The 113949-nt window shown below is 70.2% G+C and carries 97 protein-coding genes and 3 pseudogenes (1 of these 100 cut by a window edge); 37 read left to right on the top strand and 63 right to left on the bottom strand.

What is annotated here, in order from left to right; genetic code table 11:
- Window positions 1-1400 carry the 5' portion of an MMPL family transporter gene (locus tag ACTWQO_RS17535; RefSeq protein ID WP_443238256.1) on the bottom strand. The gene continues 856 nt to the left of window position 1, outside the view, so the window shows 1400 of its 2256 coding nt (coding positions 1-1400); its start codon is at window positions 1398-1400; its stop codon lies beyond the left edge, outside the window.
- A gap of 361 nt (window positions 1401-1761) precedes the next feature.
- On the opposite strand from ACTWQO_RS17535, the gene ACTWQO_RS17540 reads away from it, so the two are divergent.
- Both ACTWQO_RS17540 and ACTWQO_RS17545 read left to right on the top strand, forming a co-directional pair.
- Window positions 1762-2307 (top strand): DUF1697 domain-containing protein, encoded by a 546-nt coding sequence (locus tag ACTWQO_RS17540; RefSeq protein ID WP_443238257.1) that lies wholly within the window; start codon window positions 1762-1764, stop codon window positions 2305-2307.
- Window positions 2300-2674, top strand: coding sequence for a nuclear transport factor 2 family protein (locus tag ACTWQO_RS17545; RefSeq protein ID WP_443238258.1), 375 nt, complete (start codon window positions 2300-2302; stop codon window positions 2672-2674). Before ACTWQO_RS17540 ends, ACTWQO_RS17545 begins: the two co-directional genes overlap by 8 nt.
- Here ACTWQO_RS17545 and ACTWQO_RS17550 read toward each other — a convergent pair.
- The 16 genes from ACTWQO_RS17550 to ACTWQO_RS17625 all read right to left on the bottom strand — a co-directional run bounded on the left by ACTWQO_RS17550 (window position 2655) and on the right by ACTWQO_RS17625 (window position 18503).
- Window positions 2655-3257 carry a transglutaminase-like domain-containing protein gene (locus ACTWQO_RS17550; protein ID WP_443238259.1) on the bottom strand — a complete coding sequence of 201 codons (603 nt, stop codon included), beginning with the start codon at window positions 3255-3257 and terminating at the stop codon, window positions 2655-2657. The two genes, ACTWQO_RS17545 and ACTWQO_RS17550, sit on opposite strands and share 20 nt — an antisense overlap.
- Window positions 3258-3504: 247 nt before the next feature.
- Window positions 3505-4245 carry a sirohydrochlorin chelatase gene (locus tag ACTWQO_RS17555; protein WP_443238260.1) on the bottom strand — a complete coding sequence of 247 codons (741 nt, stop codon included), beginning with the start codon at window positions 4243-4245 and terminating at the stop codon, window positions 3505-3507.
- 5 nt (window positions 4246-4250) lie between these two features.
- Entirely contained in the window at window positions 4251-5135 is an 885-nt protein-coding gene (locus ACTWQO_RS17560; protein WP_443238261.1) for an ABC transporter permease, read from the bottom strand.
- A complete protein-coding gene (locus ACTWQO_RS17565; protein WP_443238262.1) occupies window positions 5122-5940 on the bottom strand; it encodes an ABC transporter ATP-binding protein in 819 nt (272 codons plus the stop codon). Before ACTWQO_RS17565 ends, ACTWQO_RS17560 begins: the two co-directional genes overlap by 14 nt.
- A gap of 12 nt (window positions 5941-5952) precedes the next feature.
- Window positions 5953-7056, bottom strand: a complete 1104-nt coding sequence (locus ACTWQO_RS17570) for an aliphatic sulfonate ABC transporter substrate-binding protein (RefSeq protein ID WP_443238263.1) — start codon at window positions 7054-7056, stop codon at window positions 5953-5955.
- Between the two features lie 223 nt (window positions 7057-7279).
- A complete protein-coding gene (locus ACTWQO_RS17575; protein ID WP_443238264.1) occupies window positions 7280-8635 on the bottom strand; it encodes a sulfate adenylyltransferase subunit 1 in 1356 nt (451 codons plus the stop codon).
- A 2-nt stretch (window positions 8636-8637) separates the two neighbouring features.
- On the bottom strand, window positions 8638-9573 hold the full coding sequence (cysD, locus tag ACTWQO_RS17580) for a sulfate adenylyltransferase subunit CysD (RefSeq protein ID WP_443238265.1): 936 nt from the start codon (window positions 9571-9573) through the stop codon (window positions 8638-8640).
- Complete coding sequence (gene cysC / locus ACTWQO_RS17585) at window positions 9570-10172, bottom strand: adenylyl-sulfate kinase (RefSeq protein ID WP_443238266.1); 603 nt, start codon at window positions 10170-10172, stop codon at window positions 9570-9572. The genes cysD and cysC overlap by 4 nt, the downstream gene beginning before the upstream one ends.
- A complete protein-coding gene (locus ACTWQO_RS17590) occupies window positions 10154-10864 on the bottom strand; it encodes a phosphoadenylyl-sulfate reductase (RefSeq protein ID WP_443238267.1) in 711 nt (236 codons plus the stop codon). Before ACTWQO_RS17590 ends, cysC begins: the two co-directional genes overlap by 19 nt.
- Window positions 10861-11040, bottom strand: coding sequence for a hypothetical protein (locus ACTWQO_RS17595; RefSeq protein ID WP_443238268.1), 180 nt, complete (start codon window positions 11038-11040; stop codon window positions 10861-10863). The genes ACTWQO_RS17590 and ACTWQO_RS17595 overlap by 4 nt, the downstream gene beginning before the upstream one ends.
- Entirely contained in the window at window positions 11037-12734 is a 1698-nt protein-coding gene (locus ACTWQO_RS17600; RefSeq protein ID WP_443238269.1) for a nitrite/sulfite reductase, read from the bottom strand. The genes ACTWQO_RS17595 and ACTWQO_RS17600 overlap by 4 nt, the downstream gene beginning before the upstream one ends.
- A gap of 126 nt (window positions 12735-12860) precedes the next feature.
- Window positions 12861-12944: a putative leader peptide gene (locus ACTWQO_RS17605; RefSeq protein ID WP_310591794.1), complete on the bottom strand. Its 84-nt coding sequence runs from the start codon at window positions 12942-12944 to the stop codon at window positions 12861-12863.
- A gap of 150 nt (window positions 12945-13094) precedes the next feature.
- Window positions 13095-13679, bottom strand: a complete 585-nt coding sequence (locus ACTWQO_RS17610; RefSeq protein WP_443238270.1) for a GNAT family N-acetyltransferase — start codon at window positions 13677-13679, stop codon at window positions 13095-13097.
- A 99-nt stretch (window positions 13680-13778) separates the two neighbouring features.
- Complete coding sequence (locus tag ACTWQO_RS17615) at window positions 13779-15113, bottom strand: hypothetical protein (protein WP_443238271.1); 1335 nt, start codon at window positions 15111-15113, stop codon at window positions 13779-13781.
- A gap of 168 nt (window positions 15114-15281) precedes the next feature.
- Window positions 15282-16547, bottom strand: coding sequence for a GAF domain-containing protein (locus ACTWQO_RS17620; protein WP_443238272.1), 1266 nt, complete (start codon window positions 16545-16547; stop codon window positions 15282-15284).
- A 321-nt stretch (window positions 16548-16868) separates the two neighbouring features.
- The gene (locus ACTWQO_RS17625; RefSeq protein WP_443238273.1) at window positions 16869-18503 is read right to left on the bottom strand and encodes an acyl-CoA dehydrogenase family protein; all 1635 of its coding nucleotides are present in this window, start codon (window positions 18501-18503) and stop codon (window positions 16869-16871) included.
- Between the two features lie 133 nt (window positions 18504-18636).
- Between ACTWQO_RS17625 and ACTWQO_RS17630 the strand changes: the two genes are divergently transcribed.
- A complete protein-coding gene (locus ACTWQO_RS17630) occupies window positions 18637-19788 on the top strand; it encodes a YihY/virulence factor BrkB family protein (protein WP_443238274.1) in 1152 nt (383 codons plus the stop codon).
- A gap of 17 nt (window positions 19789-19805) precedes the next feature.
- On the opposite strand, the gene ACTWQO_RS17635 is transcribed toward ACTWQO_RS17630, so the two are convergent.
- Window positions 19806-20642, bottom strand: coding sequence for an NmrA family NAD(P)-binding protein (locus ACTWQO_RS17635; protein WP_443238275.1), 837 nt, complete (start codon window positions 20640-20642; stop codon window positions 19806-19808).
- Window positions 20643-20722: 80 nt separating this feature from the next.
- On the opposite strand from ACTWQO_RS17635, the gene ACTWQO_RS17640 reads away from it, so the two are divergent.
- Both ACTWQO_RS17640 and ACTWQO_RS17645 read left to right on the top strand, forming a co-directional pair.
- Window positions 20723-21658 (top strand): AraC family transcriptional regulator, encoded by a 936-nt coding sequence (locus ACTWQO_RS17640; RefSeq protein WP_443238276.1) that lies wholly within the window; start codon window positions 20723-20725, stop codon window positions 21656-21658.
- Window positions 21659-21704: 46 nt separating this feature from the next.
- Window positions 21705-22388: a helix-turn-helix domain-containing protein gene (locus ACTWQO_RS17645; protein WP_443238277.1), complete on the top strand. Its 684-nt coding sequence runs from the start codon at window positions 21705-21707 to the stop codon at window positions 22386-22388.
- On the opposite strand, the gene ACTWQO_RS17650 is transcribed toward ACTWQO_RS17645, so the two are convergent.
- The 10 genes and pseudogenes from ACTWQO_RS17650 to ACTWQO_RS17695 all read right to left on the bottom strand — a co-directional run bounded on the left by ACTWQO_RS17650 (window position 22374) and on the right by ACTWQO_RS17695 (window position 33360).
- Window positions 22374-22772, bottom strand: coding sequence for a VOC family protein (locus ACTWQO_RS17650; protein ID WP_443238278.1), 399 nt, complete (start codon window positions 22770-22772; stop codon window positions 22374-22376). The two genes, ACTWQO_RS17645 and ACTWQO_RS17650, sit on opposite strands and share 15 nt — an antisense overlap.
- 76 nt (window positions 22773-22848) lie before the next feature.
- The gene (locus tag ACTWQO_RS17655) at window positions 22849-23481 is read right to left on the bottom strand and encodes a VOC family protein (RefSeq protein WP_443238279.1); all 633 of its coding nucleotides are present in this window, start codon (window positions 23479-23481) and stop codon (window positions 22849-22851) included.
- 172 nt (window positions 23482-23653) lie between these two features.
- A pseudogene (locus ACTWQO_RS17660) lies at window positions 23654-24259 on the bottom strand (DUF5954 family protein); the annotation flags it as partial.
- A gap of 92 nt (window positions 24260-24351) precedes the next feature.
- Complete coding sequence (locus ACTWQO_RS17665) at window positions 24352-25392, bottom strand: LacI family DNA-binding transcriptional regulator (protein ID WP_443238280.1); 1041 nt, start codon at window positions 25390-25392, stop codon at window positions 24352-24354.
- 179 nt (window positions 25393-25571) lie between these two features.
- Window positions 25572-27242: a family 43 glycosylhydrolase gene (locus ACTWQO_RS17670; RefSeq protein WP_443238281.1), complete on the bottom strand. Its 1671-nt coding sequence runs from the start codon at window positions 27240-27242 to the stop codon at window positions 25572-25574.
- The gene (locus tag ACTWQO_RS17675) at window positions 27239-28153 is read right to left on the bottom strand and encodes a carbohydrate ABC transporter permease (RefSeq protein ID WP_443238282.1); all 915 of its coding nucleotides are present in this window, start codon (window positions 28151-28153) and stop codon (window positions 27239-27241) included. Before ACTWQO_RS17675 ends, ACTWQO_RS17670 begins: the two co-directional genes overlap by 4 nt.
- The gene (locus ACTWQO_RS17680; protein WP_443238283.1) at window positions 28153-29037 is read right to left on the bottom strand and encodes a carbohydrate ABC transporter permease; all 885 of its coding nucleotides are present in this window, start codon (window positions 29035-29037) and stop codon (window positions 28153-28155) included. Before ACTWQO_RS17680 ends, ACTWQO_RS17675 begins: the two co-directional genes overlap by 1 nt.
- Before the next feature lie 11 nt (window positions 29038-29048).
- The gene (locus ACTWQO_RS17685; RefSeq protein ID WP_443238284.1) at window positions 29049-30386 is read right to left on the bottom strand and encodes an ABC transporter substrate-binding protein; all 1338 of its coding nucleotides are present in this window, start codon (window positions 30384-30386) and stop codon (window positions 29049-29051) included.
- A 417-nt stretch (window positions 30387-30803) separates the two neighbouring features.
- Complete coding sequence (locus tag ACTWQO_RS17690; RefSeq protein ID WP_443238285.1) at window positions 30804-31892, bottom strand: LacI family DNA-binding transcriptional regulator; 1089 nt, start codon at window positions 31890-31892, stop codon at window positions 30804-30806.
- A 454-nt stretch (window positions 31893-32346) separates the two neighbouring features.
- Window positions 32347-33360: a hydroxyacid dehydrogenase gene (locus ACTWQO_RS17695; RefSeq protein WP_443238286.1), complete on the bottom strand. Its 1014-nt coding sequence runs from the start codon at window positions 33358-33360 to the stop codon at window positions 32347-32349.
- 551 nt (window positions 33361-33911) lie between these two features.
- On the opposite strand from ACTWQO_RS17695, the gene ACTWQO_RS17700 reads away from it, so the two are divergent.
- The 7 genes from ACTWQO_RS17700 to ACTWQO_RS17730 all read left to right on the top strand — a co-directional run bounded on the left by ACTWQO_RS17700 (window position 33912) and on the right by ACTWQO_RS17730 (window position 45017).
- Window positions 33912-35261, top strand: coding sequence for an extracellular solute-binding protein (locus ACTWQO_RS17700; protein ID WP_443238287.1), 1350 nt, complete (start codon window positions 33912-33914; stop codon window positions 35259-35261).
- Window positions 35258-36256, top strand: coding sequence for a carbohydrate ABC transporter permease (locus ACTWQO_RS17705; RefSeq protein ID WP_443238288.1), 999 nt, complete (start codon window positions 35258-35260; stop codon window positions 36254-36256). The genes ACTWQO_RS17700 and ACTWQO_RS17705 overlap by 4 nt, the downstream gene beginning before the upstream one ends.
- Window positions 36253-37146 (top strand): carbohydrate ABC transporter permease, encoded by an 894-nt coding sequence (locus tag ACTWQO_RS17710; RefSeq protein ID WP_443238289.1) that lies wholly within the window; start codon window positions 36253-36255, stop codon window positions 37144-37146. Before ACTWQO_RS17705 ends, ACTWQO_RS17710 begins: the two co-directional genes overlap by 4 nt.
- Window positions 37147-37180: 34 nt before the next feature.
- A complete protein-coding gene (locus ACTWQO_RS17715; protein WP_443238290.1) occupies window positions 37181-38713 on the top strand; it encodes a glycosyl hydrolase family 28 protein in 1533 nt (510 codons plus the stop codon).
- A complete protein-coding gene (locus ACTWQO_RS17720) occupies window positions 38710-42045 on the top strand; it encodes an alginate lyase family protein (RefSeq protein WP_443238291.1) in 3336 nt (1111 codons plus the stop codon). The genes ACTWQO_RS17715 and ACTWQO_RS17720 overlap by 4 nt, the downstream gene beginning before the upstream one ends.
- 26 nt (window positions 42046-42071) lie before the next feature.
- Window positions 42072-43316, top strand: a complete 1245-nt coding sequence (locus ACTWQO_RS17725; RefSeq protein ID WP_443238292.1) for an alginate lyase family protein — start codon at window positions 42072-42074, stop codon at window positions 43314-43316.
- A 96-nt stretch (window positions 43317-43412) separates the two neighbouring features.
- Window positions 43413-45017, top strand: coding sequence for a carboxylesterase/lipase family protein (locus ACTWQO_RS17730; protein ID WP_443238293.1), 1605 nt, complete (start codon window positions 43413-43415; stop codon window positions 45015-45017).
- A gap of 5 nt (window positions 45018-45022) precedes the next feature.
- Here ACTWQO_RS17730 and ACTWQO_RS17735 read toward each other — a convergent pair whose 3' ends face one another.
- From ACTWQO_RS17735 to ACTWQO_RS17755, 5 genes are all read right to left on the bottom strand, one after another.
- Window positions 45023-46072: a LacI family DNA-binding transcriptional regulator gene (locus ACTWQO_RS17735; RefSeq protein ID WP_443238294.1), complete on the bottom strand. Its 1050-nt coding sequence runs from the start codon at window positions 46070-46072 to the stop codon at window positions 45023-45025.
- A gap of 132 nt (window positions 46073-46204) precedes the next feature.
- Window positions 46205-47764, bottom strand: coding sequence for an amidase (locus tag ACTWQO_RS17740; protein ID WP_443238295.1), 1560 nt, complete (start codon window positions 47762-47764; stop codon window positions 46205-46207).
- On the bottom strand, window positions 47761-48048 hold the full coding sequence (locus tag ACTWQO_RS17745) for a hypothetical protein (RefSeq protein ID WP_443238296.1): 288 nt from the start codon (window positions 48046-48048) through the stop codon (window positions 47761-47763). Before ACTWQO_RS17745 ends, ACTWQO_RS17740 begins: the two co-directional genes overlap by 4 nt.
- Before the next feature lie 86 nt (window positions 48049-48134).
- On the bottom strand, window positions 48135-49037 hold the full coding sequence (gene mmuM / locus ACTWQO_RS17750; RefSeq protein WP_443238297.1) for a homocysteine S-methyltransferase: 903 nt from the start codon (window positions 49035-49037) through the stop codon (window positions 48135-48137).
- A gap of 164 nt (window positions 49038-49201) precedes the next feature.
- On the bottom strand, window positions 49202-51304 hold the full coding sequence (locus ACTWQO_RS17755; RefSeq protein ID WP_443238298.1) for an autotransporter: 2103 nt from the start codon (window positions 51302-51304) through the stop codon (window positions 49202-49204).
- A gap of 185 nt (window positions 51305-51489) precedes the next feature.
- Here ACTWQO_RS17755 and ACTWQO_RS17760 point away from each other — a divergent pair, with 185 nt between their 5' ends.
- From ACTWQO_RS17760 to ACTWQO_RS17775, 4 genes are all read left to right on the top strand, one after another.
- Complete coding sequence (locus tag ACTWQO_RS17760; RefSeq protein WP_443238299.1) at window positions 51490-52578, top strand: glycoside hydrolase family 43 protein; 1089 nt, start codon at window positions 51490-51492, stop codon at window positions 52576-52578.
- A 1-nt stretch (window position 52579) separates the two neighbouring features.
- Entirely contained in the window at window positions 52580-53992 is a 1413-nt protein-coding gene (locus ACTWQO_RS17765; RefSeq protein ID WP_443238300.1) for an RICIN domain-containing protein, read from the top strand.
- 76 nt (window positions 53993-54068) lie between these two features.
- On the top strand, window positions 54069-55106 hold the full coding sequence (locus ACTWQO_RS17770) for a rhamnogalacturonan acetylesterase (protein ID WP_443238301.1): 1038 nt from the start codon (window positions 54069-54071) through the stop codon (window positions 55104-55106).
- A 65-nt stretch (window positions 55107-55171) separates the two neighbouring features.
- Window positions 55172-56863, top strand: a complete 1692-nt coding sequence (locus tag ACTWQO_RS17775) for a DUF2264 domain-containing protein (RefSeq protein WP_443238302.1) — start codon at window positions 55172-55174, stop codon at window positions 56861-56863.
- Here the strand turns inward: ACTWQO_RS17775 and ACTWQO_RS17780 are convergent.
- A complete protein-coding gene (locus tag ACTWQO_RS17780; protein ID WP_443238303.1) occupies window positions 56847-58052 on the bottom strand; it encodes a hypothetical protein in 1206 nt (401 codons plus the stop codon). The genes ACTWQO_RS17775 and ACTWQO_RS17780 overlap by 17 nt on opposite strands.
- Window positions 58052-58372 carry a PadR family transcriptional regulator gene (locus ACTWQO_RS17785; protein WP_443238304.1) on the bottom strand — a complete coding sequence of 107 codons (321 nt, stop codon included), beginning with the start codon at window positions 58370-58372 and terminating at the stop codon, window positions 58052-58054. Before ACTWQO_RS17785 ends, ACTWQO_RS17780 begins: the two co-directional genes overlap by 1 nt.
- A gap of 143 nt (window positions 58373-58515) precedes the next feature.
- Between ACTWQO_RS17785 and ACTWQO_RS17790 the strand changes: the two genes are divergently transcribed.
- From ACTWQO_RS17790 to ACTWQO_RS17800, 3 genes are all read left to right on the top strand, one after another.
- Window positions 58516-58887 carry a VOC family protein gene (locus ACTWQO_RS17790; RefSeq protein ID WP_443238305.1) on the top strand — a complete coding sequence of 124 codons (372 nt, stop codon included), beginning with the start codon at window positions 58516-58518 and terminating at the stop codon, window positions 58885-58887.
- A gap of 55 nt (window positions 58888-58942) precedes the next feature.
- Window positions 58943-59692 (top strand): isocitrate lyase/PEP mutase family protein, encoded by a 750-nt coding sequence (locus ACTWQO_RS17795; protein WP_443238306.1) that lies wholly within the window; start codon window positions 58943-58945, stop codon window positions 59690-59692.
- 111 nt (window positions 59693-59803) lie between these two features.
- Window positions 59804-60229: an NUDIX hydrolase gene (locus ACTWQO_RS17800; protein ID WP_443238307.1), complete on the top strand. Its 426-nt coding sequence runs from the start codon at window positions 59804-59806 to the stop codon at window positions 60227-60229.
- On the opposite strand, the gene ACTWQO_RS17805 is transcribed toward ACTWQO_RS17800, so the two are convergent.
- From ACTWQO_RS17805 to ACTWQO_RS17830, 6 genes and pseudogenes are all read right to left on the bottom strand, one after another.
- Window positions 60216-60941, bottom strand: coding sequence for a hypothetical protein (locus ACTWQO_RS17805; RefSeq protein WP_443238308.1), 726 nt, complete (start codon window positions 60939-60941; stop codon window positions 60216-60218). The two genes, ACTWQO_RS17800 and ACTWQO_RS17805, sit on opposite strands and share 14 nt — an antisense overlap.
- A gap of 64 nt (window positions 60942-61005) precedes the next feature.
- The gene (locus tag ACTWQO_RS17810; protein WP_443238309.1) at window positions 61006-62406 is read right to left on the bottom strand and encodes a hypothetical protein; all 1401 of its coding nucleotides are present in this window, start codon (window positions 62404-62406) and stop codon (window positions 61006-61008) included.
- A 51-nt stretch (window positions 62407-62457) separates the two neighbouring features.
- Complete coding sequence (locus ACTWQO_RS17815; RefSeq protein ID WP_443238310.1) at window positions 62458-63273, bottom strand: alpha/beta fold hydrolase; 816 nt, start codon at window positions 63271-63273, stop codon at window positions 62458-62460.
- Window positions 63266-63853, bottom strand: coding sequence for a TetR/AcrR family transcriptional regulator (locus tag ACTWQO_RS17820; RefSeq protein WP_443238311.1), 588 nt, complete (start codon window positions 63851-63853; stop codon window positions 63266-63268). The genes ACTWQO_RS17815 and ACTWQO_RS17820 overlap by 8 nt, the downstream gene beginning before the upstream one ends.
- Before the next feature lie 162 nt (window positions 63854-64015).
- Window positions 64016-64159: pseudogene (locus ACTWQO_RS17825) on the bottom strand (DoxX family protein); the annotation flags it as partial.
- Between the two features lie 37 nt (window positions 64160-64196).
- Window positions 64197-64766, bottom strand: coding sequence for a dienelactone hydrolase family protein (locus tag ACTWQO_RS17830; RefSeq protein ID WP_443238312.1), 570 nt, complete (start codon window positions 64764-64766; stop codon window positions 64197-64199).
- 58 nt (window positions 64767-64824) lie between these two features.
- On the opposite strand from ACTWQO_RS17830, the gene ACTWQO_RS17835 reads away from it, so the two are divergent.
- Complete coding sequence (locus ACTWQO_RS17835; protein WP_443238313.1) at window positions 64825-65409, top strand: ArsR/SmtB family transcription factor; 585 nt, start codon at window positions 64825-64827, stop codon at window positions 65407-65409.
- Between the two features lie 40 nt (window positions 65410-65449).
- Here ACTWQO_RS17835 and ACTWQO_RS17840 read toward each other — a convergent pair whose 3' ends face one another.
- The 4 genes from ACTWQO_RS17840 to ACTWQO_RS17855 are packed head-to-tail and all read right to left on the bottom strand — an operon-like array spanning window position 65450 to window position 71428.
- Window positions 65450-69535, bottom strand: coding sequence for a caspase family protein (locus ACTWQO_RS17840; protein ID WP_443238314.1), 4086 nt, complete (start codon window positions 69533-69535; stop codon window positions 65450-65452).
- Window positions 69532-70395, bottom strand: coding sequence for an antibiotic ABC transporter ATP-binding protein (locus tag ACTWQO_RS17845; protein ID WP_443238315.1), 864 nt, complete (start codon window positions 70393-70395; stop codon window positions 69532-69534). The genes ACTWQO_RS17840 and ACTWQO_RS17845 overlap by 4 nt, the downstream gene beginning before the upstream one ends.
- 5 nt (window positions 70396-70400) lie before the next feature.
- Window positions 70401-70586, bottom strand: coding sequence for a DUF397 domain-containing protein (locus ACTWQO_RS17850; protein WP_443238316.1), 186 nt, complete (start codon window positions 70584-70586; stop codon window positions 70401-70403).
- The gene (locus tag ACTWQO_RS17855) at window positions 70583-71428 is read right to left on the bottom strand and encodes a helix-turn-helix domain-containing protein (protein WP_443238317.1); all 846 of its coding nucleotides are present in this window, start codon (window positions 71426-71428) and stop codon (window positions 70583-70585) included. Before ACTWQO_RS17855 ends, ACTWQO_RS17850 begins: the two co-directional genes overlap by 4 nt.
- A gap of 152 nt (window positions 71429-71580) precedes the next feature.
- On the opposite strand from ACTWQO_RS17855, the gene ACTWQO_RS17860 reads away from it, so the two are divergent.
- Complete coding sequence (locus tag ACTWQO_RS17860) at window positions 71581-72012, top strand: ATP-binding protein (RefSeq protein ID WP_443238318.1); 432 nt, start codon at window positions 71581-71583, stop codon at window positions 72010-72012.
- Between the two features lie 74 nt (window positions 72013-72086).
- Here the strand turns inward: ACTWQO_RS17860 and ACTWQO_RS17865 are convergent, their stop codons facing one another.
- On the bottom strand, window positions 72087-73403 hold the full coding sequence (locus tag ACTWQO_RS17865; RefSeq protein ID WP_443238319.1) for a jacalin-like lectin: 1317 nt from the start codon (window positions 73401-73403) through the stop codon (window positions 72087-72089).
- Window positions 73404-73650: 247 nt separating this feature from the next.
- On the opposite strand from ACTWQO_RS17865, the gene ACTWQO_RS17870 reads away from it, so the two are divergent.
- Together ACTWQO_RS17870 and ACTWQO_RS17875 are read left to right on the top strand one after the other, a co-directional pair.
- A complete protein-coding gene (locus ACTWQO_RS17870; protein WP_443238320.1) occupies window positions 73651-75378 on the top strand; it encodes a PHP domain-containing protein in 1728 nt (575 codons plus the stop codon).
- Window positions 75375-75887 carry a hypothetical protein gene (locus ACTWQO_RS17875; protein ID WP_443238321.1) on the top strand — a complete coding sequence of 171 codons (513 nt, stop codon included), beginning with the start codon at window positions 75375-75377 and terminating at the stop codon, window positions 75885-75887. The genes ACTWQO_RS17870 and ACTWQO_RS17875 overlap by 4 nt, the downstream gene beginning before the upstream one ends.
- Before the next feature lie 7 nt (window positions 75888-75894).
- Here the strand turns inward: ACTWQO_RS17875 and ACTWQO_RS17880 are convergent, their stop codons facing one another.
- Window positions 75895-76713: a helix-turn-helix transcriptional regulator gene (locus ACTWQO_RS17880; RefSeq protein ID WP_443238322.1), complete on the bottom strand. Its 819-nt coding sequence runs from the start codon at window positions 76711-76713 to the stop codon at window positions 75895-75897.
- A 123-nt stretch (window positions 76714-76836) separates the two neighbouring features.
- Between ACTWQO_RS17880 and ACTWQO_RS17885 the strand changes: the two genes are divergently transcribed.
- From ACTWQO_RS17885 to ACTWQO_RS17900, 4 genes are all read left to right on the top strand, one after another.
- A complete protein-coding gene (locus tag ACTWQO_RS17885; protein WP_443238323.1) occupies window positions 76837-77595 on the top strand; it encodes a hypothetical protein in 759 nt (252 codons plus the stop codon).
- A 557-nt stretch (window positions 77596-78152) separates the two neighbouring features.
- Window positions 78153-78779 (top strand): sigma-70 family RNA polymerase sigma factor, encoded by a 627-nt coding sequence (locus ACTWQO_RS17890; RefSeq protein ID WP_443238324.1) that lies wholly within the window; start codon window positions 78153-78155, stop codon window positions 78777-78779.
- A 7-nt stretch (window positions 78780-78786) separates the two neighbouring features.
- Window positions 78787-79491: a hypothetical protein gene (locus ACTWQO_RS17895; protein WP_443238325.1), complete on the top strand. Its 705-nt coding sequence runs from the start codon at window positions 78787-78789 to the stop codon at window positions 79489-79491.
- A gap of 53 nt (window positions 79492-79544) precedes the next feature.
- A complete protein-coding gene (locus ACTWQO_RS17900) occupies window positions 79545-80816 on the top strand; it encodes an MFS transporter (RefSeq protein ID WP_443238326.1) in 1272 nt (423 codons plus the stop codon).
- A gap of 3 nt (window positions 80817-80819) precedes the next feature.
- On the opposite strand, the gene ACTWQO_RS17905 is transcribed toward ACTWQO_RS17900, so the two are convergent.
- Window positions 80820-82235, bottom strand: a complete 1416-nt coding sequence (locus ACTWQO_RS17905) for a DHA2 family efflux MFS transporter permease subunit (protein WP_443238327.1) — start codon at window positions 82233-82235, stop codon at window positions 80820-80822.
- Window positions 82236-82248: 13 nt separating this feature from the next.
- Entirely contained in the window at window positions 82249-82881 is a 633-nt protein-coding gene (locus ACTWQO_RS17910) for an NADPH-dependent FMN reductase (protein ID WP_443238328.1), read from the bottom strand.
- A 123-nt stretch (window positions 82882-83004) separates the two neighbouring features.
- Here ACTWQO_RS17910 and ACTWQO_RS17915 point away from each other — a divergent pair, with 123 nt between their 5' ends.
- Entirely contained in the window at window positions 83005-83691 is a 687-nt protein-coding gene (locus ACTWQO_RS17915) for a TetR/AcrR family transcriptional regulator (protein ID WP_443238329.1), read from the top strand.
- Window positions 83692-83711: 20 nt separating this feature from the next.
- Here ACTWQO_RS17915 and ACTWQO_RS17920 read toward each other — a convergent pair whose 3' ends face one another.
- From ACTWQO_RS17920 to ACTWQO_RS17965, 10 genes are all read right to left on the bottom strand, one after another.
- Window positions 83712-84518 (bottom strand): ABC transporter permease, encoded by an 807-nt coding sequence (locus ACTWQO_RS17920; protein WP_443238330.1) that lies wholly within the window; start codon window positions 84516-84518, stop codon window positions 83712-83714.
- Between the two features lies 1 nt (window position 84519).
- Window positions 84520-85323 (bottom strand): ABC transporter permease, encoded by an 804-nt coding sequence (locus tag ACTWQO_RS17925; protein WP_443238331.1) that lies wholly within the window; start codon window positions 85321-85323, stop codon window positions 84520-84522.
- A 1-nt stretch (window position 85324) separates the two neighbouring features.
- Window positions 85325-86320 carry an ABC transporter ATP-binding protein gene (locus tag ACTWQO_RS17930; protein WP_443238332.1) on the bottom strand — a complete coding sequence of 332 codons (996 nt, stop codon included), beginning with the start codon at window positions 86318-86320 and terminating at the stop codon, window positions 85325-85327.
- Window positions 86321-86474: 154 nt separating this feature from the next.
- Entirely contained in the window at window positions 86475-89354 is a 2880-nt protein-coding gene (locus tag ACTWQO_RS17935; RefSeq protein ID WP_443238333.1) for a glycoside hydrolase family 2 TIM barrel-domain containing protein, read from the bottom strand.
- A gap of 27 nt (window positions 89355-89381) precedes the next feature.
- On the bottom strand, window positions 89382-90257 hold the full coding sequence (locus ACTWQO_RS17940; protein ID WP_443238334.1) for a carbohydrate ABC transporter permease: 876 nt from the start codon (window positions 90255-90257) through the stop codon (window positions 89382-89384).
- Entirely contained in the window at window positions 90254-91222 is a 969-nt protein-coding gene (locus tag ACTWQO_RS17945) for a carbohydrate ABC transporter permease (protein WP_443238335.1), read from the bottom strand. The genes ACTWQO_RS17940 and ACTWQO_RS17945 overlap by 4 nt, the downstream gene beginning before the upstream one ends.
- 20 nt (window positions 91223-91242) lie before the next feature.
- Window positions 91243-92505 (bottom strand): ABC transporter substrate-binding protein, encoded by a 1263-nt coding sequence (locus ACTWQO_RS17950; RefSeq protein WP_443238336.1) that lies wholly within the window; start codon window positions 92503-92505, stop codon window positions 91243-91245.
- 226 nt (window positions 92506-92731) lie between these two features.
- Window positions 92732-94585 carry a glycoside hydrolase gene (locus ACTWQO_RS17955; protein ID WP_443238337.1) on the bottom strand — a complete coding sequence of 618 codons (1854 nt, stop codon included), beginning with the start codon at window positions 94583-94585 and terminating at the stop codon, window positions 92732-92734.
- A gap of 117 nt (window positions 94586-94702) precedes the next feature.
- Entirely contained in the window at window positions 94703-95944 is a 1242-nt protein-coding gene (locus tag ACTWQO_RS17960; RefSeq protein ID WP_443238338.1) for an ROK family transcriptional regulator, read from the bottom strand.
- Between the two features lie 125 nt (window positions 95945-96069).
- On the bottom strand, window positions 96070-97314 hold the full coding sequence (locus tag ACTWQO_RS17965; RefSeq protein ID WP_443238339.1) for an FAD-binding protein: 1245 nt from the start codon (window positions 97312-97314) through the stop codon (window positions 96070-96072).
- A 178-nt stretch (window positions 97315-97492) separates the two neighbouring features.
- Between ACTWQO_RS17965 and ACTWQO_RS17970 the strand changes: the two genes are divergently transcribed.
- The 7 genes from ACTWQO_RS17970 to ACTWQO_RS18000 all read left to right on the top strand — a co-directional run bounded on the left by ACTWQO_RS17970 (window position 97493) and on the right by ACTWQO_RS18000 (window position 105112).
- Window positions 97493-98812 carry a radical SAM protein gene (locus ACTWQO_RS17970; RefSeq protein WP_443238340.1) on the top strand — a complete coding sequence of 440 codons (1320 nt, stop codon included), beginning with the start codon at window positions 97493-97495 and terminating at the stop codon, window positions 98810-98812.
- A gap of 63 nt (window positions 98813-98875) precedes the next feature.
- Window positions 98876-99439 (top strand): RNA polymerase sigma factor, encoded by a 564-nt coding sequence (locus ACTWQO_RS17975; RefSeq protein WP_443238341.1) that lies wholly within the window; start codon window positions 98876-98878, stop codon window positions 99437-99439.
- Window positions 99436-100161, top strand: a complete 726-nt coding sequence (locus tag ACTWQO_RS17980) for a hypothetical protein (RefSeq protein WP_443238342.1) — start codon at window positions 99436-99438, stop codon at window positions 100159-100161. Before ACTWQO_RS17975 ends, ACTWQO_RS17980 begins: the two co-directional genes overlap by 4 nt.
- 186 nt (window positions 100162-100347) lie before the next feature.
- Window positions 100348-101835: a cellulose binding domain-containing protein gene (locus ACTWQO_RS17985; RefSeq protein ID WP_443238343.1), complete on the top strand. Its 1488-nt coding sequence runs from the start codon at window positions 100348-100350 to the stop codon at window positions 101833-101835.
- A 265-nt stretch (window positions 101836-102100) separates the two neighbouring features.
- Entirely contained in the window at window positions 102101-103192 is a 1092-nt protein-coding gene (rsgA, locus tag ACTWQO_RS17990; protein ID WP_443238344.1) for a ribosome small subunit-dependent GTPase A, read from the top strand.
- A gap of 67 nt (window positions 103193-103259) precedes the next feature.
- On the top strand, window positions 103260-104636 hold the full coding sequence (locus tag ACTWQO_RS17995; protein WP_443238345.1) for a DNA-3-methyladenine glycosylase 2 family protein: 1377 nt from the start codon (window positions 103260-103262) through the stop codon (window positions 104634-104636).
- Window positions 104633-105112 carry a methylated-DNA--[protein]-cysteine S-methyltransferase gene (locus tag ACTWQO_RS18000; protein ID WP_443238346.1) on the top strand — a complete coding sequence of 160 codons (480 nt, stop codon included), beginning with the start codon at window positions 104633-104635 and terminating at the stop codon, window positions 105110-105112. The genes ACTWQO_RS17995 and ACTWQO_RS18000 overlap by 4 nt, the downstream gene beginning before the upstream one ends.
- A gap of 94 nt (window positions 105113-105206) precedes the next feature.
- Here the strand turns inward: ACTWQO_RS18000 and ACTWQO_RS18005 are convergent, their stop codons facing one another.
- From ACTWQO_RS18005 to ACTWQO_RS18020, 4 genes are all read right to left on the bottom strand, one after another.
- Window positions 105207-105578: a PPOX class F420-dependent oxidoreductase gene (locus ACTWQO_RS18005; protein WP_443238347.1), complete on the bottom strand. Its 372-nt coding sequence runs from the start codon at window positions 105576-105578 to the stop codon at window positions 105207-105209.
- A 31-nt stretch (window positions 105579-105609) separates the two neighbouring features.
- Window positions 105610-107940: a glycosyl hydrolase family 95 catalytic domain-containing protein gene (locus ACTWQO_RS18010; protein ID WP_443238348.1), complete on the bottom strand. Its 2331-nt coding sequence runs from the start codon at window positions 107938-107940 to the stop codon at window positions 105610-105612.
- A 143-nt stretch (window positions 107941-108083) separates the two neighbouring features.
- Window positions 108084-108566 carry a DUF456 domain-containing protein gene (locus tag ACTWQO_RS18015; protein ID WP_443238349.1) on the bottom strand — a complete coding sequence of 161 codons (483 nt, stop codon included), beginning with the start codon at window positions 108564-108566 and terminating at the stop codon, window positions 108084-108086.
- Window positions 108567-108624: 58 nt separating this feature from the next.
- Window positions 108625-109614 carry a helix-turn-helix domain-containing protein gene (locus ACTWQO_RS18020; RefSeq protein ID WP_443238350.1) on the bottom strand — a complete coding sequence of 330 codons (990 nt, stop codon included), beginning with the start codon at window positions 109612-109614 and terminating at the stop codon, window positions 108625-108627.
- 215 nt (window positions 109615-109829) lie between these two features.
- Between ACTWQO_RS18020 and ACTWQO_RS18025 the strand changes: the two genes are divergently transcribed.
- Together ACTWQO_RS18025 and ACTWQO_RS18030 are read left to right on the top strand one after the other, a co-directional pair.
- Complete coding sequence (locus tag ACTWQO_RS18025; RefSeq protein ID WP_443238351.1) at window positions 109830-113552, top strand: S8 family serine peptidase; 3723 nt, start codon at window positions 109830-109832, stop codon at window positions 113550-113552.
- Window positions 113553-113700: 148 nt separating this feature from the next.
- A pseudogene (locus tag ACTWQO_RS18030) lies at window positions 113701-113949 on the top strand (protein phosphatase 2C domain-containing protein); the annotation flags it as partial.

Genomic DNA, 113949 nt, shown 5'->3' on the forward strand with positions numbered 1-113949 from the left:
GAGGCGCCCGAACTGATCGCCTGCTCACGGAAGTCGGTGAGCGCGGCCTGCACCTGAGGAGCGTTGATGTCGTCGGCCTTGACGACCACCTCGGCCGGCTCGGAGCCGCCGGGGAAGGCGTCGTTGACGCGGTTGTACGTCTGCACGATCGGCAGCGAGTCGCCGAACTCCTGGTCCAGCGTGAGGTTCTGCGTCTTCATGCCCACCGCCGGAGCCGCGATCGCCAGCAGTACACCGGCCGCCACGACGACGGAGGCGAGGGGCTTCGCGAGCACGCCCTTGAGGACGGCGGTCCAGAACCGGCTGTCCGAGCCGCCACCCTTGCGCTGACGGCGGCGCAGGAACGGAATCCGCCCCTTCTCCACCCGCCCGCCGAGCAGCGAAAGCAGCGCGGGCAGGACGGTCACGGAGCCGACCATGGCGACGGCCACGACCATCAGCGAGGCCAGGCCCATCGCCTCGAACTCGGCGAGCCCGGTGAACAGCATGCCCGCCATCGCCACGCACACCGTGACACCCGAGACGATGATCGCGCGCCCACTGGTGGCGGCCGCGATGCGCAGCGCGGTCTGCGCGTCCCGGCCGGCCTCCCGTTCCTCGCGCTCGCGGCGCAGATAGAAGAGGCAGTAGTCGACGCCGACGGCCAGACCGACCAGCAGCATCACGGAGTTGGCGGTCTCACTCATCGGCATCACATGGCTGACGATGCCCATCAGGCCCATCGTCGCCATGATCGCGGTGATGGCCAGCAGCACCGGCAGCAGCGCCGCCACGAGCGCGCCGAAGGCGATGAGCAGAATGCCGAGGGCCACCGGCACCGCCGAGATCTCGGCCTTCTTGAAGTCGTCCCCGAAGGCGTCGTCGAACGTCTTCATCATGCTGGCGGAGCCGATCTCCTCGATCCGCAGCGCCCCATGGTCCTTCTGCACGTCCTCGACGGCCTTGAGGACCGGCTCGACCCGCTCGCCCGCGGTCTCCGCGTCCCCGCGGATGTCGAACTGCACGAGCGCGCTGCGGCCGTCCTTCGAGATCGTGTCGGTCTCGTACGGCGACTTCACGTCCGTGACCTCATCGGTCCCCTCGACCGCCTTGACCACGGACTCGACCGCGGCCCGGAAGTCGGCGTCCGTGGCCTTGACGCCGCCGTCCTTCGCCTGGATCAGGACGGTCTCACCGGCCGGTTCGTCGATCCCGGCGTCCTCGATGATCTTGGCGGCGGTGTGTGTCTCGCCCTTGAGCTGGTCGCTGTCCTTGACGTCGACCCGTCCCGCGGCCGACCCGAGCCCCATCGCCAGGACGACGAACAGCACCCAGATACCGACGGCAGCCCATCGGTGCCGGGCGCTCCAGCCGCCGGCCCGGGCGGCGATGCCCCGCACCCGTATATCTCCGTTCCCCATGACGGGCTTGCCCCCTCGTCAGCGGTGCCGACCCCCTGCCGTCACCTTTCGTTTCGAAGGTATGGGCCGGATAAAGCCATCTCGTCGTGCTGCCCGGTGAAGTGCCCTGGCTGCGACTCATCCCCTCGGACCCCGAGGTCTCACCACTGGGGAGGACGGTGGCCCCTTACATCTACTCGGAGTTCTCGGGGGCGGGGACCAGGGTGCACAGCGCATTGCGCAAGGTTGTTGAATAAGTCACAGGAGCCTGGAGTCGTTGATCCGCACGCCCTCGATCGGCCAGAGTTTCCCGAGTCCGCCCCTGCGGACGTGGCCGTCGTGCCCACCCCCACGGGGCACGACGGCCGCATAAGCTGGGCGGATGACGACGTATGCGGCGCTGCTGCGCGGAATCAACGTGGGGGGCAGCAAGAAGGTCCCGATGGCCGAGCTGCGCACGCTCATGGAGGGCCTCGGCCACGACGGCGTACGCACGTATCTGCAGAGCGGCCAGGCCGTGTTCTCCAGCGGCCACGGAGACGCGGAATCCCTCGCCGCGGAGCTGACGCGGGCGATCGAGAAGCACTTCGGCTTCGGCGTCGACGTGATCGTGCGCGACCACGCCTATCTGAAGGCGGTCGCCGAGGCCTGTCCGTTCCCGGCCGCCGACCTCGAGGCCAAGCAGCTGCACGTCACCTACTTCTCCGCGCCGGTCGACGCGGACCGCTTCGCCGAGATCGACCAGGCCGCCTATCTCCCCGAGGAGTTCCGGCTCGGCGACCGCGCGCTGTACCTGTACGCGCCGAACGGCCTGGGCCGCTCCAAGCTCGCCGAGCACCTCTCCAAGCCCCGGCTGAACAAGGGCGTGATCGCCACCTCCCGCAACTGGAACACCGTCGTCAAACTCGTCGAGATGACCAGTGACTGAGAACGATTCCGCCGTGAAGACGGCCATCGAGGGTGAACTGCGGCTGCTCGACCCCGAAGTCCGCCGCTCACCCGAACTGCTCGGGGCGCTGCTGCACCCCGACTTCCACGAGTTCGGCGCTTCCGGACGGCCCTGGGACCGCGCCTCGATCATCGCCGCTCTGACCTCCGGCAGCGACCCCGGTTCCCGCCCCGTCGTCGCCTCCCACCTGCGCGGTGTCCAGCTCGCCCCTGACCTCGTCCACCTCACCTACGACACGGAGAGCAACGGCAGCCGGGCACACCGCAGTTCACTGTGGCGGCGGCCGGCCGACCGATGGCTCCTCTACTTCCACCAGGCCACGCCGTTCAGCTCCGCCGCAGAGTGACCTTCCGTACGCCGTTGTAGGTCGTGTACGAGGTGATCTCGTCCGGCACCGTCAGCGGAGGAGTCGCGTACAGCCGGCGCAGCTCGTCCTCCGAGCGGGCCACGGCCACCGCGTCGGTCAGCGCGAGGTCCTCATCGGTGAGCAGCGCGTCGTCCTCGATCTCGGGGCCCCAGCTGTCCCAGGGGAGGAGTTCTACGCCGTTCAGCGCGGCCAGATCACGGCGGACGTTGGCACGTACGAACCACAGACCCGCGTACGACAGCCCCTCGATCCCGTTGAGGTCGATCAAGCCGAAGGCCTGCGGGTCGGCCCGCCCCTCGCGGCACGCCCGCCATGCGTCCGCGGCCACCAGGAACTGATCGCGGGGCACGTCGAGGGGGTCGAAGGGCACGTCGTGCTCGTGGTGGACCTGCGGGTCGGCCAGCCGCCAACTCCCCTCCGGCAGGCGGTACTCGGTGACCCAGTGGTCGGCGTGGAAGCCCTCGTCGAAGTACGTGGCGAAGCCGCACCGGATCCGCGCCGCCGTCCCCGTCGCCCGCAGCAGCGAGCAGTGCAGCAGCGCGAAGTCCCGGCACGTGCCCACGAACCGCCTCTCCGGCTCCCGGGGCTCGGTCAGCGGCGTGTCCCCGCGCTCACGCAGGATCCGCAGGAGCTCCGTGACGTACCGCGCCTCGGCGTCGTCGTGCAGCCGCCAAGCGCTCCGCGGGAAGTGCGGTTCGTCGGCTGCGGGCCGGTGGGGGCTGGTCGCGCAGTTCCCCGCGCCCCTTATGGGGCGCTGTACCGCAGCGCTTTCAGGCGTTGCTCCCGGCTTTGGCCCCCCCAGAACCGGTTCAGGCGCCGACCGCCGTCAGTATCGGCGTGCGCGCCGCGTCGTACCGTTCCAGCAGGACCCGTGCCACCTCCGGTGCCGGGCCCAGGACGTCGGCGAGTACGTCCGCCTCGGTCGCGCCGCGTGCGATGCGGTCCGGGAGGAAGCCGGGGGCCAGGACGTACGGGGCGACGGCGATCTTCGAGCAGCCCAGGGACCTGAGCTCGCGCACCGCGTCCTCGGTGCGGGGCAGGGCGGCGGAGGCGAACGCGGGTCGCACGGCGCACCAACCGGTGTGCCACCACTCCCGCGCGATGTCGGCGATCACCGCGATCGCCTCCGGGTCGGTGGACCCCGCCGAGGCCAGCACGACCCCGGTCGAGGACTTGTCGGCGGGCGTCAACCCCGCCTCGTACAACCGCCGTTCAAGGGCCTGGAGGAGCAGGGGGGACGGGCCCAGTACCTCCGCCTGGCGGATCCGCAGTTGCGGCGGGGCGTCCCGCAGTACGGCGGGGATGTCGGCCTTCGCGTGAAAGGCGCGGGTCAGCAGCAGCGGCTGGGCGACCACATCCTGGACGCCCTCCGCGGCCAGGGACTCCAACACGCCCTGCACGGACGGGATGTTGAAGTCCAGGAAGCCGGTCTCCACGCGCAGCCCCGGCCGCCGCGACCGTACCCGGCGCACCAGGGCATGGACGGTCGCGGCGTGCCGCGGGTCGCGGCTGCCGTGCGCGATGACGAGAAGGACCGGCTTCTTGTTCATGGGACTCAGCTCTTCACCAGCAGCCCGCGGGTGCGCAGCACCCACCGCTCCAGCGGGCTGAAGATCAGCAGATCGATGGCGATACCGACGAACAGGATGAGCAGGATGGCGAGGAAGACCGTCGCCATGCTGCTGTTGGTGCGGCCCACCTCCAGCAGCTGACCGAGGCCGACGCCCAGGTCCGGCGCCGTCGCGATGATCTCGGCGGCCATCAGCGAGCGCCAGGAGAACGCCCACCCCTGCTTCAGCCCCGCCACATAGCCGGGCAGTGCCGCGGGCATCACGATGTGCCAGGTACCGCGCAGTCCGGTCGCCCCCAGCGTCCGCCCCGCGCGCAGGATCAGCGGCGGCACCTGGTCCACGCCGGACACCAGACCGTTGGCGATCGACGGCACCGCGCCGAGCAGGATCACCGCGTACATCATCTCGGGCTTCAGACCCAGCCAGATCACGGCGGCCGGCACCCACGCCACCGACGGCAGCGACTGCAGACCGGACAGGATCGGGCCGATCGCCGCGCGCACGAACTTCACCCGGGCCACGAGCAGGCCGAGCGGCGTGCCGATGACGAGGGCGAGCGCAAAGCCGAACAGACCCCGCGAGACGCTCGTCCAGATGTAGTCGAGCAGCGTGCCCTTCAGCCATGCGTCCTCGACCTCGGCCCACACCGCACCGGGGGAGGGCAGCTTCGCGGGGTCGTCGACGATCTTCAGGGAGATCAGTCCCTGCCAGACGACGAGGACCACGGCGATCGCGATGATCGGCGGCAGGATCTTCTCGCGGAAGGTCTGCCGGAAGGGCGGCCGGCCGCCGACCGAGGTCTCCAGCGCGTCGAGGCCCGCCTCTACGCTCCCGGAGTCCTGGACCGGTGTCGTGTCAGTGCTGGCCATGACGGCGGATCTCCCCACGCAGTACATCGGTGATCTCAAGGGACAGTTCGGCGACCGGCGCGTCCTCGATACGGCGAGGCTGCGGGATGCCGACCGTCCACTCGCGGGCGATCCGGCCGGGCCGGGACGACATCAGGATGACGCGCTGCGCGAGCCGTACCGCCTCGCGCACGTTGTGCGTGACGAAGAGAACGGACACCCCGGTCTCCGCCCAGATCCGCGTCAGCTCGTCGTGCAGCACGTCCCGCGTGATGGCGTCCAGCGCCGCGAACGGCTCGTCCATCAGCAGCAGCCGGCTCTCCTGCGCGAGCGCGCGGGCGAGGGCGACGCGCTGGCGCATACCGCCGGACAGCTCGTGCACGCGCTTGCCGTGCGCGCCCTTGAGCCGTACGAGTTCGAGCAGTTCCTCGGCCTTGTCGCGCCGCTCGTTCTTCGCAACGCCCCTGAGTTTGAGGGCGAGTTCGATGTTCTTGCCCGCGGTCAGCCACGGGAAGAGGGCGTGCTCCTGGAACATCAGGGCCGGGCGGCCGTCCGTCGTGATGGACCCGACGGTGGGCGCGTCGAGCCCCGCCACCAGGTTCAGCAGCGTGGACTTGCCGCAGCCCGAGGCCCCCAGGAGCGTGACGAACTCGCCGGGCGCGACATCGATGCTGATGTCGTCCAGCACGAGCTGCTGTCCGGCCGGGCCCGCGAACGACTTCGAGACGTGCTCGATCCGGGCGGCGTGTTCGGTCGTCGCGGTGCCGTCGGCGGCCTTGGCGAGGGTCGTGGTCGTAGCCATGGTCGTCACCTCCTGGGAACTCATCGGGTCGTTCGGTCAGCTCGCGCCGAGACCGGCGTCGTCGACGGTGCTTGCGCCCTCTGCCTTGAGGACCTTGTTGAGCAGCGTGAGGTCGTAGATGCCGGTCAGATTGGGCTTCTCCAACAGGCCGGCCTTGACCGCGTGCTCCGCCTCGGTGTTCAGGGTGGAGGCCAGCGGGTCGTCGGTGAACTGGATCGACGACCAGGCCGGGTCAAGGACATCGGCGGGCAGCGCCTTGCCCGAGTCCTTCTCCAACTGCTTGTTCGCCGCGGCCTTGGCCTCGTCCGGGTTGGCGTTGATCCACTTGTTGGTCTCGACCGAGGCCTTCAGCACCGCCTCGACGGCCTTCGGGTGCTCCTTGAGGAATTCCTGCCGCACGATGATGTTCGTGATCACGAACTTCTTGTCCGGCCACAGGTCCGCCTCGTCCAGCAGCACCTTGCCGCCCTCGGCGACGAGCTTGGACGCGGTCGGCTCCGGCACCCAGGCGCCGTCGATGGAACCCGACTTGTAGGCGTCCGGCGTCACCTTGTTGTCGGTGCGGACCACCGAGACATCGCCCTTGCCGCTCTCCGCGTCGACCTTCCAGCCCTGCTCCGCGATCCAGTTGAGGAACGCCACGTCCTGCGTGTTGCCCAGCTGAGGGGTCGCGATCTTCTTGCCCTTGACGTCCTTCAGGGACTTGATCTTGTCCGGGTTGACGACGAGCTTCACACCGCCGGACGCCGAACCGCCGATGATGCGCAGATTCTTGCCGCCCGACGCGGTGTAGCCGTTGATCGCCGGGGAGGGGCCGATCCAGCCGATGTCGATGGAGTCCGAGTTCAGCGCCTCGATCTCGGAGGGACCGGCGTTGAAGATCTGGTACTGGGCCTCGGTCGCACCGAGCGCCTTCTGGAAGTAGCCCTTGTTCGCGCCCACGAGAGCCGTGCCGTGGGTCAGGTTCCCGAAGTAGCCGATCCGGACGGAGTCGAGCCCGTCGATCTTCTCCGCCCCCGCGGCCACCTCGGCGGTGTCGTCGTCCTTGGCCTGAGAGCCGTAACCGCAGGCGGCGAGGGTGAGCAGGGGGAGCGCGGCGATGACCGCGAGGGTGCGACGTACGGCGAATGTGGCAGGCACGGGAGGTGTTCCTCTCGGAGGCCCGGCGGTCACGGTCTCTCAGGTCGTGGCCGGGATGTCGGCAGGTTTTCGTCTACGGCGGTGGGGGGTGAGGGCGCGCAAGCGGTGCGCGTACGTCAACGCACACATCGCGGCACCCCGCCCTGCCCGCTGCCGAGGGCGCCGCTGCCGACGCGGCCGCCCTCCTTCGCGAACGTGGAGTAGACATCGGGAGAGTTCATGGTCAGAAGTCCCACCCGTCGTCATCGCCCTCGTCCCGGACCGGCTCCGGGGAGGCGAACGACTCGCCGACCATGCCCGCGGTGAGCGTGGTGCCGTCGTTCGGGTCGATCAGGATGAAGGAGCCGGTGCGGCGCGAGTCGGCGTAGGAGTCGACCGGCAGCGGCTCGGCGGTGCGGATCTTCACCCGGCCGATGTCGTTGGCGACGAGCTGTCCCGGGTGCGGGTGCAGGGACAGGTCGTCGAGGGTGAGCCGGGACGGGATGTCCTTGACGATCGCCTTGACCGTGCGGGTGCCGTGCTTGAGCAGCACGCGGTGGCCGACGGTCAGCGGGGCGTCCGCGACATGGCAGACGGTCGCCTCGATGTCCTGCGTGGTGGGCGGCGCGTCCTTGCTGGGCACGATCAGGTCGCCGCGCGAGATGTCGATGTCGTCCTCGAGCAGCAGCGTCACCGACTGGGTGGTCCAGGCGACGTCGACGGGCTTGCCGAGCAGGTCGATAGCGCTGATCTTCGTCGAACGGCCGGCCGGCAGGACCGTGATCTGCTCGCCGACGTGGAACGAACCGGCCGCGATCTGGCCCGCGTAGCCCCGGAAGTCCGGGTGCTCGGCGGTCTGCGGCCGGATCACGTACTGCACGGGCAGCCGGGCGTGGCAGTGGCTCAGGTCGTGCGCGACGGGCACTGTCTCCAGGTGCTCAAGGACCGTCGGGCCGCCGTACCAGTCCATGACAGCGGACGGCTCCACCACGTTGTCGCCCGCGAGCGCCGAGATCGGGATCGCAGTGACCTCGGGGACGCCCAGCTCGATCGCGTACGCCGTGAACTCCTCGGCGATCGCGGCGAACACGGCTTCCTTGTAGTCGACGAGGTCCATCTTGTTGACGGCGAGGACCACGTGCGGGACCCGCAGCAGCGCGGCGATCGCCGCGTGCCGGCGGGTCTGCTCGACGACGCCGTTGCGCGCGTCGACCAGGATCACCGTCAACTCGGCGGTGGAGGCACCCGTCACCATGTTGCGGGTGTACTGCACATGGCCGGGGGTGTCGGCGAGGATGAAGCGGCGCTTGGGCGTGGCGAAGTAGCGGTAGGCCACGTCGATGGTGATGCCCTGCTCGCGCTCGGCGCGCAGGCCGTCGGTGAGGAGGGCGAGGTCGGGTGCTTCCTGACCCCGCGAGGCCGAGGCGCGCTCAACCGCCTCCAGCTGATCCGTGAGGATCGACTTGGAGTCGTGCAGCAGCCGTCCGACGAGCGTGGACTTGCCGTCGTCGACGGACCCCGCGGTCGCGAAACGCAGCAGCGTCGTCTCCGACAGCTGCTCGACCGACAGCGGCTCGATGGGTTCGGTGGTGCTGGACATCGTTAGAAGTACCCCTCGCGCTTACGGTCTTCCATCGCGGCCTCGGAGAGCTTGTCGTCGGCGCGGGTGGCGCCGCGCTCGGTGAGCCGGGACGCGGCGATCTCGGTGATCACGGCCTCCAGCGTCGTCGCGTCGGAGTCGACGGCGCCGGTGCAGGACATGTCGCCGACGGTGCGGTAGCGGACCTGCCGCTTCTCCACCGTCTCGGTCGCCTTCGGCCCGCCCCACTCACCGGCGGTCAGCCACATGCCGGCCCGCTGGAACACCTCACGCTCGTGCGCGAAGTAGATCTCCGGCAGCTCGATGCCTTCGCGGGCGATGTACTGCCACACGTCCAGCTCGGTCCAGTTGGACAGCGGGAAGACGCGCACGTGCTCGCCGGGCGCGTGCCGCCCGTTGTAGAGGTTCCACAGCTCGGGCCGCTGGCGGCGCGGGTCCCACTGGGAGAACTCGTCCCGCAGCGAGAACACCCGCTCCTTGGCACGGGCCTTCTCCTCGTCCCGCCGCCCGCCGCCGAAGACGGCATCGAACTTCTCCGCCTGGATCTTCTCCGTCAGCGGCAGCGTCTGCAGCGGATTCCGCGTCCCGTCGGGACGTTCGCGCAGCACACCCCGGTCGATGTAGTCCTGTACGGAGGCCACATGGAGGCGCAGCCCATGTGCGGCCACCACACGGTCCCGGTAGTCGAGCACCTCGGGGAAGTTGTGCCCGGTGTCCACATGCAGCAGCGAGAAGGGGATCGCCGCGGGGGCGAACGCCTTCAGCGCCAGATGCAGCATGACGATGGAGTCCTTGCCGCCGGAGAAGAGGATCACCGGCCGCTCGAACTCGCCCGCCACCTCACGGAAGATGTGCACGCCCTCGGACTCCAGGGCGTCGAGGTGGGACAGGGCGTACGGGGTGTCCGTACCCTCCTGCGTCGTGACCACGGTCGTCATGCCAGTCCCCTTTCGGTGAGCAGGCCGTGGAGCGCGGCCGCGGACTCCTGCACGGTCTGGTTCTGCGACTCGATCCGCAGGTCGGGCGACTCGGGCTCCTCGTACGGGTCGTCGACCCCGGTGAGCCCGGTCAGCTCGCCCGCCGCCTGCTTGGCGTACAGACCCTTCACATCGCGTACGGAGCACACCTCGACCGGAGTCGCCACATGCACTTCCAAGTACGCCGCCCCGCTGTCCTGGTGGCGCTTGCGCACCGCCTCGCGGCTGTCGGAGTAGGGCGCGATCACCGGGACCAGGGCCTTGACGCCGTTACGGGCCAGCAGTTCGGCCAGGAAGCCGATGCGCTGCACATTGGTGTGCCGGTCCTCGCGGCTGAAGCCGAGGCCGGCCGAGATGAACTCGCGGATCTCGTCGCCGTCGAGCACCTCGACACGGTGGCCCTCCTCGCGCAGCCGGCCGGCCAGCTCGTACGCGATCGTGGTCTTGCCGGCGCTCGGCAGACCCGTGAGCCAGACGGTGGCTCCGGTCGTCACTTGGATCTCCTGGTTGCTCGAAGGGTCCGTCGATTCCACGGTCTCGGTCACAGGTGCAGCCCGCACTCGGTCTTGGCGCGGCCCGCCCAGCGGCCGGCGCGCGCGTCCTCGCCCTCCAGGACGCGGCGGGTGCAGGGGGCGCAGCCGATGGAGGAGTAGCCGTCCATCAGCAGGGGGTTGGTCAGGACGCCGTGCTCGGCGACATAGGCGTCGACATCGTCCTGGGTCCAGCGGGCGATCGGCGAGATCTTGACCTTCTGGCGCCTGTCGTCCCAGCCGACGACCGGAGTGTTGGCCCGGCTCTCGGACTCGTCGCGGCGCAGTCCGGTCGCCCAGGCCGCGTAGTCCTTGAGGCCTTCCTCCAGCGGCTGGACCTTGCGCAGCTTGCAGCACAGGTCGGGGTCGCGGTCATGCAGCTTCGGACCGTACTCCGCGTCCTGCTCGGCGACCGTCTGACGCGGGGTCAGGGTGATGACGTTGACGTCCATCACCGCCTCCACCGCGTCCCTGGTCCCGATCGTCTCCGGGAAGTGATAGCCGGTGTCGAGGAACACCACGTCAACACCGGGCACAGCACGGGAGGCGAGGTGCGCGACGACCGCGTCCTCCATGGAAGAGGTAACGCAGAAACGGTTACCGAAGGTGCGGGCGGCCCACTGGAGAATCTCCAGCGCCGAGGCGTCCTCCAGGTCACGGCCCGCCTGCTCGGCGAGCGCCTTGAGATCGTCGGTCGTGCGCTCTTCCTGAACGGTGTTCATATCTGCTCTCCCCCTACGTCGTTCGGTCGAAGCCCCCGGGCGAGCAGCCCGAGGAACTTCAACTGGAATGCGCGGTTGCACGCCGCGCATTCCCACGCGCCGTGGCCCTGCTCGGAAGGACGGAGGTCCTCGTCACCGCAGTAGGGGCAGTAGAAGGGGGCCGCGCGCTCGCTCATGAGAGGGACTCCTCACTGGCCCGCGAGGCCCAGGCGGCGAACCGCTCGCCCTCCTCGCGCTCGGCCTCGAAACGCTTGAGCACGCGCTCCACGTAGTCCGGCAGCTCGTCCGACGTCACCTTCAGACCGCGCACCTTGCGGCCGAAGCCGGCCTCCAGACCGAGCGCGCCGCCCAGGTGCACCTGGAAGCCCTCGACCTGCTCGCCCTGGTCGTTGAGGACCAGCTGCCCCTTGAGACCGATGTCCGCCACCTGGATACGGGCGCAGGCGTTCGGGCAGCCGTTGATGTTGATGGTGATCGGCTCGTCGAAGTCCGGGATACGGCGCTCCAGTTCGTCGATCAGCGCGGAGCCGCGCGCCTTGGTCTCGACGATGGCGAGCTTGCAGTACTCGATGCCGGTGCAGGCCATGGTGCCGCGCCGGAACGGCGAGGGCTTCACCGTGAGGTCCAGCGCCTCCAGGCCCTCGACCAGCGACTCGACCTGCTCCTCGGCGACATCGAGGACGATCATCTTCTGCTCGGCGGTGGTCCGCACCCGGCCCGAGCCGTGCGCCTCGGCCAGCTCGGCGATCTTCGTCAGCGTGGTGCCGTCCACGCGGCCCACGCGCGGCGCGAAACCGACGTAGAAACGGCCGTCCTTCTGCTGGTGCACACCGACGTGGTCGCGCCAGCGCGCGACGGGCTGTGCGGGCGCCGGGCCGTCGATGAGCTTGCGCTTCAGGTACTCGTCCTCCAGGACCTGGCGGAACTTCTCCACGCCCCAGTCGGCGAGCAGGAACTTCAGCCGGGCGCGGGTGCGCAGCCGCCGGTAGCCGTAGTCGCGGAAGATCGAGACGACGCCCTCGTAGATGTCCGGGACCTCGTCGAGCGGGACCCAGGCGCCGAGGCGCTGGCCGATCTTCGGGTTGGTGGACAGCCCTCCGCCGACCCAGACGTCGAAGCCGGGGCCGTGCTCGGGGTGGTTGACGCCGACGAAGGCGACGTCGTTGATCTCGTGCGCCACGTCGAGGAGCGGCGAGCCGGAGACCGCGGACTTGAACTTGCGGGGCAGGTTCGAGAAGTCCTTGTTGCCGACGATCCGGCGGTGGATCTCCTCGATCGCCGGGGTGCCGTCGATGATCTCGTCCGCGGCGATACCGGCGACGGGCGAGCCGAGGATCACTCGGGGCGTGTCACCGCAGGCCTCGGTGGTGGACAGGCCGACCGCTTCCAGCCGCTCCCAGATCTCCGGCACGTCCTCGATCCGGATCCAGTGGTACTGGACGTTCTGCCGGTCGGTGATGTCGGCGGTGCCCCGCGCGAACTCCTGCGAGATCTCACCGACCACCCGCAGCTGCTCGGTGGTGAGCCGGCCGCCGTCGATGCGGACGCGCAGCATGAAGTACTCGTCGTCCAGCTCCTCCGGCTCCAGGATCGCGGTCTTGCCGCCGTCGATCCCGGGCTTGCGCTGGGTGTACAGGCCCCACCAGCGCATCCGGCCGCGCAGGTCGTTGGGGTCGATCGAGTCGAAGCCCCGCTTGGAGTAGATCGTCTCAATGCGTGTCCGCACATTGAGACCGTCGTCGTCCTTCTTGAACTGCTCGTTGCCGTTGAGCGGGGTGAAGTGCCCCGCGGCCCACTGGCCCTCACCGCGGTGACGGCTCACCTTGCGGCGGGGAGTCGCGGCGGCAGGCTTCTGCGGGGTGGCGGCCATGGTGGTAAGTCCTTCGGGACAGGCGGGAAGCGGCTCTGACCTGCGCGCATACGGCGCATGGGCATACGTGCGCGACATTGCGCGGGAAATCAGACGGAACTGGGGGATGTCGGCGCGGCTGGGCTCTCAGCGGGCCGGACAGATGGCGCTGGACATGCGGCCGAGGTCGACGTGCCGCCGACTCACCAAGGCAATTCCAGTTCCAGACATGACGGAAGCGTGTCACGGCGATCTGGACACAGTCCAGCTTCGTCCATCATGCGGACACCCTTGTCCCGTATCGTGGGACAAGGGTGTCGTCGGTCACATGGCCCGAAACGGCCGGTGTCTGCCCAGGTCAGACAGGGTACGCCGCAGGCCTCAGCCAAGGCCTCGGGCGGGGTGCGCCCCAGGCCAGGGGCCCGGCGCGGCCACCTCCGGCTCCTCCTCGACCTTGGTGTCGAAGAGCTTGAAGCCCCGGCGCTGGTAGTTGTCCATCGCGAACTCGCCGTCCTTGCTGCAGGTGTGCAGCCACACCCGCTTCGTCGGCGCCCGCCCCGGCCACCGGTCCGCGAGATCCCACGCGCGGGCGGTGCCGTACGACAGCAGATACCCGCCGATCCGCCGCCCGCGGAAGGCCGGGATCAGGCCGAAGTACTCGATCTCCACGACCCCGTCGTCCTGCGGGCTCAGCTCCACATAGCCCGCGGGCGTGCCCCGGTCGTATGCGACCCACGTCTCCACACCCGGCCGGTCCAGGTGCTCCTGCCACTGCGCGTACGTCCAGCCGAGCCGGTCGATCCAGCGGATGTCCCCGCCGACGGACGCGTACAGGAAGCGGCTGAACTCGGGGGAGGGCACGTCGGCGCGGACGACCTTCACGTCGCCCTGCGGGGCTTGGGCCGGCAGGAGGTCGGTGGGTGCGGTCTGTTCCAGGGACCAGGTGGTCACGGCGATGTTGGGCATGTCGGTCAGGGAATCATCCGGGTGGCGGATCTGTCGATCGGCTGCGGGTCCGTTGTGGCTGGTCGCGCAGTTCCGTTGGCGCGCCTCAGCTGGGGCGCCTCAGCCGAGCGACCTGTCCACCGACGCCAGCGGCAGTGCGAACAGCACCCGGCCCGACTGTGACCAGACCTCGCCGAGCGCCTCCCAGTAGGAGAGGGACAAGGTGTGCGCGCTCCAGCAGCGGTGCGTCTCGTCGGCCCCGCACTCCGTGGCCCGGGCGTCTTCGCCGTTCTGCCGCCACAGCGTGCCGCGCCCGGCTCCCGTACCGGCCAGATACCAGTCGGCGCGGGCGGCACCGGGCTCCTGGTGGGAGAGGACGCCCCCTATGCCGGCCGTCTTCGTCCGGTACGCCTCGTCCGCGGGTACGCGCCCGGCCGGGTCGGTGGCGAGCAGCCCGGTGCGCTCGGGGTCGGTGCTGAAGGAGTAGCGCCACAGCCGGGTGGGCCGGTCGCCGTCCGCGCCGGCCCGTTCGCTGACGGCCAGGCTGTCGGGCGTGGAGCTGCGGTCGAGGGAGATGCCGCCGAGGCAGGGGACGCCGGTGTCCGTGTCCGGGTCGCAGGCCCCGCCGGTCAGGCGGTACGAGGCGACGGCGGGCAGCACCCACCGGTTGCCGTGCGCCGACCAGCCGCCACGCACCCGGCCGACCGCGGCGCTGGTGACGGTGGTGCGCTGGACGCGGTCCATGTCGTACACGTACAGCGCGGTGCCGTCCCCGCCGTCCGCGGTGATCAGCAGCTTGTCCTGGTACCAGACCATGCCGGACAGCCGCGAGCCGAGGGCGCGGTAGTCCCGTCCGCCGTCGACCGGCACGGCGAGCAGCGCCCAGGTGTAGCTGAGCCGGCCCAGGTCGTTCGCGTCGACGAAGGCGACCCGGGCGAGGCCCTGTGCGCCGGCCGCGCTCGCGCCGGAGGCGTCGGACCCGCTCCAGCCGGAGAGGATCGCCCGGTTCCCGCCCCACCAGCCGTCGTCGTCGGCGTCCCCGGAGGAGGTGACCGCACCGGGCTGCCAGCCCAGGGTGTCGGCCTCGTCCCAGCAGTACGCGCGCGTGGCCGCCGGTTCGACGGGCAGTGCCGTGCGCTCGGCGGTCGTGCAGCCCGAGGCGGTGCGCAGGGTGTGGTCGGCGCTGTCGAGGACGGCTCCGACACCGACGGGCTTGCCCATCTGGCCGGCGAGCCGGTCGAGCGTGCGCTCGGGCACCAGGTCTTCCTGGAGCCGGAGCGGGTCGGTGTCCGCGGCGGAGGCGAGTGGCTTCAGCGCTCCGGTTTCCTTGCCGACGTTGGCCTGCGAGGCGCTGACAATGGTGGCGGCAGCGGTCAGCGCGAGGGCGGTTCCGGCCAGGGCAGCGCGCAGCGCCCTGCCCCGCTTGCGTCGGCGGTGTCGGCCGCGACTCATCATCCAACCTCCAGACGCGAGCCAACTGCGCCTTGTGGTCCGTGCGTTGACCGAGGAGCAGGTGGGGTGTGGCCCGTACAGGGATGCTACGGCAGTACGTGGCGGTCCATGACGAAGACCCTGCAATTATGCGGAAGATGCCACCTCTTGTACCCCTCAGGGCACATGAATCTACTTCCGTCCCCTGGCCACCGCCGGAGCCGTGGAGTGCGGCAGCACCGCGTCCGGGTCGTCCGGCAGCACGATGTCGACTTCGGCGTCCTCGCGGAAGCGGTAGGGGCGGTGCTCCAGGAATCCGCCGAGATAGCGGCGTACCCGCGACATCTCGGCGCGTACCGTCACCGTGCGGCCCGGATCGCCGAACAGGTCCTCGGCCAGCCCTGCCGCGCTGCGGCCGGTGCGGTGCAGGGCCAGCAGATAGAGCAACTCGGCGTGCCGGGGGCTCAGTTCATGGGTCCAGGAGCCCACGCCGCCCGCCGCCGACACCGTCACCGACCAGCGGCGCGGCTGCGTCAGATCCAGCGCGATCCGTGCGCCGCCGTGTGCCACCGGCTCGTCGTCGGCCCGCACCAGCCAGCCCTCGGCCAGCGGCTCCACCGAGCAGAAGCCCAGCGCGGGCATCCACCGGCGGCCCGGCGACAGGGACTTGGGCAGCGCGATCCGGTCCGTGTACGGCATCCCGGTCACCGCCGCCGTCCAGCCGTCCCGGTCCACCACCAGGGCCCGGCCGGTGATCCGGGCCAGCGCCGGCGCCCCGACCGCGCGCAGCCGCTCCAGCGACACGAGGTGCAGTTCGCGGAGCTTGGCCTCGGCGAGCTTGGCCACCGAGTCGACCCAGGCGAGCGTGGCCGGGTGCATGGTCTCCAGGGGGCCGCTGACGTCGACGACACCGATCGGACGGCCGTTCCTGGGGTCGGTGATCGGCGCGCCCGTACACGTCCAGGAGGCGTGCGACCGTACGAAGTGCTCCGCGGCGAAGACCTGTACGGGCCGGCGCACCACAGCCGGTGTTCCCACGCCGTTGGTGCCGACGACGTCCTCGCGCCAGTCGGCACCGAGTTCCAGGCCGAGCCCGTCGGCCTTGCGCAGCACCGGCGAGCACCCCTCGCGCCACAGCACCCGGCCCTCCGGGTCCGCGATCACCATGATGTGGTGCGCGACGTCCGCGACCGACAGCAGCCCTTCCCGCAGCACCGGCAGCACATGTCTGAGCGGCGAGTCCTCCCGGCGCCGCTGGATCTCCTCGGTGTTCAGCAGCCCGGACCTGAAGTCGTGCTCGGGGTCGACACCGCTGCGCAGCATGCGTCCCCACGACTCCCCGATCACCGGGCGCGGGGGCAGGCGGGTGCGTTGTCCGGCGAGGGTCGCGTCCCGGACCTCGCTGAGTACCCGCGCCGCCTGCGCCGCGTCGACGGCGGCGAGTTGGGTCAGGTTCATCGGCGTCCCTTGTTGAATGTTCGTCTTATAGTGCCGTTCGCGGCGAGCGGAGGGACACCCTCCGCACACAGACGCCAACAAGTTGCAACCCCTTGCAACCCTGGTGGTCCGCGCGCGGCCTGGCTGAAACTTGAGCAGCGTCGCTCTCGGGCGGCGTTCGTGGCCTCGCATGGGCCAATGGCGGGGGTGGTGCCGTGTCGGCGCAGCACCACCCCCGCCTCCGGCGGTTGGGCCGCATCGCGACAGGGGCTGCGGTGTGCTGTTGCGTTGGCGTCTTACGATTCGTTGTGGCTGGTCGCGCAGTTCCCCGCGCCCCTTCGGTCAGGCCTGCGGCCTGGACCGATCCACCACCGACGTCAGGTCCAGGGTGGGCGGAAGGGTGCCGAACGCTGCTCCGCCGTCTGTGCCCAGTCGTGAGGCGCAGAAGGCGTCCGCGACCTCTGGTGGGGCGTAGCGGACCAGTAGGGAGCCCTGGAGGACCAGGGCGAGTCGCTCGGTTAGGCGGCGGGCTCTTGCTTCGATGCCGGCCATGTCGGCGAGGTCGGTGAGGAGGTCCTTGATCGCTGCGTCCAGGCGGTGGTCGGCGCCGCGGGCCTGGCCGACCTCCTGGAGGTAGGCGTTCAGGGCATGGGGTTCCCGGCGTAGCGCCCGCACTACGTCGAGGGCCTGGACGTTGCCGGCGCCCTCCCAGATCGAGTTGAGCGGTGACTCGCGTACCAGCCTCGGCAGGCCGGATTCCTCGACGTAACCGTTTCCGCCCAGACACTCGGCGGCCTCCACCGTCACCGGCGTACAGCGTTTCGTCACCCAGTACTTGGCGGCCGGCACCGCCAACCGCAGCAGCGCCTGCTCCTGTTCGCCCCCGTCGTCATAGGCGGCCGCGAGCCGGAGTGCGAGGGTGGTCGCCGCCTCCGACTCCAGTGCCAGATCGGCCAGTACGTTGCGCATGAGCGGCTTGTCGAGGAGTTTCCCGCCGAACGCCTCGCGGTGGGTGCAGTGATGCACCGCCTGTGCGACGGCCTGCCGCATCAGGCCCGCCGAGCCAAGGACGCAGTCGAGCCGGGTCGCGGCCACCATGTCGATGATGGTGCGCACTCCGCGCCCCTCGTCGCCGACCCGGCGTGCCCAGGTCCCGTCGAACTCGACCTCGCTGGAGGCGTTCGACCGGTTGCCCAGCTTGTCCTTGAGCCGCTGGAGGAGAAACACATTGCGGGTGCCGTCCTCCAGCACACGTGGGACGAGAAAGCAGGTCAGGCCCTCCGGAGCCTGCGCCAGCACCAGAAACCCGTCGGACATCGGTGCCGAGCAGAACCACTTGTGCCCGGTCAGCGCATAGGTCCCGTCCTCGGCCAGCGGCACGGCGGACGTCGAGTTCGCGCGTACGTCGCTGCCGCCCTGCTTCTCCGTCATGCCCATCCCGAACAGCGCCCCGGCCTTCAACGGGGCCGGGCGCAGCTCACGGTCGTAGATCATGGACGTCAGCCGCGGCTCCCACTCGGCGGCCAGCGCCGGGTCGGTGCGCAGCGCGGGCACCGCCGCGTGCGTCATCGACAGCGGGCAGCAGTTGCCCGCGTCGACCTGCGTCCACACCAGGAACGCCGCCGCCCGCCGCAGATGTCCGCCGGGCCGGCCCCAGGCCGCGGTCAGGCCCGCCGAGACGCCCTTGCCGAGCAGCCGGTGCCAGGCCGGATGGAAGTCGACCTCGTCGATCCGACGGCCGTAGCGATCGTGGGTGCGCAGCCGGGGCGGATACTCGTTCGCCTGGACGCCCCACTCCTGCACCTGCGCCGAGCCGGAGGTGCGGCCGAGCGCCGCCAGCTCGCCGCGGACCTCGTCGAGGAGGACGGGGTCGAGGTGCCGTTCGACGGCCTCGGTCAGGGCCTTGTCGGAGCTGTAGACGTCGTATCCGACCAGCGGAGGGGGCTGGTTGGTCACGGTATGGGTATTGCCGGACATGTCTGCGAACCTACCCCTCGGTACGGCGAGGGTCACCACACTGGCACGCCGCGCCCCACAGGGGACGGACGCGGTGACCGGGCCGCGCCACCAGGGGGTGAGCCGAGCCTCTCGCGGCGGATACCTTTAGTTCGTGCAGCCAGCAAGTGATTCCCCCGAGACGCCCTCCTCAGGCCGTCTCCACCGGGCTCGTGCCCTCTACCGGAACGTCTCCAAGCGCCGGACCGCCTGGCTGTTGCTCAAGGACACCGTCAACTCGTGCATCGAGTACCGGATCCTGGGTCTCGCGGCGGAGGCGGCGTTCTTCACGCTGCTGTCCGTCCCCCCGCTGCTGCTGAGCATGATCGGACTGCTCGGCTACGTCGACGACTGGACCGGCACCGACACCATCAGCAGCCTGGAGACGAACCTCCTGGAGGCCTCCCGCACGGTCCTGTCGGACAAGGGGGTCTCGCAGATCGCCCAGCCGATCCTGGACGACGTGATGAAGGGCGGCCGTCCCGACGTCATCTCCATCGGCTTCCTGTTCGCGCTGTGGTCGGGATCGCGTGCGGTCAACGTTTTCATAGACACGATCACCGTGATGTACGGCCTCGACGGCGTCCGCGGCATCGTCAAGACACGACTGGTCGCCTTCGTGCTCTTCCTGGTGGCCCTGGTGATCGGCTCGGTCGCGCTGCCGCTGATGGTGGCGGGCCCGGACGCGGTGCTGAACGTCCTGCCGTGGTCGGAGACCCTTGTGCAGGTGCTGTACTGGCCTGTCGTCATGGTGCTGTCCATCGCGTTCCTGACGACGCTGTACCACGTGTCCGTGCCGGTGCGCTCGCCGTGGATCGAGGATGTGCCGGGTGCCCTGGTGGCCCTGGGGATGTGGGTCCTGGGCAGCTTCCTGCTGCGGATCTACCTGACCAACACGGTCGAGGGCGCCACCATCTACGGCTCGCTGGCCGCAGCCGTGGCCGTCATGCTGTGGATCGGTGTGTCCGCCTTCGCCGTCCTCGTCGGCGCCGCCGTCAACGCCGCCATCGACCGGGTCTGGCCGGCCGCCGCCACCGCCGCGGCCCGCGCCGCCAACGAGCGGATGCGCGAGGCCCAGGTCGCCGAGTACGTCGCCCGCGCCGCCGCCCACCGCGGCGACACCGACCCCGACGACCCGGACATGCCGTCCGAGTTCCCCGAACGCTGGTCCCGCTTCCTCCCCCCGGAGGACGTGACCTCACGCCTGCGCACCCATGCGAAGAGCGTGCCGAAGGGGGAGGAAGCGGGGACGCCGGAGGGGCAGTGAGGTCCGCTCGGCGCCGGTCAGCGTTTCCAGGCCCCGGCCGCCGCTGATTCCCGTACGAACTCCGAGAAGTCCCGCGCCTCCCGCCCCAGCACCTGCCGCACCCCGTCCGTGACGTGGGCGTTGCGCCCGTCCAGCAGCCCTTCGAAGACCTCCACCAGGAAGTCCGCCTCCTCGGCCGGGACGCCGAAGCCGGTCAGGATCTCCCCGTACGCCCGCGCCGGCACCGGCGTGTACCTCAGCTCGATCCCGGTGGCCGCGGCGATCTCCGCCACCGCCTCCCGGAAGCTCAGCAGCCGCGGCCCCGTCAGCTCCAGCGTCCGCCCCACATACCGCTCCCCGGACGTCAGCACGGCCGCGACCACGTCCCCGATGTCCCGCACGTCCAGGAACGGCTCGGGCACCTCACCGGCCGGGAACACCAGCTCGCCCGTCTGCACCAGCCCCTCCGCGAGCAGCCCCTCGCTGAAGTTCTGCGCGAACCACGTGCACCGCACGATCGTCCAGTCCGCCCCGGACGACGTCAGCGCCTCCTCGGCCGCCCGTGCCTGCTCCTCGCCGCGCGCCGACAGCAGCACCAGGTGCCGTACGCCGAGCCCCACCGCCTCCCGGGCGAGCGCGCCGATGCCCTCGGCCGCCGCCGGGGAGCCGACGTCGGACGGGTACATCAGATACGCCGCGTCGGCGTCGCGCAGGGTGTCCGCCCACGTCGTCGGGTCCTCCCAGTCGAAACCGCGGGCACGCGAGGCCGCGCGCACGGTCAGGCCGGCGCCCCGCAGGGAGTCGGCGACCCGGCTGCCGGTCCGCCCGGAGGCGCCCGTCACCACAACCGTCATGTTCTGCGTGTTCTCCGTCATGCCTCCAGTCAACGGCCGCGCGCCCCAACAGCCCATGGCTGAACGGCTCATTCCCATACGAGCGCGTCTACGCTGGCCCCATGGACGCTCTCGCAGGCCTTCTCGAGGGTCCACGCGCGCGTGGCGCCTTCATGATCCGTGCGTGCTTCGAGCCGCCGTGGGCGATTCGCATCGAGGACCGCGCCCCGCTCACGGTGATGCTGATGGTCCGCGGCGCCGCCTGGATCCTGCCGGACACGGGGGAGCGTCTGCGGCTGACGCCCGGCGACCTGGCGATCGCCCGCGGCCCGGACCCGTACACCTGCGCCGACGACCCCGGCACCGCCCCGCAGGCCCTCATCCTGCCGGGCCAGGAGTGCCGCTACCCCGACGGCCGCTCCCTGAACGGCTCCATGGACCTCGGCGTCCGCACCTGGGGCGACCGGCTCGACGGCTCCGCGGTGATGCTGATCGGCACCTACCCGATGCAGGGCGAGATCAGCGGCCGGCTGCTGGACGCGCTGCCGCCGCTGATCACCCTCACCTCCGACGTGTGGCAGTGCCCGCTCACCCCGCTGCTCATGGAGGAGATCGTCCGCGACGAACCCGGCCAGGAAGTCGTCCTGGACCGGCTTCTCGACCTGCTGGTCATCGCCGCGCTGCGGGCCTGGTTCGCCCGCCCCGACGCGGAGGCCCCCGCCTGGTACCGGGCCCTGGCCGACCCCGTCGTCGGCCGCGTCCTGCGTCTCGTCCAGGACGACCCGGCCCACCCCTGGACGGTCGCCTCCCTCGCCGCCAAGGCCGGCGTCTCCCGGGCCGCCCTCGCCCGCCGCTTCACCGACCTCGTGGGCGAGCCCCCGATGTCCTACCTCACCGGCTGGCGCCTCGCCCTCGCCGCCGACCGCCTCCACACCACCGACGACACCATCGCCGCCATTGCCCGCCACGTCGGCTACGGCAGCGCGTTCGCCCTGTCCAGCGCCTTCAAGAGGGTGTACGGCATCAGTCCGCAGGAGCACCGGACGCGGGTGGGGTAGGACGACGCGCGTGCCTTGCCGCGGGTGGCGTCGTAGCCTTTCGTACGTGTACACCGAGCGGGCGTCCAGGCTGCCGGGCGCGGTCGTCTGGCGCCGCACCATCGAGGACTCCGTCGTCCGGCCTGTGCTGCCTGACGGCTGCATGGACCTGCTGTGGAACGACGGCCGGCTGCTCGTCGCGGGACCCGACACCCAGGCGTACGTTCCCGAGGGCGGCCCGCGGCAGTGGGCGGGCGTCCGCTTCTATCCCGGCACCGCGCCCGCGTTCCTCGGCGTGCCCGCACACGAACTGCGCGACCGGCGCGTCGAGTTGACCGACCTGTGGCCCGCCACGGAAGTACGGCGCCTGCGCGGCCGTATCGACGCGGCCCCGGACCCCATGAAGGGGCTGGAGGACGTGGCGTTGCAGCGGGCCGCCGACACCGAGCCGCCCGACCCGCTGCTGCTGCGCGTCGTCACGGCGCTCGACACGGGCCGTCCGGTCGCCGCCACCGCGGACGAACTCGGGCTCGGCGCCCGCCAGTTGCACCGCCGCTGTCTGACCGCCTTCGGCTACGGCCCCAAGACGCTGGCCCGGGTCCTGCGCCTGCAGCGCGCCCTGGCGCTGGCCCGCGACGGCCTGCCCCTCGCCGAGACAGCGGTCCGGGCGGGCTTCGCCGACCAGGCACATCTCGCCCGGGACGTACGGGAGTTGGCGGGCATGCCGCTCACGGAGCTACTGGGACGATAGCGGGGCGAACAGGTCGACCCCGTGTCCGTCCGGGTCGTGCACCACCGCGTACCGCTGCCCCCATTCGGCGTCCCACGGCTTGTGTCCGCCCTGGTAACCGGCGCCGACCAGGTCCTCGTACACCCGGTCCACCTCACTCGGGCTGTCGCAGAGCAGTGCCAGCGAATGGCGGCCGCCACCGGCCGGCGGCTGCCACCCGGCGACGAAGGACCGGATCATCTCCTCGGTGTCCAGCATCAGCCGCAGTCCGCCGGGCAGTTGGGCCTCGGCGTGCGGTTCGTTCTCGGCGCCCTCGGGGAAGGCGAAGCCGACTCGGCGGTAGAAGGCGACAGAGGCGGCCATGTCGGCGACGATCAGGCCGATCGCATCGAATCGTGGAGTCATGCGGCCACCGTAGGCAGCGCCGCGGCGGTGGGTCTTGAAGGAATCGGACAGGACATCGGACAGGACATGGCCGCGGTCAGTCGAAGGTCACCGGCCCACGCGGTGTGTCCACGGTGAAGGAAATCCTTGCTGAACCCACTGTGAGAGGGATCTCCGCACCCACGGCGGACAACAGCGGACGGATCTCGTCGGGGTCGGGGACCGATGCCGAGAGGGCGAGCAGCGGTGTGACCGGCAGGCCCGTCGCGGACGGATGCACCGAGTCGCCCCAGTCGATGAGGAACGGCACCACACCGGAGGGGTGCGCACCGTCCCCGTCGGTCAGCCGCCACCGCAGCAGGGTGCCGTCGGGTCTGCGGCGGCTCATCGGCCGTACGGGACCGGGGTCGTAACCCTGCGCGCGAGCCGCGGCGACCGCGGCGTCCAGGTCGGGCGGGCTGATCGCCCACGTCACCGTGCGCGGGACGGACAGCACATCCACGCCGAACGGGCGCGGCCCCGCGTGCCCGGCCTGCTCCGGGTCGGGGCCGACGATCTCCAGATAGGCCCTGCCGCCCAGCGCCACCAGATGGTTCCGAGTGCCGAGCCCGACATGGGCACCGCCGGCGGCGGGAGCCACACCGGTGCGCCGGGCGAACTCGGCGACCGTCACCACCAGATCGGGCGTCGCGAGGACGAGGTGGTCCAACCGTGCGGGAATGGTGTTCATCGCGCCGAGACTAAGGCAGGACGGCCGGTTCGGCAGCGCCCCGAAGGGGCGCGGGGAACTGCGCGACCAGCTACGACGGCGCCGCAGACGATCGACGACACATCGCGCGCTCCCCGCGGAGCGGCATCGCGCAGGTCACTCATGGCTGAGGCTGCCGTCCGCAGGATCCATCGTCGGGTGCATCTTCATCGGGCCGTACTCGTCGACGTCCCGCGAAGTCCCGCAGCCCCAGCGTCAGCGCGCCCGCGGACGGCCCGTCCAGGTGCTCGGGATCGAGTACGAACTCCACGTCCAGGGGCGAGTGGCGGGTCGGCCGATCCCAGGACCGCTCCACCGGCTCCCGGTCGGTGGGCCGGGGCGGCTCCAGACCGTCGTCCCCCATCCGCGCGAACTCGTCCCCGCGCACCGCCCGGTACCGCACCCCGCAGGCCGTCACCTCGTCCGCCGGCTCCCGCTCCAACACCTCCACCGCCGCCAGCAGTTCACGCCGTACGGCAGGATCGTCGGTGTCGTCCTTCGCGGTGAAGAACAGATGCGACTGCAGCCCGTCCCGCGCCACCTGCGGCATCCCGTCCACCACGGGCTTCACCACCCGCCACCGGAGCCCCACGGCCGGGTCCTGTGCCGCGATCCCGAACACCGGTCCGCGCAGGGCGATGCGGGGATACCGCACAGTGGCCTCCATCGCGTCGGCCTCCCGCACCCAGGCGGCGGGATCGTCACGACGGACCAGCTCCTCCTGGAGGGCGTCGATTCGTTGCTGCCAGTCATCTGTCATCCACGCATTTGTCGCGGTCGGCGAGTGTGCGCAGGAGCCGTTCCGATGCAACAGCCGTGATGGTTGGCCGACTTGAGGAGGGCGAACCGCGCTCACCGGACGGGGGCCGTGCTCGCCCGCTGCACCAGCCGCGTGGACAACTCGGTGCGGGTGCTCTCCGGCTGGTCGCCCTCCATCATGCGGACCAGTAGCCGCAGGGCGGTCGCCGCCATCTCCGACAGCGGCTGGCGAACCGTGGTGAGGGCCGGCGTGGTCCAGCGGGCCTCGGGCAGGTCGTCGAAACCGACGACGCTCAGGTCGTACGGCACCTTCAACCCCCGCTCGGCCAGGGCCTCGTAGACGCCCAGGGCCATCCGGTCCGAGCACACGAAGACCGCGGTGGGCGGCTCGGGCAGGTCGAGGAGTTCCAGCGTGCGGCGGCGGGCGGCGCTCTGGTCGAAGCCGGCGTGCCGGACGTACTCGGGCCGCTGCCGTATCCCCGCCGTCACGAGCGCCGAGCGATAGCCGGCGATCCGCGCGCTGCTGCACATCGTGTGCCGGCTGCCGGCGACCACGGCGATGCGCTCGTGGCCCAGAGACAGCAGATGCTCGGTCGCCGTCACCCCGCCGTGCCAGTTCGCCGCGCCCACCGACACCACGCCTGGCGGCGGATCGAGGACCGGGTCGATCAGCACATACGGGATGCGGTGCTGGTCCAGCCACGCGTGCTGGGACGGCGTCAGCTCGGCCAGGTTGAACAGCACGCCCGACGAACCCCGTGCGGTGAGCTTGTCCAGCCAGCCGCGCTCCGGACGGCCGCCCCGCGTCCGGTTCGGACCGGCCGACACGACCACCTCCAGACCGGCGTCGTGGGCCGCCGCCTCCACCCCGTGCAGCACCGCACCCGACCAGGAACTCTCCAGCGAGTGCAGCACCAGGTCGACCATCCCGGACACCCTCGCCGTGTCGAACCTCGGTCTGCGCACATAACCGAGCCGGTCCAGCGCCTCGGTGACCCGGCGGCGGGTCTCGGGTGCCACGTCCTCCCGCCCGTTGACGACCTTGGAAGCGGTCGGCACGGACACGCCCGCCTCCCGGGCGACGACGGCCAGCGTCGGCCCGGCCGCCACGCTCGCACTCCCTGTACGGCCCATCGGGATCCACCTCTCCGGCCCGCCCGAGGGCCATGAAAGTTTCGGCCAGCGCAGAAAACAGTCAGCGCGAAACAGTAAGCGCTTCCTACCCTAGGTTCGCCACAGTTCGGCGGGAAGAGGTCGGAGTTCGGCGGGATCCGAGGGCATGGGCTTTCGAAACTTCGAACGGAGGGCGGCGGTCAGTCGGGCGGGCCGGCCGGTCGGTGGGGCGCGCAGGCCAGTCGGAATCCCGTGAAGTCGGCGGTGAACTCCGCGTCGACGAGGTCCCACGCGTGGATCCCGGCCATCACGCCGGTGAAACGCAGCCGCGTACCGTGGTCGTCGGAGAGCTTGCCGACGTCCAGCGGCGAACCGATCGGAATACGGTCACCGTCCCGCGTCGGATTGCCGTCACCCTCGCGTGCGTACCAGAAGCGGGCCTCGGCTCCCTCGACGGTCACTCCCAGGGTGACGGGCGTCGTCGCGTCGGCAACGGCTTTCTGCTCGGTCCCCTCCTCGTCCCGCTCCACCAGACGCAGTACGGTCCGGCCCGCGTTCCGCCACTGCTGGCCGTGCTGCCCCTCACCCTCCGGTTCCGCCCACGTCAGGTCGAGGGCGACATAGGCCTCGGCGTCGTACCAGAGCACCAGCCCGGCGCCCTGCGTGAAGCTGGACGGCCGTGCTTCGAGCGTGACTTCGGCCTCCGCGCGGTGCTCGGTGATGCGCTGCGCCAGCAGGCTGTGCGCCCACCGCGACTCGGGACCGTGCCGTCCGCGCAGCCGGATCCAGCCGGGGCGTACGGCGGTGTCGGCCCAGGACGGATCGGGGTATCCACGAGGAGAGTTCCAGGGCCAGCCCAACGGCTCGTCGACAGCGTCGGTTTGGGGATCGACCGGCTGTGCGGGTACGGAGGATTCAGGCTCATTCAGGTCTGTCGGTACGTCGACCTCGACCGCCGGATGATGACCCCCGTGCCGCAGCCTCGGCCAGCCCTTCGCACCCTTCGCGTCCCACGTCACCGGCTGGATCGCCGTCTCGCGGCCGAGGGGACAGCGCAGGCCGTCCGGCGTCCGCAGCGGACGGGCGGCGAGATGGCTCAACACCCAGTCTCCGCCCGGCGTTTGAACCAGTTCGCCGTGTCCGGCCTTCTGCAACGGCAGCGACGGATCGTCCCGTGACGTCAGCAGCGGCCGGTCGTCGACCTCGTACGGTCCGGTCACGGAACGGCTGCGCGCCACCAGCACCCCGTGCTCGAACCCGGTGCCACCCTCGGCGAGCACGAGGTAGTACCAGCCGTCGCGCCTGAGCAACTTCGGCCCCTCGACCAGCCGTTCGTGCTGAAGCAGCAGATACGTGCCCCCGACGGGCGCCAGGGTGTCCCGGTCCAGCTCGGTCAGGACGATGCCCGCGAAACGCCTGCCGCCGGGGCGATGGTCACTCTGCAGGTTGAGCAGCCACAGCCGCCCCTCGTCATGGAAGAGCGCCGGATCGAAACCATGGCTCGCCACCCGGCGCGGAGCCGTCCACTCGCCGCCGATCTCCGCGGCCGTGGTGATGTAGGTGTCCAGGTCGAAGTACGGCGTCCCGACCGACCGGACGATCGCATACGTCATCCAGAACCGCTCCCCGTCCCAGCTCAGGGACGGCGCCCAGACGCCGCCCGAGTCGGGCACCCCGGCCAGGGAGTCGCCGGGGACCGCGCCCCGGACATGGCCCGCGTACTGCCAGTGCGCCAGGTCCCGGGAGCGGTGGAGGGGGATGGTCGGGAACCATTCGAAGGAACTGGTGGCCACGTAGTACCAGTCACCGACGCGCACAAGTGACGGGTCGGGAGCGAAACCGCGGATCACCGGGTTGTGCAGCAGGGTCACTTGAGGGCTCCCAAGGTGACGCCGGTCCGCCAGTAGCGGCGCATCGCGACCATCATGATCGCCATCGGGACGATGGACAGCAGCGCGCCGGTCAGCACCAGGCTGGTCAGGTCGACGCCGGACTCCAGGCGTTTCCCGGACCAGTTGTACAGGCCCAGGTTGAGGGTCCAGTTCTCCTCGCCGCGCAGCACGGTGAGAGGGAGGAAGAAGGCGTTCCAGGTGTTCACGAAGGCGAGCAGGAACACCGTGACCCCGCCCGTCGTCATCATGCGCAGCACGATGCTGAAGAAGATCCGCAGCTCGCCGGCGCCGTCGATGCGGGCGGCTTCGAGGAGTTCGTAGGGGATGGTCGCTTCGGTGTACACCTTGGCCAGGTAGACGCTGAAGGGGTTGATCAGGCAGGGGATCAGCATCGCCCAGGGCGTGTCGACCAGCCCGATCTCCGAGAACAGCAGATACAGCGGCAGGGTGAGCAGGGCGATCGGGATCAGGAACGAGCCGACCACCGCCGCGAACACCAGATTGCGCCCGGGGAACTCGAAGCGGGCCAGACCGTAGCCCGTCGCCAGGGCGAGCAGCGTGCCGCCGAGTGAGCCGAGGCCCGCGTACAGGAACGAGTTGGCCGTCCAGCGCAGGAAGATGCCGTCCTCGTAGGTGAACAGCTGCTCCAGGTTGTCCCACAGGTGCCAGCCCGAGAACCACAGGCCGTTCGACTGGTACAGGCCCGTGCGGTCCTTCGTCGAGGCGACGATCAGCCACCACACCGGGAACAGGCTGTACATGCTGGCCAGGATCAGGCCGACGAGCAGGAAGCGCTGGCCGCCGCGGGTGCGGGCAGCGGGGTCCGGGCGGGTAAGGCGTCGGACGGGACGGGCCGCCGACTCCTTCGTGGTCTTGTCCGTCAGCACCATCAGTCCACCTCCCTCGAAGTCAGCTTGTAGAAGAGGAAGGAGGCGACACCGAGGATCAGGGCGAGCAGCACCGACAGCGTCGCGGCGTAGTGGTAGTTGCCGGCGTTGAACGCCTGGTTGTAGATGATCATGATCGGGGTGAAGGTGTCGCTGACCGTCTGCGGGGTGACGTTCCGGAACAGCGCGGGCTCGTTGAAGATCTGCAGCATCTGGATGATCGACAGCATGCCGGTCAGGACCAGCGCGCCCCGCACGAACGGGATCTTGATGCTGCGCGCGATCCGCCACTCGGAGGCACCGTCGAGCCGCGCCGCCTCGAACAGCTCACGGGGTACGCCCTGGAGCGCCGAGTAGATGATCACCATGTTGTAGCCGATGCCGTGCCAGGTCAGCAGGTTGCCGATGGCCGGCCAGACCATCGACGGGGCGAAGAAGTTCCAGTCGAAGCCGAAGAGTTCGCCGAGCGGGGTCAGCGGACCGACCTCGGGGCTGTAGAGGTTGATCCAGACGATGGCCGCGACCACGCCGGGGATCATGTACGGCACGAGCAGCAGAATCCGGAACCGGCCGGCCACCTTCGAGGTGACCGCGTCCAGGAGCAGCGCCAGCGCCAGGCTGATCAGCAGCATCACCGGGATCTGGATGCAGGCGAACAGCACCACCCGCAGCACGGATCCCATGAACGCCGAGTCGGTCAGACCCTGCCGGTAGTTGTCGAAGCCGGCGAACTCCTCGGTGGCGCCGCCGAGCCCGAGCCCGGACTGCTGCTCGCGATAGAGCGACTGGTAGACGGCGTAACCGATGGGGAGCAGGTACAGGAAGACGAAGCCGAGCTGGAAGGGCACCGTGAACGCGGCACCCTTCCAGCGCTGGGAGCGAATCATGTGGAAGTGCCTCAGCCCTTGACGCTGATACCGCGGGACTTCAGATCGTTGACCGTCCACTCCTGCATGTGCGCGAGCAGGTCGGTGACCTTCTGCTCCTTGCTGACGACCTTGGCCCAGCCGGCCTGCATCTCCGTGAACATCGCGGTCCAGTTCGGGCCGAAGGTCCAGTCGGTCGTGACGGTGCCCAGGCTGTCCTTGACGACCGTCTGCGCGGGCTCGTAGTTCTTGCCGAGCAGCTTCTCGGAGATCGCCTCGGGGATGTACGTGTCACTGTCGGCCAGGGCCGGCATCACGCCGTTGCCGGTCTCCGGGCTCGCCATCGTCTTGACCGCGGTGGTGTCGGTGGACATCCACAGAGCCGCCTCCGCGGCCTGCTGCCGGCTCTTGCAGTCCTCGGTCACCAGCGTCACGCTGCCGGTCAGGTTGGTGCCCGCCGGGGTCTTGGCCGCCTCGCCCTTGAACGTCGGCCACGGCGAGAGCGCCCAGTCGCCGAACGACTTGGTGAAGTTCTGCACCATGCCGGCCATCTGCCAGGTGGAGATCTGCCGGGTTGCGGTGCCGCCGTTGTCGTAATTGCGCTGCACGGCCGCGTAGTCGGCGAAGGACAGCTTGGAGTTGAGGTCGTTGTCGATGACCTCCTGGATCACCTTGGCGGCCTTGAGCGTGCCCTCGTCCTGGAAGTCCACCTTCCAGGCGTCGCCGTCGATCGAGTACCAGTGCGCCCCGGCCTGCATGGCCAGCACCTCCAGGGTGCTCGGGTCCTCACCGGCGTAGTTGGTGATCTTGACGTTCTGCTTCTTCAGTTCCTTGCCCGCGGCGATGAAGTCGTCCCAGGTCGCCGGCGGCTCGATGCCGTACTTCTCGAAGAGGTCGGTGCGGTAGATCGTGAAGTTCGGCGAGGAGCTGGTGGGGACGCCGTAGAACTTGCCCTGCACCTGCGCGGTCGTCCAGGAGCCGGGGTTGAACTTGTCCTTCTCGCCCTCGACGTACTCCGTGATGTCGGCGAGCGCGCCCTGGGACACCCAGCTCGTCACGTACTCGCCGGTGTTCTGCACCAGGCAGGGCGCGTTGCCCGCCTTGACCGCGTTGGTCAGCTGCTTCTGCATGGTCAGCTGGTCGGTGACCTTGGTGTACTTGAGCTGGACGTCCTTGTGACTGGCGTTGAACGCCTTGACGACGGCCTCCTGGCCGTTGGCCCAGCCCCAGAAGTCGAGGGTGACCGGACCGGAGGAGCCCGAGGAGTCCTCCCCGGAGCCGGACCCGCCGCAGGCGGAGAGCAGACCTGTGAGGGCGATTCCCGCGACGGCGGCGGAGGCGAACCTTCTCCGGGGGATGGTGAAGTTCATCTGACCGTGATCCTTCGGATGAGGGCGTTCTTGCAGAACGGCGGCGGCTCGGTGGGGCTGGCCAGGAACGGCGGCCGGAAACCGGCGGCTCGCGGTTGCGGGGGGTCGGCCAAGCGGAAGCTGTAGTAAGCGTTTGCAGGGACGGTAGGCCGACGCCTCGGCACATAGCAAGAGGGGTGCGGCAATTTTGTTACGCCGGTTGGTCCGGGAAGTTATGCGCGGACGCGCACCGGGCGATCGTGGACAAGAGGACATGTGCCCAGCTCAAAGGGGCCACGGCCCGGCCCGGGACGGCGGTTGAGAGCGACTTCGAAGCCCCGAACCCGACCCGGCAAAGCCTTCGGAAAACGCTTACGTAACGTCCGCTTCGTTGTTTCCGACGGACGTGCACCGGTCGTCGATCCGTCAGCCGATCCGTCAGTCGCGCCGGACAGGCGGCTGCACGGAGTTGCGTACGACGACATGCGTGCCCAGCACCAGATGGTCGCCGTCGCTGCCCTTGCCGCGGCTCGCGTTGCCCTCGCGCCGATCGGCCACCGCCCGTAGCGCGACGCGGCCCATCTCCTCGTACGGCACGTGCACGGTGGTCAGTTGGGGCGTGAGCTGGGAGGCGAGCGGGATGTCGTCGTACCCGACGATCGACACGTCCTCGGGGACCCTGAGCCCGGCCGCGCGCAGGGCCTGCATGGCGCCCGCGGCGACCACATCGGTCCCGGCGAGCACGGCCGTGAAGTCCAGCCCTTCCCGCAGGCTTTCCTCCACGGCCCCGTACCCGTGCTGGTAGTCGTACGGGCCGTGCCGCACCATGCCCGGGTCGAAGGGCACGCCGTACGCCTCGAAGGCGCGCTGGGCGCCCTTCAACCGTCCCCGGGCGGTGCTGAGTTCGGCGTGGCCGGGCAGGACGAGGACCTTGCGGTGACCGGCCGACAGCAGATGGCTCGCCATCGCGTAGGCGCCGCCCTCGTTGTCGTAGTCGACCGTTGTCGCCGGCACGTCGCCCTCCAGGGACGGTCGGCCGACCAGGACGAGGTGGGAGCCGGCCGCGTCGAGGGAGCGGGCGAAACGGGCCATGCGCAGCTGGTACTCGTCGTGGTCGTAGGCACCGCCGAGCAGCACCACCGCGGCGACGCCCTGCTGGCGCATGAGGTTGACCAGGGCAAGTTCCCGCTCGGGGTCGTTCCCGGTGGTGCCGACCAGGGAGAGCCAGCCGCGCAGGGTGGCGGCGCCCTCAACTCCCTTGGCCACGTGGGCGAACGCGGCGCCGGTGATGTTGTCGATCAGGATGGCCACCGTGGGCGTACCGCCGCCGGCCAGCGAACGCGCGTGGGCGTTGGTCACGTAGTCCAGATCCCGGACGACCTTCATCACACGGCGGCGCAGATCCTCCGACACCGGGTAGTTGCCGGACAGGACGCGCGACACGCTGGCGACGGAGACACCCGCCCGCTCCGCCACGTCCCGGATGGTGGCCCGACCGACGTCGGCAGACGCCTTGCGCTGACTCACCCTTGCGGCTCCTTCACCGTCTGCGGCCCCACCACACCCACGTCTAGGCTCCTCCCCAACGCCGGTGCGGAAACCGTATCCCATTGTTACTCCGGCCCAGTGAGCGTGCGACAACGCCGGGCAAGGGCCCACCAACCCCCACTGGTCCGACGCGCCGGCCGCGAGGGAGCCGTAGGGGGCGCGCCAGTGTCGAGAGAACAAGCGCCCGGAAGCGCGCAGCGCCGAGCACGGTCGGTCTCTCGACACCGGCATTCAGCGCCCCCGGAGGCGACCGAGCCAGACATTCGGCACGCCGCCTGCAAGGCTTCTCGGCGCCAACGCACCGTCGCCCGCAAGGCTCCCCACCGTCAACGCACCGCCGCCTGCAGGGCCCCCGCTGCCAATGCGCCGCCTACAAGGCTCTGAGGTGCCCGGCCCAAAGCGCCCCAGGCACACCTGGAGAGGCGCACCCCTCTCAAGCCACCCGCCCCAAATCCCCCACCCGCACCTCATGCACCAACGCATCCCCCGCCACCACCCGCTCCAGCTCCTCCACCACAATCCGCCCCAGCCGCTCCAGCTCGTTCCCGAGCGACCCGGCGATGTGCGGCGTGAGGAACACGTTGGGCAGTCGGTACAGCGGGGATGCGGCGGGCAGCGGCTCAGGTTCCGTGACGTCGAGGATGGCGTGCAGTCGGCCGGAGACCAGCTCGTCGGTGAGCGCCTCGGGGTCGACCAGGGCGCCGCGCGAGGTGTTGATCAGCACGCCGCCGTCCCGGATGAGGGCGAGCCGGTCGCCGTCGAGCATCCGGTAGGTCTCGGGGATGTCGGGGGCGTGCAGGCTGACGATGTCGCTGTGCCGCAGGAGGTCCTCCAACGACAGCAGCTCGGCCCCGAGTTCGGCGGCCTCGGCGGGGCTGACGTACGGGTCGTGCAGCAGCAGGGTGAAGTCGAACGGCCGCAGCAACTCCAGCAGCCGTCTGCCCACGCGTGAGGCGCCGATGACGCCGATCCGGCGGCCGACGTTGCCGGTGGAGGCGGTCTCCTCGTTGGTCGGGTAGGTGTGCGTGGTGCGGAAGCGCTCGCGGTGCGCGAAGGTGTCCTTCCCGGCGAGCAGGATCATGGCGAGCGTGTACTCCGCGACCGGCAGCGCGTTGCCGGTCACCGCGCTGGAGACGGTGACGCCGTGCTTCCACAGGGCGTCACCGACCAGCGAACGGACCGAGCCCGCGGCGTGCAGGACGGTGCGCAGCTCGGGTGCGGCCACGAGGGCGTCGGCGTCCAGGTGAGGGCAGCCCCAGCCGGTGATCAGAACCTCGGCCCGGGCGAGGGCGTCGGCCGTCCTCGGGTCGGTGAGGTCCTGCACGACGAGGGCGGGGTCGATGTCGGACGCCTGCTTCAGCCGGGCCATCAGCGGCGGAGGGAAGAGCAGGGGGAGGTGCACCGGATCCATCGCGAACACGGCCCTCGGCGGGTGCGGGCTGGGCATGACTCTCCTGACACGCTGGTGGAAACATTTTCAGAAACCGCCTTCTACGGTAGATCTGCTGAGAACGGCGGGTCAATCGGTTGGACGGAGCGGAGGGGTGCGGGTTCCTCCGGAGTCGTTTCTGCCGCGTAGATGCATGCCGGGCACGGTGAGGCGGCAGGATCGCGGCAGTCCGCCACGCGGGGCCATCGGCGCCCGGCCGTATCCGGGACCCCCGCCCCCTGCCCCGTCCCGAAATCGGTTACTCCATTTTCTACGGGTATGGCTCACTCCTGGCAACCGGTTTCCAGATCCCTCATGGAGAGGTGGTGATCAAGCCGACCTGCGCGCACCCTCCGGCGATCTGGCGAACGGCGGTGCAGGGCTCATGTCGTCGAGGTTACCCAGTCTTTTCGAAAGTTCGCCCAGAGTCTTGACGCGGTTTCCGGACAGGAAGAAGCTCTGCCCCATTGCTCGACAACCGGTTGTCTGACCAAAACCCAGAACCAGACCCGCGGCCGACCTTCCGAGCCATGGTCGACATGCCGAACAACGTGAGAGGTGGTGCGTTCATGCACCCACGTGCCGGTGCCTCCCTGAGCCGCCGCCGATTCCTCGCCCTGTCCGCAGGAGGCGCCACGGCCGGCGCGGCGGCACTGAGCGGCTGCGCCCTCCAGGTGTCCACCGGGGTCAGCGGGGCGGGCGAGACCGTCACCGTGATGGTCAACTCCGGGGACATCCTCCCGGAGCAGGTGCAACAGGCCAAGAAGGACCTCGGCATCAAGATCGTCCTGATCAAGTACGACATCACCAAGCTGATCGCGATGCTCACCAGCGGCAACCCGCCCGACCTGGTGCGCGGCGTCGGCGCCGTGGACTCCCCGTTCTTCGCGGCGCGGAACGTGGCCGAGGAGCTGGACCCCTACTTCGCCCGGAGCGGCGTCCTCAAGTCGGCCGACCTGGACCCCGTCAACGACCTGTGGCGCTACGACGGCCGAGTCCAGGGCAAGGGCCCGCGCTACGGCATGGCGAAGGACTTCTCCCAGGACTCCATGTACTGGTACAACACCGCGGCCTTCGACAAGGGCGGTGTCGACCACCCGCCGGAGACCGAGCCGGTCACGTACGAGGAGTGGATCGACACCGCCAAGCGGCTCGTGCAGCGCAAGAGCGGCCAGACCACCGTCTTCGGCGGCAGCTACCAGGGCCTGACCCGGTCGACGCTCCTGACAACCATGACGGCGTCCGCCGGCGGCAGCCTCTTCAACGACGACTTCTCCCGGGTCGACTTCACCACTCCCGAGGCCCGCAAGGCCCTGGCCTGGTTCATCGACTACTGCAAGACCAAGGTCGGGCCGAGCCTCATCCAGCCCGACCCCAACGGCTGGGACGGGCCCACCTACCAGGCCGGACGGCTGGCCATGGCGAACAACGGCTACTGGCTGGGCGGCATGATCGGCACCGACAAGAAGCTGGCGGAGGTGTCCCGCCTGGCGCCCGCCCCGGTCTTCGAGGGCGGCGAGCGGATCAGCGCCTGTCAGGGCGGCACCGGCCTGTGGATGCCGCGCGGGGCGAAGAACAAGGACGCCGCCTGGCGCGTCTTCGAGTGGTTCTTCGGCGAGGAGCCGGCCAAGGCGCGCGCCTCCGGCGGCTGGGGCATCCCGACCCTGAAGTCGATGCGCTCGCTGATGCCGGCCCAGGAGGACTACCAGAAGCGGGTGCTTCAGGTGCAGGAGAACGAGCTGAAGCATTTCTCGGTGGTCTCCTTCACCCCCTACACCAGGGCGGACGCGCTCGACGCCCTCTTCAACCAGATCGCCCCCGCCGCGATGAACGGCCAGATCTCCGTCGACACCCTCGCCGGGCGCCTGAACTCGGCCATCAACGAGCAGCTGAAGCGCGGTAAGGAGCAAGTGGGATGACGGTCGACCAGATCTCCTCCGTCGCGGACCGGCCCGATGCCACCGCGAGCGCCGGGCGTGCGGCGGCCGCCGACGGGCCGCGGATCACGATGACCGCGCGCAGGCACCGCGCCTTCTACATGTTCACCTCGCCCTGGATCATCGGCTTCGTACTGCTGACCATCACGCCGATGGTGTACGCGCTGTGGCTGAGCTTCACCACGTTCGACGGCATCTCGCCCAACTGGAAGTACGTCGGGCTCGGCAACTACCGCGAGCTGCTGAACGATCCGGTGACCTGGGACGCGCTCGGCCGCGCAGGCCTGTTCGCGGTGACCTCGGTGCCGCTGTCGATCATCGCGGGGCTCGGCCTCGCCGTCCTGGTCAACCAGCCGATCAAGGCGCGCGGCCTGTTCCGCACGCTGCTGTATCTGCCCGCTGTGGTGCCGCCGGTGGGCGCGGGCCTCGCCTTCAAGCTGCTCTTCGACCAGAACTCCGGTGCCACCAACGGCGTCCTGACCATCTTCGGCTTCGACGCCATCGGCTGGCTCGCCGACCCCTACGCCCGCTACGTGCTGCTGATGACGGTCCTCTGGGCCGCCGGAAACGTCATGATCATCTCGCTGGCCGGACTCCAGGACGTACCCCGCGAACTCCACGAGGCCGCCCGCATCGACGGGGCGAGCCCCTGGCGCACCTTCCGCAGCATCACCGTACCGCTGCTGTCGCCCGTCCTGCTCTTCCAGACGGTGACCGGGATGATCGCCTCGGTGCAGACCATCATGCCGCTGCTGCTGGCCCCGCTCGGCGACACGAGCGGCATCACCACGGTCCCGCAGTCCAACTACCTCTACATGATGCACGTCTTCGCGCAGTACTTCGCGCTCGGCCGCTACGGCTACGCCTCCGCACTGCTGTGGGTGCTCTTCGTCCTGATCCTCGTCGTGACCGGACTGCTCTTCAAGCTCACGTCCGGCGCGGTGTTCTACAACGTCGACCCGGAGGCGAAGAAGTGACCGCCACCAGCCTGCCGCCCAAGTCACCGATTCTGCCGCCCAAGTCGTCGACGACCGACGTACGCGTGCGGGTGCGCGCCAAGCGCCTCGTCCTCTACACGATCCTCGTCTCCGTCACCGGGCTGTTCCTCGGCCCCTTCGGCTGGCTGATCCTCTCCGGCCTGAAGACCCAGGGCGAACTGGCCGCCTCGCCCGTGCACTGGCTGCCCGAGGCCTTCCAGTGGCACAACTTCGCCGACGCCTTCAACCAGATCGACTTCCTCGGCTACGCCCGCAACTCCCTGGTCATCGCCCTCATCTACGCCACGCTCGTCACGCTCAGCTCGGCCTGGGTCGGCTTCGGTTTCGCCCGGCTCGACGCGCCCGGCAAGAAGGTGCTGTTCGGCGTCCTGCTCGGCTCGATGATGCTGCCCCAGATGGTCACGCTGCTGCCGACCTACCTGATCTTCGCCAAGGTCGGCATGGTCGACACGTACTGGCCGTGGGTGCTGTGGGGTCTGTCCGCGGCGCCGTATCTGGTCTTCCTCTTCCGGCAGTTCTTCGCGGGCATGCCGCGTGAGCTGGAGGAGGCCGCGATCGTGGACGGCTGCGGATACGCGTCGATCTTCTGGCGGATCTTCCTGCCGCAGTCCTGGCCCGTGCTGTCCGCGAGCTTCATCATCGCCTTCACCTGGACCTGGGGCGACTACATCGCCCCGCAGCTGCTGCTGTCCACCGACCGCACCACGCTCGCCGTCGCCGTGATGACCACCTACGTCAGCGAGGCCGGCACGCCCGTCCCCGAGCTCCAGGCCGCGGCCTCCGTGATGTACGTCGTCCCGATCCTGCTGATCTTCCTCGTCGCCCAGCGCGGCTTCGTCTCCGGGATGTCCACGTCCGGACTGAAGTGACCCTTCTTACCGAACCTTTTGCAAGGAGTTACGCATGAACGCGCCCCTGTCACGCCGGACCACCCTCCAGGCCGCCGGTGTCATCGCTGCCGCCGGCCTGGCCGACAGCATCGCGGGCACCGCACAGGCCGCCGCGGCGGAGGAGCCCGGCACCGCCGGCGACAGCGTGGTCATCCACCCGACGCTTCCGAAGGTGCCTGTCAACAACTCCTTCACCGTCAAGGTCCGGCCGCTCGGCGGCACCTGGCAGAAGCTCGGCGTCTACCTCGCCAAGCTCGCACTGATCGACGCGAACACCGGCAGCAACAGGGCCCAGAGCTCCTCCTGGGCCGCCTTCGACTTCTCCGGCACGGTCGAGGTCGAGATCACGTACACCCCGGGCGGCGGCGAGAAGGTCCGCATCCGCCCGGACTCGTACGGCATCAAGCCCGAGGTGCTCGGCAGCACCGCGCGCTTCACCCTGGACCGGCCCCGCAACCTCGTCGTCCAGATCGACGACAAGATCTTCGACTGCCTGCACCTGTTCGCGAACCCGATCGAGCAGGACGTGCCCGCCGAGGGCGACAAGAAGGTCATGTACTTCGGGCCCGGTCTGCACACCCACCCCGACCGAACCCTGAAGGTGCCCAGCGGCACCACCGTCTACCTGGCCCCGGGCGCCGTCCTCACCTCCGCCGTGATCTTCGAGAACGTGGAGAACTCCCGGCTGATCGGCCGCGGCGTGGTCTACGACACGACCGGCGGCGCGGTCTTCGTCCACAAGTGCGACAACGTCACGATCGACGGCGTCACGATCCTCAACCCCCGGTACGAGAACATCAGGGTCGCCGAGTCCAACAACCTCACCATCAAGAACCTGCGCGCCTTCAGCCACCAGGGCTGGGGTGACGGCATCCAGCTCTACTGCTCCGAGAACGTCACGATCGACGGCTGCTTCCTGCGCACCTCCGACGACTGCGTCGCCCTCTACACCCACCGCTGGGACTTCTACGGCGACACCCGCAACATCACCGTCAAGAACTGCTCCCTCTGGGCCGACGTCGCCCACCCGATCAACATCGGCGTGCACGGCAACTCCGACACCCCCGAGATGCTGGAGAACCTGCGCTACGAGAACATCGACATCCTCGACCACCGCGAGCCGCAGGTGACCTACCAGGGCGCCATCGCCTTCATGGTCGGCGACAGCAACATCGTCCGGGACGTCAGGTTCGACGACATCCGCGTGGAGGACTTCCGCTGGGGCCAGCTCATCCACATGCGGGTCGAGTACAACCCGAAGTACAACACGTCGGCAGGCAGCGGCATCGAGTCCGTCTACATCAAGGACCTCAGCTACAACGGCAAGAACGCCGACCTCTCGATCATCGCCGGCCTCGACGCGGAACACGCGATCAAGGACGTCACCTTCGAGAACCTCCGCGTCAACGGCAGGGTGATCGCCGACAGCACGGGCAAGCCGAGGTGGTACCTGGCCTCGGACGGCGTGCCCATGTTCGTCAACGAGCACGTGACGAACCTGAAGTTCCTCACCACCGCCGAGGCAGAGGCGGCCGCCGCGTCATGACGATCCCCGCACCGAGCCGCCGGGGCTTCCTCGGCGGCACGGCCGCCCTGCTGCTGGTGGCGGGCGCGAGCGGACTGCTCGCGCCCGGCACGGCCCGGGCGGCCGGGAACAAGGCCGCTTCCAGATCCTTCACCCACCCCGGCCTGCTGCACAGCGCCGCCGACCTGGCCCGGATGAAGGCCGCGGTCGCCGCGAAGGAGTCGCCCGTCCACGACGGCTACCTCCCCTTCGCGGCCCACGCCCGCTCCAAGTCGACGTACACCATCCAGAACACCGGCCAGATCACCTCCTGGGGCCGCGGCCCCAGCAACTACATGAACCAGGCCGTCGCCGACTCGGCCGCCGCCTACCAGAACGCCCTCATGTGGTGCGTCACGGGCGAGCGCGCCCACGCCGACAAGGCACGGGACATCCTGAACGCCTGGTCGGCCTCGCTGACCATGATCACCGGAGCCGACGGTCCGCTGGGCGCCGGGCTCCAGGCCTTCAAGTTCGTCAACGCGGCCGAGCTGCTCCGCCACAGCGACTACGACGGCTGGGCGGAGGCGGACATCGCCCGCTGCGAGCGGTCCTTCCTCGACGTCTGGTATCCGGCGATCTCCGGCTACATGCTCTACGCCAACGGCAACTGGGACCTGACGGCCATTCAGTCCATCCTGGCCATCGGTGTGTTCTGCGAGGAGCGCACTCTCTTCGAGGACGCGCTGCGGTTCGCCGCGGCCGGTGCGGGTAACGGCAGCGTCCGCAACCGTGTCGTCAGGGCGGACGGCCAGGGCCAGGAGAGCGGCCGCGACCAGGCCCATGAGCAGCTCGCCATCGGCCTGATGGGCGACGCCGCGCAGGTCGCCTGGAACCAGGGCGTCGACCTGTGGGCCTTCGACGACCACCGCATCCTCGCCAACGCCGAGTACGCCGCCCGCTACAACCTCGGCGGCGACGTCCCCTTCACCCCCGACCTCGACCGTACCGGCAAGTACATCAAGACGACCGTCTCCGACAAGGTCCGCGGCACTCTCCCCCCGATCTACGAGATGTACTACGCCCACTACGCCGGCGTCCGCGGCCTCGACACCCCGTACACCAAGGCGGCCGTCTTCCGCGGCACCGGTGGCGCCCGCTTCGTCGAGGGCAGCAACGACGACCTGCCGAGCTTCGGCACGTTCGCCTACGCGGGTACGAAGGCCCCGGCGCCGACCGTGCCAACGCCCCCGGCGGGGGTCACGGCGGTGGGCGACGGTACGTCGGTCGGCGTGGCCTGGCTGCCGTCCGCGTGGGCGACCTCGTACACGGTCCGCCGGGCGAGCCGCCCCGAGGGACCGTACGAGGAGATCGCGCCGGCAGTCGACGGAACACTGCACACGGACGACGGCGCACGTCCCGGCCGGACGTACTACTACACGGTCACTGCCACGAACTCCCAGGGCAGCAGCGGCGATTCGGCGAGCACATCGGCCACCGCCGGTCTCCCCGAGCCCTGGTCCTCCCAGGACATCGGCGCGGTGAAGATCCCCGGCTCCGCCGCTTTCGACGGTGAACGGTTCGTCCTTGAGGCGTCCGGCACCGCCGACACCTACCGCTCCGTCCACCTCCCGCTGCCCGGCGACGGCACGATCACCGCACGGATCGTGTTCCCGCTCAGCTCGCAGTACGCCAAGATCGGCGTCACCCTGCGCGACTCCCTCGACGCGGATGCCGCGCACGCCTCGATGCTCATCCAGGGGCTGCCGCTGCACACCTGGAGCGGTGTGTGGAGCGTACGGCCCAGGACCGGGGCCGCTGTCTCCGGCACCGGCAGCACGCCCGTGCCGCCCACCCAGCAGCAGGCGATCACCGTGAACGCGGCCTTCCCGATCTCCAGCCTCGGCACGCTGCCCGAGTCGGCGACCCCGCTTCAGGCCCCGTACGTCGAAGGCGCGGGCGACGGCTACCGGCTGCGGGCGCCGTACTGGGTGCGGGTGACCCGCAGGGGTCGCCGCTGCACCGGCGCGATCTCCCCTGACGGTATCCGCTGGACTCAAGTAGGTTCCAGCGAGGTCGAGTTGGGCCGCACTGCCTACGCGGGCCTGGTCCTCAGCTCCTGTCTCGGCGTCGACGAGGAGTACGCCGAGACCGGCACCGGCGCCTTCGACAACGTCACCGTCCTCTCGGCCTCGGCCGGCGAGGTCTGGTCGGTTCCCCGCCCCGCTCGGACCGCCGCCGGCCTCAAGGCGTCCACCGGCGCTGACGCCGTGGAGCTGGCCTGGACCGACCCCGATCTCTCCGCCCGTTACAAGGTGCTGCGCTCCACGGGCGCCGACGGGCCCTTCGAGACGATCGCGACCGGCATCGGCCCCGTCGGATTCGGCACCCGCGTCCGGTACACGGATGCCACCGGCACGCCCGGGACGACGTACCACTACGTCGTCGCGAAGACGAACTGCGCCGGACGGGGCCCGCTCTCCGAGCCGGTCTCCGCCCCGATGCCGACCCCGGGCGTGCCCCAACTCACCTCCGCCACCGTTATGTTCGGCAACAAGGGTGTCGACTTCCAGCACCTCCTGCGCGGCTCGCACGAGCCCGTACGGTTCAGCGCGGCCGGGCTGCCCGACGGCCTCCGGCTCGACAAGCGCACCGGCCTGGTCTCCGGAACATCCACCCAGAGCGGCGAGTTCACGGTCACCACCACGGCGGCCAACGCCACCGGCACCGGCACCGGCACGCTCACCGTCACCGTCGGCACACCTCCGCCCACGCCCTGGACGTACGGCGACCTCGGTGACCCGGTCCCCGACGAGCGCGCCTTCGGGACGCTGGGCGTGGTCGCGATCCGCACGCCGGGCAGTACGTCGTACCACGACGGGACCTTCACCGTGCGCGGTGCCGGTGTCGATCTGACCGTCAACAACCAGGGAATGACAGGGCAGTTCGTACGACGGCCCGTCACCGGCGACTGTGAGATCACCGCCCGGCTCGTCTCCCGCACGGGCGCGAGTGCCGACCGGGTGGGTCTGCTGATGGCCAAGTCGCTGTCACCGTTCGACCAGGCCGCCGGGGCGATCGTCACCGGCGGGACCACCGCGCAGCTCATGCTGCGCACGACCGTCGCCGGACGGTCGACGTTCACCGGGAACGGGGCAGCCGCCCTTCCCTCCCTGCTGCGGCTGAAGCGCGTCGGGACCGCCTTCACCGCGGCCCTGTCCACCGATGACGGCGCCACCTGGACCACCCTCGCCACCGGCGAGATCCCCGGGTTCGGTGACGCCCCCTACCACGTGGGCCTCGTGGTCTGCTCGCGCGACCAACTGGCCCGCTGCACCACCGAGTTCGACGAGGTGAGCATCACCCCCAGGTAGATCCTCCAAGAAATGGAGACGCATCAATGAGCCGCACTTCCCCCCACCGGCACCTCCCCACACCAGAGTTGAGCCGCCGCGGTCTGCTGAAGACCGCCGGCGGTCTCACCGCCGCCCTCGCCGTCGGCGGGTCCACGGCCGTGCTGACGGGCAGCACGGCCGGCGCGGCCCCCGCGACCTTCACCCACCCCGGCATGCTGCACAACTGGGGTGACATCAACCGCGCCAAGGTCCGCGTCGCCGCCGGCGACGACCCCTGGCTGTCCGGCTGGAACCGGCTGACCGCCAACTCCCACTCCCAGTCCACCTGGACGCCCCGCCCCACGGCCACGATCATCCGCGGCGGCGACGGCCAGAACTATCCCCAGCTCTACAACGACATCGCCGCCGCCTACCAGAACGCCCTGCGCTGGCACGTCGGCGGCACCGCCGCGAACGGCGACTGTGCCGTGCGGATCCTCAACGCCTGGTCGTCGACGCTCACCACCATCACCGGAAACGCCGACCGGTTCCTCGCCGCGGGGATCTACGGCTGGGAGTTCGCCAACGCGGCGGAACTCATGCGCGGATACGCCGGCTTCGACCTCGGCCGGTTCCAGAACATGATGCGCAACGTGTTCTACCCGCTCAACAACCAGTTCCTCACCGAGCACAACGGCGCCTGCATCACCAACTACTGGGCGAACTGGGACCTGTGCAACGTCGCGTCCGTCCTGGCCATCGGCATCCTGTGCGACGACGGCGCCAAGTACGACCAGGCCGTGAACTACTTCAAGAACGGCGCGGGCAACGGCGCCATCCGCAAGGCCGTGCCGTTCCTGCACCCGGACAACCTCGCCCAGTGGCAGGAGTCGGGCCGGGACCAGGGCCACACCATCATGGGCATGGGCCAGATGGGCGCCATCTGCGAGATGGCCTGGAACCAGGGCGAGGACCTGTACGGCTACGACGGCAACCGGTTCATGAAGGCCGCTCAGTACGTCGCCAAGTACAACCTCGGTGAGACCGTGCCGTTCACGAAGTACACCTGGGGCACCGGCGTCAACTGCGACTACCGGGAACAGACGGTCATCTCCGACGCCTCACGCGGCCAGGTCCGCCCGGTGTGGGCCATGCTCGACTCCCACTACCGGCGCCGCCGCAACCTGTCCGTCCCCTACCTGCAGCGCATCGCCCAGTCGGTCCTCCCGGAGGGGGGTGGCGGCGACTACGGCTCCACCAGCGGAGGCTACGACCAGCTCGGCTTCGGCACGCTGATGTACGCCAAATAGCCCTCCAGGCCACCTCGCTCACCGGAATAGTCGTTCGTGATGTGGTGCTCTGACATGTGCAGGGTGCACGAAGTGCGGCGAGAAGCAGGTGGGCGCATGACGGCAGACCAGGTGGGGCAGGTGACGGAGCCGGCGGAACGTCCGGTGATCAGGACGCCGTACGGGGCCGTGCGCGGCCGGTACGAGCACGGCGTCGCGGTGTTCCGGGGCATCCCGTACGCGGCGCCCCCGTTCGGCCCCCGCAGGTTCCGGCCGCCCGAGCGGCCGGAACCCTGGGACGGGGTGCGGGACGCGGGCGCCTTCGGGCCGACCCCGCCGAAACCGCCGTACTCCGAGGCCTTCGCGCAGTACCTGTCCGACCCGGTCGTCCCCGGCGACGACTGTCTCAACCTCAATGTCTGGACCCCCGACCCCGGCCCGGGCGCCCGGCTCCCGGTCATGGTGTGGCTGCACGGCGGCGCCCTGACCCGCGGCTCCTCCGCGGTACCCGTGTACGACGGAAGCCGCTTCGCCCGCGACGGCGTCGTCTTCGTCTCGGTCAACTACCGACTGGGAGTGGAGGGCTACGGACTGTTTCCGGACACCCCCGCCAACCCCGGCCTGCGCGACCAGCTCGCCGCGCTGGAGTGGGTGCACGCCTCGATCGAGGCCTTCGGCGGCGACCCCGCGCAGGTCACCCTGTTCGGCCAGTCGGCCGGCGCGATCAGCACCGGCGCACTGCTGGCCGCCCCGCAGGCACAGGGCCTCATCCGGCGCGCCGTGCTGCAGAGCGGGCCGCCGGAGGCCGCCGAGCGGGACAAGGTACGGCGGATGGTGCGCCGTATGGCCACCCGGCTGAAGATCCCCGCCACCGCCGCGGCCTTCGCCGACGTCGACCGGGACCTCCTCCTGCGCACCCAGACCGACGTGGGCAAGCTCAGCAGCCCGGTCCTCGGCGGGCCTGCCTTCGGGATCGTGATCGACGGCGATCTCGTCCCGCGCGACCCCCTGGAGGCCCTGGTCGAGGGCGACGCGGCGCGGGACGTCGACCTGATGATGGGCTGGACCCGCGACGAGTACCGGCTGTGGCTGGTGCCCGGCGGTCTCCTGGAGCGCGTCGACCGGCTCGGGCCGGTCGCCCTGGCCGGCGCCATGGCCCGCTGCCGCTGCGGACACGAGGTGCCGCGCGGCTACCGCGCCCTGCGCCCGGACGCGGGCATCGCCGAGATCGTCGGCCAGCTGGTCACCGACCACCTGCTGCGCCTGCCGCTGCACCGCCTGGCCGACGCCCGCCCGCAGTCGTCGTACGTCTACGAGTTCACCTGGCCCTCCGGCCTCCCCGACCTCGGCTCCTGCCACGCTCTGGAGCTCGGCTTCGTCTTCGACACCGGCGACGTCCCCGAGTCGCGGAAACTGGCCGGCGAGGGCGCCCCGCAGGAGCTGGCGGACGCGATGCACTCGGCGTGGGTGCGGTTCGCGACCGATGGCGACCCGGGCTGGCGGCACTGGGACGGTACCCATCCGGTCCGCATGTTCGGCGACGACGAGCCGGAGATCGCGTTCGGCCCGCGCGACGCGGAACTCGCCCTGTGGGCGGCCGACGCAAGGGCTCGGGAAGCGGTTCCGGAATCGGCGCCTGCGGATGGCGCGGTCGCGCGCGGTGCGGAACTGCGGTCGGTCGTACGGCGGTTGCGGCTGCCGGGGTCGGTACGGCGGTCCTGAACCGGTTACTTCGCCGCCACGGAGTCCCGCACCACGACATGCGTGCCCAGCAGCAGGTGCTCGTCCGGCGTTTCCGGGGTACGGCCCAGTGCCGTACGGACGGCGAGACGGCCCAGCTCCTCGTAGGGGACGTGGACCGTCGTCAGGGCCGGGTGGAGGTCGCGGGCGAAGGGAATGTCGTCGTAACCGGCCAGCGACACGTCGCCGGGAACGTTCAGGCCCGCCTCGTGCAGAGCGGTGAGCGCGCCCGCGGCGACCATGTCGGTGGCCGCCACCACGGCCGTGAACTCCAGCCCCCGCTTGAGGGCTTCGCGGATCAGACGGTGGCCGGCGTCGCGGGTGAAGTCGCCGTGGAGGAGCAGCGCCGGGTCGGGTTCCAGGCCGCGGGCGCGGTGTGCGGCGAGGTAACCGCGTTCACGACCCTGCGCGGTGGTGTGGTCGGGCTTGCCGCCGAGGAACAGCACCCGGCGGTGGCCCTGGGAGAGGACATGGGCGACCAGGGCGTAGGCGCCGCCTTCGTTGTCGTACTCGATGACCGTGACCGGTGCGCCCGGCCCCAGCGGCGGGCGGCCGCACAGGACCAGCCGGGAGCCCGCCGACGCCAGCTGGTCGGCCATCCGGCGGGTGCGCTCGCGGTATTCGTGGGTGTCGGCGGAGCCGCCGACCAGGATCACGGCGGCGGCCCGCTGCGCACGCATCATCTCGACGAACTCCAGCTCGTGCCGGACGTCGCCGTCCGTGCTGCACACGACGCACAGATGCCCGAGCCGGGTCGCCTCCCGTTCCACGCCGTGCGCCATGTGCGCGAACGACGGTCCGGTGATGTCCTCCAGCACGAACGCCAGCGTGGGCGTGCCGACCCCCGCGACCGCCTTGGCGCGCGCGTCGGCGACGTAGTCCATCTCGCGCACCGCCCGCATCACCCGGGTCCGGGTCGCCGAACTCACCGGATACACCCCGCCCAGCACCCGCGACACCGTCGACGCGGACACACCCGCGCGCGCCGCCACGTCCCGGATGGTGCTACGGCTCGTGTCCGCGCTCTTCCTCGTCATACTCCGCCCCGCCCCCTTCCTCAGCTGCGGCAACGCGGTGGAAACCGGTTCCCGATGCTGCGGAGGCTAGCAGTGGGGGAGGGCGGGGGACGAGAGAGCTGCGGCGGTCTGCTCGCCGGAGGGGCCGCAGGGCTATGCCGAGGTCGCCGCGGCATCCTCCGCCGACAGCCGCGGACGCGGCACAGCGGCTTTGAGCCGGGCCGTCGTCGTCGCCGGATCCGCCGGCCGCCGGGTATGCCAGTCGGTGACGGCCTGATAGGCCGCCGCGACCTCCAGCAGCCGGTCCTCCTCGTAGGGGTGGCCGCCGAGGATCGCGCCGGCCGGGATGCCGGCGCCGTCGAACCCGATGGGGAAGGCGATCTCGGGCAGCCCGAGGATGTCGAAGGGCACCGGGCCGGTCTGCAGGACGACGTCGCAGCGGCTCATGACCCCGTCCAGCACCTCCCGCAGCAGATGATGCTTGGCACGCTGGGCCGTGATCCACTCGTCGCCCGACAGCATCAGGCCCTGCAGCCAACTCAGCAGCGACACACCGAACTTGGTCGGATCCGTACGCAGCCAGTGCCGGAACGGCTCGGTGCGCTCCGCGAGCCGGGCGGCGTTGAAGGTGCCCGTCAGCAGGGGCCAGTCGTCCGGGTACGTGACCTCGACGAGCGTCACGCCCGCAAGCGCCTCCAGCCTGTCCAGGAACGCACCGCGCAGCTCCTTCTGCCCGGACAGGAAATCAGCGGGCACCCCGATCCGGGTGGCCCGGCGCATCCGGACGGTGCCCGTTCGGGAGACGACGGGTGTGGCGGCGCGGACGAGGTCGGGCACGGCGGGCAGGCCGAGCGTACGGGGGTCCTTCGCGTCCGGCCCTGCCATGATCTGCGCCATGATCGCCGCGTCCATGGCGTCCCGCGCCAGCGGTCCCGCGTGGTCACGGGTGAAGGAGAGCGGGATGACGCCGTGCACGGACACCCGGCCCATCGTCGGCTTCAGTCCCGTGAGGTTCTGCTGGTTGGACGGCAGGACGATCGAACCGCCGGTCTGCGTCCCGATCGACGAGGCCGCGAGCCGCCCGGCGACCGCACAGGCCGGACCGGTCGACGAACCACCTGGGTCGACGGACGGGTCCTCGGGTGTCCAGGCGTTGACCGTGGTGACCGTGCCGTTCGGCTTCGTGGCCCGGGTCGTGGCGAGCGGCCCCATCTGCCCCTTGCCGAGCACGATCCCGCCGGCCGCGGTCAGCCTCGTCACGGCCGTGGCGTCCTCGTCCGGGACGAAGTCCTCGAAGATGTACGAGTTGCAGCGCGTCGGCACGCCTCGGGTGAAGTAGTTGTCCTTGATGCACAGCGGAATGCCGCGCAGGGCGCCTCCCGATCCGCGGTCCGCCGCACGCGCCGCCTTGAGCGCGGCCTCTCCGGTGACCTCCGCGTACGCCTGATAGGTGGCGTCGTAGCGCTCGATCCGCTCCAGGTAGGCCTCGGTCAGCACCGTGGACTTGAGCCTGCGGCGCTTGATGAGGGTGACGGCCTCGGCGAGGGTGGCCTCGGTGGGGTCGGTGCGGGCGGCCTGTCGTACGTCGACGTCGGGGACGTGTACGGGCGTTGTGGCGGCCCGTGCCGAGGTCGCGGAGACCTGGAGGGCCGCTCCGCTCGCCACGGCCATCGAACTCGCCAGAAACACACGCCGGTTGAGAGCACGGCTCATCGCGGGTCCGCCTTCCCGGTCCATGCCTCGGTGATCGACGGGTACAGCAGCGGCGGTGCGGCCTGTTGGGCGTACTCGGGTCCGTCGGCCGACGGAGCCCAGCCGGATATCGCGCCGGGCGTGGCCGCCACGAACGACCGCAGTGCGGCGAGCACCTGAGCCCGCGTCGGAACCCCGGTGTCGGGGTCGGTCTCCTCGGGCAGCAGGGCGAGATCGAAGCCGGCCAGCGCCAGCCGGGTTCTCACATAGGCGTCCAACTGTTCCTGCGTGGGCGGCTCGGACACGGCAGCCTCCATGATCGGCGGACGGGTAGGAGGACTTCATCATCGGCGCGTGAAGTCCCCATTGAGCCCGTGCTTCGCAGGAGTTACTACAGCGAGCGCGCGATCGACGTGATCGCCTCCGGCCCCACCCGGCAGCACCCGCCGATCAGCCGCGCCCCGGCGTCCTGCCAGCCCCGCACCTGCTCGGGCGCGAAGCTGGAGCGGCCGGTCCAGGCACGGGCCTCGGCGTCCCAGGCCTCGCCACTGTTGGGGTAGACGACGACCGGCTTACCGGTCACCCGGGCCGCGATCCGGATCGCGCCGTCGACGTCCTCGGGGGCGCAGCAGTTCACCCCGACCGCGATCACCTCGTCCGCGTCGGCGGCCGGCGCGAACGCCTCCTCCAGCGGCTGACCGGCCCGCGTGCGGTCCCCGTCGACCGTGTACGACAGCCAGGCCGGGACGCCGAGTCCGCGCACCGCCCGCAGCAGCGCGGTCGCCTCGTCGGCGTCCGGAACCGTTTCCAGCGCCAGTACGTCGGGCCGGGCGCCGGCCAGCACCTCGATCCGAGGGCGATGGAAACGCTCCAGCTCAGCCACGCTCAGCCCGTACCGCCCCCGGTACTCGGAGCCGTCCGCGAGCATCGCCCCGTACGGGCCCACCGACGCGGCCACCCACAGCGGCCGGTCCGTCCGTGCCCGACGAGCGGCCTCCCGGGCCAGCTCCACACTGAGCGCGAGCAACTCGGCCGCCCGCTCCCGGCCGATCCCGCGCTTGCCGAAGCCCTCGAAGGTGGCCTGATAGCTGGACGTGATCGCCACGTTCGCGCCCGCCTCGAAGTAGGCGAGGTGAGCCTCGACGATCGCCTCGGGCCGCTCGGCCAGCAGCCGCGCCGACCACAGCTCGTCGCTCAGGTCGTGCCCGGCGGACTCGAACTGGTTGGACATTCCGCCGTCGAGGACGACGGCGCCGGCGGCGAGGGCTTCGGCGAGGCTGACGGTGCTGGTCATGCTGACGACGGTAGCCGAGGCGGGAGGGGGGCCGGCATGTGAGACACCGGTGCATCGCCGAGCGCTCTAGCCTTGCCGCATGCCTGACATGCGCGTGAACTGGCCCCGCGGCTGGGGTTCCCGCAGGCGCCGAGCGGGCGCTGACGCCTGTGCCGTGCGCCCCGCTACGCCGCGTGCCGCCCGCCCCGACGCCGTCCTCCACGGCCCCGTATCCGTCGCGTCGCCGGCACCATCAGCCCGCCCAGCAGGCCGAGCCCCAGCGCGTACGGCCACCAGCCGAACGTCTCGCTCTCCGCGCTCGCCGTCCGCGTGTCCGCGGGAGCCGCGCCGGCCGCCGCACGGGTGGAGACGGTCGGCGAAGGGCTCGCGGTGGCTGCCGTCGTCGTCAGGACGACGTCGTTGCCGTCGCCGCCCCGGTAACTGATCCGGTACGTCGTGTTCGCGAGCTTCAGCCGGGCGCCCTCCCGCAGGCCGGTGAACGTGCCGGTGGTCTTCGCCCGGCCGGTGTGGTTGAGGATCTTGATCTCGCGTGCGGGCCGCGTGCCGGCGGCGGACACATCGAGGTCCCCGGCCAGCCGGACCGCTCCCGCGACCTTCAACGGCTTGTCTCCCAGGACCAGTTGGCCCTTCGCACGCTGGGTGTAGGCACCGGTCACGGCGACACCGCCCGCGACCACGCCGTCGTTCGTCACCGAGCCCTTCACCGTGCCCTTGCCGGAGAGGGCAGTAGCCACACGCAGGACCCCCGTACCCGCGTCCAGCCGTGCCCCCTCCGACATGAGCCGAATCGCCCTGCTGCGTACGAGAGTTGCCCCGTCCCGCAGTGCCAGGGTGCCCTTCTTGACGGTCGTGGCCCCGGTGTACGTCACCGAGCCGCCCGTGAGCGTGGTCGTCGCCGCGCCCGACTGCACGAGCGACCCGCTGCCGCTGACGTGCGTCAGTTTCACCGAGTCGGTCACGTTCCGCACGACGAGCGTTCCCTTGTTCACCACCCGCCGCTGCTCCGTGCCCGTCAGCAGCGAGCCGTCACCGCCCCGCTTGCCCGAGCCGAGCCGCAGCACCGCCCCCTTCTCCACGGTGGTCGAGCCGTCGTAGTACTGCTTGGCCGCGAAGGTGACGTCGTTGCCGGGCGTCCCGGCGATGACGATGTCGCCGGCGCCGGGCGCGGACAGCGTGTCGTGGAAGACGCCGCCGCCGATCGGCGCACCCAGCGTCACCGGCCCGTTGTAGTTGAAGGTCAGCAGCGAACGCGATCTGGCCGCGAGCAAGTTGATGTACACGGTCTCGGCGGTCCCCGGCATGAAGATCTTGTTCGTGGTGCCGTCGCCCCACTGGACGTTCGCGCCCTTGATGTTGGTGCCGCGCTTGTTGATGTTCTTCCGTGCGGGCGTCCAGTTCAGGGCGGGGTCGCTGAGCGAGGGGTTGGTGTCGCCGCCCTGGTTGGACCAGCTGTACTGGCCGGTGAGCACGACCTTGCTGCCCGGTCGGGACTGGACGTTGATGTCGCTGCCGTACTCGCGCTGGTAGAAGTCCATGCGCTGGGTGACGGTCTGGCCCAGCGGGGTGTCGACGGTCCAGGTGCCCTGGTTGAGGACCTTGCGCATGTTGGGCAGTGACGTCGCGTACTCCGGTCGTCCGGCGTTCGCCTGCGTGCCGTTGTCTATCACCCCGGAGAAGGGGTGGGTGCCCGAGATGTCCCAGGTGCCCCACAGGAACCTCGGCTGGGTGATCAGCCCGGAGCCGCTGATCGTGCCCAGGTTGTAGGCGCTGGTCAGGGACAGCCGTAGGGTGCCGTCGACCCGGATGTTGTCCTGGTTGAGCCGGAACGCCGGGGTGTTGTACGGGAAGCGGCCGATCAGCCCGGTCGTGCCGCCGTTTCCGTACTGCAGCGTCGCCCCGCGCTCGACCGTGATCGCGGGCGGGTCCGGGTTGGCCGTGGTGACGTACGGGTGGTTGCCGCCCTGCGTCGTGACCTTCTGCCGCTGCCGGGACTTCGGCAGCGTGAAGTCACTGTCCTTGGTCAGGACCAGGGTGCCGGTGCCGCGCACGGTCAGGGTGCCCTCGCCGTGGAACGCGCCGTCGTACGTCGTCGTCCCCGACGGCACCGTGACGACCGTGTCGCCGTTGAGCGTCACGTCGCGGTCCGCGAGGACGTCGGCGGTGACGTCCCGGGCGCCTGCGGCCTGGGCAGGGGGAGCGGTCACCAGGAAGGCGACGGCCGCGAAGGCGCCCGCGGCCGCTGCTGTCTTGTGGGGGAAGCTGCTCACGTCACAGGAGACGCGCCGGGTCGGCGACGGATAACAGAAATCTGCCCGACAAAATTCGGCGCGTCAGTCCCGTTGACCTCCTCGTGACACCCCCATACCTTTTCGGCGTTCGTAATCACAGATGACGTTCGCGATACCGAACGACAACCGAACATCAAACTTCTTGCCCCCGAGAGGCAGCCCGTATGAGCCGCTACGAACCCCATGCCCTCGACCGCAGACTGATGCTGAAGGGCGCCCTGGCCGCGGGTGTCCTGGCCGCCGCCCCCTCGGTGGCCCACGCCGCCACCGACGCACCCAGCCGGAAGGCCGCACCGTTCGTGAACCCGCTCGTCCGCAACCGCGCCGACCCGCACATCCACCGCCACAGCGACGGCCACTACTACTTCACGGCGACCGCCCCCGAGTACGACCGCATCATCCTGCGCCGCTCCCGCACCCTGAACGGGCTCGCCACCGCCGCCGAGTCGGTCATCTGGACCAAGCACGCCACCGGCCCCATGGGCGCGCACATCTGGGCGCCGGAGATCCACCGCATAGGCGGGAAGTGGTACATCTACTTCGCCGCCGCGCCCGCCGAGAGCGTGTGGGACATCCGGATCTGGGTCCTGGAAAACGCCAACAGGGACCCCTTCAAGGGGGCGTGGGTGGAGCGCGGCCAGCTGAAAACGGCCTGGGAAACGTTCTCTCTCGACGCCACCACCTTCACCCACCGCGGCACCCGCTACCTGAGCTGGGCACAGCACGAGCCCGGCATGGACAACAACACCGGCATCTTCCTGTCCAGGATGGCGAACCCCTGGACCCTGACGGGACCCCAAGTCCGGCTCTCCACCCCCGAGTACGACTGGGAGACCATCGGCTTCAAGGTCAACGAGGGCCCCTCCGTCATCGCCCGCCACGGCCGGCTGTTCATGTCGTACTCCGCCAGCGCCACCGACGCGAACTACTGCATGGGCCTGCTCACCGTCGACGCGGACGCCGACCTGATGAACCCCGCGAACTGGTCCAAGTCGCCGACGCCGGTCTTCACCAGCAACGACACGACCAAGCAGTACGGCCCCGGACACAACAGCTTCACGGTCGCCGAGGACGGTCGCACCGACGTCCTCGTCTATCACGCCCGCCAGTACAAGGAGATCGTCGGCGACCCGCTGCACGACCCCAACCGGCACACCCGCATCCAGAAACTGGGCTGGAAACCGGACGGCACCCCCGACTTCGGTATCCCCGTGGCCGACACGGCAGCCGGTCCCGCGAAGGAGAGTGCCTGAGATGAGACGTGCGTACGCGGTTCTGCTCGCCCTCTGTCTGGCACTGGCCGGCGCCCTGGTCACCGCGGGCCCGGCGCAGGCCGCACCCCAGACCATCACGAACGGCACGCAGTTCACCGACGTCAACGGTTCCCCCGTGCACGCCCACGGCGGCGGGGTCATCAAGGTCGGCTCGTACTACTACTGGTTCGGCGAGCACCGCAACGCCGACAACACCTTCCGCTACGTCGACGCCTACCGCTCCAGCGACCTGAAGAACTGGGAGTTCAGGAACCACGTCCTGACCGAGGCCAGCGACCCGGAGCTGGCCACCGCCAACATCGAGCGCCCGAAGGTCATGTACAACGCGTCCACCGGCAAGTTCGTGATGTGGATGCACAAGGAGAACGGCGTCGACTACAGCGAGGCCCGCGCCGCCGTGGCCGTCTCCGACACCGTCGACGGCAACTACACCTGGCAGGGCAGCTTCCGTCCGCTCGGCCAGCACATGTCCCGCGACATCACGGTCTTCGTCGACACCGACGGCACCGGCTACATGATCTCCGCCGCCCGCGAGAACTACGACCTCCAGATCTACCGCCTGACCAGCGACTACACGGGCATCGCCGCCCTGGTCGCGGACCCCTGGCACGGCGGCCACCGCGAGGCCCCGGCGCTGTTCAAGCGGAACGGCGTCTACTTCATGCTGACGTCGGGCGCGACCGGCTGGAGCCCCAACCAGCAGCAGTACGCCACCGCCACGAGCATCGCCGGCCCGTGGACGGCCATGAAGAACGTCGGCGACTCGACTACCTACGGCTCGCAGACCGCGTACGTCCTTCCCGTGCAGGGCACGTCGACCACCTCGTACCTCTACCTGGGCGACCGCTGGGGCAACTCCTTCGGCGGCACCGTCAACGACTCCCGCTACGTCTGGCTGCCGTTGACCTTCCCCTCCTCCACCTCGATGTCGATGTCCTGGTCCCCAGAGGTCACCATCGACACGGCCACCGGCACGATCAGCGGCGCGAGCGCCACGTACAACACCCTGATCGCCCGGCACAGTTCCAAGTGCGCCGACGTGACCAGCCAGTCGCTGTGGCAGGGCGCGCAGCTCAAGCAGTACGACTGCAACGGCGGCACCAACCAGAAGTACTGGTTCAAGTCGGTGGGCAGTGGCTACTACCAGTTGGTCGTGAGAAACAGCTCTCTGTGCGTCCAGGAGAACGCGAGCACGGTCACCCAGGAGAACTGCAACGCCTCCGCGACGGGCCAGCAGTGGTCGCTCACCACCACCGGCTCCTACGTCACCATCAAGTCCCGCGCGACCGGTGAGTGCCTGGACGTGAACGGCGCGTCCACCGCCAACTCCGCCGCGATCATCACGTACACCTGCAACGGGGCGACGAACCAGCAGTGGACGCGCGGGGTCTAGAAAGCGCTTGCCAAGCGCGATACGGTCCAGCGGCCAAGCCTGAGCCTGCCGCTGTTGTCGTCGGAGGGAGCCGCGCATGAGACGTTTCGCCCTGACCGCCCTGGTGGCGGCCACGCTGGGAACCGCGCTGTCCGCCGTACCCGCCCGTGCCCACCAACGGCCGCTGGACCTGTCCTACTGCACCGCCACCGCCTGCCACTTCGACCTCCCGCCCGGCACGTACGACGTGAAGGTCCTCGTCGGCGGCGAGACCGCGTCCAGCACGAGCATCACCGGCGAGACCCGCCGCGCTCTCCTCCCCGAGACAGCCGCCGAGGCCGGTGAGCACGTCGCCCGCAGCTTCACCGTGAACGTCCGCACCCCCGAGGGCGAACCCACCGGCGCCGACGGAACTCCCGGCCTGGACCTGCGACTCGGCGGCTCGGCCCCCGCCCTCGCCGACATCAAGGTCACCCCCGCCCGGCACGCCCGCCAGATCTTCCTCGTCGGCGACTCCACCGTCTGCGACCAGCCCGGTGACCCGTACTCCGGCTGGGGCCAGCAGCTGCCGCAGTTTCTCCGCAAGGGCGTGTCCGTCGCCAACTACGCCGACTCCGGCGAGAGCACGGTCAGCTACCTGCAGAATCCCCAACTCTGGGCCACGGTCCAGCCGTTGATCCACCGCGGCGATCTCGTCCTGATCCAGCTCGCCCACAATGACAAGACGACCGACGGGGCGACATACCGGGCCAACCTCGAGACACTGGTCGCGGGCGTACGCGAGAAGGGCGGGACCCCGGCCCTGGTGACCCCCATCGTGCGACGCTGGTTCAACTCCGACGGCACCCTGAACAACGGCACCGCGCTCCTCGTCAACGGCCTCGGCGTCGACCACCCGGCCGTCACCCGCTCGGTCGCCGCCGCGCACGACGTCCCGCTGATCGACTTGACGGCGAAGACGAAAACGCTCGTGGAGTCCTTGGGTGTCGAGGCGTCCAAGGCGCTGTACCTGTACAACGAGAAACGGGACAACACGCACACCTCCGTGCACGGGGCCACGGTGTATGCGGAACTTGTCCGTGCAGAACTCGTCGCCCAGCATCTGGTGCCCAAGGGCCTGGTGCGGGTGGGATGAGCACCTGGGGCGCTTCGACCGGAACCGGAGCGCCCCAGGCCCTTGCCGGAAGGAAAGCGCTGTAGATGGAACTGCCCCGCGACGACCGTGATCTGAGCCCGTTCACCGGTTACACCCGCGCTCACTGGGAGGACGCCGCCGACGCCCTGCTCACCGCGGTCGAGCCGTACGCGACCGAGGACCGTGCGCTGTACCACCTGCCCGGCGACCGCAGCAGCTGGTCGGGCCGGCTGTCGGACGGCCTGGAGGGCTATGCCCGTACGCTCCTGCTGGCGGCCTTCCGCCGGGACGAGACCGCGCTGGAGCGTTACGCGGACGGACTCGCGGCGGGCGTCTCCGGCGTCTGGCCGCGTATCGAGGACCGCAGCCAGCCGCTGGTCGAGGCGGCCTCGATCGCTCTCGCCCTGCGGCTGACCCGCCCCCTGCTCTGGGACCGTCTGGACGACGGCGTCCGGCAGCGCGCCACGGCTTGGCTGGGCGACGCGCTCACCGCCGAAGCCTGGCCCTGCAACTGGGAGTTGTTCCCGGTGACGGTGGGCGGCTTCCTCCAGGAAATCGGTTGCGAAACCGAGGCGTCCCGCGCCGCGATCGACCGCGGTCTGGAACGCATCGAGAAGTGGTACATCGGCGACGGCTGGTACACCGACGGCGACGGCCGCAAGTTCGACTACTACAACGGCTGGGCCATGCACCTCTACCCGGTGCTGCACGCCTGGCTCGCCGACGACACCGAGCTGCTCGACCTCTACGGCGGCCGGCTCGCGCGCCATCTGGAGGACTACGCCCGCCTGTTCGGCGGCGACGGCGCCCCCCTGCACCAGGGCCGCTCCCTGACGTACCGGTTCGCCACGACGTCCCCGCTGTGGCTGGGCGCGCTGACCGGCCGTACCCCCCTGTCGCCGGGCGAGACCCGACGGCTGGCCTCGGGAGCGCTGCGCTACTTCCTCGACCGGGGTGCCGTGGACGACAACGGCCTGCTCACCCTCGGCTGGCACGGCCCCGACGAGGCGCTCCTGCAGGGCTATTCGGGCCCGGCGTCCCCCTACTGGGCCAGCAAGGGTTTCCTCGGCCTGCTCCTGCCGCTGGACCACGAGGTGTGGACGGCGACCGAGGAGCCCGGACCGACGGAACGCTCCGACGCCGTGACCCCGGTCCACCCCGTCAACTGGCTGATCCACTCCACCCGTTCCGACGGCCTGGTCCGCCTCCACAACCACGGCAGCGAGGACGTCCGCTACGACCCGTACTACACCCGGCTCGCGTACTCGACGGTGACGCGGCCCTCACCGTCGTACGACAACAGCGTGATCGTCGACGACGACCCGAGCCGCGCGGACATCGTGCCGTTGGGTGTGGGGGAGGGGTGGGCCGCCTCCCGGCACCGGGCGGCGGGCGGGGCCCGGGTGACGAGCCTGGTGCTGGCGCGCGGGGCGGTGGAGGTGAGGGCCTTCAGGGTGTGCGGTGCTCCGGAGGGCACCTCGGTGCGGATCACGGGATGGGCGGCGGAGGACGGGGCGCGTGCCGAACTCCTGCCCGTGGTGGGCCTGAACGACGAACTCACGGGATCGACGACCGACGACGACACCCTCTTTGTCGCGCTCGCCCGGCTGACCGCTGATCCGGAACCGATCCCTCTTGCGGACTCGGCCGCCGTACATCTCGACGGAGCAGGGGAGTTGACCGTCCGCTGGAGTGGCGGCACTGAGACGCGGGCTCGGCTGGACGACGGGGCGGTGGACGTCAGCGTAGGAGCGTGAGCAGCCGGGGGAGGCGTGCGCCCAGGGCCGCGCCGAGGATGCCGAACGGCAGCAGGCCCCACACCGGAACGAAGACCAGGACCCAGAAGACGGCGTCCTTGACGTTCACGCCGACCGGGTAACCGGTTTCGCCGTCCAACAGGAGGCGGCCGTCGACGCCGTACCAGTGCAGGGCCTCCGCCAGCCACACGACGAAGAGGAGCAGGGCGGCGAGGAGTGCGGTCCATGCCGTGGTCTGGATGCCCGTGCGGAAGGAGCGGCGCAGCGCCGCGGTGATCGTCGACCCCGTGAAGGAGACCACGATCGGGGCCAGGAAGAGGCAGAACGCCCAGAGGTCGCCCTGCCGCCGTGCCGCCAGCAGGAAGCAGACGGCGAGCGTCAGGGCCGTGGCGAGTCCGGCGCGGCGGGCGAACGGGCTGGTGGTGAGGGAGCGCGGCGGGACCAGGACGACTCCGAGGCAGCCCGCCAGGAACACGGACAGCACCACGGCGTGGGCGGCGCTCAGGACCCCCTCGTGCGCCGGGGACCGGGCCAGCACATGGGCGGTGAGCGCGACGGATGCGACCACTCCGGCGAGTCCGACAGCGGTGACGGCCGGACCCGACACCGGCATGCCCACGCGGCGTCCGCGAGCCAGGGCGAGGGCGACCAGGGCGCCGACAAGAGCGGCGAAGGTCACCGCGAACAGGCGCATCGCGGGCAGCGTCTGCCCGACCGCCAGGTCCACGGCCAGCACCGCCCACACGGTCAGCACCCCGGCGGCCAGTACGGGCTTCGGGCGCACGGACGGTGGGAACAGGGCGGCCCGGGCGCACCCGGCCGCGAACCGCCACCGGGCCGCACCACCAGGCACATGCGCCAGCTCCGCGCTCATCGCCGCGCCCCAGGACCGCCGGTGCTCGGGAAGGACCGCGACGGCGGTGGCCAGCAGGCGCGCCGGGCCGTCCGGGGCGAGCCGACCCGCTGTGGGCCTGGTGGAGTTCGTGGACCTCCACCAGGCCCGGCACAGCACATGAGTCGCGATCAGTGACGGCGCGGCGAACACGGACCAGAGGATCAGGATCGGCAGATAGCCCTCGTCGGCGGTGTTCGGCTGCCCGGCGGTGGCGAAGGCCAGCGCCAGAACGCCGGTGAACGCTCCCGCGACGGCGACCAAGGCACCGAGCTCAAGACGGTATCGGGTAGGCATCAGGCCCCCTCCCAGCCCGGCCGCGGCAGGGTCACGGGCCGTACCGGTGCCGACGAGGCGGCCAGTTCGGTCGCCAGGGCCAGACCCGGGCCGGTCAGCCGGTACAGGTGCCGGGGCGGACGGCCGGGCGGTGCGTCCTTTTCCCACGCGGTTTCCAGCAGTCCGCGGTCGGCCAGCCGCATCAGGATCGGGTACACCGATCCGGCCTGCAGATCCAACTGGCGGCACAGCTCGTAGCCGTACCGCCAGTCGGAGGGTTCCTCGGCCAGCGCCAGCACCACCGCGGTGGTCTGCGCCGACGGGCGTCGAGTGCGGGGCATGGCCATAACTCTATATAGGTAGAGTCCCGGTGGCCATGCCACGGACCTTACGACCGCGTCAGACGCGCGCCGGGCGCCGGACCGTTGCCGTACCCGCCCGCAATTGCGTTGCCCGGGCCCGCCGGGTGGCCAAGAATCCCCGCATGACTTCCACGATCCGCCATACGAGCATCGACTGCGCCCACCCCTACGAACTCGCCACCTTCTGGTCGCGGGTCCTGGACCTGCCCGTGCACGAGGACGACAAGCCCGGCGACGAGGAAGTCCTGATCGAGGGCGCGGACCTGCTGTTCATCGCCGTGCCGGAGGCCAAGAGCGTCAAGAACCGCGTGCACTTCGACCTTCAGCCGCAGGACCGCACGCGTGACGAGGAGGTCGAGCGGCTCCTGGCCCTCGGCGCCACGCTGCTCGACGACCGCCGCAATCCGGACGGCACCGGCTGGGCGGTCCTCGCCGACCCCGAGGGCAACGAGTTCTGCGTGGAGCGCGGTGCGGGGGAGTGGGCAGGCAGCTGACCTGGCCGGAACAGTTCGGCGGGCACCGAAGCAACCCGGCCGTACGGTGCCGGGTATGAGCTTCGCCGACCTCCACCACGCAGACGAGCCCCTGCTGCTGCCCAATGCCTGGGACCACGCCTCGGCATCCGCCCTCGCCACCCAGGGCTTCCCCGCGGTCGCGACGACGAGTCTCGGGGTGGCCGCGGCCGTCGGCGTACTCGACGGCGTCTCCGCGACCCGGGAACACACGCTGCACCTCGCCCTCACCCTCGGCTCGGAGCCGTTCTTCCTCTCCGTCGACGCCGAGGACGGCTTCAGCGAAGACCCCGACGAGGTGGCGGAGTACGCACGCGAACTGGCGGTCGTCGGCGCCGTCGGCATCAATCTGGAGGACGGCCTCGGGCCCGTCGGCCGGCACGCCGCGAAGATCGCCGCGGTCAAGTCGGCGGCGCCCGGTCTCTTCGTCAACGCGCGCACCGACGCACACTGGCTAGGAGACGGCGAGGAAACCCTGAGCCGCCTCGACGCCTACCAACAGGCGGGCGCCGACGGCGTGTTCGTCCCCGGGCTGACCGATCCCCAGGAGATCGCCCGCCTGGTCAAGCACCTCGACGTACCCCTCAACATCCTCTACTCACCCACCGGCCCCACCGTTCCCGCCCTCGCCGACCTCGGCGTGCGGCGCATCAGCCTCGGCTCGCTGCTGTACCGGCGGGCGCTGGGCGCGGCCCTGGAAACGGTTGCTGCCCTCCGGGCGGGGCATACGCCGCAGGGCGCGGCGCTGTCGGTCGGGGAGGTGCAGGCGTTGGCTCGTACACCGTGAGACCGACGGCACAGACCGGAACGGGCCCGGCTGGTACCGTGGATGCTTTCGTGGGTATCAGAACCTTTGTACTCAGCACCGTACTCATCACCGGCGAGGGACCGAGGAACCATGGACATGGACGTCCCCGGCGACAGGCGACTGGCGGCTGCCGTCGTGATGAACGACGAGCAGCAGGTGCTGCTGGTGCGCCGCAGTGAGAAGGAGCGGTTTCTGCCGCGGGTGTGGGGCGTGCCGTGCGGGAAGCTGGAGCCGGGAGAGAGTCCCGAGGACGGCGCGCTGCGTGAGCTGAAGGAAGAGACCGGTCTGCTCGGCGAGATCGTACGGAAGATCGGCGAGTCGTCCTTCGTCAGCGACTACCGGGGCCACGAGACCAAGAACTGGCAGGACAACTTCCTGGTCAGGCCGTTGTCCGGGGAGATCAGCCTGCCCCAGCCCGACCAGGAGCACATCTGGCTGCGGCCGTCCGAGCTGACCCGGGTCGACATCGACGACTACAACCTCGACGTCGTACGCCAGGCCCTCATGAACTCCTGAGCAGTTCCGCCAGAGAGCCGAGCGCACCCAGATAGTCCGCCGTGCTCAGCGGCACCTTCGCCACCGCCCCCGGATGCGGACCCGCCGCCGTGAACACATCGGTGCTGCGCCGCCGTTCGCTTCCCGTTTCCAGAAACAGCGTCACGGTCGGCCGGTCCGTGTCGCACCAGGCGCGGTGCAGGGTGTGCGGCGGCAGGGCGTACGAGCTGCCGGCCGCGTACTGCCCCACATGCGTCAGCCGCAGCCGGGCCGGACCCGCCGGCGCCAGTCGCCAGTCCGCCGAACTCTCCGCCAGGGACTCCTCGTACCGGTCCGCCGCGATCCCGCCGTCGCCCCGCACCTCGTACAGCTCCATGGCCAGCCGCCCCCGGACGATGTAAGAGGCCAGCGGGGAACGGTGGTTGTGGATGTCCTCCTTGCCGATCCCGCCCGTGCCGGGATGCCACAGGTGTGCGCGCAGCATGTGCCGGGGGCCGCCGTCGATCAGCAGGAGCTTGTCGAAACCGAGTACATGGCGGTACGACAGCCTGGCGCATCCTTCCGGATCGCCCTCCCCGGAGGCGAGTTCGGCGATCAGCTCCAACAGGCGCTCGGAGGAGCCCAGTTCGGCGACGACGGAACGGGCGGCGGTCGCGAACTCGCGCTCGGACAGCTCACCGTCCAGCGCCGAGGCCAGCAGCCGCCGAGCCCCCAGAACCTGCCGACCGCCCATGCACATCCTCCAACTCCCGCTCGCGACAGGCGAGTTCGCTCGACCTTCCGTTGCCACTCAGCGCTCAAGCCTCTGGCTGATACATCCATACGGCATGGGCCCGCAGCGCGCAAAGGCCTTGATACGTCATCCAGATAGGCCGGCGCAGCTGCGTGCCGTCACCGAGCCCCCAGGTCCAGATGCCGCCGGACTGCCCCGCCCACACCGCGGCGACGGCACCGTCCAGCCGCTCCCGCCACCGCTCCTCAAGCCCTTCGTCACGGGCGATCCGCCGTGCCGTGGGCGACATCAGGGCGCGCACCACCCAGGCGGCGGTGAAGTGCCGTACGTTCAGCACTTCGTGGCGCGAGGGGTCGTCGGTGCGGGGGCGCCGTACCTCCTCGCGGAGGTTGGCCAGGTCGGCGCAGGAGTCGTGCGGTCCGTCCGGGCAGGACAGCAGCCAGCGGACGCCGTCCTCCCGGGTGGCGCGGGCGGACGCGTTGTCGCCGAGGACCACGGCCGCCCGGTCGAGGGCGACCACCGCCTGGGCGGTGTGCAGCGCGGACGCCCTGCCGTTGTCCAGGTCGAGCCGGTAGTCCCAGCAGCGCAAGTGCTCGCGGCCCGGGTCGCTGAGCGCGCCGTCGACGATCGCCTCGCGCAGCCGGGGCAGCAGGGCGGAGTCGGGCGCGGCCCGCAGCAGTCCGCGCAGCACGGTCGTCACGACGTGCGTCGACTCCCGTCCGGCGCGGTCGAGTTCATGGGTGAACCCGGTCGCGCACCGGGCCACCTCGTCCGCGAGCCGCTCCCGCGACGCCCCCGCCCGGGCCAGCGCGCCCAGCACCAGCGCGGTGACCTCCGGACGCGGCTCCGACCCCTGCGAGCGGGCCGACCAGCCGCCGTCCGGGAGCCGCAGCCGCCACAGGGTGTCCACCAGGTCCCCGGTCGACAGCCGTCCGTCGGGCGTGCCGAGGTCGAGCACGGTGTGCAGGCCGTAGGCCGTGCCGACCGCGGTGGGCCGGGCGGGGCTGCTCTCGCCCAGGGAGTGTGCCCAGCCGGTGAGCCGCCCGCGGTCCGGGTCGTCGACGACCGCCAGTTGCTCGGCGAGAGCGTCGTACGCACCGGCGAACACCTGGGGAAGCGGGCCGGGCGCGAGGGCCGGACCGATCGCCGGAGCCACTGTGCTCGGCACGCGTGCGACAGCGGCGGCCCGGGCCCGCACCAGCGCCGCCGCCAGCCAGGCGGCGAGCCCCGTGCCGAGGCCGCTCACCCCGGCGATCAGATACTTGGCGGCCTCTCCGTCGAGGGAGTCGGGCAGTACACCGAACAGGAACTGGAACACCCCGTATCCGGCCGCCGCACAGCCGAGTCCGCCGAGCCAGCCAACGAACCGCGCCGGCTGCGCACCGCCGTCGCCGTCGCCGCCGTCCGGCACCGGGGGCACCGAACCGGGCCCGCGCGGCCTGCGGCCCAACTGCTGCTGAGACAAGGCGCGTTCCCTCCCCCGTGCGCGGCACGTGACATTCGCGAAGCTTCCAGTCTAAGTGGTCGGCGTGGCGCCTGGGGCGCCGACCGGAACCAGCGTTTCCGCGAGCCGCTGGGCAAAGAGGACGGGTTCCTGGACGGCGCCGAGGTGTCCGCCGGGGAACTCTGCGAAGTCGCCGCGCAGGGCCTGGGCGAGGAACTCGGCGGTGCGGTGAAGGAGTTGGCCGCGGGAGTCGGTTCCGGCGGCGAGGGTGAGGCGGGAGGAGAGGGAGGTGAGCTTCTTGAGGTCGGGAGCGTACGAGGTGAACGGGCGCAGGACATGGCGGAGGGAGAGGGCCATGGGATGGGCCAACTCCTCGTCACGCGAGAGACGTTGAACGTCCGAGACCTCCGTGGGCTCGCTCGACGTCAGCATGGCGGTCATCAGGGAGGCGGCGGCCGCGAGCCCCGCCGCGCGATAACGGTCGCACACCTCCGCGAACATGGCCTGATGCCGTGCCCCGTCGGGCAGCACACCGACGCTCGGCGGTTCGTGCGCGATGACGTGCCGCAGCCGTTCGGGATGCCGGGCGAGCAGATCGAGGGCCACGACTCCGCCGGCGCTGGTACCGTAGACGTACGCGGACTGCCCGTCGGGGAGTACGGCGTCTAGCACCCGGCCGGCGCCGTCGCTCCAGTCCTCGACCTGCTGGTCGGCAACGGGCAGCCCGAGGCGCCCGTGCGCGAGCCCGAGCGGGTCGTACGTCACGACCGTGAACCGCTCGGCGAGCCTCGCCGTCATCCCGTCCAGGCCCATGGGGTGCCCGGCACCACCGGGAACGATGAGCAGGACGGGCCCGCTGCCGGCTATGTCGTAATACAGGTCAGTCACGCTTCTCCTTGCTTCGGGGCCAGTGATCCAACGCCACGTGCAGCGCCGCCACCGCCGCGTCCCATGATTTCCGCACATCGCGAGGCGCACCGAAGCCGCCGCCCGCCTCCAGGGCGCAGTAGCCGTGGAAGGTGCTGCGCAACAGGCGTACGGCGTCGGTGAGATCGGGCTCTTCGAGGCCGTACGCGCGCAGCATCCCGTAGGTGATCTCGGTGGTGCGGCGCAGGACGGGGGACTCTGCGACGAGGGCCTGGTCGATGCGGATCTGTGTGGCGGCGTACCGCCCCGGGTGCTCCAGCGCGTACGCGCGGTAGGCCCCGGCGAACGCGACCAGCGCGTCCTTGCCTGCCCGGCCCGCCACGGCGACGGCGATCCGCTCGATCATCTCCCCACCGGCGAGCAGCGCGACCCGGGTACGCAACTCCTGGAGGCTCTTGACGTGCGAGTAGAGGCTCGCGTCCTTCACGCCGAAGTGGCGGGCCAGGGCGGAGAGGGTGACGTTCTCGAAGCCGGTTTCGTCGGCGAGGTCGGCGGCGGCCTGGGTGAGGCGGTCGGGGGTCAGGCCGGCTCTGGGGCTCATGGGGGCAGCTTACCTAGGGGTCCTAGGTTTTGGCCTGGTGGTTTTCGCCTAGTGACCTGCCCAACTGGAGCCGCACTTGCCGAAGAACACTGGTCGAGGCGGGCCGACCGTTGGTTGCTCTGGGCTGCCTGGCCACCAACCCACGTCTGAGTGCGTACTACCTCACAGCCTGGTGGCCAGCCAGACAGTCACGGCCGCGGTGGCGGTGAGCCCGACGTTGAGCGTGATCCGGCGGTCTTCGCCGGTCAGGTGGACGGCGATCGCACCGGTCTGCAGGAGTACGAAGCCGATGGCCGCGGCTGGTGCACACCGGACGATCTGCCAACCTCTCCGATCAGCACACCTAGCGCGAGCCGAGGAACTCGATCGCCCGCCGGGTCAGGAGCTTGGCAGCGTCCGGGTCGTAGGACGACAGCGAATTGTCCGCGAACAGGTGCTGGTCTCCGGGGTACAGGAACATCTCCGCGTCAGCGCAGTCGGAGACGAGCGCGCGGGCAGCGTCGATGTCCTCAGTGAACAACGGATCGGCTTCCTTCGCATGCACCTGCACCGGCACATGGTCAGGCCATGCCGAACCGAACTCCGAGACGGGGATGCAGGCGTGGAACAGGAGCGCGCCCCGCGCGCCCGCCCGCGTCTGCGCCAGCTTCTGGGCGGGCAGCACACCGAGCGAGAAGCCGACATAAACGGTGTCCCGCGGCAGGAGTTCGGCCGCGCGGACACCGCGCTCGGTGATCTCGCCGAACCCGACCTGCTCCACGTAGCCCATGCCCTCCTCAAGGGAGCCGAACGTTCGCCCGTCGAAGAGATCGGGCGTGTGGACGGTGTGGCCGGCCGCGCGGAGTTCGTCGGCGAAAGCGGCGACTCCGGGGGTCAGCCCCTGCGAGTGATGGAACAGTACGACCTCTGTCATGCCCGAACCCCTTGCCTCGTGGGTAGCGAATGATCCGGAACTTTAGAATAATCGAGAGGTGTCGAACAATACTCGCCTCCCCGACTACGACCTTGCCGACGTCACAGATGTGACAGCCCCGGCCCAGCTCCGCGCGCTGGCCAACCCACTGCGCAACGCCATCCTCGAGCTGCTCCTCGAACGCGCCGCGACCGTAAGCGAACTGGCCTCCGCACTCGGCCGCCCCAAGAGCACGGTCGCGCACCACGTGAGCGCCCTGGCCGATGCCCAGCTGCTGAAGGTCGTGCGGACCCGCCGGGTGCGAGCCATCGACGAGCGCTACTACGGCCGCACCGCGCGCATCTTCCGCGTCGGCACGATCAGCCCGACCGACGGCGAGACCACGCCGTACTGCAACAATGATCTCGCCACGGCCGCCGCCGAGTCGGCCCCCGCACACCAGGCAGATCAACTCTCCTCGATCGTGCGGCACGTACGGATCCCGCGGGAGCAGGCCCGCGAGTTCTGGGCGCGGGTCCTGGAACTCGCCAACGACTACGCGCAGCTGCCGCGCGGAGGCGATGTGGTGTACGGCTTCGCGGCCGGCCTCTACCCGACTGATTATCCGGCGCTGCCAGAGGCTGAGCCTCCAGCGAAGGACTGACCTGCAACCCAAGTCATGGCGTCCGCAGCCGCGACCTGCCCTAGTGGTTTGTGGGGCGCTGGAAGAGGGCGATGTCGTTGGCGAAGCAGATGAGGAGCCGGTCGCCGATGGCCGTGGCGGCTGTGGCGCGGAGGGGGAGGGAGATGACTTCGGTGCAGGCGCCGGTCTCCAGGTCCCAGAGGCGGGCGGTTGCGTCACGGGCGGCGGTGAGGATGTGGGGGCGGTTGTCGAGGGTGACGGGGCTGATCGCGCTCACATCGTCTGTGTGTCCGGAGAGGATACGCGTGCATGTGCGTGTCTGAAGATCCCACAGCCGTACGGTCGAGTCCTGGCTGGCGACGGCGTGTGGACGGCCGTTGAGGGAGATCCCACACACTGATCGCATCGCAGGGCCCTCTTCTACGAGAGTCGTCACGCACTCCCCGGTTCGGAGGTCCCAGAGAAGCAAAGCACCTGGAAAATCGCTACTGAGGGCGTGTGGATTGCCGTTGATGCTGACGCTGGACACTGCCAGGACAGTCCCTTGGTCCCCGGTCAGGGTGCGCTGTTCGCCGGTGTGGAGGTCCCACATATGAAGGGCACCGCTGTCGCCGCCTGCGAGGGCGTACGGGCGGGCGTCGAACGTGAGCGCATGCAGGGCTTGGAACTCCAGGCCGGTGCCCGCGGTGAGGGTCCGCTTGCATTCGCCGGTCTGGAGGTCCCACAAGCGTGCAGCGCGGAAATCTGCGGTCACGGCGTGAGGGCGACCGTTGATGTCGAGGCCGGAGACTGCCCGAGGGAAAGTCACACCGTCCTCGGTCAGTACACGGACGCATTCACCTGACTGGACATCCCAGAGCCTCGAGGAGTTATCGAGGCTCGCGGTGACGGCGTGCGCGCGATTGTTGAGGGTGGTGGCGGCGACACCCATCACCCAATTCGTGTGCCAGCGGGGGGCTGCCGTCGCGTGACTGCTGTCGAGGCTCCACAGGCGGACGGACCCGTCGCGGGATGCGGTCAGGGCGTGGGGCCGACTGTTGACGGAGACACCGCAGACCGCCTCGATCGCGTTGCTGTGTCCGGTGAGTACCTGTGTGCACACACCGGTTTGGAGGTCCCACAGCCGCACGGTGTCGTCTTCGCCAACGCTGAGAGCGTGGGGTCGGCCCTTGAGGGTGATGGTGTCGATCGCCTTCACCATTTGGGTGTGCCCGTCGAGGGTGCGCTTGCATTCGCCGCTCTGGAGGTCCCATAGGCGCACGGGGCCCTCGTAATCGCCCAGGAGGGCGTGCGGGCGGTCGCCGATGGTGGCGCCGTGCACAGCGAAGCCGAAGGACTCGGTAAGGGTGCGCACGCACGCGCCGGTTCGGAGGTCCCACAGCCGTACAGTCGAGTCGTAGCTGCTGGTGAGAGCGTGCGGTCGGCCGTTGATGCCAATGGTGCCGATCGCAGTCAATTCCCGCGTGTGCCCGATGAGGGTGAGCGTGCATTCGCCGGTTTCAAGATCCCGCATCTCCACGGTCTCGTCGACGTCCATGAGCACGTGGGGCCGGTCGCCGATCGTGATGGCGCAGGCTTCGTCTGTAAGCCCGTCCGGCACGTCGATCGAGTGTGTGCACTCTCCGTTTTGGAGGTCCCAAAGCTGGAGACTTTCGTTCACCACGAGGGCGTGCGGGCGGTCGCCGACCATCAGCTTGCCGAGAATCCGCGCAGGCTTGCCAACGCCGAAGGTGCGGGTGCATTCGCCGGTCTGGAGGTCCCACTGGCGGAGGGTGCCGAATTCGGCCCCATTGGTGAAGGCGTAGTCACGGCCGTCGATCCTGCAACTGAGCACGTCCGGATCATCCAGACCGTGGACCAACGTCCTGCGGTGCGCCGGATGCACCAGCCCGCCCGTCGCCCAAGTGACCTGCCAGGCACGCCCTCGGGCAAGACGTTCGGCGAGTTCGGGGCGGCGGTAACGTGCCGCGTCGATGGAGAGGATGTCGCGCCGTGCCTCCGCGTCCGCCGTCAACAGCAGATGCGCCGACGTTCGGTACACGGGCGCGAACTTCTCGGTGTACCCGCCGGTCGAGGTGTCCAGAGCCCGCAGAAGAGTCGCCGGATCCGCGTGCACGACGTACTCGGTGTCACTGAGTAGTTGGTCGAGGACGCCTCCGGCGACGGCGTGACTCGCCAGATCTGTGAGCACGTACGGATGCGCGGACGCCCAGTCCCCCTCCGCGAGTTCCCTCAACTTGAGGGCGATGGCCCGCTGATGGTCCACGGACGAGCTCGGCACCCGCAGATACTCGGCCATCGTCTCGTGGTACAGCCGGAACACCGACCCGCCGCCGCTCTCCTCCTCCGTGATGTACGAGCCCGCGACCTCGAACAGCCACTCCAGATCGTCATTGCTGCACGGTGTCCCGGACAGCGCCTCCGCCAGCGGTGCCCAGACGGTCGCCCAGGGCAGCCCCGCCCCCTGGGCGTACGCGAGGGGTCGCAACAGCCGTACGACTCGCTGCCGTTGGGGCCCGAACCGTTCCAGATAGTCGGCGAAGGCCTGCTTGGCGTCGCTCGGCAGGGAGAGTTCCCATCCCTCCTCGCCGGTGTCGATGACTTGCTGCCGGTGCACGAGCGCACGCGCGTTCATGCGGGCCACGAGGAAGGAGCGCCCGGCCTGTGCGGCGATACCTTCAGCCACCTCATTGGCACGTTCTGGGGCATGGCGATAGGGCGAACGGCTGTCCGGGTCGTGGGAGTCCAGGAGGAGCGCCCTGGCGTAGTCCGTGACCGCCTCCCGCGCATGCTCGTCCGTGTCCAGGTCCAGGACCTCAACGGCCTGCCCCAGGGCCGGGATCAGATCACGCCGCGTCCCGACGATCAGCCGCACCGCTGACATCGCGGACAACGGTTGCAGCAACTCCCTTGCGATACGGCGCCCTTCGGTCGGGTCCCCCGCCGTACCCGCCTCGTCGAGCGAGTCGATCACGATGACGATCCGGTCCGTACGCTCGCCCAACGCCTTGAGGAGTTGGTGCAGGTCGGCGTCGGGCAGGGAGACTGCCGCCCCGAGGTCCTGGACGAGGTTCGTGCCGCTGGACCGACGTGCCCACAGCCGTACGACCTCCAGCCCCGGCTCCGGTAACCAGCGAGCGTCAGGACGCGTACTCCGAGCCGGGTGCTGCGGATCGGTCAGGTCCAGGAACCGCCCCAGCAGCGCGGACTTGCCCGACCCCGGATCACCGGTGATCACGCGTGCCTTACGGTCGTGCGGCCCCCGCAGCCAGTCGGCCAGCGAACCGAGCACGGAGGTACGACCGGTGAAGTAGTCGCCCCGCTCGCCGGCGTGCTCCAACCCCCTTCCCCTCGGCCCGTAGTGGCCCTCGTGCCGCCTCCGCAGCCTGGCCAACACACCTAGATCCAGGCCGTTTTGATCCGCCGTCGGGATGTAGAGGGGGTTGTCGAAGAAGGGGTCCTGTCCGGCGCTGTCGATGACGGAGTGGCTCGCCTGCTGACGCGGGGAGTCCAGAAGTTCGTTGACGTGGGCGGTCACTTCGCGGACGCTCAAGTAACGCGGCGAAGGCCCGGTCCGGGGCATGGTCAGCGCCCGCGTCAACGCGTCGACGAACTTGTTCTCCTTCGCCGTCTCCTTGCCCCGCGCCGCCGCGATCATCGCGCGCTGGGCGCTCCCGCGCCGCGTGCGCGTGAGCTGGGTCGCCAGCGCGGCGACACTCTCCGTACCGGCGCTTGCGAAGCACGTGTCCAGGATGACCAGCAGATGCCCGACCGGGCTGCGCACCAGCGGCTTCGCCAACTCGTCGCTGCGTACCGCCGTCGACCAGAGGTTCGGCCGGTGATTCGAGCACAGCAGGTAGTGGTCCTGGCCGTCCTTCTGGCCGTGGCCCGCGAAGTAGACCACCACCGTGTCCTCAGGGCCCAACTCCGCTTCGTACGCCCACTCGTCCAGTCCTTCGACCAGCGCACCGCGGGACGGATTCGAGGACAGATCAGCCAACACCCGGGTGTACCCCATGGGCGCGAGCAGCTTCGCCACCCGCTCCGCGTCGACCGTGGCGCCCGGCAGGCCCGGGATGCCGGAGTCCTTGTACGTACTCACCCCGACGGAGACGAGGAAGCGCCGCCCGGCGGCTACGTCCGTCACGCGAGCCCCTCGGCGATCGCCCGTCCCGTCTTCTTCGCGGTCAGATAGCGCAGCAGGCTGTGCGGAGCTGTCCCATTGTCGAGCGACTCGTCGACAACTCCACTGAAACGCGGGGCAAGTTGATTGACCACGGCGACCAGGTCACCGGGGTCCGTGAGGTTCGTCCACCGCCGGATGCCGCCGGGCCACGTGCCCTTGCCGTCCTCCGGCAGCGGGCTCAGCCGGTTGAAGATCAGCGACAGCCCCAGCGGCGAGCCGACGGTGACGAAGTCGGTCACCGGCCACTCGGGGTGGTCGCACAGTGCCTCGTACGCCACGACCGAGCCCAGCGAATGCGCCACCAAAACCCGCGTGTCCGGGCCGATCTCCTCGGCCACGCGCGCACGTGCGGTCTGCCAGACGGGCGGTTCGTTCATGTAGCGCCGCACCTGCTTGAGGGCGAACACCATCATGCGGTCCGAGTACGTGCCGAAGAACCGCGACCCGGACAGCGCGTCCAGCGCCGCGCGCGCCCGGTCGGACAGCAGCGCGGCCGTGCCGGGGAACGCCCTGGTGCCGGCCTCGTCCGGCGGCGTGACCCCCGGATCCCGCTCCGTCCCCGCCTCCCACCAGGCCCGCAGCAACTCAGCCTCGAAGCCCTCGTCGACGTCGTACTCGTCCCACGGCGGCACGTCCCACGAGCGCGTCCCCTCCTCGAAGAAGACGTCACCGTAGAACGCGCACGCCACGTCGTCCTCGTCCAGCCGCAGCCCCGACCCGAGCCGCACACCGTCCCGCAGCGCAGGTACCGCGTCCCGGCCCATCAGCTCCGCCCCCGACCACTGGTGCCCGATCCCGTGCACCACCACGACTCGCGTCACGACCGTCAGCCTCGCGCAGCGAACTCCACGAACTCGGTCCAGGCGGTGGGGGATAGGGCGAGTTGGGGGCCGGTGGTGTTCTTGGAGTCGCGGATGTGGATGGTGGTGGGGCAGGTGGCGACTTCGACGCAGTCGCTGGAACTGTCACCGCTGTAGCTGCTCTTGAACCAGGCCAGTTCGGTGGTGCTCATAGCGCTCCTCGCATCCGCTCCAGCAGGCTCCGGGAGTCCTCCGGGGTCAGAGCCTGTGAGCGAAGTTTCGCATACCGCATGTGGAGCAGGCTGATCGCTTTCGGGTCAGTGATGAACCGACCGCTCTCCTGCGCTTCGCAGTAGGCGAACCACTCGTTCTCGGGGGTCTCCAGCAACTGGATGGGCCCGGCGTGGCCCGCGTGGACGCCGCGTGACATCGGCATCACCTGGATCTCCACGTTGCGCGGGTCCGTGGCTTCCAAGATGTGCTCGATCTGCTCGCGCATGGCCTCGGGGCCACCCGTCTGTCGACGCAGGACGTGCTCCTCGACGATGAAGCTGAAGATCGTGTTGGGCCGCTCGGTCAGCAAGAACTGCCGCTCCAGGCGGGCCACGACTCTTGCCTCGATCTCCGAATCGCTGATCACCGGGATGCGCTCCCGGAACAACGTCCGCGCATACCCCTCCGTCTGCAAAAGCCCCGGCACCAACCGGTTCTCGAACGTGTACAGACTGATCGCCAGCTCCTCCAGCTCCGCCCACTGCCGGAACCACGACGCCAGCCCCTTCTCGCGGGTCGCGTGCTTGTACACCCCCTTCAGCACGCCGAACGCGTCCAGGATCTCTTCCGCGCGTTCGACGAACCGGCGTTGCGGAAACCGGCGGCCCTGCTCGATGGACGCGACGGTCGACGGCTGGTAGCCGATCAGTGGCGCGTAGTCCTCCTGGGTGTGACCCGCCCGTTTGCGAAAGGCCTTGTGTGCCTCCCCGAACGCCTTCAAGCTGTCGGACGGCTCGGGCTCGTTCGGAACGGTCTCGGTGCTGATGGTGCTGTCGGTCATACGGGAACTCCCGAGTGCCTTGGTGCCAAACCCCGCCAAGTCCCCAATGGTCACGGACCGTTACGGCGCCTGTCCACTCCGTAACTCGTACAACCCGTACCGTACGAGTTTCGTGCCTGGGCGACTCCCGGGTCCGCCGGGACCGTTGAGGCATGCCAGGAGAGACCCGGGTTCAACCACCCGTCACCGTCAGTACGTTCACGCAGCTGTTCAGCTCCACTCCGCGCGGCGCCCGGCACGCCCGTCACCTGGTCGCGAACCGGATGGACGTGTGGGGATACGGCCATGGCAGCGAGGCGAACGAGTCCGTGAGCCTCGTCGTCGCCGAACTGGCCGCGAATGCCGTACGGCACGGACGGGTGCGTGGGCGTGCCTTCCGCGTACGGCTGTTGCTGCGGGGCGAGGTGATGCGGGTGGAGGTCGCGGACGCCCGCGTGGAGTGTCTGCCCGTGCGTGGGGAGCCGTCGGACGAGGGTGGGCGCGGGCTGGTGCTGGTCGCGGGGCTGGCCCGCGCGTGGGGAGTGGACGTCCGCCCGGGCTCGACGTACAAGACCGTCTGGGCCGAGGTCTGTCTTCCGGTGTGAGTTCGCTCCGGCGGTCGGCCGCCGTCTGAGGCAGCCGACCGCGTCATCCTGAGCACCCTGAGGGCTGATGCCCGTCAGCCGATCGGCGCGTACAGCACACCCAGCTTGTCGATCTCGCCCCCCGCGCGGCCCGTGAAGCCGACGATCTGCCAGCCGGACGGGGCCGTGAAGGTCTTCGCGGCGGACGTTGCCGTGCCGGAGGTCAGGGTGCGGCCCTTGTCCGTGGTGAAGGCGGCCGAGAAGATCCTTGTGTGGCCGTCCTTCTGACCCTGCGTCAGCTTGACGGAGGTGAGGTGCTCCCCGGAGGCGAGGGTCAGGGACGTCGCCGTGCCGCCCGTGCCGCCGTGGCTGAGCGTCGTACCGCCGTCGTGGGTCAGGGAGACCGCGTCCAGGCGGGAGGAGCCGCGCAGCGTCAGCGTGCGAGGCGAGACGGTGCCCGGCAGGTCGTCCGCGTCGTTGAACGCCGTGCCGTGCGGGCCGCCCCAGAAGTCGCTCGCCTTGAGGGAGGAGTTGACGGTGTACGAGAAGTCGACCGTGTGCGGGAAGTGGTCGGAGAGGTGCTTGCCGTCGGAGCGGAGGAAGGACTTCCAGTCGTTGTTGTAACGGGTGGCGTTCAGGGAGACGAGGTCGCTGCCGCGGTAGAGGACCTTGTCGACGACCTCGCAGTCGTTCGCCGGGGCGGCGGAGTCGCAGAGCAGGGGGTCGCTGCCCTGTGCGGGCGGAGTGCCGCCCTTGACCAGGTCGACCCACGGGTCCTTGAGGCCGTTTTCGGAGACGAGCGTGCGGATGTTGTCGCCGGCGCGCGTGTACCGCGTGTTCGTGTCGCCCATGACGATCACCGCGTTGCCGGCGGAGTTCGCCTGGATGAAGTCCGACATCTGCTCGATGTTGGCGCGGCGGGCGGCGAGCGCGGCGTCGTCGGAGTCCGCGTTGGTGTGCACGTTGTAGAGGTCCACGAAGACGCCCTCGGCGAGGCGGACCCGGGCCAGCGAGAAGCCCTTCGGGGTGAGGCAGTTGGTGCCGGTGCAGTTGTTCCACTTCACCCGCTGGAAGTCCTCGAAGGAGTAGTCGGAGAGGGTGTTCATGCCGTCACCGAAGGCCGCGCCGCCACTCGTCGGCGTGCGGTGCGGGTGGGTGTCGTTGGCGTACAGGGAGGCGTGGTAGTTGAAGTCCTCCTGGACGTTCACGATGTCGTACGGCCCGAGCCGCTGGCCGATCAGCGGGGTGTTGGTCTCCGGGTCGCTGTCGCCGAGGCCGAGCGGGAGGCCCGCGATGTTGTACGTGAGGACGTTGAAGGAGCCGGTGGCGGCTGCCGCGGGGGTCGAGCCGGTGGTGGCGAGGCCGGTGACGGCGAGCGCAGCGGCAGTGAGGGTGCCGAGCAGTCTTCTCATGGTGGGGGTGTCTCCGGTCGGAGGAGTCGGAAGAACATGAACGGGGCTCAGGTTCAGTGCCAACCAGTGTGACGGTAAAGGTCAGTTGGGAGAACAGTGAGAGACGGGTTTACCCGCCGTGTCCATGGAACCCGGTGATCACCCCCCGGCCGTTCAATGTTCATCTTTCGCCTCGATTCTCCTCACGCGGCGCACTCGCGCCGTGAGAAGGCAGCCGCAGAAGGCAGCGGCATCCAGGAGGCGCTTCATGGGACACGGGCATCACCACACACACGGTCACGGACACGCGCACGACCATGACCACGGCCACGAGCCGGCTTCGCCGCTGCCTGCCGCCTTCGATGCCTCCGTTCCCGATGAGGCCCTGACCCCCGAGCAGCAGTCGCGCCGCACGATGCTGCGCCGCACCGGCCTGCTCGGCGCGGGCCTGGCGGCCGGCAGCGTGCTGGCCGGGACCGCCGGTTCCGCCCCGGCGGCCGCCGCTCCCGCCGCGCCCCTCGGCAGCAGCCCCAAGAACGGTTTCCTCTGGCTGGCCGGCGACCACCACATCCACACCCAGTACAGCAACGACGGCAAGTACCGCGTCGTCGACCAGGTCCGCCAGGGCGCCAAGCACGGCATGGACTGGCTGGTCATCACCGACCACGGCAATGTCACCCACTCCAAGATCGGTGTGGAGAAGGTCAACCCGGACATCCGTGACGCGCGTGACGCCTACGAGGACACCCTTGTCTTCCAGGGCCTGGAATGGAACATCCCGGGCGCCGAGCACGGAACCGTCTTCGTGCACCCGGGCAAGAACGAGGTCTCGGTACTGAAGCAGTTCGAAACCGACTACGACGGCTCGGTCAAGGGCGCCTCCGACTCCACCCCCGCCAACGAGGCCCTCGCCATCGCCGGCCTCAACTTCCTTGCCCAGCAGGTCCAGCGGCGCAAGGTCAAGGACGCGCTGATGCTCGCCAACCACCCGGCGCGGCGCGGTGTCGACTCCCCGCACGAGATCCGCGCCTGGCGTGACGCGACAGGCACGGACCGCCAGATAGCCGTCGGCTTCGAGGGCGCGCCGGGCCACCAGGCCGGAGGTATCGCCAAGCCGATCGGGATGGGCCGGGCCCGGGGCATCTACGACAACAACCCCAGCGCCAACTCCTTCGCCGGCTACCCGCTGGAGAGCTACCGCACCTGGGGCGGCTTCGACTGGATGACCGCCACCGTCGGCGGTCTGTGGGACAGCCTCCTCGCCGAGGGCAAGCCCTGGTGGATCACCGCCAACTCCGACTCCCACAACGTCTACACGGACACCGCCAAGCGCGGCGGCCCGGACAGCGACTACCTCGCCAACGGCAAGCACACCGACCCCGTCTACCGGGGCACGATCGACCTCACCGAGGGCGACTACTGGCCCGGCCAGTACAGCCGTACTCACGTCGGCTCCGCCGGCTTCAACTACGCCGCCGTGATGGACGGCATCCGCGCGGGCCGCATCTGGGTCGACCACGGACAGCTCGTCAGCGGCCTCGATGTCCGTGTCTCCGGCGGCTACCGCTGGGCCACGCTGGGCGGCGCCCTGCATGTCCGCAAGGGCACGCGGGTGACCCTGACGGTGGACATCGCGCTGGCCGGCGGCCCCAACTGGGCCGGCTTCCTGCCGAAGCTGGCGCGCGTCGACGTCATCCAGGGCGATGTCACGGGCGAGGTCGCGGACAAGGACACGTTCACCGCGCCGACGGCCAAGGTCGTGAAGTCGTACGAGGTGAACAAGTCGACGGGCACGGTCAGGCTCACCTACGAACTCGGGCGGGTCGACCGTCCGCTGTACGTCCGCCTGCGCGGCACCGACGGCAACCGGTCCGCGGTCGGCGCGATGGGTGCGGCCGTCGACCCGGCGGGCCCCGCCCTCGACGTCGTCGGCGACGCCGACCCGTGGGCCGACCTGTGGTTCTACTCCAACCCCGTGTGGGTCCTGCCCTCGTGACACCTCACGTCCTCACCGTCGACGCGGGCGTCACGGACCTGCTCGCGGCGGACCACCTGTTGCACGCGCTGGCGGCCGAACTCGCCCTCCCCGAGGGCGCGTTCGGCTGCACGCACCTGGTGCGCGGCGACCGGCCGCGCGTCGCCCTGTCCCTCACCCTGCCCTCGCAGCCGCTCCTTCGCACCGCCCAGGAGCGCCTCACCGGCCAGGGGTACGAGGTGACGGGCGGCGCGCCCGATGACGCCGGCCGCGCGGTGGTCTACCCGGGGGTCTCGTCGCTCACCGGCACGCTGACGATCGCGGAGCTGCTCACGCGCTCCGCGATCGACCGGGTGACCGTGCTGGGAGCGGCGGGCCAACCGGCCTCCGACGTCCGGCTGGTGACGCAGGATCATGTGCGTCCCCAGTGGAACGACGGGGAACTGGTCCTCACGGCCATGCCCGCGGTCGGCGGTGTCCTGGTGCCCTTCGAGGTACCGGATCCGACACCGTGCTGCGCGGATCACTGAACTGTTTTCACGCGTTCGCCATGACCCGCAGGGCCTGAGCCTCCGGAGTGTCCGCCGCAGCCGTGTACACGAGGAGGCTCAGGTCGGGGTCCTGGGGAAAGTGGGTGATCTCGTAGGCGAGGGTCAGCGGGCCGGCCTCCGGATGGTTCACCCGCTTGAACCCGGACGACTTGGTGTGCACGGCATGCCGTTCCCAGTGATGCCGGAACTCCGGTGATTTCGCGGCAAGTTGGGCGATGAGCCGGTGCAGCGCCGCGTCCCGCGGATACCGGCCCGCGGCGATCCGCAGCTGCCCCACCACCTCCCGGGCGATGAAGTCGACGTCGGGGTAACGGCCGCCGATCTCGGCGTCGAGCAGATGCAGCCGCGCCATGTTGCGCTCGGTGGGCGGCAGCGCCGCGAAGTCGGTGATGAGCGCACAGGCCGGCCGGTTCCAGGCCACGATGTCCAGGCGGTGGTCAACGGCCAGGGCAGGGGCGCAGATCCAGTCGAGCAGCTGCCGCACGCCCGGGCGTGCGGTACGGCCGTCGGGTGCTCCGGAGGCGCCGTCCGGGCGGGCCAGCCGGACCAGATGGGCGCGCTCGTCGTCGTCCATGCGCAGAGCGTCGGCGACGGCGCCGAGGACGCTGTCGGACACTCCGCGATTACGGCCCTGCTCCAGCCGTACGTAGTAGTCGACGCTGACCCCCGCCAGATACGCGACCTCCTCCCGCCGCAGCCCCGGCACCCGGCGCGGCCCGGACCCCGAGGCGAAGCCGACGTCCGCGGGTCTGATGCGTGCCCGCCGGGACCGCAGGAACTCCCCCAACTCCTGTGCAGGTTCCATGACGTCCATGGTGCCCCGGGTGGGTCTGCGTGTCCCTGGGTCCGGCAGAGCCTGGGAGCGGCGGGGCGGCCGGGTGAGCATGGGCGGACGGACCGACGTGGACGGACCAGAGGGGAGCGCGGGGTGCGCACACGGCACTGGAGCAGCGGCCTGGCCGCGGTGTTACTGACGACGGCGGGACCGGCCTGGGCAGCCGAGGAGGGCGGCGCTCCGCCGGATCCCGCGCCCGGCGGACCGCAACGGCCGTACGAACCGGACGTGTCCGGCCCGCGCAACATCGACTCCCTGACGGTGCGGGTCGGCGGGGACGGGGGAGCGGGCGTCCGCGTGGCTTTCGACCGGACCAGCCACGCGGAACCGGCCGGCCCGCCGGCCGCGCCCCGCCGCTTCGTCTTCCTCTTCGACGAGGCGCTGGATTTCCACCCCAAGGACCTCCCGGTCTGCGCCCGGACCGTCATCGAGACGAACGGACCAGCGGCCTGCCCCGACGGCTCACAGGTCGGTCGTGGCACCAGCCACCTCTATCCCGAAGGCACCGCCGAGGTGCACGCCTTCAACACCCGGCACCCGAACGGCCTGCGCGGCGCCCTCGTCGTCATCCCCGCGAGCAACACCATCCTGGAACTGACCTGGGAAACGGTCACCCACCCCTACCGCGAACGCGGTTACCGCTGGGCCCTGGACGAGATCGTCCCGCCGAGCCAGATCCCACCCGACCAACGGGTGGGCACCCGGCGCTTCGAACTCACCTGGGGCGCCACACACGGCACGGCGTCCTTCGCGACCGTACGCAAGAACGACGACAAGCTCCGCTTCGGGCTGTGGAGCGAGTTCGTGACGGGGCAGATCGCGCTGCCGGAGACGGTCCACGTCCGTGCATGACCGTCTGGATGCCGCTCACGGTCAAACGTGATCTGTGACACATGCGGAAAGCGGGCGGCGTGATGTCACGTTCGCGCAAATGGCGTTCGGAGTTTTTCGCTTTCGATGGATGCCCAGTTCGGCAGGGGTGGCGCGGAAGGCGTCAGGGGTGGCGCGGCTTTGGCGGAAAACGATTGCGAATTCGCCCATGGCCAACAGTCAGCGGAAAGCTACCCTCCGTTAGAAAGATCTGCTTGAAGGTCTGCACGTTCGACGGGTCCGGTCCGCTTACCTGTTCTCCAGAGCAACGATGCTCCAGGTGCCCGGCCCGCATCGCGCGGGGGAGGGAGCGGTCATGGCACCGTCCGACAGACAAGGAATGCAATCACTGTGAACTACGAAGTAGTCAGCCTCGTGCTGGCCACCTCCGCGGCGGCGCGGTCTTTCGCGCCAGACGTGTGGTTCTTAGTGCGGCGCCTCCTCGGTGCCGGAGTTCGCATCGGGGCCACCGCCCTCAGCGAGCAGCAGACTCAGCCCTCAGCTGCCACCCCGGCCTCCTTGGACGAAGGAGGCCACCGATGACCAGCAGGCAGCCCGACCCCGCAGGACCCATGACGCACCGTCCCGACTCCTCGATGCCGCCCGAGTTCTGGGACTTCCAGGCCCGCTACGACCGGGCGTGCTTCGAGTACAGCCGCATCCACCTCGGCGGCAACGCCGTCGCCGCCCGGCGGCTGGTCGACCGCACCTTCCTGTACCTGGCCACCATCTGGCCCCGGCTGGAGGCCATGGAGAACCCCGGCGCGTATGCCTGGGCGCTGTTCAAGCAGCGCGTCCACGGTGAACTCGCCGACCAGGGCCGCAGTCCGGCCACCACCGAGACCCTGGCGTTCGAGCGGGCCATCAAGGCGGCCAGCGCACCCCTGCTCGCCGCCTTCCGCAGCGCCTTCCACGCCGAGCACGGCGCGGAGATCGCTGAACTGGAGGAGGGCCTCGGCCTGTTCCGGCAGATGACACGACTGAGCGAGCGGCAGTTCGACGTGCTCGTGCTGCGCGATCTGCTCGAGTTCGACACCAAGCACACGGCCCTGATCATGGGCATCCGCGAGGCGACCGTCCGATCCACCCGCCGCACCGCGAAACACCGGCTCGCGGCCGCCATGGGCTACCCGGTCGAGAGCGCCCCCGACGACGACAAGGAGTGACCCACCCGTGAACCGCACCCCGCGCAGTATCGAGGAGGCCTTGCGCCGTTCCCGCGTCTTCCGAGGCGAGTACACCCAGGCCGACCTGGCGGACGCGCGGCACCAGCTCGCGCGCGACCTGCACGAACTGCGCTGGGTGCGGTTCTTCCACCCCGTCGGACCACACGGCTGCCGGGGCCACCAGCCCCCCGCCGCACTGCACGAACGGTCGGCGCACGACCTGCGCATACTGTGCCGCGGCACCGTCCACCACGACGGCGCCGCCCGCCGCATCACCCTCTTCGACACCGCCCGTGACCCCGACGGCGCCCTGCCCTTCGCCTGTCTGCTCTACCTCGCCGACGAGGAGGAGGGCGCCCGGTTCTGGTGGCAGTACGCCGCCGGCGCGGGCAGCGTCACCGCCGCGCTGTGTCTGTATCTGCTCCATCTGCGCCACGGCGACATGCGCGACGCCCAGCACTGGGCCGACCAGATCCACCGCCTCAACACCCTTGACTGGTACGGCTACACGCCCGTCCCGCACCACGCCGACACGGCAACCGGCCGCTCCGGCGTCCGCTACACCCTGCCCGCCCGGTCTCCCGCCGTCTCCGAACGCGCGGTCAAGGATGTCGTCGACGAACTCGACGCCCCGCACGACGGAGGCCTCGGCCCCGTCCCCCAGCCCGCCCCCGCCCTCGCCGACCAGTGGGCCGAACTGGTCGGCGCCTGAACGCCCGTAGCGGTACGTCGTAAAGTTGCCGGAGTCTCAGGGGGAGGGCCGGCTTGACGTACGACGCGCGGCGCAAGGGCGAACGAGGCGGCCGTAAGCGGGAGTTGGCGGATGCCGGTGGCCGTCCGCTGTGGCGCAGCCGGGACTTCGGGGTCTTCTGGGCCGCGCAGACTCTCTCCGTCCTCGGTGATTCCTTCGCGCTGATCGCGCTGCCGTTGCTGGTTCTCCAGGCCACCGGTTCGCTCGCCGCGATGGGTCTGCTGACGGCGGTGGGCGGGGCGGCGTCGGTCGTGGCGGCGGTGTTCGCCGGGGCCGTGGTGGACCGGGTCGACCGGCGCAAGCTGCTGATCGGCTGCGATCTCGTACGGATGGTGCTGTACGGGGTGATTCCGGTGGTGTGGCTCTTCGGACCGCAGATCTGGCTGTTGTATGTGGTGCTGCCGCTGTGCGAGGCAGTCGGGATGCTGTTCGCCGTCGGCTATGTCACCGTCGTGCGCAGCCTGGTCGGCACCGAGCAACTCACCGAGGCCAACGGCCGGTTGAACGCGACCGCCGCCGCGGCCGGGGTTCTGGGACCGCTGTGCGCGGGCCTCGTCGCCGCCTGGTCCGGGCCCGCCACCGCCGTCGGCGTGGACGCGGCCAGCTTCGGGGTGTCGGCGGCCTGTCTGGTCGTCGTACGGTTCCGGGCGCGCCCGGGTGACGACCGGCCGGGTCAGCGCACCGGGCTGTGGCAGGACCTGCGTGCCGGGATCGCCTTCCTCCACGGCCATCCCGTGCTGCGGTCGCTCACCGTCCTGCTGTGCCTCTTCAGCTTCTTCACCCTCGGCCTGAACGACCTGGTCATCTACCACCTCAAGCACGATCTCGGCCATGACGACGGCACGGTGGGCACCGTGATGGCGGGCGGCGCCCTCGGTACCATCGCGGGTTCCCTGCTCGTGGCCCGGATTCGCCGGCGGCTCGGCTTCGGGCCGACCTGGATGGGCGCGGTCGCGGTGTGCGGACTCGCCTTCGCCGGGCTCGGCCGGGCGCAGGACGTCCCCGTCGTGGCCGTCCTCGCCGCGGCCTTCCTCGCGTGTGTCGCCGTCGCGGGCACCTGCTCGATGTCCCTGCGCCAGGAGGTGACCCCGGAGCCCCTGCTGGGCCGGGTCACCTCTGCCTTCTGGACCGTCCAGTACTCGGCGGCCCCGGTCGGCGCCGCTGTCCTCACCTGGGCCGCGGAACGCCAAGGCACGGCGCCCGTCGCGCTCGTCGCGGGCGGCTGCTGCGTACTGATCGCGGTCGCCGCCCTGTTCACGCCGATACGGCGGTCGGGCAAGGGTTGACCTTCACGCCCGCTCCGGCCGTCCGCCCGGCAAGAGCAAGGCAGGCAGCAGCGCGAGTCCCAGCAGAGTCGCCGCCACCGCGAACGTGATGCGGAAGCCCGACGGGTCCGTGCCCGCCGATCCCAGGACCACCGAGATCAGCGCCGTGCCCACCGATGCCCACACCTGCGAGTTGATGCTCAGTGTCGTACTCGCCGCGGCCATGCGGTCCTTCGGCAGCTCACGGGTCGCGGTCGTCATCGTCGGCAGCAGCACCATGCCCGCGCCGATGCCCATCACCACCGACGCCGCCACGACCCGCCAGGCCGCCACTCCGTCGACGCCCGTCTGGAGCGCCAGCAGCGCCATGCCGAGCGCGCCCACCGCGGTCCCGGCCGGGATCAGCCGGCGGGGGGACACCTTGTCGATGCGACGGGCGGCCAGCTGCATCGTCACGCCGACGGCGAGCCCGACCGGTGCGCCGAGCAGCCCGGCCGCGGTCGCGCTCGTGTCCCGCACCTGCTGCCAGTACATCGGCGCCAGCAGCATCGCCCCGAAGTAGCCGCAGGTGAACAGCGCGAGCGTGCCGATGCCGACGGCGAAGGTACGGTCCCGCAGCAGCCGGAGATCCAGCAGCGGGTCATGGGTCGTGAGCGCCCGCCGGACGAAGGTGGCGACGAGCACCGCGCCGGCGACCGTGGGCAGCAGTGCGCCCGCCGCCGTGAAGTCGCCGCGCTCGCCGCCCCGGGCCAGCCCGAACAGCAGCAGCGCCAGGCCCGGCGAGAGCATCAGCAGGCCCGGGACGTCGAGCCGTGGCGCGGGGGCCGGGCCGCGGGGCGCGTCCGGTCGTAGCAGCTTCGCCGCGAGGGCCAACGCGATCGCGCCCACGGGCAGATTCACGAGGAAGATCCACTGCCAGGACGCGATGTCGATCAGCCAGCCGCCGAGCACCGGCCCGGCGACCGGGCCGACCAGGATGGGCAGTCCGAGCAACGCCATGGCCCGTCCCATCCGTTCACGTTCGGCGATGCGCATCACCATCGCCATGCCGACCGGCATGATCAGCCCGCCGCCGAGGCCCTGCACGGCCCGGAACGCGATCAGACTGCCCGCGTCCCAGGCGCACGCGGCCAGCAGCGAGCCGAGCGTGAACAGGGTGAGCGCGGTGAGATAGGTGCGTTTGGCGCCGAAGCGGCCCATCGCCCAGGCCGCGGTCGGGATGACCGCGGCGAGTGCGAGGGAGTACGCGGTGGCGGTCCACTGGATCGTCTCCAGCGGGGCGTGGAACTCCGCGGAGAGTCTGCGCAGCGCGACGTTCACGATGGTCATGTCGAGCACTGTCATCACGGCGCCGGTGATCACGACGGCGATCGTGCGGTGCAGTGCGGCGGAGGCGGGGGCCGGCTCCGTCGGAGCCTGTGGCGTCCCGGTGGTGGACATCTTCCGGCCGCCCTCAGCCCTCGTACGGGCGGGTCGCGCGCGCCTCCCGCAACACCCGCCCCCACCAGTCGAGTTGACCGATCATGCCCTTGGCCGCGCCCTCGCAGACGGCCGCGTCGAGCGGGGTGCCGTCCTCCGCGAGGCCCGACCACGGCCAGTGCAGGCTGACCGAGTCGCGCACCGTCACCGCGTGCAACTCGGCGAAGACCAGCCGGAGTTGCTCGACCGCGCGCAGGCCGCCGCCCAGTCCGCCGTAGGAGACGAAGCCGACGGGCTTCGCGCGCCACTGCTCGTAGTGCCAGTCGATGAAGTTCTTCAGCGCGGCCGGGAAGCTGTGGTTGTACTCGGCGGTGACGACGACGAAGGCATCGGCGGCGGTGATGCGCGGGGTGACGTCCGCCAGCGCGGCGACGGCCTCCTCGCTCGGGGTGCCGCCCCAGTCGGGCATGACCAGCGGCAGCGGCACGTCCGCGAGGTCGATGACGTCCAGTTCGAGCCCGTCGTAACTCTCGGCGGTCGTCCGGAACCAGTCGGCGACGGCGGGACCCCGGCGGCCCTCGCGGACGCTGCCGACGATGACGGCGAGGCGCAGCGGCGCGTCCGTGGTGGTCCCGGCGGCGGTGGGCGTGGTCTCGGTGGCAGGCATGGAAGTATCCCCTCGTCAGTGGGTCGGGCGCCGCGGTGCGGCTGCGCCCGTACGAGAAAAGTACAACGATCGTTGTAAGAAATACAATGGGCGTTGTACTTGAGGGGTCGTGAGGAGGCGAGTGTGGGCAGGAGCAACGAGGCTCGGGTGGAGCAGGCGCGGCGCGAGGTGTCACCGCGCAAGCTGGAGAAGCAGATGGCCATCGCGAGCGCGTCCTGCAAGGTCTTCGGCCGCGAGGGCTATGCGCGCGCCTCGGTCGACACGCTCGCCGCCGAGGCCGGCGTCTCCACCCGCACGCTCTACAACCACTTCCCGGGCGGCAAGGCCGAACTGTTCCGTACGGTCGTCACCTGGACGACGACCGACGTACGGGACGCCCAACTCGCCCGGATGCAAGCGCTGTTGGACCCCGAGCGGCCACCCCGCCCGGAGGACCTGGAGGGCGATCTGGTCGCCCTGGCGCGGGCCTTCGTCGCCCTCATGACCGAGTTCCCCGACCACTTCGCGCTGGTCCGCCATATCCACGCCGAGGCCGACCATGTGCCGCCCGAGGTGCTCCAGGCGTGGCAGGACGCCGGACCGGCCCGGGTCCAGCGGGGGATGGCCGATGCGATGACGAGCCTGGAGGAGGCCGGACTGCTCGATCTGCACGGCGACGCGCCCATGGCGGGCGTCCACTTCCTGGCCCTGATCTCGCACTCCGTCGTCCAGCAGTCCCACTACGGCGTGCGGCCCCTCCCGAAGGGGGAGGTCGATCGCATGGTCACGCGCGGTGTGGCGGCGTTCCTACGGGCGTACCGGGCCGGTTGACCAGCGGCCGGCGGCGTCGGTCATCCGTTCACGCCCGCGTAGTGCCGCAGGCTCCACCGCCACAGCAGGCGGGCCGCGAGATAGGCCAGCACGCCCAGCAGCGGGGAGGCCGCCGCCAGCCAGTACGGGACGCCGGTGCTGTGGCCGTGGCCGGTGAGGACGGCGGCCGGGAAGTAGGCGACGAACGCGAGCGGGAGGCCGTACGTCAGGAAGCCGCCCACCGCCTTCGGCAGCACGTTCAGGGGGTAGCTGCCGAAGGTGCCGAGGAGTTCCTCCAGCCAGCGGCTCCAGTAGTCGGCGGCCGGGAAGCGCAGCGCGGCGCAGGCCACGACCGCGAACAGGGCCGCCTCCAGGAGCATGCCGCCGAGGACCGCCGCGATCAGGTACGAGATCCGGCCCGCCGTCCAGTCCAGGTGACTGCGACTGAGCGCGCCCACCATCAGGCCCGCCGCCACGGTCAGGTCGCCGATCGCGTTGGTCGGGAAGTAGGCGAGCTGGACCTGGCGGTACACCGGCATGGGGCGGGTCAGATAGACGTCGATCATGCCTTCCTGGATCTGTCGGCCGATGAAGTGCAGCCGCCCCAGCACCAGGACGAACAGCCCGTGGGCGAGCATCCGGATCGCCGGGATCAGCAGCACGTCCGAGCTGTCCCAGCCGCCCATCCCGGTGAACCGCGCCAGCAGCACCGTCGCGAACACGATCACCGACACCTGCCAGATCGCGCCGGCCGCGACGTTCAGCAGGAACTCGGTGCGGTACTCCATCGCGGCACGGATGTTGAGCAGCGAGATCCGCCACACGATGCGCAGAGCCTTCAACGACATCTCAGCCTCCCTGCGAGATCACGCGCGCCGCGGCCTGCCGCCACACCCACCGGGTGAACAGCGCCAGCACGACGACCCAGGCCGCCTGAATGGCCAACTGGACGCCCGCGTCGGCCAGTTGGATACGGCCGATGTAGATCGACAGCGGCACGCTCAGCGTCGCCTGGAACGGCAGGAAACCGCTCAGCGTGAGGAACCAGTCCGGGAAGAACCACAGCGGCGCGTAGACCCCGGACAGCAGGTTCTGCACGAAGATCAGGATCAGCATCGCGGAGTTGTTGCGGATGGTGAAGAAGCACATCTGGTCCAGGACGAGCATCACGTAGTACAGCACCCACTGGCCGAGCAGCAGACTGACCGCGAACACTCCCGCCACCGCGGCGGACCGGGGCGGTTCGACCACCCCGAACGCGAGGCAGACCGCGAATCCGCCCAGCGCCCACGCCAGCCCGTACAACTGCTCACCGAGGGCACGCAGGGCGTAGTACCGCTGGGGCGGCATCGGGCGCAGATACCAGTAGACGATGGTGCCGAAGTGCATGTGCTGCAGCACGGTGTCCCGGCCCGCGTACTGGTCCAACTCCCGCAGCCGGGAGGCGAGTACGGCCAGCACGGCATAGGTGACCGCCTGGCTCTCGTCCAGTCCGGCGGTGGTCCCGGTGTGGGAGTACAGGCCGTGCCACAGCGACGCCACCAGCACCACCTGCACGGCCAGCCGGATCAGCACGGCCGTCATCCGGGGCGGGGTGTGCAGTTCACCGAGGGGGGTGACGCGGGCGGCGCGCCAGGCGTGCAGAACGGCCACGTCAGACCACCTCGGCGTGGACGTACGCGGCCCGCATCACGTCTTCCAGGTCTGCCTCGTCGATGGCGACGCCCGTCACCTCGTACCGCTCGATGACGGTCTTCAACGCCTGGTGCACCGTGGGCGCGTCGGGTCCGTCCGGCCCGAAGACGACCTGCGGGCCGTTCTGCCGCAGCAGCGCGATGCCCGGCAGCGGTACGACGTCGGTGTGCGCGTCGGCGAGGGTCGCCCGCACCTGCCAGGTCGAGCCGAACTTGCGGCGGATCTCGTCGAGGCCGCCGTCCAGGACGAGCCGGCCGTGGTTGATCAGGACGACCCGCTCGGCGAGCCGCTCGACCTCTGTCATGTCGTGCGTGGTCAACAGGACCGTACGGCCGCGCTGTTCCACCTGGTGCCGGAGGAACTCCCGCACCTGCTCCTTGACCACCACGTCCATGCCGATGGTCGGCTCGTCGAGGAAGACGACCGGCGGGTCGTGCAGCAGGGCCGCAGCGAGGTCGGAGCGCACACGCTGGCCGAGCGAGAGGTGGCGCACCCGGGTGTCCCAGAAGGAGGAGAGGTCCAGCAGCTCGTCGAACTCGCCGAGCCGGGTGGCGTGTTCGGCTCTGGGCACCTCGTAGATGTCCCGCAGGATCGAGAACGACTCACGCACCGGCAGGTCCCACCACAGCTGGGTGCGCTGCCCGAACACCGCGCCGATGTTCCGGGCGTTGCGCTCCCGCTCCTTGTACGGCACCACGCCCGTGACCCGGCACTCGCCGGACGTCGGGGTGAGGATGCCGGTGAGCATCTTGATGGTGGTGGACTTGCCGGCGCCGTTCGGGCCGAGCAGGGCGAGGAGTTCGCCGGGCGCCACGTCGAAGGTGATGTCCTGGACGGCGTGCTTGGCGACCCGCTGCGGGTCGACCAGGGACCGCAGCGCGCCGGTGAAGCCCGGGCGGCGGACGGTGGTGTGGAAGGTGCGGGACAGGCCGCGGACCTCGATGCTTCCGCTCAAGTTCGTGAACTCCCTTGCCTCAAACATGAGTTGCGGCCGGTCGGCTTGGAGGGCCGACCGGCCGCGGGCGCATCACGACCGTCGCAGAATGTCGATCAATCGGGCAATGGATTTATTGATCGACTGATTGGACTAATCGATCACCGATCACCGGTCACCGGGAATCGGACTGGTCGGCCACCGAGAACACGAACGAGAACTCGGCCGGCTCGGCCCGCAGGAAGTACTGCGGCAGCGGGCCGGGTCCGCACGACTGGGAGCCGATGCCGTGCTGCCCGTGGTCGAGGTTGACCCACACCGTGTCGCCGGGCGTGAGATCGGTGAGGTGCTGGGCCGCGTCCAGCTGCTCGTTCGTCCAGCGGCGCGCGCTGAACCAGAACTCCGGGTCACCCTCGATCCGCAGCCCGCCGAGCTCCGCCCAGCGGACGTCGGCCCGGGCACCGTTCTCCTGCGGACGCACGTACGGCGTCTGCAGCTCGTCCACGGTCGAGCTCCAACGCCCCAGCATCGACGCCGACTTGGTGTCCGGATAGGCCTCACCGGGACCTCCGCCGAACCACCGCACCGCGTCCGCAGACGCCAGCCCGAACCGGATGCCCAGCCTCGGCAGCGGCACGGTCCAGTCGCCCTCGGGACGCACGGAGACGGTGAGCTTCAGCCGGGTCCCGTCGGAGGTCCAGCGGTACACGGTGTCCAGGCCCACCTCCCAGGCGGCGGGCGCCACCCGGGTCCGTACGGTCAGGCAGTCGTCCGCCGACTCCACACCGGCCAGCCGGTGTTGCATCCGGTGCAGCCCGTACTTGCGCCACAGCAGACCGAACCGGACGTCCGACTGCCAGGGCGCGCCGTCGTCGTTGTCCGTGGGCGCCCGCCACACGTCGAGGCGCAGACCGGTCACATCGACGCCGCCGATGGTCCGCAGCGCGCCGGTGCGGGCGTCGAAGGAGGCGGGACCGAGATGGACGGTCCCCTCGCTCACGGTGGGGCCCTCGCTCGCCGTGATGGAGGGCTTCACCCGCTCGGTCACCGGGAGTTGGGCCCACGCCACCACGTGGCCCTTCGGGGCCCAGGCGGTCTCCTCCGCCAGCAGCGCCCGCACCGTCCACTGCGCCTCTCCGCCCGGCCGGTCCGGCTGCGGCAGCTTCGCCTCGGCCGACTCGCCGGGCGCGAGCGCCGGCACGTTCAGCGTCCCGGCCTCGACCGTCTCGCCGTCCACCTGGTACGACCACTCGAAGGTCAGCGCCGACAGATCGGCGAAGTCGTACGCGTTCGTCACCCGTACGGTGCCGTCCGCGCCGTCGCCCTCGATGCGGACGGGCTCGATCACCTTCTTGTACTCGACGAGTCCCGGCGACGGCCGCCGGTCCGGGAAGATCAGCCCGTCGCAGACGAAGTTCCCGTCGTGCAGCTCCTCGCCGAAGTCGCCGCCGTAGGCGAAGCCCAGCTCCGGGTGGGTGATGCCGTGGTCGATCCACTCCCAGATGAAGCCGCCCTGGAGCCGGTCGTACGACTCGAAGATCCGCTGGTAGTCGGCGATGCCGCCGGGGCCGTTGCCCATGGCGTGGCCGTACTCGCAGAGGATGAACGGCAGTTCACGCCTCTTGTGGGTGCCGCCGTCCAGCCCCGCGCCGATCCGCTCGACCTCGTCATGGGCCGCGTACATCCGCGAGTACATGTCGGTGTCACGGCAGTCGATGTCGCCCTCGTAGTGCACGAGCCGCGAGTCGTCCCGCGCGTGGATCCACTCGGCCATCGCGGTCAGCCCGCGGCCGGTGCCGGCCTCGTTGCCGAGGGACCAGATGACGACCGACGGGTGGTTCTTGTCGCGTTCGACCATACGGGCGGCGCGGTCGAGCAGGGCCGGCGTCCAGCGGTCGTCGTCGACCGGGTTGTCACGCCAGGCCTGCTCGGTGAAACCGTGCGTTTCGAGGTCGCACTCGTCGATGACCCACAGGCCGTACTCGTCGCACAGGTCCAGGAAGGCCGGGTGCGGCGGGTAGTGCGAGGTGCGCACCGCGTTGAGGTTGTGCCGCTTCATCAGCAGCACGTCCTCGCGCATGGTCTCCAGGTCGAGGGCGCGGCCCTGCTCGGGGTGCCACTCGTGCCGGTTGACGCCCTTGAACAGGATCGCCTTGCCGTTGACCTTGATCAGGCCGTCTTCGAGGACGACCGTACGGAATCCGATGCGCAGCGGCACGCGCTCGCCCGCCGTGACCAGCTCACCGTCGTACAGCTTGGGCGTCTCGGCCGACCACGGCTCGACGGGGACGGTCACGGACTCGCCGGTCGCGACATCGATGTCCAGCGCGGGCACGGACACCCGCCCCTCGACGTCGGAGTCGACGCGCAGGGTGCCCTCGCCCGTGGTGTGGTCGTAGGAGGCCTGCACGAAGAAGTCGCCCGCGCTGCCCGCCGGGCGGTGCAGCAGGGTGACATCGCGGAAGATGCCGGGCAGCCACCACTGGTCCTGGTCCTCCAGGTACGACCCGGCGGACCACTGGTGCACCCGGACGGCGAGCACGTTGCCCGTCGGCTTCAGCAGCGGCCCGGCCGCGAACTCGTGCGGCAGCCGGGAGCCCTTGAACTCGCCCAGTTCCGTGCCGTTCAGCCAGACGCGGGCGCAGGACTCGACACCGTCGAAACGCAGGACGGCGCCGCCGTCGCCGGGCCAGTCCGCCGGCAGGTCGAAGACGCGGATGTGGTCGCCGGTCGGGTTCTCGGTCGGGACGTGCGGCGGGTCCACCGGGAAGGGGTACAGGTGGTTCGTATAGATGGGCGAACCGAACGCCCCGTCGCCCTGGAGGACCCAGTGCCCGGGGACCGTGACCTCGGCCCAGTCCCCGGTGTCGTACCCCTCCTCCGCGAAGGAGTCGTCCTCGGCGTCCGCCGTCGCGGCCAGGCGGAAGCGCCAGCTGCCGTTGAGGGAGAGCGACTTGGCGTCGGAGGACGCGTACCAGGCGCGGGGCGGCAGGGCCCCGCTGCCCGGCGAGACGTCCTCGACGTAATCGATGGCCGTGGTGGTGCGGAAAGACATCGGTCTCCAGGTCTTCAGAAGAGGGCGTCAGCCCTTGATGCCGGTCTGGGCGATCCCCTGGACCAGCCAGCGCTGGAGGAAGAGGAACACGAACACCAGGGGCAGGATGGAAATGGCCGTGGCCATGAAGATCAGGTGGTAGTTGACGGTCTGGTTGGTCGCGTACGACGAGAGGGCGACCTGCACCGTCCACGCGCTGGGGTCCTGGCCGATGACCAGGGGCCACAGGAAGGCGTTCCAGCCCGCGATGAAGGTGATCGTCGCGATCGCCGCGAAGAAGTTCAGCGAGTTGGGCACGACGACACGCCAGTACGCGCCCCAGTAGCCGAGCCCGTCCACACGCGCCGCCTCCTCCAGCTCCTTCGGGAACCCCAAGAAGTACTGCCGGAACAGGAAGCAGGTGAAACCACTGAAGAGGCCCGGAATGATCAGTCCGCGGTAGCTGTCCACCCAGCCGAGCGACGAGACGAGCACGAAGCTCGGCACGAAGGTCACCGCTGTGGGCACCATCAGGGTGGCCAGTACGGCGTAGAAGACCTTGTTGGCGTGCTTGTACGGGATGCGGGCGAGGCCGTATCCGGCCAGCGAGCAGATGAGGAGGATGCCCGTGGTGTGCAGGACGGCTACGACCAGCGAGTTCCACATCGACCGGGCGAAGTCGACCGTGACGTCGTCGAACGGCTCGGTGACGTTGCCCCACTGGATGTCGGTGGGGAACCACTTCCACTCCTCGCCCGTGATCTCCGGGTCCGTCATGAAGGCGTTGCGGACGATCAGATAGAACGGGATGAGGAAGAGGGCGGCGGCCACGCAGGTCGCGATGTACAGACCGGTGTTGCTCATGACGCCGCCGCGGCGCTTGGCCTTCGCCGGCTTCCTGACGTCGGGTGCTGTGGTGGTCACTGGGACTCGTCACCCCTTCCGAAGCCCATGATCTTGCCCTGGAACAGGGTCACGAGGCAGATGAGGGCGGTCAGGACCAGCGCACCCGCGCTGCCCGCGCCGTAGTTCTGGTTCTCGCCCAGGGCCATCTTGTACAGCTCGACCAGTGGCGGCATGCCCCAGGTGGCCTTGCCGAGCAGGATGAAGAATTCGTCGAAGGCCTGGTAGGCGGCGATGAGCAGCAGCAGGATCACCGCGGTGGACGTCGCCCGCAGCTGGGGCAGTGTGATGTAGCGGAAGGTCTGCCAGCCCGTCTTGGCGCCGTCGATGGCGGCGGCCTCGTACAGCTCCCTGGGGATGTTCTGCAGCGCCGCCAGGAAGAGGATCATGTAGAAACCGGACTGCAGCCACAGCCGGACGGTCACGATGACCAGCCAGTACCAGGGCGGATCGGGATTGCCCAGCCAGGCGATGTTCTCGATCCCGAACCAGCCGAGGAACGTGTTGGCCATGCCGAAGCGGACGCCGTTGAAGATGGACATCTTCCAGATCAGCGCGGCAGCCGCGTAGCTGACCGCGGTCGGCAGGAAGAACACCGACCGGAAGAACGCCTGCATGAACCGCAGCCGGTTCACCATGAGCGCCAGCCCGAGCGACAGCGCCCAGGTGGTGGGCACGATGAACGCCGCGAAGACGGTGAAGGTGACGAGCGAGTTCCTGAAGTCCGTGTCCGACAGGATCTGCTTGTAGTTCTCCAGGCCGACGAACTCGCTCGGCGTGACCGTGAACCGTGCCTCGAAGAAGCTGAGATACAGGCTCCAGCCGATGGGCACGAAGACGAAGATCACCAGGCCGATCAGGAACGGGCCGGTGAAGAGCCAGAAGTTGAAGGTGCTGTTCGCCCTGAGGCCCCGCCGCGGCCGGGCCTTGGAGACCTTGGCCGGGGCGGGGTTCTTGGCGACCCCGGGTGTGGTGGTGGTCGACATGTCGAGATCCGTCCGGCGGCCTAACCGAAGAGCTTCTTGAGTTCGGTGTTGATCTTTTTCTCAGCGGCGGCGAGCTGGGCCTTGGGGTCACTGTCCTTGCGGACGGAGTTCGCCATCACGTCGTTGACCGCGGCGATCATGGCCTGGGTCCAGCCGATGTTGTCGAAGTGGCCGAACTCGTTGAACAGCTTCACTCCCTCGGCCGGAAGGCCGGACTTCAGCTTGGTGGCGGACTCGGCGAGCGAGGTGCGCGGCGGGATGTGGAAGCCGTAGGAGGTGGCGAAGTCCTCCTGGTATTCCTTCTGGTCGATCCACAGCCACTTCACGTACTCCTTGGCCGCGTCGACGTTCTTGCTCTTGGCGTTGACGAACATGGACCAGCCGCCGTTGTAGACCGACTCCTTGCCGGCGGACCCGACCTTCGGGAACGGGAAGATGCCGATGTCGTCGCCGAGCGCCTCGATCATCGCGGGCATCGCCCACATGCCGCACCACTGGATCGCCGTCAGGCCCTGGGTGAAGGCCGACGGGTCCCACCAGTCGGCGGGCGCGTCGAGCAGCAGGTCACCGCTGGTGAACAGGCCACGCAGCTGCTTCAGGCCCTCGGCGACCTCGTCGGTGTTGAAGGCGGGCTTGTTGTCCGCGGTGAGGGTGTCGGCGCCGGCCGACCAGATCAGGTTGTGCTGGACCGGGGTGAGGTCGTTGCCGAGGTAGGCGCCCTTGACCTTGTTTGTCTTCAGCTTGGCGGCGGCCTCGATCAGCTCCTCCAGCGTGGTCGGCACCTCGACCTTCGCCTTCTCGAAGAGCGAGGGCCGGTAGAAGAAGAACTGCGGGTCGTCGATCATCCGGACGCCGTATATCTTGCCGTCGACCGTGTGCGACTTGATGTCGGCCGCGTTGAAGTCGTCCTTGACCGGCTCGATGATGTCGGTCAGATCCGCCACCTGACCGCTCTTGATGAGCTGGATCTGCGGGTGGAACTCGAAGACGTCCGGCGCGTTCTTGGTGAGCAGCGCGGCGAACAGCTTCTGCTCGAAGTTGTTGCCGGTGATCCACTGGGTGGTGACGTTGGCGTCCTTGTAGGCCTTGGCGTACTTCTTGACCGCCTGCTCGACACCCGCCTCGCCGTACGCGTGGAAGTACTGCACGAGGGCGTCGCCCGAGCCTCCGCTGCTGCGCCCGGTGTTGCCGCCGCACGCGGCCAGGCCGCCCGCGGCCGCCAGGCCCATCGCGGCTCGCAGTACGTTTCGGCGGTCCCAATTGGTGTTGCTCAGTGCCGACATGTTGACGTCCTTGTCTCGAGTGCGGCTGCGGCTCCACGGCTCGGTGGCCGGTGGCTCAACCGGTGGCTCAATTCGGCTTGCGGTGCGGGACGTTAACCTTCGGCTAAGCCTTCGGCAAGGGGTTGGACGAAGTCTGCTCGAAGCGTTGTGTGGCGTTCGGGATACCGGACGTGCGGGGTGGCGGGCCGCCGCACCAGCGGCCCGCCAACCCATCGGTCAGGAAGGGTTACTGATGGAACCAGGCCTGGTTGGTCCCGCCGTTGCAGGACCAAAGACCCACCTTGCTGCCGTCTGCCGTCGCCTGCCCGCCGACGTCCAGACACGTCCCGGACGCCTCGTTCACGATCTGCCCGTTGGAGTTGAGTAGCCAGCGCTGACCCGCGTCACCCGTGAAGGCCGCACTGGTCGTCAGGCCCGCACTCCCGGCCGTCAGATAGCCGCCCGCGCCCTTCAGCGTGCCCTTCGCGTCGTACGACCAGTCCTGCGCGTCCGCGGTGCAGGCGTTGATCGCGGCCCCTGAGGCGTCCGCCGTCAGGCACTTCCCGGACTGCTGCCCCTGCAGCGCGCCCGTGATCGCCGAACTGCCGCGGCCCTTCTGGTCGAGGACGTACGTCGTGATGGACCGGGCCGGGAGCGAGGCGGAGACGGTCGAGCCGCGCACCGCCGGCCCCGCCACCTTCGCCCAGTTCTCGTCCGCCGACGTCCGTACGGCCTGCGAAGCCCGCACCGGCGTCTTGCTGTTGAAGTGCAACTTCAGCGAACTGTCGGTCGCGTTGTGGTTGTTGACGACGACGACCCACTTGCCGTCGCGGTCGTACGTCGACACCTCGACGCCGTCCGGCACTCCCGTCACGTTGTGCGCGACCGAGCCCGGCTTGACGAACTTGCTGTACTGGCCGAGCGCGTAGTAGCGCTTGGTGAAGTACAGGGTCTGGTTGCCGTTCGTGGCGTAGTCGGGGTCGTAGTAGATCAGGCCGTCGTTCCAGCCGGAGTCGTTCTTCGCGTACGGGTCGGTGCCGATCATCTCCGACAGGGCGACCCACCAGTGGAATGCCGAGTCGTGCGCGGTCGCGAAGTCCTTGTAGATGATCCGGGAGAGGTTCAGACCGCCGTCGATCGTCGGGTCGTACTCCTGCGCCCAGCCGGTGCCGCCCTTGCCGAAGCAGCAGATCTCGGTGGACCAGGACTCGATGCCGGCGTTCTTGGCGGTCTCGTAGACCTTCGCGCGGTTGGCGTCGCTGGGGTTGTCGTAGGTGTGGTGGGCCAGCTTGTCGACGTACTGGGCCGTGCCCGGCTGCGAGATCCAGCGGGGGACCTCGTCGTTGAACTTGACCGTGCTGGTGGACTCGTCGGCGATGATGCCGGTCTTCTGGCGCCGTGCGTCCTGCTCGGCGCCGAGCGCCCGCACGATGTCGTCGCGCTGGTCGACGTCGACGAGCATGCCCTCCTGGCCGCAGGAGTCGAAGCTGTTCGTCGGCTCGTTGAAGGGGCTGATGTGGTCGAACCTCTGGCCCCGCTTGGCGAAGTGGTCGGTGACGTCGGCGATGTACTTCGCGAAGTCCTGCTCGTTCTCCGCCTTCAGATAGCCGCCGCAGCTCTTGCCGTTGGTCTTCCATTCGGCGGGCGCGCTGTTCACGAAGGCGACGAGGTTCTCGACGCCGTACTTCGCGGCGTAGGACAGGAACGTACGGCCGCCCTTGTCCTTGCTCCAGTCGTACGTCCCGTCGTCGTTGCGGAAGTCCTCCGGGGCGCGGGACGGGGTGGTGACCGCCGTGCCGCCACCGCCGATGTTGTAGCGGTAGTTGCTCAGGTCGAGGCCCTGCGACGAGAAGAGCAGCTTCGCCACCCGGGCCTGGACCTTCGGGTCGAAGTTCTTCAGGTCGTTGACCCACCAGGCGCCGGACGCACCGATGTTGTCGATGGTCTGGGCGGCGTAGGGGGAGACTTCCGCGGCCACCGGGGCGGCGGCGCTCGCGGGCGGGGCGGATATGAGAGGGCCTGCGACAGCGAGTGCGGCTGCGGCTGTCAGGAGGGCCGATCTCTTGCGGGGGTGAGTGGTGCGGGGGTGAGTCACGTGCATCCCTTCCGTCGTCATGAAGGTGGTGCGGTACGGCTCCTTGCTGGGGTGGTGCGCTTTGTGGCGGGCTGTTTCCTTTTCTGCGGGGCACCTCAGCCGGTGTCGAGGCCACGACCGTGCTCAGCCCTTCGGGCCTCCGCGCGCTCGCGCCCTCGACACCGGCGTGCCCCGCTGCCCCACCGACTGCAGCGCCCCTTCGAGCGCGAACGTCGCCGCGCCCAGGCACACCGGGTCGGTGGGGATGGGGGAGAGGACGATCTCGGTGGCGGCCAGGGGCCGCCTGAGCGCGTGCCGGGCGACGGCCTCGCGCACTTCGTGCAGCAGCGGTTCGCCGAGCGTGCGGGCGACCCAGCTGCTGAGCACGACCACTTCGGGATTGAGGATGTTGACGAGATCGGCGATGCCGGCGCCCAGATAACGGGCGGTGTCCCGGACCACCTTGAGGGCCACCGGATCCTGCGCGGCGACACCACGGGCCAGCGCGTCGATCGTGGCGGTCTGGTCCTCGGGGTGCAGCAGGGTGCTGCGGGGGCTCAACTCCCGCAGGTTCAGCATGATTCCGGGCGCGCCGACGTAGGTCTCGACGCAGCCGTGGTTGCCGCAGTGGCACAGCCGTCCGTCGAGGACGAGCGTGGTGTGGCCCCACTCCCCGGCGCTGTTGCTCACGCCCCGATGCAGCCCGCCGCCCAGCACGAGCCCCGCGCCGACGCCGGTGCCGAGGTTGACCACGACGGCGTTGCCGTATCCGCGGGCGGCCCCGAACCACTGCTCGGCGACCGCGCAGGCGCGCAGCGGGTTGTCCAGGTACAGGGGGTAGGCGATGACCTCGGAGAGCAGATCGAGCAGCGGCACGTCGTGCCAGTCCCAGTTGGGCGCGTACTCGGAGATCCCGGTGTCGCGGTCCACCTGCCCCGGCACGCTCACGCCGACGCCGAGAACGCGCGCGCCCTCGATGCCGGCCTGTGCGACCACCGAGCCGACGGCCGCGGCGACATGGGCGACGACCTGCTCCGGGAGGCTCTCACCGGGGCGCATGTCCTCGTCCGCGCGGGCGAGCACGTTCAGCCCGAGGTCGAACAGCTCGACATGGACGTACGTCTCCGCGATGTCGACACCGATCAACGCGCCCCCCGACGCGTTGACGGCCACGAGTCCCCGGGGCCGGCCCCCCGCCGAGTCCTCGAACCCCACCTCCGTGATCATGCGGAGGTCGAGCAGCTCCCCGACGAGCGTGGCGACCGTGGCCAGGCTCAGTCCCGTGGCGGCGGCCAGCTCCTGCCGGGAGGTGGGCGACTCGGCGATGATCTGGCGCAGCACCTCGTAGCGGTTCGCGGTGCGGATGTCACGTGAGGTGCGCTTCACCGGAGCAGCCCATCCCTTCCCAGCCAGGCCGGGGTCTACGTCGGCACCGGCGCGGCGCAAGGCTATGGGCTGCGGAGACTTTCGACAAGGGGTTAGGAAAGGGGGTGTAGAAAGTCCCGCGCGGTTCAGCCGGCCAGGATGTCCCGCACGAAGGCGTTGGCGAATTTGCCGCTGGGGTCGAGTACTTGGGCCAGCGCCCGGAAGTCGCCGAGCCGCGGATACCGGTCCAACGGGACCGCGTCGAACACCTTCCCCCAGTGCGGCCGCGCGTCGAGCCCGTCCAGCGCCTCCTCCACCCGCCGCACCACCGGCAGCACCGCGTCCGTGTCCTCGACCCAGGTGAAGTGCACGGCCACGGTGTCCCGCCCGTACGCCGGGCTCAGCCACTGCGTGTCCGCGGCGACCGTCCGTACCTCGCAGGTCTGGAGGACGGGCGCCAGCGTCGTACGGATCGCGTCGAGCGCGTGCAGCATGTCGAGGGCGTGCGGGCGTGGCAGCAGGTACTCCGACTGCAGCTCGGCGCCGCTGCTGGGCGTGAAGTCGGCCCGGAAGTGCGGCAGCCGCTCGTGCCACGGACCCGGCACACCGAACTGCTCGGTGCAGTTGACCGCGGGCATGCCCGGCACGGGGTGCAGCTTCTCGGTGGCGGGTGCGGCCCACGGGAAGTCGGGCAGCGGCTGGTCGGTGCGCCTCTTCAGCCACACCTGCCGGAAGCCGGGCTCGCGCCAGTCGGTGAAGAGGCTCACGCTGTAGGCCGCCGCCATCACCGTCTCGAACGTGTCGAAGTCCAGGCCGGCCAGCGGCAGTTCGGTGAACAGGTGCTGTTCGACGTCGTAGGACGGCTCCAGGTCGAGGGTGAGCGCGGTGACGACACCGAGCGCGCCGAGCGAGGTCACCGCCCCGCCGAACCGTTCGTCGTCCCGCCCGATGACGACGGTCGACCCGTCCGCCGTGACGATCTCCACCTCGCGCACCGGCGTGGCGAGCGACCCGTTGCGGATGCCCGACCCGTGCGTACCGGTCGCCACCGAACCGGCCACCGAGATGTGCGGGAGGGAGGCCATGTTCGGCAGCGCGAAACCCCGCTCGTACACGTGGCGGGCCAGGTCGGAGTACCGGACCCCGCCGCCGACCCGCACCGTGCGCGCCGCCGCGTCGACATCGACCTCGACGGGCAGGCCGCCCAGCGACACCAGCGCCCCCTCGACGCCCGGCTCGGCGATCTCGTTGAAGGAGTGCCCGCTGCCCAGCACCCGTACGCGGTCGCTGCCCGCCACGAGCGCGCGCAGCGCGTCGAGCGAGTGCGGGCGGTGCAGTTCCTTGGCGGTGTACGTGATGTTGCCCGCCCAGTTGGTCACGGTCTCGGCCATGCGGTCGCCCCTCCCGAGGAATACGAGAACCAGGAATGCGGGAACCAGGAATGCGAAAACCGGGAATCCCCAGGTGGAAACTACCCTGACCGGAAACACAAGGCCCCCCGCCCCCACCTCCGCTCGCACGGGGGCATACCGTGAGGAGTCGAACGCCTGAGCCGGGAGGAGACACGGGATGGGCAGCCGTACCGCGCTGGTCGAGGATCTGATGGAGCGCTTTCCGCATGTGCCGCGGGAGGCCGTCTTCAAAGAGGACCTGCTGCGCGGCGGGGTGGCCTTCGACCCCTCTGCGCTGAGCGACAACGAGGGCGGGGAGGTGAAGCCGAAGTCGTACTTCATCTTCTCCTTCGACCACGGCACCCTGCCTGAGCTGGGCGAGGCCGCGCTGCGCCGCCCGCCGGAGGAGATCATCCTCACCGGAGGGCCGTACGACCTGCGGCGCACCGTCGTCTCGGTGCGGGTGAACCCGTCGTCGCCGTACCGTGTGGCCTCCGACGAGGACGGGATGCTCGGGCTCTACCTCGACGGGAAGCGGATCTCCGACGTCGGGGTGCCGCCCATGCCGGAGTACTACCGGCACACCCTCTCCAACGGGAAGTCCGTCATGGAGGTCGCCCCGACCATCCAGTGGGGCTACCTGATCTATCTCACCGTCTTCCGGGTCTGCCAGTACTTCGGCGCCAAGGAGGAGTGCCAGTACTGCGACATCAACCACAACTGGCGCCAGCACAAGGCGGCCGGGCGGCCGTACACGGGCGTCAAGGACGTGGAGGAGGTCCTGGAGGCGCTGGAGATCATCGACCGCTACGACACCGCGAAGGCGTCCACCGCCTACACGCTCACCGGCGGCGCGATCACCAAGACGGTCTCAGGCCGCGACGAGGCCGACTTCTACGGCCACTACGCCAAGGCCATCGAGGAGCGCTTCCCGGGCCGCTGGATCGGCAAGGTGGTGGCCCAGGCGCTGCCGCGTGACGACGTCCAGCGGTTCAAGGACTACGGCGTGCAGATCTACCACCCGAACTACGAGGTGTGGGACGAGTACCTCTTCAAGATGTACTGCCCGGGCAAGGAGCGCTACGTCGGCCGCGACGAGTGGCACAAGCGGATCCTCGACTCGGCGGAGGTCTTCGGCGCCCGCAATGTGATCCCCAACTTCGTGGCGGGCGTGGAGATGGCCGAGCCGTTCGGCTTCACGACGGTCGACGAGGCGATCGCGTCGACCACCGAGGGCCTGCGCTTCTTCATGTCGCAGGGCATCACGCCCCGGTTCACCACCTGGTGCCCCGAGCCGACGACCCCGCTCGGCAAGGCCAACCCGCAGGGCGCCCCGCTGGAGTACCACATCCGGCTGCTGGAGGCCTACCGCGCCACCATGGACGAGTTCGGCCTGTCCTCGCCGCCCGGATACGGCCCGCCCGGACCCGGCCGCGCGGTGTTCTCCGTCAGCTCCTTCATGGACAGCCTTTCGGCGCAGGAGCCGGTCGAGGTGTAACTCCCGCCGTGCCGCCGGACATAGAGAGGTGTCTCAACGGACGGCGGACGGAAGGGGGCGGGTGTGCCGGACGACGGAACACCTGAGGAAAGACTCCGCACGCTCTACGCGACGTACTACGGGCGGGTGCTGAACTTCGCCCGGCGTCGCGTGGCGGATGCGGAGACCGCGCAGGACGTGGCAGCCGAGACGTTCCTCGTCACCTGGCGACGTATCGACAAAGTGCCTCGCGAGCACGACGAGGAACTGCCGTGGCTGTACGCCGTGGCTCGTAACGTCCTCGCCAATCAGCTGCGCGGACAGCGCCGCGGCGGCCGGCTCACCGCACGCCTGGGCCGCGTCGCCCCCGTGGCGCCGACGGCACCCGACCACGCCGGGGGAGTGGTCGAGGCCCTGCACCTACGCCAGGCGCTCGCCGCGCTGTCGGACAACGATCAGGAAACCCTGCGGCTCATCGCCTGGGACGGCCTCGACACCGCCGCCGCGGCACGGGTCGTCGGCTGTTCGGCGCGCACCTTCGCCGTACGGCTGCATCGCGCCCGGCAGCGCCTGGAACGGGAGTTGGCGCGCCGGGAGGAACCGAGAGCAAGCGGAGAGCTGGCCGGGCTGAAGGGGGAGCGGACATGACGAACACGGCCGAGAGCGAAGAGCGGGTACGTCAACTGCTGGGCCCGGCGAACCCGGTGACCGCCGAGAGCCCCCCGGACCGGACGGCGTTGGCCCGCATCCTCACCGAGGAGCGCCCGCACACGCACCGGCGCCGCTGGGTGATCGGCGTCGCGGTCGTCGCCGCCCTCGGTGCCGGGGGATTGGCCGCCGAGGCCACCGGTGTGATCCCCGACGATGTGGGCTGGGGCCTCAACCGGGCGAGCGGCGGGCCGGGTTCGGAGGGCCTGGAACCCGACACCGACCGGGCGACCATGCTGTTCGCGGGTACAGCGCCGGACGGCGTGCGGATGCAGTACTGGTCGGCGCCGAACCGGTCGGGCGGGACCTGCAAGTACCTCCGGGTCCTCGACCGGGACGGGAAGCGCTTGGAGCAGGGCTGGTCGCAGTGCAGCCGCGGCGGTATGTACGCGGTGAAGCGTACGATCTGGTCCACTGTGGACACGAACGCGCTGACCGACTGGGTCACGGTCTACGGTCTCGCTCCGCGGGGAGCGGTCGGCGTCAGGGTCACCTGGGACGGCGGTCGGTCACTGAACCACATCAATGTCGGCCGGGATCGATACTTCTTGGCGTTCCTTCCGTATGACTCTCGTAGTGACGAAGAGTGGGTGGAGCAGTACAGGACGGAGTATCTCGACGCCGGCGGACGGGTCGTGGCGATGGAGCAGTCGCGCCGCTGATTCGTCACGGGGGGATGCGCGGTCCGGGCGAGGGGGCCCGGACCGCGTGCCCGTCGGGCACCGGATTTGAATAGCGTGCTTGTCAGTTGTGTCGAGAACGTGAAAGGCTCGTGCTCTGCCGCGAGGTTTCCCCCAACTCCGTTGCCAAATAGGTGAGTTGACCTCGCTCGTGGATGCAGGAGACCCATGCCCGACCTGCCGACCCCTCAGGACGCCGCCGAGGCCGCGCTGTTCTCCGAGTGCTGGGACGCGGTGCTCTCGTACGCCGACCTGTGCACGGCCGGATCCGCCGCGGCCACCCGGCTGGCCACCGAGGCCTTCGCGCTCGGCATACGCGAGGCCCGCGCCGGTGAGACCGGCACATCCAGGAACGCCGGCCGCCGCCCGGCCCGGCTGCCCCGGATTCCCTTGCTGCTGACGGCCGTTCGGACCACCGCGGCGGCCTGGGAGACCGACGGCCAGGGCCACAAGCTCGACCCGGAGCTACGGCTGTGGCTCAACTCGGACAAGGCCGAACGCTACACGGGACCTCCGCTGCAGCGCCCGCTCGCGCTGCGCGGCCTGCGCGACATGCAGGAACCGGACGCGGCGCTGCTGTGGCTGGCCGAGGTGGAGGCCCTGCCGATGTCCGTCGTGGCCCGCCGGCTCGGGCTCGACCCGGCGTCGGTCTCCGACGAACTCGACCAGGTGCGGGTCCTGTTCCGGGACCGCTGCCACCGCGCCCACCTCGATACGCCGATGGCCGCGCAGTGCCGCAGCTACGCCCGGCTGCTCGACGCGGTCACCCGCTCCCCGCTCGCAGACACCCCGGAGGACCTCTCCCGCCACCTCGCCCGGTGCGTGGAGTGCGCGGAGGCCGCCGCCTGTCTGCGGCTGCACGGCGGCGGACTGCCCGCCGCGCTCGCCGGCGGTGTGATCGGCTGGGGCGGCCTCGCCTATCTGGAGCGCCGTCGCAGAGCCGCCGAGGTACGGATGGGCGCCGGGCGCCCGGACCCCGCGGACGCGGACGCGCCCCCGAACCCCGGTGCGCACAAGGCGCGCGTCGTGCGGGGCGGCCTCCTCGTCGCCGCCGTCATCGTCTCCCTGCTGGCACTCGCCGTGTCGATGATGCCCGGCGGCACCACCGACGACGGCGCCGCGGGACCCACCGACGGTTCCGACCGCCAGCCGGTGGCCGTCCCCAGCGTCTCCGAACCGTCCACCAGCGCGCGGCCCTCGGCCTCGGCGACCGTCTCGCCCGAGCCGTCGGCGACCGGCCCCTCGGACCGTTCCGACGACAAGGGGCCCGACCCGGAACCCCAGGGCACCACCTCGTCCACCGCCCGCGGCGGCGACCCGGACCCCGAGACGGACGACCCGGCCACCTGCGAGGTCGCGTACGACCTGGTCAACCAGTGGCCCGACGGCTTCCAGGCCACCGTCACCATCACCACCACCCAGGCCCTGGAGAACTGGCGGGTCGCCTGGTCCTTCAAGGACGGCCAGCAGGTCGGCCAGATGTGGGACGCGAGCTTCGCCCAGGACGGCTCCCGCGTCACCGCCACCGCCGCCGACTACAACAAGACCGTCCCCGCCGACGGCTCCCTCGCCTTCGGCTTCCTCTCCTCCTGGCGCGGCAAGAACTCCCCGGGGTACGACTTCACCCTCAACGGCCACGACTGCACGAAGGCCTGACGCCGGGGGCGGGCGGAAAATGCGTTGACGGACCGCCGCAGGGTGGGACTACAGTTGCGGCGAATCGAGAGGGACGGCCTGCCGGCCGCCCCGTCGTCCGGTGAGCGAGAACAGGAGGTGTTGACCGATGGCTGTCACTGCGGTGGGCGTTGCCCGCATCCAGAAGTCCATCAACTCCACCTCCGTGGCCACCGGCTGACCTTCCTTCTCCTCACATCGCGCCCGAGCGCGCGCAGGGCCGGGGCCGCCCTTCGAAGGGCCACCCTTGACTACCACCTCTGCTTTCTCCGCTCTGACTCCCTACGGCTGGGACGAGGCATGGGCGGACCAATTCACCCCCTACGTGTCCGAAGGGCTGCTGCCCGGACGGGTGCTGAGGGTCGATCGCGGACAGTGCGACGTGGTCACCACCGACGGGGTCGTGCGGGCCGACACCGCGTTCGTCACCCCGAACGATCCGCTGCGGGTCCTGTGCACCGGCGACTGGGCCGTCGTCGAACCCGCGGGCAACCCCCGTTACGTACGGACGTATCTGCCGCGCCGTACCGCCTTCGTGCGCTCCACCTCCTCCAAGCGGTCCGAGGGGCAGATCCTCGCGGCCAACGTCGACCACGCGATCGTCGCCGTGTCCCTGGCCGTCGAGGTCGACCTCGGCCGGATCGAACGCTTCCTGGCCCTGGCCTGGGAGTCCGGCGCGCAGCCGGTCGTGGCGCTCACCAAGGCCGACCTGGTCCCGGAAGCGGCCACCCTCGCCCATCTGGTCCAGGACGTGGAGACCACGGCGCCCGGTGTGCCGGTGCTGCCGGTCAGCGCCGTCGACGGTGCCGGGCTCGATGTCCTCGCCGCGGTGGTCTCCGGCGGTACGTCCGTGCTGCTCGGGCAGTCCGGCGCGGGCAAGTCGACCCTCGCGAACGCGCTGCTCGGCGAGGACGTCATGGACGTACAGGCCACCCGGGACGTCGACGGCAAGGGCCGCCACACGACGACCACCCGCAATCTGCTGCGCATGCCCGGCGGCGGCGTTCTGATCGACACGCCGGGGCTGCGAGGTGTCGGGCTCTGGGACGCCGAGACCGGTGTCGGGCAGGTCTTCTCCGAGATCGAGGAGCTGGCCGAGCGGTGCCGGTTCCACGACTGCGCCCACGAGGCCGAGCCCGGGTGCGCGGTGCTGGCCGCGATCGACTCCGGGGAACTGCCGGTACGACGGCTGGAGAGCTACCGCAAGCTGCTGCGGGAGAACCAGCGGATCGTGGCCAAGACGGATGCGCGGGTCAGGGCGGAGATCCGCAAGGACTGGAAGCGGAAGGGGGCTGAGGGCAGGGCGGCGATGGAGGCGAAGCGGGGGCGTTGGCAGTAGACCGTCCACCCCGATGTCCGATTTCCGCCAGCCGTGACGTCCCACCTGGCGGAAACTGGAACACGTGATGGACGAAGACACCAGGTACGAAGCGGTGCGCAGCCGGGACGCGCGGTTCGACGGCGAGTTCTTCTTCGGCGTCGAGACGACCGGCATCTACTGCCGCCCGAGCTGCCCCGCCGTCACCCCCAAGCGCCGCAACGTCCGCTTCTTCACGACCGCCGCCGCCGCGCAGGGCTCGGGTTTCCGGGCCTGCCGGCGGTGCCGGCCGGACGCGGTGCCGGGGTCGGCCGAGTGGAACGTGCGCGCGGATGTCGTGGGCCGGGCCATGCGGCTGATCGGGGACGGCGTGGTCGACCGGGAGGGTGTCGCCGGGCTCGCCGCACGGCTGGGATACAGCGCGCGCCAGGTCCAGCGTCAGCTCACCGCGGAACTCGGCGCCGGGCCGGTCGCACTGGCCCGCGCCCAGCGCTCGCACACCGCACGTGTCCTGCTGCAGACCACCTCGCTGCCCGTCACGGAGATCGCGTTCGCGTCCGGGTTCGCCAGCGTCCGGCAGTTCAACGACACCATCAAGGCGGTGTACGCCTCGACGCCCACCGCACTGAGAGGCGCCGCGCCGAAGGGCCGTACGGCGACCCCGACGGCCGGCGTCCCGCTACGGCTCGCGCACCGCGGCCCGTACCAGGCCGGTGCCGTCTTCGATCAGCTGGCGGACGAGGCCGTCCCCGGCGTCGAGGACATCGGCGGACCGCGCGGGCGGCGGACGTACCGCCGCACCCTCCGCCTCCCCTACGGCACCGGAATCGTCGCCGTCGAGGAGCGGCCGGGACAGCCGCGGCCCGGGTCCGGCGGCTGGCTGGACGCGCGGCTGCACCTCACCGACCTGCGCGATCTGACGACGGCCGTGCAGCGGCTGCGGCGGCTGTTCGACCTGGACGCCGATCCGTACGCCGTGGACGAGCGGCTCGGCGCCGACCCGCGGCTCGCCCCGCTGGTCGCCGCCCGGCCCGGACTGCGGTCACCGGGCGCCGCCGATCCGGAGGAGCTGGCGGTACGGGCGCTGGTGGGGCGTACGGCGGCCGAGGTGCTCGTACGCCGGTACGGCAAGGCCCTCGACGCGCCCTGCGGCAGCCTCACCCATGTCTTCCCCGAGCCCGCGGTCCTCGCGGAAGCCGAGCCGGACGGCCCCCTGAGCGCGCTCACAGCCGCCCTCGCCGACGGTTCCGTACGACTTGACCCGGGGGCCGACCGGGACGACGCGCAGGACGCGCTGCTCGCCCTGCCCGGGATGGACGCCCGCATCGTGGCGATCATCCGCACCCGTGCCCTCGGCGACCCGGACGTGGCCGTGCCCGGCACGGACGTCCCCGACAGCTGGCGCCCCTGGCGCTCCTACGCACTACAACACCTGCGTGCAGCAGGGGAGTTGGAGCAACGATGACGTACTACACCACCCTCGACAGCCCCCTCGGCCATCTTCTCCTCACCGCCGACCCCAACGGCACGCTGACCTCCCTCTCCATGCCGGGCCAGAAGGGCGGGCGCACCGTCCAGGACGGCTGGCGGTCCGACGCCGGGCCCTTCCGGGAGGCGGAGCAGCAACTCGCCGCGTACTTCGCCGGCGATCTGAAGGAGTTCCGGCTGCCGTTGCGCGGCGAGGGCACCGAGTTCCGGGAGCGGGTCTGGTCCGTGCTCGACTCCGTGCCGTACGGGGCGACGACGACGTACGGCGAGATCGCCGCGCGCGTCGGAGCGTCCCGGGCCGCCGTGCGGGCGGTGGGCGGCGCGATCGGGGCCAACCCGTTGCTTGTCCTGCGTCCGTGCCATCGTGTGATCGGGGCGGATGGTTCGCTTACGGGTTACGCGGGGGGCCTGGAGCGGAAGGTGGAGCTGCTCAGGCTGGAAGGTGCGCTCTGAGCTCCGCGGGGAGCCACGATGGGCCGTCGGTCGTCTGACGGCTCGTCGTGGCTGGTCGCGCAGTTCCCCGCGCCCCTACGGGGCGTGCTGCAGATCAGGCCTCCTCCAGGCCCCAGCTGTGGATCCGCCGCGGAACGATGCGGATCACCTCCTCGCTGAAGTGGGGGCCCAAGTCGTGTGGGCCGACCAGGAGTTCGGCCTCGCCGCGGATGTCGACGCCGCGGACCCGCCAGGGGCGGGCGCTGATCATGTCGTCGACGACGAGGGCGACCTTCGGGTTCTTCTGGAGGTTGCGCCACTTCTTGGTGCTGCCCATCGCCCGGCCGCCGATCAGGATCGTCCCGTCGTCCTGCGGGAAGATCCCGACCGGGTTGGCCTGCGGCTGGCCGTGCGGGTCGACGGTGGCCAGCCGTCCCAGCCGCTGGGTCTTCAGGTACGCGCGTTCGGCTTCGGTGAATTCCGCCATGGCAGCAGACAAGCACGTCGTACGTGCCGGGTCATCCTTCCGTGCCGGGCAGCCCCCAGCGGGGCGCGTCCTCGTTGGGCCGTACGGGTGTGACGGTGAGGTCGGGACGGTCGCCCCGGCGGGTGATCAGTGCCGACTCGCCCTTCCGGAGGGCGATGCGGATCGCGCCTTCGCCGGCGTCCGTGTACCGCAGCGGGCGGCCACGTCCGTCCCGTACCTCGATCGGCCCCGGGATGCCGTGCCGTACAACGCAGGGCGCGCCCGCCTCGCTGACCAGCCGGACCCAGCGGGTGGTCCCGCCCTTGCGGACCGCCGACAGCAGAAACGCGCCCTGCGTGCGGAAGTCGTGGACCGTCAGGTCGGCCCAGGCGGCCGGGAGGGCCGGGAAGACGCGGATCGTGTCGCCCCAGGACTGGCAGACCATGTCGTGCAGGGACTGGGCCGCCGACAGCGGGGTCTCGATGACCGGGCCGGACTCCTTGTACATGGTGTTGGGCTGGATGAAGCGGGTCATCAGCTCGCCGAGATATTTGAGCGCGTCCTCGCCCTTGCCGAGCAGCGCGGACATGGAGGCGGCGCCGGTGAAGGTGTAGCCCTGAAGGGCGCCTTCGAAGCCGACCCAGTGCGCCAACGACTTCTCGATCAGGGCCCGTTCGTCCGCGGTGCGGCCGGTCAGCTCGTACAGCGGGTACACCGCGAGGAGATGCGAGTAGTGGCGGTGCGACTTCGCGAACGGGATGTCCGCGCCGATCATGAACCCGTTCGCGTCGGTCGGATACGGCGCCCGCTTGGCCAGCACCTCACGCCAGCGCGGCGCCAACTCGTCGTCGATGCCGAGCAGTTCGGCCGATTCCAGGAGGGTGCGGCAGCCCCACGTCAGCAGCATCAGGTCGTAGTTGCAGTCGCGCGAGTTGCCGCCGTACTCCGGGGAGAAGGTGGCGGGCAGGTGGAGCTTGCCGTCCGGGCCCGGCTCCAGGAAGTGCAGGTAGTAGTTGATCGCCTTGCGCAGGAGGGGGTAGAGGACGTCGCGCAGGATGCGTTCGTCCATCGTGTGGCGGTAGCTGAGCCAGACGTTGTGGAGGGCCCAGGTGAGGTTGCCGACCTCGGGGGTCGGCGGGTCCTGGCCGGGGATGCCGACGCCGTAGCCGGTGAGGGTGCCCGCGGCGCCGTTGATCAGGTGGGGGTCGGTGGTGCGGGGGATGCCGAGGGAGTCGGCGCGGTACTGCGGGGCCATCTCCTGGGTGAGGTTGTCCCGGAACTCGCTCAACGCCCTTGTCACCGCGTCGAGTTCGAGGTGGTTGGCCCCGTGGATCAGCCAGTACTCCAGTTGCACGTTGAGGTTCCACCAGGTGTTGGGCCAGGGCGTCGACTCCAGCCAAGGGCCGCACGTCGCCATCACCGGCGCGTCACGGCGGGCGGCGGACGCCGTCTTGTACAGCTGGATCCAGTAGAAGCGCTGGATGCGGGCGTCGGGGACGGAGAGGAAGCTCTTGAGGTAGAACGCGTGCCACCAGGCCCGGTGGGTCACCGCCAGCGCCGCGTACGGAAGCCCGGAGGCTTCGCGCACCGCCTTCAGCGCCCGGTCCAGCGCCGTGGTCCGCGGATACGAGTGCGCGACATGGACGTACAGCGTCCTGGTCGCGCCCCGCTCCCGCTCCCGCCACGCCGTCACATGCTGCCCGCCCGCCAGCAGCGGCTGTACGGCGGCCGAGACGCCGGCGTGGTCGGCGACCTCGGCGGGCGGGTTGCCCTGATAGCCGTCCGGGAGTGGCCGGTACGCGGCGCGTGGGCTGATCGCGTCCGCCGGATGGAACACCCAGCGGAAGTCGCGCTCACCCGCGCTGGGTGTCACCTCCACGGCGAGCACCGAGCGGCTGGTGTGCACCAGGGCGCGGAGGGTGAGCGTGCCCCGGTCGGTGGTGAGGGTGCCGGTCAGCTCGGCGTCGCGCAGTCCGAGCCGCCAGTCCAGGCCGGTGATGGTGCCCACCGGCTCCAGGGTGAAGTGGCCGATCGGCAGCCGGGCCAGCCCGAACAGCGAGCCGAACTCGGGGCGGTGGTCCTGCACCTCGGAGTGCTGGATGTTGAAGCGGACGGCGCGGGTCTCGGCGCCCGGCTCGGCGTAGATGCCCGAGCCGAGGAAGCCGTTGCCCAGAAACGGGCCCTCGTACCAGGTGGCCGGCATCCGCTGCCAGACCAGGTCCGCGTCGTCGAGGACCGTGCGCCAGGGGTCGGAGGTGTGGCCATGGTCGTAATCTGCCGCGGTCGCCTGTGCGGGCAGGCCCGAGGTGAGGCCCGTGGTGAGGAGCGCGCCGCTGAGGGCGGATCCGGTGGCGAGGACGGTTCGTCTGGACGGTTTCGGCATGGCGTCACTCCCGGCGGCTCTGCGACTCTGTGACTCTGACGATTCATCGGAGCTATCCCGGAGTGCAACGTAGGGATGGGGCGACAGATCGTCAATATGGCAGGAGAGATCCGATCAATCGAAAGCAGCGGAGATCCAGGGCGTCAGCCCCAGAGCACCGCCCCCAGCCACGCCCCGGAGATCACCAGACACGTGAACAGCTCCGCCAGCACACTGGAGCCCCCGTTGCGCATCGCCGTACGCAGCGCCGCCCTCGCCTCGCCGTGGCGGCCCAGCCGGAGGCGTTCGTACAGGTAGATGCCGCCCATGAAGCCGGGGATGGCGCCCAGCACCGGGATCAGGACGAAGCCGAGGAACGCCCCCGCACCGGCGTACACCCCCATCCGGGGCGTGGCGCCGCTCGCGCGCAGACGCCGGGGCGGCAGGGTCCAGCGGACCACCTGGGAGACGAGCAGCGCGACGGTGGCGCCCACGAGCACCCACCAGGCGACGGGCTGTGGATCCTGCAGCGCCCACCACATGACCGCGGCCCACACGAGCCACGACCCCGGCACCCCGGGCACCAGCACTCCGCACAGGCCGAGCACGATGACCACGCCGACCAGCAGGAGGTCCAGGACTCCCATCTGTCCAGGGTGCCGGAGCGACAGAGAAAGCGCAGGTCACCCCTACTGACCTCGCAGGTCACCCGCGCCGCTGCCGCGCGACCCACCCGAGCTCGTACGCATGCCATCCCAGCTGCAGCCGCGTCGTCACCCCGGTCAGCTCCATCAGCCGCTTCACCCGGCGCTGCACGGTCCGCAGCCCCAGGTCGAGCTGTTTGGCCACGCTCGCGTCCGTCAGCCCGGCCAGCAGCAGGGAGAGGATCTCCAGGTCGGTGCCGTCGGGGCCGTCGGGCTCGTCCTCCGAGACTCCGGTGGCCCCGATCCGCAGGGGCAGCGCGTCCCGCCACACCGACTCGAACAACCCGGAGAGCAGTTCCAGCAGCCCGCTGGCGTGCACGACCAGTGCGGCGGGCTCGGCGGTGTGTGAGGTGAGCGGCACCAGGGCGAGCGTACGGTCGGCGACCACCAGCTTGGTCGGCACCTGGTCCACCACGCGCACCTCCTCGTCGCGGCCGAGCGCGGCGGACAGCTCGGTGATCCCGTCCGGCAGATCCAGCACCGACCGCTCGACGACCACCCGGTAGCGCACTCCGCGCCCGGCCGCCTGCTCCTCCGCGACGTTCTCCGTGCCGGTGACCGCGACCGGGTTGCCGGTGACCAGCGCGCACACCTCCTCGCTCGCCCCGAGCTGGAGCTGCAGGAACCGCTGGGAGACCGCGGCCGACCCGATCACCACCTCGACCAGGTCATGGACGGCCGGCTCGGCCGCCGCCGCCCGGTACTCCTCGGCGAGCAGCGCGGCCGCCAGCTCCGCCTTCTCCAGCTCGTGCCGCCGCTGGGTGAGCAGCGCGCCCAGCGCCACCCCGGGCGGCGCGGCCACCCAGCGCCCGGGCCGGGCCGACGACTGGGCCGCGAGGCCGTGCCGCTCCAGCCGGCGCAGGGCGCGTTCGGTGTCGTACTCGCCGAGCGTCAGCCGCCGCGCGAGATCGGGCACGTCGGCCGCGCCCACCGACACCAGCGCCCGGTACGCCGTCTCGTGCGTCTCGTCCAGACCTATCGCCGCCAGCATCAGGCGCCGCCCCTCCCCGAAGACCTCATGTGCACCACGTGGCGGGAATCGGCCACGGCGCAAACCCGCCTCGGCACATCATCGCCGTACCGCCCGCCACTCTGCCAAGGTGTCGCCACCGCAGCATCAACCACCGTCCGCATTGCCCGTATTGGGCCTCCTTGGCCTGCGCAGACGCGCCCGCGGGCAGGCGGCCGTACGGGAAGAAGGCGATCTTGGGGAGAGCGATACGGCGTACGGCCCTGGGGGCGGCGACCGCCGCCCTGCTGGCCGTCACGACAGCCGCGCCCACGCACGCGGCGGAGGAACCGAGACCGCTGACCGGAAGCCGGGCCACCCCCGGCACCGGTTCCGCCGTCCCTGCCCGCACCGGTTCCCTCGTCACCCTCGTCACCGGCGACCGGGTCCTCGTCACGCAGGACGGCGCCGTCGCCCTGCCCGGCCCGGCCGGTACGACCCCCGTCACCCAGACCCGCCGGTCCGGCGACGACCTGTACGTCTATCCGGAGAGCGCGGTCGAGGCGCTGGCCGCCGGCCGTGTCGACGAGGAACTCTTCAACGTCACCGGCCTCATCCGGCAGGGCTACGACGACGCGCACAGCGAGACGCTCCCGCTGATCGCGACGTACGACCGGTCCGTGGCCCGCAGTGTCCCGGCCGCCCCGCGCGGAGCCGAACGCGAACTCGTCCTCGACCCGATCGACGGGGTCGCCCTGAAGACGGACAAGGCGAAGACCGGCGACTTCTGGGCCGATGTCACCCAGGGCGACGTGAAGAAGCTGTGGCTCGACGCCAAGGTGCGAGCCACGCTGGACCGTTCGACCCGTCAGGTGCGTGCCCCCGAGGCCTGGGCCGCGGGTTACGACGGCAAGGGAACCAAGGTCGCCGTCCTCGACACCGGGACCGACGCCGACCACCCCGACCTCAAGGGCCGGATCGCCGCGTCGAAGAACTTCACCGACTCGGCGGACGCGAGCGACCACGACGGCCACGGCACCCACACCACCTCCACCGTCGGCGGCACGGGCGCGGCGAGCGACGGCAAGAAGAAGGGCGTCGCGCCCGGCACCGAACTCCTCAACGCCAAAGTCCTCGACGACTACGGCTACGGCGAGACCTCCTGGATCATCGCCGGCATGCAGTGGGCGGTCGACCAGGGCGCCGACGTCGTTTCCATGAGCCTCGGCAACCCGGCCCGCACCGACTGCACCGACCCGATGGCGCAGGCCACCGAGGAACTTGCCAGGTCCAGCCAGAACACCCTGTTCGTCATCGCCGCCGGCAACACCGGACCCGGCAACAACACCGTCTCCTCGCCCGGTTGCGCCCCCAGCGCCCTCACCGTCGGAGCCGTCGACCGCGACGACTCCACGGCCTCCTTCTCCAGCCGCGGCCCGGCGTACGGCTCGCACACCCTCAAGCCCGAGATCACCGCGCCGGGCGTCGGCATCTCCGCCGCCAACGCAGGCGGCCGAGGCATGTATGCCTACCGATCCATGAGCGGTACGTCGATGGCGGCGCCGCACGTCGCGGGCGCGGCGGCACTGGTGAAGCAGCGGCGCCCCGACTGGTCCGCCCAGCAGATCAAGGCGGCCCTGATCTCATCTGCCGACGCTCACGTGCCCGGTGACGTCCGGGAGACCGGCGCCGGTCGCCTAGATGCGAAGGCCGCGATCGACCAGCCGGTGCTCGGCGCGTCAGCCATCCAGGGCGGCACCTTCAACTGGCCCCAGGACCGCAGCGATCGGACGACGGTCACCGTGCCGTACACCAACACCACAGACCGGGCGGTGGAGTTGAAGCTGTCGGTGTCCGCCGTCACCGGCAACGACGGCTCCACCGTCCGCTCGCCGATCGCCCGCCTCACCGCCCGCTCGGTCACCGTCCCGGCGGGGGAGACCGCCGAGATCCCGCTCGCCCTCGACCCGACCGCGACCCTCAGCCGCGCCCAGTACGGCGACCTCACCGGCCGCGTCCTCGCCACGGCTGACGGCGTCACCGTCTCCACGCCCTTCTCCCTCTACGTCCAGCCGGAGACGGTCACCCTGCGCGTCAAGCTCACCGACCGCCTCGGTAGACCCGCCGACGGTGCGTCCTCCGTCGACCTGATCGGCACCGATGAGGCGAGCGGCGAGCGGCGCTTCAACGAGGGCGCGAGCGACCAGACGTACGCGATCCGGCCGGGCAGCTACTTCCTCTCCAGCTTCATCACCACGCCGGAGACCGAGGGAACGCTCGTCAACTCCCTTACCTACCTGGCCCGTCCGCAGCTGGAGATCCGCAAGGACACGACCGTCGTGCTCGACGCCCGCAAGGCCCACCGGCTGAGCGTGAGGACGGACCGGCCCTCCGAGGTCCGGGCCGCCACGCTCGGGTTCGCGCGCAGCTGGGACGACACCTGGCTGCACGCCGGTACGGCGGTCGGCGGCAGGTCGATCCGGGGTTACTACGCCTCGGTCGACGGCCGGGCGAGCGAAGGCAGCTTCGAGTTCGACAGCTTCTGGCGGGCCGCCGCACCGCAGATCACCGAACTCGCCGTCGTGGGCGGGCGGTCGCTGCATCCGGTGACCGCGTCGACGAGTTCGGCGAACCTGGACGGCAGTGGCGAGGCACGGCTCTTCGACGCCAAGTCCGGTACGGAGGAGGAGCTTTCGGGCGCCGAAGGAAAGATCGCGCTCATCAAGCTGCCGGACAGCGGCAGTGCTTACGAGGTGGCGGTGCGCGCGGAGGCGGCCGGCGCGGTCGCCGTGCTCGGGTACCGCGAGGCGCCCGGCCGCTGGTACCCGTCGGCGGGCTTCACCGGTGGACCACTGCCCGTCCTCGGCATCCCGGCCGAGGAGGCGACGGCCCTGCTCGCCGCACCGGACGTGACCCTGCGCTGGAAGGCCACGGCCAAGAGCCCGTACGTCTACACCCTGGCCTTCCCGGAGACGGGACCCATCCACGGCGACCGCACCTACCGCGTCCGGGACAAGCAACTGGCGGCGACGACAGCGACGTACAAGGCGATGGGCACGCCCACCGACTACATCGACCTGACCACCATGACCCGGCCGAGCGGACTGTCCGGCTACTTCGGCGACCTGGAGACCGTCCCCGCGCCCTTCACTCGCACCGAGTACCACTCACCCGGCACCACCGGCTGGGGGCACGACGTGTCCAGCAGCTTCCCGTGGGGCGAGTTCATGATCGACCCGGTGCGGACGTACGAGAAGGGGGAGCGGCGCAGCGAGGAGTGGTACGGCGGGGTCGTCTCGCCGGTCGCCCCGCTCGACGACGGCGGACGGCAGGCACTCGCCGCCGAGCGGCAGGGCAATCTGATCGGCGTGGCGCCCGGGTTCTGGGGCGACGCTCAACACCAGGGAGTCCAGGGCAGTTTCGGCGACATCGGGAACATGGTGCTGAAGCGGGACGGTGAGACGGTCGGCGACAGCCCGTATCCGTTCGGGGTGTTCGAGGTGCCGGCCGAGGAGTCGTCGTACGAACTCACCCTGAACACCACGAAGATCGGCCCGCCCGCGCGTGTGTGGAACCGGTCGACGAGCACGACGACGAGTTGGTCCTTCCGCTCGGGTCTTGACGAGGATGCCTACTCCCAGGGCATCCCGCTGCTCTTCCCGCGCTACGAGCTGCCGGAGGACGGGCTCAAGACACTCCCGGCGCGAGACGGGCTGCGGATCGGGCTCACGGCGACCGGTCATGCGGGTTATGAGCCCGGAGGATTGAGTTCCGTGCGGCTGGACTACTCGTATGACGGCGGGGAGATCTGGACCGAGGCGCGCACCGAGCGTGACCGAGACGGTGGCTGGAAAGCGGTGGTGGACCACAGCGGGGCGACAGGGAAGCAGGTCACACTCAGGGTCCGGATGACAGATATGAATGGCAATTCGGTCACCCAGATCGTGACCCGGGCCTACGACGTGCGCCCGCACGTGTAGGGGATCGCGGGCCCGGGTCACTCCGGCGTCGCCGGGCGGTTCTCCCGTGGGGGGTGGGATCGCCCGGCGACTTCCCGAGCGTCACGACCGCGCCGGATTTTCCGGATGCCCCGTTTTCATCCGGCCCGTGCGGTGGACAATTGGGGGCATGAGCCAGCAGGGGGGAAGTCCCACCGGTCACGAGGACGACTGGTGGGGACAGCTGTACGACGACTCCACCGACGACACGGGCCCCACGGCCGCGCCCGACTCACTGGACGACCGGTTCGCTTCGGCGGCGGGGGCGGTGGGGGAGGGGGAGGGGAGTACTTCGGCGGTGGAGGACGGGCACGCTGCCTCGACGCCGGGAGCGGGTCCGCCGCCGGGGCAGCCGACGTCGGGGGTGAGAGTGCCCCCG

Source organism: Streptomyces sp. 4N124 (assembly GCF_052245395.1).
Classification (GTDB): domain Bacteria; phylum Actinomycetota; class Actinomycetes; order Streptomycetales; family Streptomycetaceae; genus Streptomyces.

Coding starts and splice junctions, on each gene's coding strand:
- ACTWQO_RS17540 (WP_443238257.1), top strand. CDS start 1,762: ATGACGACGTATGCGGCGCTGCTGCGCGGAATCAACGTGGGGGGCAGC.
- ACTWQO_RS17555 (WP_443238260.1), bottom strand. CDS start 4,245: ATGAACAAGAAGCCGGTCCTTCTCGTCATCGCGCACGGCAGCCGCGAC.
- ACTWQO_RS17560 (WP_443238261.1), bottom strand. CDS start 5,135: ATGGCCAGCACTGACACGACACCGGTCCAGGACTCCGGGAGCGTAGAG.
- ACTWQO_RS17565 (WP_443238262.1), bottom strand. CDS start 5,940: ATGAGTTCCCAGGAGGTGACGACCATGGCTACGACCACGACCCTCGCC.
- ACTWQO_RS17575 (WP_443238264.1), bottom strand. CDS start 8,635: ATGTCCAGCACCACCGAACCCATCGAGCCGCTGTCGGTCGAGCAGCTG.
- cysD (WP_443238265.1), bottom strand. CDS start 9,573: ATGACGACCGTGGTCACGACGCAGGAGGGTACGGACACCCCGTACGCC.
- ACTWQO_RS17590 (WP_443238267.1), bottom strand. CDS start 10,864: ATGAACACCGTTCAGGAAGAGCGCACGACCGACGATCTCAAGGCGCTC.
- ACTWQO_RS17595 (WP_443238268.1), bottom strand. CDS start 11,040: ATGAGCGAGCGCGCGGCCCCCTTCTACTGCCCCTACTGCGGTGACGAG.
- ACTWQO_RS17600 (WP_443238269.1), bottom strand. CDS start 12,734: ATGGCCGCCACCCCGCAGAAGCCTGCCGCCGCGACTCCCCGCCGCAAG.
- ACTWQO_RS17605 (WP_310591794.1), bottom strand. CDS start 12,944: ATGTCTGGAACTGGAATTGCCTTGGTGAGTCGGCGGCACGTCGACCTC.
- ACTWQO_RS17610 (WP_443238270.1), bottom strand. CDS start 13,679: ATGCCCAACATCGCCGTGACCACCTGGTCCCTGGAACAGACCGCACCC.
- ACTWQO_RS17615 (WP_443238271.1), bottom strand. CDS start 15,113: ATGATGAGTCGCGGCCGACACCGCCGACGCAAGCGGGGCAGGGCGCTG.
- ACTWQO_RS17620 (WP_443238272.1), bottom strand. CDS start 16,547: ATGAACCTGACCCAACTCGCCGCCGTCGACGCGGCGCAGGCGGCGCGG.
- ACTWQO_RS17625 (WP_443238273.1), bottom strand. CDS start 18,503: ATGTCCGGCAATACCCATACCGTGACCAACCAGCCCCCTCCGCTGGTC.
- ACTWQO_RS17635 (WP_443238275.1), bottom strand. CDS start 20,642: ATGACGGAGAACACGCAGAACATGACGGTTGTGGTGACGGGCGCCTCC.
- ACTWQO_RS17640 (WP_443238276.1), top strand. CDS start 20,723: ATGGACGCTCTCGCAGGCCTTCTCGAGGGTCCACGCGCGCGTGGCGCC.
- ACTWQO_RS17650 (WP_443238278.1), bottom strand. CDS start 22,772: ATGACTCCACGATTCGATGCGATCGGCCTGATCGTCGCCGACATGGCC.
- ACTWQO_RS17655 (WP_443238279.1), bottom strand. CDS start 23,481: ATGAACACCATTCCCGCACGGTTGGACCACCTCGTCCTCGCGACGCCC.
- ACTWQO_RS17665 (WP_443238280.1), bottom strand. CDS start 25,392: ATGGGCCGTACAGGGAGTGCGAGCGTGGCGGCCGGGCCGACGCTGGCC.
- ACTWQO_RS17675 (WP_443238282.1), bottom strand. CDS start 28,153: ATGGTGCTGACGGACAAGACCACGAAGGAGTCGGCGGCCCGTCCCGTC.
- ACTWQO_RS17680 (WP_443238283.1), bottom strand. CDS start 29,037: ATGATTCGCTCCCAGCGCTGGAAGGGTGCCGCGTTCACGGTGCCCTTC.
- ACTWQO_RS17685 (WP_443238284.1), bottom strand. CDS start 30,386: ATGAACTTCACCATCCCCCGGAGAAGGTTCGCCTCCGCCGCCGTCGCG.
- ACTWQO_RS17695 (WP_443238286.1), bottom strand. CDS start 33,360: ATGCCCAGCCCGCACCCGCCGAGGGCCGTGTTCGCGATGGATCCGGTG.
- ACTWQO_RS17700 (WP_443238287.1), top strand. CDS start 33,912: ATGCACCCACGTGCCGGTGCCTCCCTGAGCCGCCGCCGATTCCTCGCC.
- ACTWQO_RS17705 (WP_443238288.1), top strand. CDS start 35,258: ATGACGGTCGACCAGATCTCCTCCGTCGCGGACCGGCCCGATGCCACC.
- ACTWQO_RS17715 (WP_443238290.1), top strand. CDS start 37,181: ATGAACGCGCCCCTGTCACGCCGGACCACCCTCCAGGCCGCCGGTGTC.
- ACTWQO_RS17720 (WP_443238291.1), top strand. CDS start 38,710: ATGACGATCCCCGCACCGAGCCGCCGGGGCTTCCTCGGCGGCACGGCC.
- ACTWQO_RS17725 (WP_443238292.1), top strand. CDS start 42,072: ATGAGCCGCACTTCCCCCCACCGGCACCTCCCCACACCAGAGTTGAGC.
- ACTWQO_RS17730 (WP_443238293.1), top strand. CDS start 43,413: ATGACGGCAGACCAGGTGGGGCAGGTGACGGAGCCGGCGGAACGTCCG.
- ACTWQO_RS17735 (WP_443238294.1), bottom strand. CDS start 46,072: ATGACGAGGAAGAGCGCGGACACGAGCCGTAGCACCATCCGGGACGTG.
- ACTWQO_RS17740 (WP_443238295.1), bottom strand. CDS start 47,764: ATGAGCCGTGCTCTCAACCGGCGTGTGTTTCTGGCGAGTTCGATGGCC.
- mmuM (WP_443238297.1), bottom strand. CDS start 49,037: ATGACCAGCACCGTCAGCCTCGCCGAAGCCCTCGCCGCCGGCGCCGTC.
- ACTWQO_RS17760 (WP_443238299.1), top strand. CDS start 51,490: ATGAGCCGCTACGAACCCCATGCCCTCGACCGCAGACTGATGCTGAAG.
- ACTWQO_RS17765 (WP_443238300.1), top strand. CDS start 52,580: ATGAGACGTGCGTACGCGGTTCTGCTCGCCCTCTGTCTGGCACTGGCC.
- ACTWQO_RS17770 (WP_443238301.1), top strand. CDS start 54,069: ATGAGACGTTTCGCCCTGACCGCCCTGGTGGCGGCCACGCTGGGAACC.
- ACTWQO_RS17775 (WP_443238302.1), top strand. CDS start 55,172: ATGGAACTGCCCCGCGACGACCGTGATCTGAGCCCGTTCACCGGTTAC.
- ACTWQO_RS17780 (WP_443238303.1), bottom strand. CDS start 58,052: ATGCCTACCCGATACCGTCTTGAGCTCGGTGCCTTGGTCGCCGTCGCG.
- ACTWQO_RS17785 (WP_443238304.1), bottom strand. CDS start 58,372: ATGCCCCGCACTCGACGCCCGTCGGCGCAGACCACCGCGGTGGTGCTG.
- ACTWQO_RS17790 (WP_443238305.1), top strand. CDS start 58,516: ATGACTTCCACGATCCGCCATACGAGCATCGACTGCGCCCACCCCTAC.
- ACTWQO_RS17795 (WP_443238306.1), top strand. CDS start 58,943: ATGAGCTTCGCCGACCTCCACCACGCAGACGAGCCCCTGCTGCTGCCC.
- ACTWQO_RS17800 (WP_443238307.1), top strand. CDS start 59,804: ATGGACATGGACGTCCCCGGCGACAGGCGACTGGCGGCTGCCGTCGTG.
- ACTWQO_RS17805 (WP_443238308.1), bottom strand. CDS start 60,941: ATGGGCGGTCGGCAGGTTCTGGGGGCTCGGCGGCTGCTGGCCTCGGCG.
- ACTWQO_RS17820 (WP_443238311.1), bottom strand. CDS start 63,853: ATGAGCCCCAGAGCCGGCCTGACCCCCGACCGCCTCACCCAGGCCGCC.
- ACTWQO_RS17830 (WP_443238312.1), bottom strand. CDS start 64,766: ATGACAGAGGTCGTACTGTTCCATCACTCGCAGGGGCTGACCCCCGGA.
- ACTWQO_RS17850 (WP_443238316.1), bottom strand. CDS start 70,586: ATGAGCACCACCGAACTGGCCTGGTTCAAGAGCAGCTACAGCGGTGAC.
- ACTWQO_RS17855 (WP_443238317.1), bottom strand. CDS start 71,428: ATGACCGACAGCACCATCAGCACCGAGACCGTTCCGAACGAGCCCGAG.
- ACTWQO_RS17860 (WP_443238318.1), top strand. CDS start 71,581: ATGCCAGGAGAGACCCGGGTTCAACCACCCGTCACCGTCAGTACGTTC.
- ACTWQO_RS17865 (WP_443238319.1), bottom strand. CDS start 73,403: ATGAGAAGACTGCTCGGCACCCTCACTGCCGCTGCGCTCGCCGTCACC.
- ACTWQO_RS17870 (WP_443238320.1), top strand. CDS start 73,651: ATGGGACACGGGCATCACCACACACACGGTCACGGACACGCGCACGAC.
- ACTWQO_RS17880 (WP_443238322.1), bottom strand. CDS start 76,713: ATGGAACCTGCACAGGAGTTGGGGGAGTTCCTGCGGTCCCGGCGGGCA.
- ACTWQO_RS17890 (WP_443238324.1), top strand. CDS start 78,153: ATGACCAGCAGGCAGCCCGACCCCGCAGGACCCATGACGCACCGTCCC.
- ACTWQO_RS17905 (WP_443238327.1), bottom strand. CDS start 82,235: ATGTCCACCACCGGGACGCCACAGGCTCCGACGGAGCCGGCCCCCGCC.
- ACTWQO_RS17910 (WP_443238328.1), bottom strand. CDS start 82,881: ATGCCTGCCACCGAGACCACGCCCACCGCCGCCGGGACCACCACGGAC.
- ACTWQO_RS17920 (WP_443238330.1), bottom strand. CDS start 84,518: ATGTCGTTGAAGGCTCTGCGCATCGTGTGGCGGATCTCGCTGCTCAAC.
- ACTWQO_RS17935 (WP_443238333.1), bottom strand. CDS start 89,354: ATGTCTTTCCGCACCACCACGGCCATCGATTACGTCGAGGACGTCTCG.
- ACTWQO_RS17945 (WP_443238335.1), bottom strand. CDS start 91,222: ATGTCGACCACCACCACACCCGGGGTCGCCAAGAACCCCGCCCCGGCC.
- ACTWQO_RS17950 (WP_443238336.1), bottom strand. CDS start 92,505: ATGTCGGCACTGAGCAACACCAATTGGGACCGCCGAAACGTACTGCGA.
- ACTWQO_RS17955 (WP_443238337.1), bottom strand. CDS start 94,585: ATGCACGTGACTCACCCCCGCACCACTCACCCCCGCAAGAGATCGGCC.
- ACTWQO_RS17965 (WP_443238339.1), bottom strand. CDS start 97,314: ATGGCCGAGACCGTGACCAACTGGGCGGGCAACATCACGTACACCGCC.
- ACTWQO_RS17970 (WP_443238340.1), top strand. CDS start 97,493: ATGGGCAGCCGTACCGCGCTGGTCGAGGATCTGATGGAGCGCTTTCCG.
- ACTWQO_RS17980 (WP_443238342.1), top strand. CDS start 99,436: ATGACGAACACGGCCGAGAGCGAAGAGCGGGTACGTCAACTGCTGGGC.
- ACTWQO_RS17985 (WP_443238343.1), top strand. CDS start 100,348: ATGCCCGACCTGCCGACCCCTCAGGACGCCGCCGAGGCCGCGCTGTTC.
- ACTWQO_RS17995 (WP_443238345.1), top strand. CDS start 103,260: ATGGACGAAGACACCAGGTACGAAGCGGTGCGCAGCCGGGACGCGCGG.
- ACTWQO_RS18000 (WP_443238346.1), top strand. CDS start 104,633: ATGACGTACTACACCACCCTCGACAGCCCCCTCGGCCATCTTCTCCTC.
- ACTWQO_RS18005 (WP_443238347.1), bottom strand. CDS start 105,578: ATGGCGGAATTCACCGAAGCCGAACGCGCGTACCTGAAGACCCAGCGG.
- ACTWQO_RS18010 (WP_443238348.1), bottom strand. CDS start 107,940: ATGCCGAAACCGTCCAGACGAACCGTCCTCGCCACCGGATCCGCCCTC.
- ACTWQO_RS18015 (WP_443238349.1), bottom strand. CDS start 108,566: ATGGGAGTCCTGGACCTCCTGCTGGTCGGCGTGGTCATCGTGCTCGGC.
- ACTWQO_RS18020 (WP_443238350.1), bottom strand. CDS start 109,614: ATGCTGGCGGCGATAGGTCTGGACGAGACGCACGAGACGGCGTACCGG.